Here is a 110111-nt window from a genome sequence, read left to right on the forward strand (position 1 = left end):
AGTCTCGCGTTCACCCGATCGATGAGTCCAACACATGTTTGTCAACGCATTGATCTCGTTCGACGATCGATACAGGATGGGCGCATGGAGCTCCAGCAGGTGCGCTACGTCGTCGCGGTCGCCGAGACGCTCAACTTCACCCGCGCCGCGGAGCGCTGCCTGGTGGTGCAGTCGGCGCTCAGCCATCAGATCTCCCGCCTCGAACAGGAGCTGGGCGCCCGGCTGTTCGAACGCACCAGCCGCCGAGTGCGACTGACCGCCGCCGGCGAGGCCTTCCTGCCGGCCGCCCGACAGTGCCTGGAGGCGGCGGAGCGGGCGGCCGCCGAGGTCGCGGCTGCGGTCGGCGAGGTGCGCGGGCGGCTCGCCGTGGGCCTGATCCCCACCGTCACGGCCGTGGACATCCCGACCGGACTGCACGCGTTCCGCGGCCGCCACCCGCAGGTGCGGATCGGTCTGCGGGTCGGCGCCAGCGACGACCTGGTCGACCAGGTCCGCCAGGGCACGCTGGACGTGGCCTTCCTCGGCCTGCCCCCGACCATGCGCCCGCAGGGGGTGACGGCCCGTGAACTGGCTCGCGGCCGCCTGGTCGCCGTCGTGGCTCCGGACCATCCGCTGGCCGCCCGCAGTCGGGTGACCTTGCACGAGCTGGCAGCCGAGCCGTTCGTCGACCTGCCGGCGGGCACGGCCGGCCGCGCTCAGACCGATCTGGCGTTCAGCGCGGCCGGCCTGGTCCGTGACGTGGCGTTCGAGGTCACCGACGCCGCGTACATGCCTCGGCTGGTGGGCCCCGGTCTGGCCGTGGCGATGCTGCCCGCCGCGTACGTCGACCGGTTGACGGGCGTCGCCGCCGTGGAGGTCACGGACGCGCCGACCCGGATCGAGACGGTGGTGTGGAGCCGCTCGGGCCTGACACCGGCCACTGCCGCCTTCCTCGACCTGCTGGGCATCCCCGCCACGGCACCGGCCGCCTGAAGTCAAAGGTCGGAAGTCATATGGCCCGACTGTCGGATGATGACCCGGCAGGTCTCCGCGATGTGTCGCCACATGTCCCCGCGTGTCCGCTCCGGCGATCCGCTGGCGCGCCGTTTCCGCGCTGTGCTTACCTGACGCCGTGACCGTCCCGGCGGCCTTCCTCCGCCGCCTCCGCTCATTTCCCACGGTCTGTCAATTCGCCTTCCGCGACGGCTTCGCCCTGCCCGCGCAGCCGGCCCGCCCTCCCCGCACGCGTACAGGAGCAGCATGTCCGAGCAGAGCCCCGTCGCCACCCCCGGCTGGTCGTTCGAGACCCGGCAGATCCATGCGGGCGCGCAGCCCGACCCCGCGACCGGGGCCCGGGCGGTGCCGATCTACCAGACCACCTCGTTCGCGTTCCGGGACACCGCACACGCCGCCGACCTGTTCGCCCTCGCCGAGCCGGGCAACATCTACACCCGGATCCACAACCCGACCACCGACGTGCTGGAACAGCGGCTGGCCTCCTTGGAAGGCGGTGTGGCCGCGGTCGCTCTGGCCTCCGGGCAGGCCGCCGAGACGCTGGCGCTGTTGACCGTGGCCGGGGCGGGCGACCACCTGGTCTCCTCGGCCTCGCTGTACGGCGGCACCTACAACCTGCTGCGGCACACCCTGCCCCGGTTCGGCATCGAGGTGAGCTTCGTCGAGGACCCCGACGACGTGGAGGCCTGGCGGGCGGCGATCCGTCCCAACACCAAGGCACTGTTCGCGGAGTCGCTGGGCAACCCACGCGGCAACGTGCTGGACGTGCGCGCCGTCGCCGATGTCGCGCACGCCGCCGGGGTGCCGCTGATCGTCGACAACACCGTGCCGACGCCGTTCCTGCTGCGGCCGATCGAGCACGGCGCCGACGTGGTCGTGCACTCGGCGACGAAGTTCCTCGGCGGACACGGCACCACCATCGGGGGCGTGGTGGTGGACGGCGGCACCTTCGACTTCGGTGCCCACCCCGATCGCTTCCCCGGGTTCAACGAGCCCGACCCGAGCTACCACGGCCTGCGCTTCTGGGACGCCCTCGGGCCGGGCGCGTTCGCGGCCAAGCTCCGGGTGCAGCTGCTGCGCGACCTCGGCCCGGCGCTCGCCCCGCACTCGGCGTTCCTGCTGCTGCAGGGCATCGAGACGCTGTCACTCCGGCTGGAGCGGCACACCGCCAACGCGCTGGAGCTGGCCCGCTGGCTCCAGGCGCGCGACGAGGTCGCGGCCGTCCACTACCCGGGACTGCCGTCCAGCCGCTGGCACACCGCCGCGCAGCACTACCTGCCGCGCGGCGCGGGCGCGGTGCTCTCCTTCGAACTGCGCGACGGCGTCGAGGCCGGGCGACGGTTCGTGGACGGGCTGGAGCTGTTCAGCCACCTCGCCAACATCGGGGACGTGCGCAGCCTGGTGATCCACCCTGCGTCCACCACGCACAGCCAGCTGAACGCCGAGCAGTTGGCGGCCACCGGCACCGCGCCCGGCCTGGTGCGCCTGTCGGTCGGACTGGAGAGCGTCGCCGATCTGAAGGCGGACCTGGAGGCGGGCTTCCGCTCGGCGAAGGGCGCGTCCTGAACAGCACCTTGGGCATCGCCGTCCCGCCCGCCACCGGGGCCTGGCGGGACGGCGACCCGGCCGGCCGACGACGCTGGTTCACGCTGCCCGGGCCGCTCGATCTGGAGGCGGGCGGCACCCTGCCCGGCGGCCGACTGGCGTACGAGACCTGGGGGTCGCTCGCGCCGGACGGCTCCAACGCCGTCCTGGTGCTGCACGCGTTGACCGGCGACAGCCACCTCGCCGGGCCTGCCGGGGCCGGGCATCCCACGGCGGGCTGGTGGGACGAACTGGTCGGCCCCGGGCGCGCCTTGGACACCGACCGCTGGTTCGTGGTGGCGCCGAACGTACTGGGCGGCTGCCAGGGCTCCACGGGCCCCGCCTCCGCCGCGCCCGACGGGCGGAGCTGGGGCGGGCGCTTCCCGTTCCTGACCCAGCGCGACCAGGTCGCCGCCGAGGCGCTCCTCGCCGACGCGCTCGGCATGACGCGCTGGGCGCTGGTGGCCGGCGGATCGATGGGCGGGATGCGGGCGCTGGAATGGGCGGTGACGCACCCTCACCGGGTGGGTGCGCTGCTGGTGCTGGCCACCACGGCGGCGGCCTCCGCCGAACAGATCGCGCACGCCTCCGCCCAGTTGCACGCGATCCGTACCGATCCCGGTTGGCACGGCGGCAACTACCACCACCTGCCACCCGGCGGCGGGCCGCACCACGGCCTCGGCCTGGCCCGCCGGCTCGCCCAGATCACCTACCGCAGCGAATCCGAGCTCGCCACCCGCTTCGGCCGCACCCCGCAGGCCGGCGAACACCCGTGGCGCGGCGGACGGTTCGCCGTCGAGTCCTACCTCGACCACCACGCGTCGAAGCTCGCGCACCGCTTCGACGCGGGCAGCTACGTGGTCCTCAACGAGGCGATGAACGCTCACGACCTCGGCCGCGGCCGGGGCGGGACGGCTGCCGCCCTGCGCCGGGTGTCCGCGCCCGCGCTGGTCGCGGCCGTCGACTCGGACCGGCTCTACCCGCCCGCCCAGCAGGCCGAACTCGCCGCGCACCTGCCGCACGCCGACGCCCTGCGGGTGATCTCCTCGCGGTACGGCCACGACGGCTTCCTGCTGGAGACCGAGCAGGTGGCCCCGCTGCTCGCCGAACTCCTGCCGGGCGGCCGCCGGTGACTGCGCGTCAACGCCTCGGGGGTGGGCCGCGGCCCGTCCGGCTCAGGCGGCCGACCGTCCTGCGCAGGTGGCCGAGGGGTGCGGCTCGGACGACCGGCCGTCAGGCGATCGAGGCCGCGACGATCGCCGCGGCGGCCAGGTTGCAGCTGGCCGACACCCACACCGCGGGGTGCGGCTCGTTCGAGACCAGGATCGCGCCCAGTCGCCCCGGGGTGAGCAGGTCCAGCAGCCAGAACGCGAGTGCCATCAGCAGCAGTCCGAGGACGCCGAACGCCGCCGTGGAGACCAGGCCCTTGCCGAAGTCGTCGTAGGTGGTGCGGATCGCGGTGTACACGATGCCGCCGACGCCGAGCAGCGCCGAACTGAGCAGCAGGGCGGCGTTGCGGTTGCCCTCGGCCCAGATCAGTCGGCCGAGTTTGCCCGGGGTCAGCACGTCGATCAGCAGGTAGCCGAGCAGCAGGAGGACCAGGCCGACCAAGCCGTACACAGTGGCCGCGCCCAGGCCGTGGACTATCTCGTTCATCAGCGGGGCTCCCCCGGGATCGGGCAGCCGCACCGGGCCGCACCATGGTCAAGGATCGGCAAAAGATAACCCATGGTTCTGGGCGGCCATCAGTTTCCGACCGCAATGGACCGACCATTACATCTTCCGCGTACGATGATCCGCCATGACACCGCCTCCGCCCGCCGCTGCCGCCTCGGACCGACCAATACCCGGCGCTCGCCGCCGGTCGGGCGTCGTCACGCTGGGGATGGTCGGCACGCTCGCCCTCACCCTCTCCGGCTGCTCCTCCTCCAGTACCCCGCCCAGCCGGTGCGTCGACCCGACCACGCTGAAGGTGCTGGACAGTCACTCCTGCTCGGCCGGCGGCTCCGGTGCGGGCCGCTGGTACTACTGCGGGTACGGCACCGACACCGTCAACGGCGGCACCTTCGACAAGGCCGCCACCAAGCGCGGCGGATTCGGCTGTCCCAAGGGCAGCAGCAGCGGCTCGGGCGGCGGCTGACCTCTGATGCGCCGTCACACCATCACCCCGCGCCCCGACTGGCTGGCCACCGTCGAATCCCAGGGCCTCGTGTACGCGATGTGCTCCGACCCCTGCAACCAGGGCGGCCCGCACCCCTACTGGGACGAGAGCGCCTACTACGAGTTCTCCCTGCCCGAGATCGAAGCCCTGGAGGAGGTCGTCGAGGAGCTCCACGAACTCTCCCTCGCCGCCGCCGACCACGTGGTGCGCACCGGCCGCTTCGCCGATTTCGGCATCGCCGACCCCCGGCTCGCCGCAGTCGTCGCCGAATCATGGCGCCGCCGCGACGAACAGCCCAGCGTGTACGGCCGGTTCGACCTCGCCTACGACGGCACCGGCCCCGCCAAGCTGTTCGAGTACAACGCCGACACCCCCACCTCGCTGATCGAGGCCGCCGGGCCGCAGTGGTTCTGGCTGGAGGACCGCTTCCCCGATGCCGACCAGTGGAACTCCCTCCACGAACGCCTGATCGCTTCGTGGCAGCGCCAGAAGCACCTGCTCCCGCCCGGGCCCGTGCACTTCGCGCACTCGCGCGGCGACACCGAGGGCGAGGACTGGCTGACCACCCTCTACCTCCAGGAGTGTGCCGAACAAGCCGGCCTGCAGACCGTCGGCATCGCCATGGAGGACATCGGCTGGGACGGCCTGACCGGCCGCTTCGTCGACCTCGAACACCGCTTCATCCGCTCCGCGTTCAAGCTCTACCCGTGGGAGTGGCTCGTCGAGGACGAGTTCGCCGACCAGCTCCTCGACGTCGTCGACCTCGGCGGCGGCACCGGCTCCACCCTGTGGATCGAACCCGCGTGGAAGATGCTGCTGTCCAACAAGGCGCTGCTGGCCGTTCTGTGGGAACTCAACCCCGGCCACCCCAACCTGCTGCCCGCCTACCTCGACGGCCCGCGCGAACTCGCGGACCCCGACGGCCCCGGCTACGCCGCCAAGCCACTGCTGGGCCGCGAAGGCGCCGGCATCCGCATCGTCGAACCGGACGGCACCCAGACCCGGCTCGCCGACTGGGCCGGCGATCCCGACCGCTACGGCGCGGAAGGCCACTGCTACCAGCAGTACCACCCCCTCCCCGACTTCGACGGCAACCGCCCCGTCCTCGGCGCCTGGGTGGTCGACGGCGAATCCGCCGGCCTCGGCATTCGCGAGACCGACGACAGCCCCATCACCCACCAGGGCGCGCGCTTCCTCCCGCACGTCATCCGCTGAACCCTCCTCCCTGCCAAGCCCACCCCACGACTACGTACCCTTCGTCGTCCGGGATGGGTATCCCCTACGCATTGATCAGCCCACGGCCGCACCGCAAAGCTGGTAACCGCTCTCCCCACCCCCAGTCAGGAGATCCGGATGACCCGCCGCGAACGCTTCCGCCTCTACGCCAGCGAGCACTTCACCGCCCTCACCGAGCCCCCCGCCCCGCGCTGCCCCCGGCGCGGCACCGTCGAACGCCAGACCCGCCGCGCCACCCTCTCCTACCTCGCCCGTCTGCCCCATCAGCCTCGAACCTGAGCGTCCCTCAGCCCTGCCGCGTCCCCGATCCGCCGCCCGGAGCCGCCGACTCGCCACCCACGATCGTCGGCTCACCAGCCGTCACCTCGCGGCCAAGGCCTCGGCGACGTCCTTCCGTCCCACCCCGAGCTTCCGCAGCACACTCGCCACGTGGTGCTCGACCGTACGCGGGGACAGGAACAGCGCCTGCGCGATGTCCTGGTTGCTGGCCCCTTGTCCGACCAGCTCCGCGACCTGCCGCTCGCGTGGCGACAGCGCCTCGCCGTAGCCCCGTCGGCCCGGCGACGCCATCCGCCCGAGGCCGAGGTCGCGCCGAACGTGCTGGCAGCGCGCCGCATCGGACGCGGCCCCGAGTGTCGTGAACGTCGCTTCCGCGGCGGCCAGCCGCTCGGCCGCGGCCTGCGCATCGTGTTCGGCCAGCACCCGGGCCAGCCGCTCCTCCGCGCGGGCGGCCTCGTACGGGCGGCCGATCGCCCGCCAGGCGTCCCGCGCCCGCCGGAAGGCCTCGGCCGCGCCGCCGTCCTCCGCGCCGCCGAGGCCGTCCAGCAGGTAGCCCCGGGCCAGTTCGAGCCCCGCGTGCGCGGCCGGTGCATCGATGCCCACCAGTGCCTCCGCCGCCTCCTCCGTGAGGTGTCGGGCGGCATCGATGTCGCCGACCGCTCGCGCGGTCTCGACCGCCAGCGGCAACAGCTCCGCGCTGCGCGCCCAGGCCCCCGCCTGACGCATGATCGCCACGGCGGGCGCCACCACCACGGCAGCCTCCGCCCCACCGCGCTCGGCCAGTTCGAGCGCACCGAGACCGGCGGCTGCACGAATGGCGGCGGTGACCTGCGACTCCCGCTCGCCGTACCTGGCCGCGCTGGTGAACTCGGCCCTGGCCACCGACAGCCGCCCGCGTGCAGCAGCCAGCCGGCCCAGCAGCATGGCTCGTTCGGCGCCTGCCATCGCGACGTCCGGGAACTCCGTCCCCAGGGCGGCGAACCGCTCTTCGAGCCCCTGCCAGCGCCCGGCCAACCCGTCCAGGCGCAGCAGGGCGATCCGGCTGTAGCACTCCACGTAGGCGATCGCCGCCTGCCGGGCCAATGCTCGGCTCTCGGCGAGCAACCGACCTGCCCGCTGGTCGTGCCCGGTGTCGAGGGCGATGTCGCCGACGTTGTACAGCGCGCGGGTGGTCTGCCGGACCACCTCGGGGTTGGTGGAGTCGCGGGGCAGCCGGTCCAGTTCGGGCCACAGTTCGGGGTCACCCTCGCGGGCCTGGAAGGTCAGCAGGGTGGCCCGGTAGGCGGCGGTGACCTCCTCGTCCGGCTCGACCTCCAGCGCGGCGGCGGCATGCGCCATGCGGTCCCGGGCGGCGGCTCCGGCGCCGTCGCGTTCGTTCATCGCCAGCGCCACCAATGCCCGCGCCGCCCTGGCGGGACGCTCGGCGAGTTCGTCGGCGGCCCGCTCGATCTGCGCGAACCCCGCTCGGTCGCCGCCCTGCACCGCCATCCGCAGGCCGAGCGTCAGCCGGATCTCGCCCCGGTCGGCGATCGGCAGGCGCGGGTCGGCGACGATTCCGGCCAGCGCCGCAGTGCTGGCGGTGTCGTCGGCGGCGTTCGCGGCGATCGCCGACAGCGCCCGGGCGGCCCGCACCCGCCGCTCAGGGGCCAGCTCGGCCTCCGCGAGCAGTTCACGCAGCAGCAGACCCGCAGCCCCCGGGTCACCTTGTTCGGCCGCCTGCTCCGCCGCCGCTTCGGCCACCCGCTGCCAGGCCTCACGATCGCCGAGGGCCCGGGTGTGCTCGGCGATCCGGGCGAGCGGCCGCGGCTCGCGACCGTCCAGCACCGCGATGGCGCGCCGGTGCAGCGCCGACCGCAACGGCCCCGGAATGCGCCGGTACGCCACCCGCCGGGCAGGTTCGCCGCGGAATCCGTACCGGGCCGCAGTCGACTCGGCCAGTACTCCCGCTCGCAGCGCCTCGACCAGGCCCGCCGCCACCCGTTCGGCCGACAGCTGCGCCACCTCGCCGATCGTCTCCTCACCGGCCGGCTCGTCCAGCACCGCAACCGTCTCCGCCACTACGAGCGCGTCCGGTCCGAGCCCGGCCAGCCGTTCGACGACCGTGTCCCGCAGGCCCCGCGGCAGTTCGGCGGTGGCCAGTGCCGAAACCGGCTCCGGGTGCGGGCCGCTGGCGCGCAGAGCCGCCAGATCCTCCACGACGGCCACCGGTAGGCCACCGGACCGTTCACTCAGCACTGCCGCCAGCTCGGGGGCCACGTCGGTGCCCCACTCCTTGGCGACCAGCTCCCGCACCGCTGTCTCTCCCAAGGGCCCGAGCCGGACCACCCCACCGGCCACCCCCGGTGGGCAGCGGTAGACCGCTCCCAGCACCGGCACACCCGCCTCCGTCTCCTCCGCCCGGTAGGTCACCACCAAGGACAGACCCGGCAGCGGATCCCGTGCCAGCAGCAACAACAGGTCCCGACTCGCCCGGTCCGCCCACTGTGCGTCCTCGATCAGCAGCACCACTCCGCCCAGCACACCGAGCAGCGCCCGCACGCCCTGCACCAGTCGGTACCGTTCGTCCCCGCCCGCTACCTCCTGCGGGAGCCACGCCCCGAGATCCGGCAGCCACGGCCGAAGCGCGCCCGTGCTCGGCGGCAGCGGCGACACCTCTGCCAGCAATGGGCCGCTGCGACGCAACGCATCGAGCACGGGCCCGTACGGCACCGGTTCGGCGAGCGGGTGGCAGTACCCGGTCAGCACTCGCTCCGGTGCCAGGCCGACCTCCGTCAGCGCCTGCCGCACCAACGCGGACTTCCCGGTACCGGCCTCGCCCTCCACCAGCACCACTGAAGGCGCCGCCCGCAATGCCCCGACCAGCCGCGCGAGCTCATGCCGCCGCCCGACAAACCCTGGCACTCCGCCGACCCTCACCACTGCACACCTCCTCCGTCCATCCGGTCCGACCCCGTTCACTTCGGCGACCTCACCGACCGGCCAGCGCGCGTTTCGTCCGCGCTGCTCATCATCCCTTGCTGCATCACCGGCCCGGCCGGCTCCGCCCGCCACCTTCCGCCGCCTCGACCCGGTCCACCGGCCACCTCGGCACATCCCTCGCAGACCAACCGCTCCGTCCACCGACGCTTCCGGCCTCCAGCATCCTCACAGCCGGGCCGGTCACCGCACGACACCGTGCGTCACCGACCGCACATGTCGGCAACACCCAGCTGTCAGGCAGTCTGCGGCTGCCCTCTCGGGACACCGCCACCGCGCCGTGTTGCGAGCCCGGTAACTCCCTGGCGAGCATGAAGAGGCTGGGTGGAAGCTCACCCCGAGTGACGAGGACAGGTGCTGCCATGACCGACTGGGACGCCCAGGACCCGGAACCCGCCGAGGACGACGGCGTTCTCGAACCGGCCGACTCCCTGCTCACGGACCGGCTCGACGACGACCCGTTGGACACGGGAGTCGTGCCTGCCGACTCGTACCACGGCTCGATCGCGTACGGCACGACGCCTGGAGAGGCCGCACGCGGGGAGTCCCTGGAGCAGTTGCTGTCCGAGGAGGAGCCCGACGAAGACCCCGAGGAGGTCGACGACCGCTGGTCCGCCGGTCCGTCCCCGCGCGCCGGGCGCCTGGTCGAGGACGGAATCGACACCGCAGGCTCCGACGTGGGCCCCGACGGCGGGGCGGCCAGCGCCGAGGAGGCCGCCGTGCACCTGGTCTACCCGGATGAGGACGCCGAGGCCGAGTTCGACGACGCAGCCCCCGACGAGCCGCTGCGCGAAGCAGTCCGCTTCACCGTCCTTGACGACCTGGCCGACCGGGTGCCCGACGACGACTACCGCTGACGCTCAGCGTCCTGTGCCGGCCCTCCGCCCGTCCTCACTTGCTCATCTCCACCTCCAGGTCGGCCACCAGCAGCTTCGGCCCGGTCTCGTCCGCCTCTGCCACCAACGTCCCGTCCGGCGCCCAGGCAGCACTGCCGCCGCAGCCCGTCCACGGTCCGGCGACGCCGACGTGGTTGGCCAACATCACGTGCATGCCGGTCGTCTTCGCGATCGATGGATGCACTGTCCGCCGCTCTTCCCGCCCGCCTCCGGTGCCGTACAGCGAACTGGCGAGATGCACCTGGCACCCCAGCGCCGCATTTCGCTCAACCACTTCGGGAAAGTGGTTGTCGAAGCACGTGGCGAGTGAGTATCCGACCCCGTCCAGCCAGAACCTGCCACCGCCGCTGCCTGCTGTGAACACCTCTTGCTCGTTCTCGTACAGATGCTCCTTCGCGTACGTCGTCACCAGAGCTCCGTCCGGCCCGTACACGGTGCTGACGATCTGCGGCTGATCCTCGGGCCCCGCGGCAACGCCGTTGACCACCACGGCTATGCCGAGGCCGCGCACCGGATCGAGTCGCGCATCGTCCGACTCCGTCCACAGCCGCCGATCCGCAGCGATCATCGCCAGCTCATATCCGGTGAGGCACAGCTCCGGCCCGAACACCACGGCCGCACCGGCCTCCCGCGCCTGCCGCGCCAGCGCCGTGATCCGTCCGACGTTCGCTTCCACATCTCCCGGCACACACTCGAACTGCGCCGCCGCCACCCGAACCTGCCCAGACCTGCTGTCTTTGTCCGCCACCCTGGCACTCCCCTTCTTGACCAACCACCACTACCGACCCTGGCTCAGCCTAAGGTCGCACTGCCCCTTCACCGCCTGTCCCGGATCGCGGGTGCTATCGTCCTGCGCCTGCCCGGAGACGCTCAAAGGCGGTCGAGCCCGACTGGTTCGGAAGAGACGCTTTGATCTGCTCCGCGCATTCACGCGGCGAGTACGCCCCGCTGTCGCATTCGAGGTCGTAGTCGCCGTGCCGGTGCACCAGGTCGTGCTGCTGGGCTGCCAGACCGGATGGCCGGTCACCCCGCGCGGTCTCACGTCGCGTCAGTTCCTGTATGTCGCAGCGGACCCCGACGAACAGGACCTGATAGGGACTGAGCACGTCCAAGCAGTCCGCAAGCCGCCATGGTTCACTCAGGACGTGGTCGACGATCACGCTGTTGCCGGCTTCCACCATCGCAGCGATCGATCGGTGAAATCCCATCCTGGTTCGCTTCAGCGCTTCGTCGAACTTGGCCTGCTCCATCGCACGCTTGGTACGCATGGCGTTGAACATGTCGACGCCGAGATGGAACCAGACGTCGTCGTCGAGAATGTCCAACAACTCATCCGCGATGCTCGACTTCCCCGAACTGGACGTGCCGTTGAGGAAGATGATGCGTCCCGCTGTCTCACCCATGTGACCACCCATGCCGCTCTCCGTCTCCGTACCGCCCCGGAACCCGATGCTCGGTGAGCCCGTCAACGTCCTCAGCCGCGACGTATCAGGAACCGCGCACTGAACCACAGACTGACGAACCCAAGCAGGTTCCCGGCCGCGGTCAACCTTGCCAGATCACCGCTTGTCACCTGCCCCGGTATCAGGAACGCTGCGGCTACCATCAGCGCGAAGTACACCGTGTTCAGCGTGAACGCCATGCCGGCCCGGCCGATCTGTTCCAGGTAGGTCAGCAGCGCCAGCGTTCCGCCGAACAATGCCAGGGTCGGCCCGGTCCAGGCGAAGTACTCGGCTGTCACTGCAGCCGTCGCCCGGTCGCTCGTCAGAGCCCCGGCTATCGCTCCCCGGAACAGGAAGACACCTGCACCGATCACCAGGTACGGCGGGAGGGACAGCCGCAGGGTTGCGGTCAGGCCGGCAAGGCTGATGCCCTGTCGGTTCTCACCCGGCGTCAACGTCACGGCGATTGCCGCGCCCGAACCGATCGCCAGAGCGACCACCATCACCAACGAACTTGCCATCTGCCCGAGGCTGAACCCGGCGACTTCGGTGGGCCCCGCGGACTGAAGTACCGTCAAATATCCGAGCGTGGCCGCCGAGAGCAGCAGGAACGTGGCAGCAACCGGCGCGCCGAGCTTCCAGACCTCCCCGGCTGCCTGCCGATCCCCTCGAAGCACCGGCCACCCAAGTCCCTTCCGCCTCAGCACAATCGCGGTGGCTGCCCCAACGAGCACTGTGGCCGGCAGGCCCCCGATCGGGACGGCCAGAACCCCGAGCCCGGTCGCCCAGTGGAGCACGGTCATTCCCGCGATGGAAAGGACGGTGAACGTGACGCCGAGCCAGGCAGCTGCTCCGGTGAACCCGAGACCCCGCAGCACTCCCGCGCCCAGGTAGGGGATCAGGCCGACAGCGCTGCTCACTGCTGTCGCCACGATGAACACCATCACCGGCCGCTGCTCGTCCGATGCCACCCCCAGGACCGCCAGTACGGCACCAGGTGCCACTGCCACGACTGCCGCCTGAAGCAGTAACAGGCTTCCGCCTGCGGCAAGGAAGGTCGGAACGGACTTGAGCGCCTCCCGGTGTCGACCGCTGCTTGCCGCACGACCTGCCGATACCTGTGCAGCGACCACCAGGGCCTCCGTCACGGCCAACGCGAGATACCCGATCGGCGTGTAGACCGAGCGGACGTAGAGAGCCTCGCCACCCAAGCGCCCCAGAAACGCCACCGTCCAAGCCTGGAGCACCAGACCTGCGGCAAGCCCGACCAGGATCGACCCGGCCAGACGCACCGTCGGTGCGCTCAGCCCATGCGCGGCTGACCTGCGGGATGCGGGCTCCGCGGCAAATTCCACGACCACTGCCACCTCCTAATTCTTCTGAAATTTCCCTGCCGACCACTGAGGCCACCGGCGCGGCCGACCGTAGCGAGGTTTTTCGAACAATTCAACATTTAAATTCTTCTCCTATCAGGATGAAACTCAGTCCGCCGCCACCTGCCCCGCAGGCTCGGTCTGCAGAACCCTCGACACCGACGCGCGGACGGATCCGATGACCACCGAGCCGAGACGCCCTTGCGCGGCGGGGAGATCCGATCCGCCGCACCCGGAGTCGGCTTCGCCCTCGGCGGCTGCACCCGCCCCCCGGTGCCACGGCGGGACACCTCGACCACTCTTAGCAGCCGCTACCTGCCAGCGCCGGCCTTCCAAACCGCCCACTCATCGACCGACACCTCCTCTTGGATTCAACACCGCCATGGGCATTTCTACCTTCGCCAGATCGACGCCAACCTCCCCAGTCGCCAATATCTCCAGAACCACTCTTTCGAGTAATTCACCGTAACCTTCCCGTTTGCCGGGTGCACCAGACCACAAATCCTGCCTTCGCGCCGCCGCCAGCCGCCCCGACCGGTGTTTTCCGGGATCGCTCAGGACTCCCGAAAGAAGTTCCGGAAAATAATTTGCGGACCACCGGCCGGTCTCTCTAGGATCCGGGGCACTGACGGTGGATCAGCTCCACCGACGGTCTGGCATTGACCCATTGGCGAACTGGCACTGCACGCACACTGTCAGGTTTCGAGAGGAGGCCCCGTGGTGGTGCCGATAGCTCATCTCCCTCCCACGGCGCACCCGGCTCGCGCGACCGCCTGATCCGTCTCCACTTCAACGGTCATCACGCGTCGCAACGATCGGGCTCGCCTCCTACCCTTCCCTGCCCCGGAGGCACTGTGATCTTCCGTCCGATCGTTTCCCAAGAGCTTGACGCTGTCCTCTCCTGCATCCAGCTCGACCCGTCCACCATGGTCTCCGCCGATGTCGTCCGCGCCCGGCTTGCCGAGGGCGAGTACCGTCCGGAGTGGATCTGGATTGCCGAGGCGAGGCCCGAGCGAATGCCGTTGGTGGTCGCCGTTTGGTGGGGCATGCCCGGCGATGCCCACCCCCGAAGCCTGGACGCCCTGTTCATCACCGGCGCTCCATCGGATCTCACCACTGTCGATGCGCAAGGTTTGCAGCCGTCCCCGCTGTCCGGTGACTCTCGCACCGCAGCTGCTGCCGCCCTCCTTGCGGCCGCCCACCAGGTCTTCGCTGCAGACGGCCTCGCTGTCCCGCCGGACTACCATCTGTTTCTGCCGCCGACCTGGCGTCGTCAGCCCGAGGCTGCCGCAGCAGTGGAGTGGCGCCGCGAGGCAGCGAAAGCGGCCGGCCTTCGCCGTTCCATCGAGCGTCTCCGCTTCGAGTGGACTGCGGAACGACCGGTGCCCACCCTGTCGGACCGACTGGTGTTCACACCGGAGCCCGACGACGAGGTGTTCGTCGATCTCTTCCGCCGCGTCCTGCCCGGCAGCCTGGACGCAGCCACCACACACGAGGCGCTGCTTCTCGGGCCGGACGAACAGGCCCGGAACGATGTCGCCTTCTACCACCACGACATGCTCGGTGAGCGCTCCTGGTGGCGAATAGCTCGAACGTCCAGCGGGCAGGTGGTCGGCTTCGGGATCCCCTCACGCAACTCCACTGCGCCTGTGGTGGGCTATCTCGGGGTCCTTCCCGAATTTCGCGGACGGGGCTTCGTGGCCGAGATCCTCGCCGAAGTCACCAGAGTCCTCGCCGACGAGGCCAGGGAATCCGTCGTCCGTGCCGACACGGACCTCACCAACCACCCCATGATTGCCGCCTTCGAGCTGCTCGGCTACCGCGAAACAGCGCGCCGACTCGTTCTCTCCGCGGACTGATCAGCTCACCCGCATCCGGTCCGCTTGGCCAGCCATGTCTGCCGTCGGCTGAACGGCACGCCCACACCGCCGCCGTCCGGCGTTCCGTTCAGCCGATGCCCGCCCCGGCCAATTCCTGACCCGCCGTCCCGACTTCCAGGGAATGGAGCGCGCCATCAAGTACGACTTCTTGCACAGCAACCCGCGAGGGCCGCTGTCCGGCTCAGCTCAACGAAAACGCCCCAGCGGGTGGGGGCGGCGAATCCTCCGCGGTCGCATCCGTGACCGGCTCGGACGCCTGCTGCGGCGATTCCGTCAGTCGGGCGGGGAAGGGATCGGAGGCGAGCAGCCGACTCAACTCCCCCGTGGGCAGCGGCTCGTCGGAGCCGATCAGCAGAACATTCCCGTACCGTCGGCCGCGCAGCACGCTGGGCTCGGCCACCAGGCCGACGTGGGCGAAGACGGCAGCAATGGTCGCCGCCTGGGCCTTGGCGAATGCGAGTGGGGGACCATCTGCGAGGTTCGCTGCGTAGTACCCACCGGGCCGGAGCGTGGCCGCGGCCAGCCGGACGAACTCCACGCTCGTGAGGTGCGCCGGCGTCCGCGAGCCGCGGAAGACGTCCGCCACCACGACGTCGAACGTCCCCGGCGCCACGGATTCGAGCGCCGACCGCGCATCGCCGACCACCACGTCGATACCGGACGGCCACGGGAGGTGCTCCGCGATGAACTCGGTCAACGGCCCATCGACCTCGACCACTTGCTGCCGCGAGCCGGGCCGAGTCCGAGCCACGTATCGAGGCAGGGTGAGCGCACCACCGCCGAGGTGCAGGACGTCGAGCGGCTCCCCCGAGTCTGCAACCACGTCCAGCAGGTGGGCGATCCGCTGCACGTACTCGAATTCGAGGTGTGTGGGGTCCTGGAGGTCGACATACGACTGCGGGGTGCCGTCGAGGGTGAGCAGCCAACCGCCCTCGTCGTCGATGTCGGGCATCAACTTGGCTGTCCCGAGCGCCACCTCGCGCTCCACGGGGCGCGGGTCGGGCCGGCCGGCGGTCGGCCCGGTCATCGGGCAGGCCTCCGGAATGCGACGGGGCGGAGAACGATCGACGAAGGGACAACCATGCGGGCAGCTTAGGCCCGACCAGGGCAGTCTTCCCAAACCGAGCGATCTACCGACCGGTATGGTCGCGGAGGTGGACCACCCCGGACGGCCCCGGGGCGGCGCAGCAGAGCAGGAAGTGGGTGTGGCTGACATGAAGTTCCGCGAAGACATCCTGGGTGCCCCGTACGAAGCGGCGGAGCTCCCTCTGATCCCGGACGAGGAAGGGGAAGTAAGTGCCACGTTGATCCGCAGGCTGGTTCCGGGATCCCGTCAGGCGGTGCTGTACCTGCACGGCTACACCGACTACTTCTTCCAGACTCACCTCGCCGACCATTTCACCGCCGCGGGCTATTCCTTCTACGCCCTGGATCTGCGCAAGTACGGCCGATCGCTTCGACCTCACCAGTCCCCCAACTTCGTCACTGACCTCACCGCGTACGACGAGGAACTGGACGAGGCGATCCGCGTGATCCGGGAAGTCGACGGCCACACCCGGGTGCTGATGAACGGGCACTCCACCGGCGGGTTGGTGGCGGCGCTGTGGGCGTCCCGCCGTGGTGGGCGTGGACTGGTCGACGGTCTGTTCCTCAACAGCCCGTTCCTGTCGATGCCGGCCTCGCCCGTGGTTCGCACCCTCGGGGCACCTGCACTCGATGCCCTCGGTCGGGCCACTCCCACCCGGAAGCTACCGACATCACTCAACCCGCACTACGTCCACAGCCTTCACCGGAAGCACCGCGGTAGCTGGGATTTCGACCTCACATTGAAGCCGGCCGAAGGCTTTCCGCTCTATGCCGGTTGGCTGGCGGCGATCCAGCGCGGACACCGCACGGTCCGACGCGGGCTCTCCGTCGGCTGTCCGATCCTGATGATGGCCTCCACGGCGTCCACCGTCACCAGCCGGTGGGATCCCGCACTGATGCACACCGACGGGGTCCTGCGCACCGACGACATCGCCGCGCTCGCACCGCGTCTCGGCCGACACGTCACCATCATTCGCATCGAAGGCGGTGTCCATGACCTCGTTCTCTCGTCCGAGGCTGTCCGGGCGCAGGTGTTCGCCGAACTGGACCGTTGGCTCGCCGCCTACTTCCCCGCCCCCTGACCGTCTCACCACCGCCGGGGGCAGCTGACCGGGACTGCCCCGGCGCTGCCACCAACGACCATCCGCTGGGTGCCCACCACCTGGCCCTCGGACGGGAAGCCCGCCACTGATCAACGATCGGATTCGAAGCTTCAGCTCTCAGGACTTTGACTCTCGGAGCGGTGTCGCCTGCGACGGTTCGTCGGCACCCCAGGCGTCTTCGCACTGCCGCGCAGTACCGACACCACGCCGAGGCCGGCCGCACTGACCGGAACGGCGAGGAGGGCTCCGATGATTCCGGCGATCCCGGAGCCCGCCACCACCGCAATCATGATCGTCGCGGGGTGGAGCTCGACGGTCCTGCTCTGAATGACGGGCTGGAGGATGTTGCCTTCGATCGCCTGCACCGCCAGCACCACACCAAGCGCCCAGAGGGCAGTACCGAGGCCGCCGTTCGCGAGAGCCACGAGCACCGCCACAGTTCCGGAGAGAAAGGCTCCGACGAACGGGATGTAGGACCCCATGAAAACCAGAGCGCCCAGTCCGGCCGCGCCCGGGACACCGAGGAGCAGCAGTCCGATGGAGATGAACGTCGCGTCGATCAGCGCGATCAACGTGGTGCCGCGCATGAACCCGGCCATGGCCGCGAAAGCCTGCTGACCGCAGGCGATCACCGTGTCGGAGTGCTTGCCGGGCATCACTTCGTGAATGGCGTCACCGAACCGGTGGCCGTCGCGCAGGAAGAAGAAGATCAGGGCGAGGGCCAGCACCCCTCCGGTCAGCAGTTGAGTGATCAGGCCGAGTCCGGACAGCACACCGTTGGCGAGGGAGTCCACCAAATTGCTTCCCGAACCGGCGCTCTGACGGAGCGCGTACTGGATTCTGTCGCCGAGCGGTCCGAGCCATGAGGCGATCCGGTCGCCCGCCTGCTGAAGTCCGGCGGCGATCTGCGGAGCGCTGTCCACCAGGGAGTTGACGAGCAGTGCGATGCCGCTGGTCACGACCAGCACCAGAGTCGCACAGGTCAGTCCGGCTGCCGCACCGCGGCTTACGCCGCGGTTCACCAGCCATGGCATGACCGGGTAGAGCAGGGCGGTGGCCAGTAGCGCGACCAGCATCGGGATGGTCGCCGCCCTGAGTTCCACGACCACGAACACCGCGAACCCTGCGACGGTGATGAGGAGAATCACCGCCGCCGACCAGGCAGCGGCCGCACGAACGGACGGCGGCAGCATCAGGGCCGGCCTCCGATCGTCCGACCCCGCCATGCGGGTTGCCACCACTGCACCCGTTCCCGACGGGCCATCAGTACCTATGGAGGTGTTCTCACTTGATGTCGATCGTTCGCCGGATGCCGACACCGTACTGGCGGGACCTCGGTCACCCTCGGCCCGCTCACCGGAGACAGGACCGTCGGCCCGTCCTCCGCCGGCCGCACCGGCTCCGACACCTTCGGCTGGACCGGCATGTCCGCCAGCTGATCCGCTTCGACCGGCCGACCCCGGCGCACCGGGGAGGTCATCCGGTTCTGCAGCCGACGAGCCACGATCCGAGTCGTTCACGTTGGGCTGCTCAGAGCCTCCCCGGTCGCCGGACGGTGGCTGCGGCTCGGCATGGTCGTTCGATTCGTGTGGTTCCGGAGAGTCGCCCGTTGCCACCGCCACCTCCGCCGCCGGAAAGCCGCCATGATCGTCTTATTTCAACACGAAACGGTCATCGCAGCTGGCAGTCACCTGCTCTGCGGCGCGCCGCCGGAGACGGTGGCGTCTCAGGAGGTTCGCCGGGCGTCGGGGTGCTGGTCGATCGTGCGACGCAGCAGGGCCACCCGGTTGGAGGTGAGCGAGTCGACGCCGAGGTCGAGCATGCGTCGCATCGTCCTGCGCAGGTCGACGGTCCAAGTGGCGAGGCCGAGGCCGGCGTCGTGCACAGCCGCGACAAAACGCTCGTCGACCAGTCCGAAGGGAGGGTTGAGGTAGCTGGGGCGCAGCTCCTCCAGCAGCCGCTGCTTGGGCAGTTGAAGTCGGCTCCAGGTCAGCGAGATCTCCGCCCGGGGCGCGAGCTCCCGCACGGCGAGCATCGCGGCGACCGACCCGCAGAAGGCGACGCGGTCGGTCAGGTCGAGGTCGCTGACGGTACGCCAGGTCGCAGCGGCAGGCCGAGCGTCGTCCAGATCGATCAGCAGCTGTCGGCCGTCGGTCTGCGCGACGACCGGCAGCACCTCGGCGAGAGTGGGGATCCGCAGGCCGGGCGTGGCCAGTTCCGCGAGCTGTTCGGAGGTCACGCGGTTGATCGGTCGCGGGTCGTTCCAGAGCCGTTCCAACGTCTGATCGTGGAGCAGCACCGGCACGCCGTCCTTGGTGAGCTGGACGTCGACCTCAACGGCGTCCGCTCCCGCCGCGAGAGCGGCACTGACCGCCGGCAGGGTGTTCTCGCGGTGCTGGTACGGGTCACCACGGTGGGCAACGGCGCGCACGCGGCTCTTCAACGGGGTCGTCCTCTCGCACAGTCGGGCAACTCACACCACGGTCCGCCTCGCCGGCGGTTGGCCGCAGAACTCCGCATCCTAGGCGGCATCCTTTCGCCACTGCGCAGGCACCTCCGATACCTGGTGGCGGCCGTCGCGTCCGGCTCGCCCGGGAGGCCGGCAAACCTGCAGCGGCGACGCACCTACCGGGCAGTGGGTCAGCCGCGCTCGACGACGACGTTGGTCGATTTGATGACGGCGGTGGCGGGGGCACCGGGAACCAGTCCGAGCTCCTCCGCCGAGTCCCGGCTGATCAGCGAGACCACCCGGAACGGTCCGGCCTGGATCTCCACCTTCGCGGCCACGTCGCCCAGCACCACCGCGGTCACAATGCCGGGGAACCGGTTCCTCGCCGAGGAACGCCCCTCCGTCTCGCTGTTCTCCGGACGCGCCAGCTCCCGGGCGAAGGAAGCGAGTTCGGCCCCGGCAATGATCCGATGGCCATGCTCGTCACGGGTCGCCGGCAGGCGCCCGGCGTCCACCCACCGCCGCATGGTGTCGGCGCTCACCCCCAGCATGGAGGCCGCCTCGCCGATGCGGTACGGATGGACAGGCCGGTCGGGGATGGCCATGGATGCAGCTCCTGGGCGGCTCACGGAAAGCGGGACAGACCCCGTCATCCTGCCGTACCGGCAACCGACCGCGTACACACCCCACCACCGGCGGTCCTCGACCGCGCGACCCGACAACCCGTCAGCTGGACGTAGCGCCGGTCCTCGGCCCGCTCACCTTCCGCGGCCGGAGCCTCACTCGCCTCCGAACAGTTCGCGGCGCGCCGCGTCACCGGCAGTCAGCACCGCGCCGGCGAGCACGGCACCTCCGCCCGCCGTGCCGGCACGGACTTCGGTGGCGAGCGGAGATAGCCGAGCGAGGTGGCGTTCGACCCGGGCAGCCAGCTCTGGGCCGCCGGCCTGGCCGATCTCGCCGCCCAGCACCACGCAGCCGGGATCGAGCACCACGCAGATGGCGGAGGCTCCGATCGCGATCCGTCCGGCCAACTCCTCCAGGAAGGCGTCGGCTCCACTCTGGACGGCAAGGCGCACGACAGCCTCGGCACCGGGCGCCGGCCCGTCGGGCTCGGCGTGCAGTCCGTGGCGGGCGCCGAGTTCACAGATCGCCGCGCTGGAGACCAGCGAGTGGAACCCGCCGTCGCACCGGGTGGCGTCCGGCAGGCCGACGGTTCCGGGGACGGGCAGGAACCCGATCTCGCCGGTACCGCCGGAGGCCCCGCGCCGCAGTCGGCCGTCCAGCACCACCGACGCGCCGACGCCGTGGCTCAGCCAGATCAGGGCGAAATCCTTCCGGCCCCGGGCTGCGCCCATCCGATGCTCGGCGATCCCCGCCAGGTTCACCTCGTTCTCGAGGATCACCTCCGTCCCGGGGCGGGCTCGCAGGGCGGCGAGCAGCTTGCTGTGCCACTCGGGCAGTTTCCCGGAGTTGTTGAGGGCGCCACTCACCGGGTCCACCAGGCCGGGTGCGCCGACCGCCACGGTGTGCAGTTCGCGGGCGCCGGCCTCGGCGGCGGTCGCGAGCAGGACGTCGACGGTCCGCTCCACGAGCAGATCGCCCTCCCCCGCCTCACCTCCTGCAGGGCCGGTCGCCCCCGCGCCGACCATCCCGACCGCCCCGAGCGCCCGAACCGGTCGGTCGGTCACAACAGTCGCGACACTCGAAGCAGCCTCGCCGGTCGGCAGCCGGCCCGGCCCACCGGACTCGCCTCCCGCCGGTGCCGCGATGGTCGCCGTGCCGAGGGTCCGCCCGGTCAGGTCGGCGACCACCAGGCTGACACCGGTGGCGCGGATGTCGATTCCGGCGAGGTGCGCGCGATCGGCAACCAGTCCGTACAGGCGGGCATTGGGGCCACGGCGGAGCGCGGCACTCTCCCCTGCCTGGGCGACCAGTCCACTGCGCTGGAGCCGTTCGAGCAGGTCGGCGACAGTGGGTCGGGAGAGTCCGGTCAGCGTGCGCAGGTCGGATGCGGTGAGCGGGCCCCGTTCGAGCAGCAGGTCGAGGGCCAGCCGGTCGTTGATGGCCCGGGCGGTGCTCGGCGTGGCGGTGCGAGCGGTCGTCATGAGCCTGCATCCTTCCAGAGGTTTCTATCAGGCAGGGTCCCTGATAGTTTATTGCGAATCCGATCGACCCAAGGGGGAGCCCAGCATGGGCGAAACTCTCAAGGATGTCCGGCGCGCAAGACTGAGCGTGGCGCTGGTGTTCGCCGTCCACGGTGCTGTCACCGGCACCTTCGTCAGCCGCATCCCGTGGATCAAGGACCAGCTGGATCTGAGTCCCGGCCAGCTCGGTCTCGCCCTGGTGTTCCCGGCGATCGGCGCCTCGATCGCCATGCCGCTGGCCGGTCGCATCGTGCACCGCTTCGGGGCCCGGGCCGCGCTGCAGGGCCTGCTCTCCCTGTGGTGCCTCTCGTTGGCGCTGCCGGCGCTCTCCCCGAACCTGGTGGTTCTCTGCCTCTCCCTGTTCTTCTACGGCGCGACGGCCGGCATGTCGGACGTCGCGATGAACGCCCAGGGCGTCGAGGTCGAGGAGCGGCTCGGCCGCTCGATCATGTCGGGTCTGCACGGGATGTGGAGCCTGGGCGGTCTGATCGGCTCCGGCTTCGGCGTCCTGGCGGCGCATCAGCAGATGGACGCCCGGATCCAGTACGCGGTGACGGCGCTGATCCTCGTGCTGATCGCCCAGGTCGCGGCGCGCGGCGTGCTCGACGTCCGGCCGACCGACGCCGAGGAGGCACCGCCCCGCTTTGCGCTGCCGCCGAAGGAAGCGCTGGTCATCGGGCTGGTCGGCTTCTGCGCCGTCTTCGCCGAGGGTGCCTCGATGGACTGGAGCGGCGTCTATCTCCGCGACATCACCGGTGCCTCCGCATCGACCGCCGCCGCCTGCTTCACGGCCTTCGCCGCCACCATGGCCACGGCCCGCCTGGCCGGCGACGCGGTGATCCGACGCCTCGGCCCGGTGCTCACGGTGCGGATCAGCGGCATGGTCGCCGCCGTCGGCGGCGTGCTGGTGGTTCTCTCCCACACTCCGTACCTGGCCATTCCGGGGTTCGCCCTGATCGGCATAGGCATCGCCGTCGTGGTTCCGCTCGCGTTCGCCGCCGCCGGGCGGGCCGGCACCAACCCGAGCCAGTCCATCGCCGGTGTCGCCACCATCACGTACACCTCCGGCCTGGTCGCCCCGGCCGTGGTGGGTGGCATCGCCCAGGCGAGTTCGCTGACGGTCTCCTTCGTCGTCGTCACCCTGCTGGCGGCCGCACTGATTCCGTCCGCCACGGCCATGCGCCACCGCAACTCCGCGGGCTCCGCGGCCCCGTCCGGCTCCTTGGAGCCCACCCGCTGAGACGGTCCGACCGGGCTGCCGCCCGCGCCACCGGCAAGGCCACCGGCGCCACCGATCGAGTCGCCGACCGACGCCGCCAGGGTGAGGAGCAGGAGAGTCGATCCTTCCCCTCACCGCGGGCGCGCCCAGGCCTGCAGCGCGCCCGCAGTCCCGCGCACCCGGGCCCAGGCCCGGATCAGCACTGGCGGAGGCTCAGCTCACGCCAGACGTTCAACGTCTCAGTCCGTCCGGCGCTGCGTCACCCGCCACAGTCGGCGCGGCAGGTCGCCCTCCTCGAACGGCTCGACCTCGGCCGGGGTCCAGCCGTCCGCCAGGCGGTCCACCAGCTCCCGCGAGAAGAAGTGCACAGCGAAGCCGCCCTGCTCCCAGATGTCGTCGCCGTGGCCGGTCCCGGTTCCGAAGTGCGCATCGCCGGTGTGCCGCACGGTGTACACGAGCACACCTCCGGGCCGCAGCACCCGGCGCACTTCCCCGACCAGCGCCTCCAACTCGGCCGTGGACAGCGCCATGCAGAACAGCATGTGCGCGTACACCGCGTCGACCGATCCGTCCGGCAGGCCCAGCGGTCGGCGGACGTCCTGCACCAGGGTGGTCACCGTCAGGCCGTCGGCGGCGGCCTGTGCGGCGAGCTGGTCGAGGCCGGCGGGGCTGAAGTCGGCCGCAGTCACCGTGAAGCCCTGGCGGGCGAAGAACAGCGCGTCGCGTCCGTGTCCGGCGCCGAGTTCCAGCACGTCGCCCCGGGGCGGGAACACTGCGGCGGCATGCTCTGCCGACTCCGACGGCTGGTCCCCGTACATGCCGGGGTGGGCGGAGTACGTCCGCTCCCAGTGCTCGCGCTGTGCCCGCGCCAGTGACTCGTCCATCTGCTTTCGCCTCTCCGTCCCGTCGTCTGCCCATGAACCACTCGGTCGAACTCGGCCACCCGCCAACCGCCGGCGGGCATCCTCGGGCCGACTGCGCAGAGCCGCCCGGGCCCGCTCGGCAGACCCGCCCGGCCCGCTCGGCAGGCCCGCCCGACAGGCGCGTGCGAGCTCCGTCGAATGGTCGACCGCCGGGAGAGAAAGTCCGTCGGCGACCCCGGTGACCTGCTGGTCCATCCGGCCGTGGGATGCTCGGGGCCATGAATTCCGCCCCACGAAACCCGATCGGCGCCCATGTTCCCGTGGCCGGGAAGGGTCTGGCGGGGACGGGGCTGGCCTACGCCGCCAAGGTCGGTGCGGAGGCGGTGCAGGTGTTCGTCGCCAACCCGCGCGGGTGGGCCACTCCGGCCGGGAATCCCGCGCACGACCTGGCGTTCCGCACGGCGTGCGCGGAGCAGGGCATCCCGGCGTACGTCCACGCGCCCTACCTGATCAACTTCGGCTCCGACTCGCCGGCGACCCGTGAGCGTTCGGTCGAGTCGCTGACGCACTCACTGCACCGTTCGGCGGCGATCGGCGCGCTCGGCGCGGTGGTTCACACCGGTTCGGCGCTGTGCGGTACCCGGGAGGAGGCGCTGGCCGAGGTTCGCGCGCAGGTCATGCCGATCCTGGACGGCCTCGATCGGTACGGGGACGACGCCCCGTGGCTGTTGCTGGAGCCGACGGCCGGCCAGGGCAGCTCGCTGTGCGCCCGGATGGAGGATCTCGCCGCCTACCTGGACGCGCTCGACCACCACCCACTGGTCGGTGTCTGCCTGGACACCTGCCATGCCTTCGCCGCCGGCCACGACCTGGCCGCCCCCGACGGGGTCGACGAGCTCTTCGAAGCCCTGCACCAGGCGGTCGGCCCGGGCCGGCTCCGGCTGATCCACGCCAATGACTCGCAGGACGTCGTGGGCGCCCGCAAGGACCGCCACGAGAACATCGGCGCCGGTCACATCGGCGCCTCTGCGTTCCGGGCTCTACTGGCGCACCCGGCCACCGCCGGCGTCCCGCTGATCATCGAGACCCCGGACGGACGCCACGACCCCGACCGCGTCGAAGGTGCCCGGCATGCCGCCGACATCGCCCTGCTGAAGCAGCTACGCCGCCCCACCGCCTGAGCCCGCACGCGCCGACGCCGCCCACGGGTTCCGCCCCCGCCCGGCCGGGCCCACCCGTCCGCCGCCGCGCGCCCGGAGCCGCGCACCGACTACCGCACACCCTCGCCGGACCACCACGACGGCCCCGGTTAAGCTCGCCGGGTGCCCGCCCCGCAGCCGACATCCGGCCCCACCGCGCCGCTCCTCGTCCATGCCGACGGCGACACCGACGTCCGCACAGCCGACACCAGCGCAACCACCGCCAACACAACCACCACCGACACAACCCCCGCTACGAGCACCGTCACTCCGACCGCGGACGCCACCCCGGCCGAGGCCGCCCCACACCCGCGCGCGCACCGCCACGCGCTGCTGCGCCTCGGCCTGCTCGCGGCTGTCCTCGCGGCTGCCGCGGCCTCGTTGCTGCTCTGGGATCCGACGGCGGCGCTCGCGGCGGCGACCGGTCCGTGGCGGATGCCGATCGCGCTGGCGGCCTACGCCTTCGGCACCGTGGCATTCCTGCCGCGCCCCGCGTTGAACGCGGGAATGGGCCTGCTGTTCGGTTCGCTGTGGGGCGTGCCGCTGGCGGTCGCCGGTTCGGCGCTGGGCGCGATCGTGGCGTTCACGCTGGGCCGGTCGCTCGGCCGGGACGCTCTGCGGCCGCTGGTCCGTGGCAAGGTGCTGATCGAGATCGACCGCCGGCTGTCCGAGCAGGGTTTCCGCAGCGTACTGCTGGTGCGGCTGTTCCCGGGGGCGCCGTTCCAGGCGGGCAATTTCGCCTGCGCGTTCTCGGGGGTCCGGTTCTGGCCGTACCTGGCGGCGACCGTGCTCGGCGTGGTCCCGACCACTGCGGCGTACGTGATCGCGGGGGCGAGTGCGAGCTCGCCCGGGTCCCCGGCGTTCCTGATCTCGGCGTCGGTGATCGCCGCGATGTGTGTGTTCAGCGCCGTCTCGCTCTGGCGCGCCCGCTCCCGCCGCACCACCTGACCGCCCGGCCACTGCCCGCCGCCGCCCGCCGCACATCGACGCGGGAGCTGGACCGGCGACCGGAGCCAGGGCCCACGCCACCTCACGTACGCCGGCGCCGGCCTACCGCTCGATCGCCGGCGACCATTCGCCGACCAGCCGCAGCCACACCGTGTTGACGATCATCAGCACGCCGAGCACGATCGCCCAGCTCGCGTGGCCGGTGACCGCCAGCAGGGCCACCGATCCGCCCCAGATCAGCAGTTGCACGCCGTACCAGGCCACCGCCGAGTCGCGCACCGGCCGTCGCGGTGCGGCGTAGCGTCCCCACAGCACGGCCGCGGCCACCGGCAGCACCAACGCGATCAGCACGCGTACCGCCACGGGTGCACCGCCCCACAGCCCGTAGCCGCTGACCGCCAGTGCGACCAGCGAGGCCAACTCCAGCAGCAGACGTAGTGTCAGCTGCACCCCCGTCATCACCTTGCGCACACCCACATCCCACCCGCATCAACCAGCAATGAAGATCCGATCATCGCACCACCCCTTGCGCCCACCCGGACCAACTCAGCCCGAACCGCCGCCCACCCGAGAACAGCTCGCACACCCCACCACCCGTCCCCCACCATGACGGCATGACGGACGCCAACGCCTCCCCCTCAAGTGCGAGGGGCTGACGCCGGACCAGCTCCGTGCGCGGCCCTGTCCCCCGTCCCCGATGTCACTGCTCGGGCTGATCCGACACATGGCAGAGGTGGAGCGGCACCGGTACCTGAACGGCGAGACTCTGAAGCCGGCCGACCGGTACTGGTCCGACGCGTTCCCGGACGGCGACTTCGACCTGGTCGACGACGCGGATCCGATGGCCGACACTGCCGCCTGGCAGGAGGACGTCGCCTGCACCCGTGCCACGATCGAGGGTGTCTCGTTGGACACCGCGGCCAAGAGTACGTGGCGCGGCAATGAAATGACGCTCCATTGGATCCTCTTCCATCTGGTCGAGGAGTGCACCCGGCACAACGGCCACGCCGACCTGCTGCGCGAACGGATCGACGGCGCCATCGGCGAGTGACCCCACCGGGCTCCCGACGCACAGACGTACGCGACACGCCCAACAGCACAGACGAGACGAACGCCACGCGCGACACGCGGCCCCGAGGACAGAACCGGGAGCCCGTGGCCCGAAACCAACCCCATCAGGTGAAGCCGTTACATGATTGTTGACACACAGTCAACTGTCCTCCGGTCGCCACCGATAGTGTCGTCGCGCGCAACCGTTCACCGGCCGCCGGCGTCGTTACGAATATCCGGGTAAGCACGGATTTTCGCCCACGCCACAACCCGTCGGGTGAGCGCGTGCGGGCACTTCTGCGGTGATCAGTGCGATACTCGGACAGTTCCAACAAGTGGATGACGTGTCAAAACGACCCGTTGTCCTCCGGGGGACGAGTACGGAACGAGACAGGGAGGCGCGGCTAATGGGAGCACTTCGCGACGAGCACCACAACGGGTGGCTTATGCCCTCCGGCAGCTACCCGGCCGCGATGTACGAGGAAGCGTGGGACGGCGAGGAGACTCTGCCGGGCGGGCAGATCGGGCCGTCCAAGATCGTCTCGCTCCGGCCCACCGGGTTCGAGGCCGCCCGCACCGTCGGCGAGCACATCCGTGCCGCCACGCCGGTGGTCATGGACCTCACCGAGATGAACGACGCCGAGGCCAAGCGGATGGTCGACTTCGCCTCCGGCTTGATCTTCGGCACCCGCGGCGGCATCGAGCGGATCGCCCGCCGGGTGTTCCTGCTCACGCCGGCGGACGTCGAGGTGATGGTCATCGACCGCCCGCTCGACGAGACCGGCTTCTACAACCAGAGCTGAGCCCAGCCGGCGGCCCACCGACCCGACCGGCCGCCACGGCACAGCCCCACAGCACATCACCCCCGAAGACCCCGCGCCCCGCGCGGGGTCTTCGGCGTGCAGGCACCCTGCACACGCCCCGAAAGCCCGCACCACCTCCAGAAACCCGCACCACCCCAAGAGCCCGCACCGCCCCCGGAAACCCGCGCCACCCCAAGAGCCCGCGCCACCCCCGAAGACTCCCGCCACCCCCGAGAACCTGCTCCACCCCCGCCCCCCTGAGACTCCCACCTCCAGAGTGAGACATCAATGTCTCATCTGCGTTATGCTGCTCTCATGGCTACCGACCGCGACTCCGTCCTCGAAGCAGCCGTCGGCGTCCTCTCCAGACGCCCGACGGCGCATCTCGACGAGATCGCCCGCGCCGCCGGCATCAGCCGCGCCACCCTGCACCGGATCTTCCCGGGCCGGGAGGCGCTGATCCGCGAGGTGGGCGCCCTCGGCCTGCGCCGGTTCTCCGCCGCGCTGGATGTCGCGCAGGTGGAGGAGGGCAGCGCCGAGGCGGCGTTGCGTCGACTGGTGGACGCGGTGGTGCCGGATGCCGCGCTGTGCGCGTTCCTGGCCGGTGAGAACCAGCTGTACGACGATCCCGAGATCAATGACCTGTGGGAGCTCCAGGACGCCCGGGTCCGAGCACTGTTCCTGCGCGGGCAGCAGGAAGGGACGTTCCGGGTCGAGCTCTCGGCCGGCTGGCTCAGCGAGGCGTTCTTCGATCTGGTGGCCGGCATCGGCTGGGCCGTCCAGGAAGGCCGGCTCGCCCTTCGCGAAAGTGCGTTCTCGCTCGCCGAGTTGTTCCTCGGCGGCGCTCTACGGAGACCTGATACCCCATGAGTTCCCCCCTCGCCGTCCGCCCCGACCACACCGGGGACGGCCGGTCCGACCACCGCCGGTCCGGCCACCGCTGGACCGGTCTCGGCGTCCTCGTCCTCGCCGTCACCCTGGTGGCGGTGGATGCGACGGTGCTGTCCCTCGCCATCCCGTCGATCACCGAGACCCTCCGCCCGTCCGGCACCCAGCTGCTCTGGATCGGCGACGCCTACTCCTTCGTGCTGGCCGGCCTGCTGGTGTCGATGGGTGCGCTCAGCGACCGGCTGGGGCGCAAGCGGGTGCTGCTGGCGGGGTCGGCGGCGTTCGGCGCGGCCTCGCTGCTGGCGGCGTACGCGCCGAGTCCGGGCTGGCTGATCCTGGCCCGGGCGCTGCTGGGTGTGGCGGGTGCGACGATCATGCCGTCCACGCTGTCGTTGATCCGCGCACTGTTCCCGGACGCCCGGGAGCGGGCGACCGCGATCGGCATCTGGGGTGCGGGCGCGACGGCGGGTGCGGCGCTCGGCCCGCTGGTGGGCGGGGTGCTGCTGGAGCACTTCTGGTGGGGGTCGGTGTTCCTGCTGAACCTGCCGGTGATGGTGCTGCTGCTGGTGTTCGGCGCCTGGTTGCTGCCGGAGTCCCGCGATCCTCGTCCGGGCCGCTGGGACATGTCGAGCGTGCTGCTGTCGATGGCGGGCGTGATCGGTGCGGTGTACGGGATCAAGGAGTTCGCCGCGCACGGCCTGGCCTCCTGGACCACTCCGGCGACGTTCGTCCTGGGCGCGGCCGCCCTGGCGCTGTTCGTACGGCGTCAGCTCCGTCTGCCGACTCCGCTGCTGGAGGTCCGGCTGTTCCGTGACCCGCGGTTCACGGCGGCGGTGGTGTCCTCGCTGATCAGCCTGATCGGGCTGTCCGGTGTGATCTTCTTCATGTCGCAGTACCTCCAGCTGGTGCGCGGCTACTCGCCGCTCTCGGCGGGTGTCGCCGAACTCCCGGCCTTCGTCGGCTCGGTGGTCGGCGGTCTGCTGACGGCCCGGCTGGCGCGGCGCGCGGGTGCGCGCCGGGTGCTGACGGTCAGTCTGCTGGTGATGGGGCTGGGCATCGCGGTGCTGGGCCTGATCCGGGTGGACAGCGCCTACCTGCTGATCGGCTCGTCCTTCCTGGCACTGGGTACCGCCGAAGGCGTGGTGTACACCCTCTCCTCGGACCTGGTGCTGGGTACCGCCCCGGCCGACAAGGCGGGCGCCGCCTCGGCGGTGTCGGAGACGGCGTACGAGCTGGGCGCGGCGCTGGGCATCGCACTGGTCGGCTCGGTCGTGACGGCCCTGTACGCGGGGTCGCTCACCGTCCCGCCCAACACGGACCCGGCGCTGGCCGACCAGGCCGGCCAGTCACTCGGCGGCGCGGTGCAGGCCGCCGCGACCCTGCCGGGCGACCTCGCCGGGCAGCTGCTGACCAGCGCGAACAACGCCTTCGTCCACGGCATCAACATCGCCGCCTGGGTCTCGGCCGCCCTGCTGCTGGCCTCCGCCGCCTTCGCCCGCCACCTCCTCCGTCCCCGTGACAACAGCGGCAGCAGCACCAGCGCCACTCCGACGGCCCCCGGCCTCCCGGAGACCCACTCCGAGCCGGCGCACCACTGACGCCCCGTCCGACCCTCCGTCCGACATCGCGTCCGACATCGCGTCGGCCACTGCGTCAGGGCTGCTCCCGCAGGTACGCCACCAGCCGTTCGGTGTCCTGCGGGGTCCAGCCGTCGGGCGGGACGATCCGGGACCAGGCCTCGACCGGCATCAGTCCGTAGCGGTGCCCGTGCCCTTCGGGCACCGCCTCGGACGCCGCCAGGTCGCAGGTGACCTGCCAGAACGTCACCACGGGGTACCACCGCATGGTCGGTGGGACGTCGTGGGCGCGCTGCCCGTTCAGCCAGGCGGGTCGGCTCCAGATCAGCGCGGGCTGCCACCACACGACGGGGTCGCTGCCGTTCTGCAGGTAGACCACCCGGGGCTGCAGCCAGGGCGCGTCGGGGATCGCGAAGTCGGAGGTCTGCTGGGCGAAGCGCACGGTGCGGCCGTCCTGGTGGACGGGCCGCCAGACGGGGCTGCCGGGCGCCCGCCCGTCGGTGATGGTCCTCCGCAGCGGATTGTCGGGGGTGGGGCCGACCAGCAGCGCCCCGCCGGTCTCCGCGGTGAGCTGGTCGACGCCGCCGGGGAAGGCCTGTTCGACGGCGTACGAGCCGAGGCTCTCGCCGGCCACCAGCAGCCGGGGGCGACTGTCGGCGGGCAGCTGCGACCAGTGCGCGTGGACGGCGTCGTACAGGGCGCGGCCGGCCTCGCTCGCCTTGCCTTCCGTCAGGAAGGAGATCCAGCTGGGCAGATAGGAGTACTGGAACGCGACTTCGGCGCTGTCGCCGTCGTACAGGTACTCGGGCGGTTGGGCGATGCGTTCGTTGACCCAGCCGCTTCCGGTGGTGCCCATCACCACCAGGACCTTCCGCTGGAAGCCGCCGGCCCGGTCGAGTTCGGCGACGGCGCGCCGGGCCCGTTCCTGCAGGACGCGTTCCGGGTCGGTGAGGCCGATCCCTTCGCCGGAGCGCAGGCCGACGTAGGCCCGGACGGGATCCTTGGCGGGACGTCCGGTGAAGCCGGAGATCCGGGCGGCGGTGGGGGCCTGGCCGACGAAGTCGCGGCCCTTCGCGCCGAGGCTGTCCCAGCTCTCGTACGAGTCGGGACTGCCGGAGAGGGTGGGGAGCTCCGGCCGGACAATGCCGGGGCCGGTCGAACGGTCCGTCAGGGCGGCGCCGCGTTCGGCGAGGCCCAGCAGGCCGCGCAGCAGGAAGCCCTGGACGAATCCGACCACCAGCACGGCGGCGAGCGCGGCGGCCCCGGCGGCGGCCGCCCAGCCCGGGACGGCGGGGGCGAGGATCCGCCGCAGCGTCCGGGTGCCGAGCCGGACGGCCCGCGCGGCAAGCACCAGCAGCGCACCGAGCAGCAGGGCGACCGGCAGCACCAGCGTCCACTGCCACCAGCCGATCCGCGGGTCGAGCCCGACGGCCCGACGCGCGTCGCCCTGCCAGCGCACGCTCCAGGCGGTGATCGCCACGACGGCACCGCCGCCGACTCCGGCCAGCAGCCACCACCCGGCGCGCCGCACGGTCGGCGAAGGCAGCAGCCCGCACCGGCGGGCGACCAGGCCGAAGAACGCGCCGAGCCCGTAGCCGAAGAACGCGGTGATCGCCCCGGCGGCGGCCTGCAGGAGCCAGGGTCGGGGCAGCAGCGACGGTGTGAAGGACAGGCAGTAGAACAGCACCGCCCCGACCAGCGCGCTCCAACTCGGCATGCGCCGCACGATCCGCTGCTCCCCCACTGCCCACCACCTCCCCTCATCGCACGTCGTCACCCGTCGAGCCCCGATCACCCATCACCCGTCGAGCCCTGGCCACCCATCACCCATCACCCGCCGAGCCCTGGCCACCCATCACCCGCCGATCACCGATCACCGATCGCCGGTCATACGTATCTCGCCGTCACAGCCGTAGATCTGACGGACCGTCGGGCTCCCCCCAATGGCGCAGCGCCGCTGGCCCGGGAGGTTGCGGGGCTCCGACGATGGGGACGGAGAGCGGAGCGCTGGTTCCGCACGTCCTGGTGCGGGCCGACGGCTCGCCGGATCGACCGCGGCGCGGAGTGGCCGGCGCGGTTCTGAGCGAAAGGGTGCAGCGCGATGCGAGACGCGGATCAGAACAGTTCCGCCCGGGACCCGAGGCCCGTCGATCCACCGGCCTTCACCGAGGCAGAAGCCCCTACCACCCGACAAGTCCGGCAGCACGCGCCTCGCCGACCGCTGCTGCGCCAGGGCCGGGTGGCCCCGCCCGTCCGGCAGGCCCGTCCCGGGCGGGGAGGCACTCGGCGGGGCGGCGCTCGGCGGGGCGGCGCTCGGCGGGGCGTGCGGCTGGTGCTGGCGCTCGGTGCGGCCGCGACCGGCATGGCGGTGATGGCGTCCTGCGGCGGCAGCTCGGGCGAGGATCCGGTGCAGGCGGCGATGTCGACGTTCACGGTGGGGGCGGAGAACTTCTCGGGCGAGCCGGCCTCCCCGCTCGCCTCGCTGCACTCCTCGGCGCTGGCGTCGGTCTCGGCGGCGCGGGAGTCGGCGTCGCGGCAGGCGGCGGAGTTCGAGGCGTCGGCGAACGCCCAGCTGGCAGCGCGCCGGGAGAAGGCGCGGCAGGTGCTGGCGACCGTCCCGGACGCGGGCAACGCGCTGGGCGATGTCACACTGACCGGGATCCCGACCCAGGTCACCGGCAATCTGACGGCCGCGAAGGTGACGGTCACCAACAGCACCACGGAGACCCGCTCGTACGCGATCCAGGTGGACTTCACCGACGGCTCGGGGCAGGCCGTGGACTCCACGGTGGTGGGCGTGGAGAACCTCGCGCCGGGCGCCACCGAGAACCCGGTGGCGTTCTCCACCAAGAGCTCGGACACCACGCTGGTCCCGGTGGTGGTCAAGGCCCAGCGTTACTGACGAACGCACCGTCGCCGAATACCCCTCAGCGCGCTGTGCCCGCCGTCCGACCGTGGTCGAGCGGCGGGCACAGCGCGCTGAGGGGTACTCAGTTGACCGACCGGAGAATGACGTCGTCGTAGTCCCAGGCGGGGTCGTCGGTGTCCGGCCAGTTCGCGGTCTCCACTTCGGTCTCGGGGCCGACGTCGACGACGGCGTGCCGGGCGGCGAGTTCCTCGTCGAGCCGGTACTCCTCGCTGCGCTGCCGCTCGGTGCGGTAGTGGTCGGCGGAGTGCGGCTCGGCGGGGAACAGCTCGGTCCGGCCGACGCCGGTGGGGCGCAGGTCGTCGGGGGCGGGGTCGGTCTTTTCGGCGATTCGTCCACGGTGCAGAGTCATGCGTCCATAGTGGTTCGGCCCGCCCGGGCGGGCCCGGTGCCCGGCCGCAGTTCCCCCCGATCGGGTGTACGGGTGGTCCCATCCTCCCGGCCGCCCTCCCGACCGCCGCCCGCCGCCCGCCGCCCGCCGCCCGCCCAGCCTCCCTCCCGGCCGCCGTCCGATCGACCGCCCTCCCGACCGCTGTCCCGGCCACGCTCCCGGCCGCCGTCCGATCGACCGCCCTTCCGACCGCTGTCCCGGCCACGCTCCCGGCCGCCGTCCGATCGACCGCCCTTCAGGCGCGCCGGTCGGCCATCCGTTCGGCGGGCGCGGGCAACCCTTGCGACCGAACCCGGCTGGCCGCGGGCGGGGCACGACCATAGCTTCGAGGCGGCGGGCGCGCGCCAACGCCGTCCGCGACCGCGACCCCTGGAAATCGGCTCCCCCAGATGACTCCTCTCTTCACCTCGACACGCCCGCGAACCCGTCTCGCCGCCGTTCTGCTCGCCTCTGCCGCCACCGTGCCGACCCTGCTGGCCGCTGCCCCGGTGCCGGCTTCGCCGTTCGCCGTGGCGTCCCCGACCTTCCCGACCGCCACCGCCCCGACCGTGGCCCGCCCGAACCTCACCCGGCCGGACGCCACCCGCCCCAACGCAGCCGGCCCGAACGTGCACCGCGTCCAGCCCGGCGCCTCCGTGCAGGCCGCCGTCGACGCGGCCCGCCCGGGTGACGTGGTGGAGCTGGCGGCGGGCAACTACCCGGGCAGCGTCACCATCGCCACCGACGGGGTGACGCTGCGCGGGCAGGGCAACCGCTCCGTGCTGGTGCCCGACCCGGCCGACCGCAGCGCCTGCGCCGCGGCCGGCAACGGGCTGTGCGTGACGGGTGTGGCGGACGACCGCGGGATGCCGGTGCGGCCGGTGTCGGGCGCGGTGGTGGAGTCGCTGGCGGTGACGGGTTTCGCGAAGAACGGGATCGCCGCCGCCGTCACCGACAAGTTGACGGTCCACCAGGTGGCGTCCCACGACAACGGCCTGCAGGGCATCAGCGTGGAGATGTCGACCCGCACCGTGCTCACCGAGAACGAGGCCCGGGACAACGGGCAGGCGGGGATCTTCGTCGCCAACTGGTTCGACCGCAAGGGCGGTGCGCTGGAGACCCGCGGCACCCAGGTGGCGGCGAACCGGCTGACCGGCAACCGGATCGGCCTGCAGCTGCGCCGGGTGCGGGACCTGACGGCGACCGGCAACCTGGCGTCCGGCAACTGCGGCGGCATCTTCGTCGTCGGTGACGACGGGGTGCCGCGGGCCGGTTCGCTGAGCGTCACCAACAACGTGGTGCGCGCCAACAACCGCTACTGCGAGCCCAATCCGCGCCTGGACTCGGTGCAGGGCACGGGCATCCTACTGACCGGCACCGAGGACGTGGTGGTCTCCGAGAACCTGGTCACCGACCACTCCGGAACGTCGCCGATGTCGGGCGGCATCGTGCTGTACCCGAGCGTGGTGGGCGCGCCGAACGCCCGCGCCGTCGTCACCGACAACATCCTGCTCGACAACCTGCCGGTCGACCTCGCCGACCTCGACCAGCGCAACGGGAGTTCGTTCATGACCAACTCCTGCCGCACCTCCCAGCCCGCCGGTCACTGCTGACCGGTCCGCCGACCAGCCCGCCGGCCACTGCTGACCGGCCCTCCGAGCCCTCCAGCCCCGACGAAAGGCCGACGCGCCCATGACCTCCGCCCCGACCCGACCCGTCCCGCCCTCCTCCCCCGCCGTCGCAGCCGCCGCGGCACCCGACGGCACGACCGCCGCACCCGCCGTACCGCCCGCGATGCTGTTGCGCGAGCTGGCCTTCGGCGCCGCCTGCGCGGGCGCGGTGCGCGCCGCCGCCAGCCTGAAACTGGCCGACGCGCTGGACGAACAACCCGCCACCGCAGAGGAGTTGGCGGTTCGCCTGGATGTCCCGGCCGTCCCGTTGGAGCGCCTGCTGCGGGCCCTGGTCTGCTACGAGGTGTTCGCCGCGACGGGTGACGGCCGCTTCCGTCACACCCCGCTGTCGCGCCTGCTGCGCACCGACGAGCCCGGCAGCCTGCGCGACATCGCGCTGTGGTGCACCGAGCCGTGGACGTGGCAGTCCTGGTCCCGGCTGGACGACGCGGTGCGCACCGGGCGCAGCGTGTTCGCCGACGCCTTCGGCAAGGAGTTCTTCCAGTACCTGCACGACGACGCGCCGGACTCGGCGGCCCTGTTCAACCGGGCGATGACGCAGTCCAGCCGGCAGTCCGCGCAGGACCTGGCCGACTTCCTGGACCTGGCGGGCATCGCCACGGCGGCCGACATCGGCGGCGGCCAGGGGCAGGCGCTGGCGGCCCTGATGGAGCGTCACCCGGGCCTGCACGGCACGCTGCTGGACCTGCCGAAGGTGGTCGAGCACGCCGATCCGCGGCTGCTGCCGGGCGGCCCGCTGGCCGACCGGGCGCGGCTGGTGCCGGGCGACTGCCGGGTGGCGATCCCGGTGCAGGCCGATCTGTACCTGGTGAAGAACATCCTGGAGTGGGACGACGAATCCACCCGCCGCACGCTGCGCAACCTGCGTCAGGTGGCCCGCCCGGGCGCCCGGGTGGTGATCGTGGAGAACCTGGTCGACGACTCCCCGTCGATGCGGTTCACCACCGCGATGGACCTGCTGCTGCTGCTCAACGTGGGCGGCGCCAAGCACACCCTGGGCAGCCTGACCGCGCTGATCGAGGAGTCCGGCCTGCTGCTGAAGGCCGTCGCCCCGGTCAACGCGTACCTGCACGCGTTCACCTGCGCCGTCCCCTGACCCGCGCCCACGGCGCAGCCGGCCAGAAGCCGTCCGGACCAGCTCGGTCCGGACGGCTTCTGGCGTTTCGGAACCGGCTATCCGGCCGCGGCCTCCGCCGCCATCTCGGCGACCAGCCCGGTGGTGTGCCGGCCGGTCCGGAAGCGCGGGTCGGCGAGGGTGCGGCGCAGGTAGTCGGTGGTGGTGCGGACGCCCGGGCCGTCGATGCGGAACTCGGCGAGGGCGCGGTCGAGGCGGGCGACGGCCTGCTCCCGGTCGGGCGCCCAGGCGATGGTCTTGGCGAGCAGCGAGTCGTAGTCGGGGCCGATCGGCCAGCCGGGGTAGGCGTGGGTGTCGACCCGGACGAACGGGCCGCCGGGCGGGACGAATTCGGTGAGCAGCCCGGGGGTGGGCAGGAAGCCGCGTTCGGGGTCCTCGGCGTTGACCCGGGCCTCGACGGCCGCGCCGCGCGGCCGGACGGCGTCCTGACGGAGCGTCAGGGGTTCGCCGGCGGCGATGGTGAGCTGTTCGCGGACCAGGTCGATGCCGGTGACCATCTCGGTGACGGGGTGTTCGACCTGGAGGCGGCAGTTGACCTCCATCAGGTGGAACGCCCCGTCGGGAGCGAGCACGAATTCGAAGGTGGCGGCGCCGACGTAGCCGACGGCGAGGGCGCCGCGGACGGCGGCGGCGCAGATCTCGTGGCGCAGCGGGTCGGGCAGATTGGGTGCGGGCGATTCCTCGATGAGTTTCTGGTGCCGGCGTTGCACGGAGCAGTCGCGTTCGCCGAGGTGGACGGCGTTGCCGTGGCGGTCGCAGAGCACCTGGACCTCGATGTGCCGGGCGCCGTCGACGTAGCGTTCCAGGTAGAGCCGCTCGTCGCCGAAGACGGCGCGGGCGTGGGCCCGGGTCTCCTGGAAGGCGGTGGGCAGGTCGGCGGGGTCGCGGACGACGGCCATGCCGCGTCCGCCGCCCCCGGCGACGGCTTTGAGGATGACGGGGTAGCCGGTGCGGGCGGCGATCTCGCGGGCTTCGGCGGGGCTGCGGACGGCGCCGGTGGAGCCGGGCAGCACGGGCAGGCCGGCTTCGGCCATCAGTCGGCGGGCCACCGATTTGTCGCCGAGCTGTTCGATGACCTGCGGGGGCGGGCCGATGAAGGTGAGGCCGTTGGCTTCGCAGATCTCGGCGAAGTCGGGGTCCTCGGAGAGGAAGCCGTAGCCGGGGTGGACGGCCTGGGCGCCGGTGAGCCGGGCGGCTTCGACGATGGACGGGATGTGCAGGTAGCTGGCTCGGGCGGCGGCCGGTCCGAGGTGGACGGCCCGGTCGGCGAAGCGGACCACCGCCGAGTCGCGGTCGGCGGTGGAGTACAGGGCGACGGTGCGGATGCCCATCTCCCGGCAGGTGCGGGCGATCCGCAGGGCGATCTCGCCGCGGTTGGCGATCAGCACGGTGGTGAACATGGGGGCCCCCTACGCGGGTTCGACGGCGATCAGCCGCTGCTGGAACTCCACTGCGGCGCCGTCGGCGGCGAGGATCTCCACCACCCGGCCGGCGATGTCGGCCTCGACGGGGCTCATCATCTTCATCACTTCGAGGATGCCGATCGGCTGGCCTGCGGTGACGGTGTCGCCGACGGCGACGAACGGCGGCGCGCCCGGTTCGGGCGCGTGGTAGTAGGTTCCGATCATCGGGGCGCACACGTGGTGCAGGCCGTCCCGGGGTTCCGGTTCGGCCGAGGAGGCCTGACCGTCCGTCACCGGCACGCCACCGCCGTCGGGGGCGCCGGGGTCGTCCCATTCGACCTCGATGGCGGTGCCGAGGTGTTCGAGCCGGATCCGGCGCGGTGGTCGGGTGCTGGTGCGGGCCAGTTCGGCGACGCTGCGGCACAGTTCGGCGAGGTCCGCGACCTGGTCGGGGCCGCCGGATCCGTCACCGGTGAGGGCGATCCGTCCGCGGGACGGCGGGTGTTTCACCTCGACGGTCATGGCTGGCTCCAATCTGCCGCGCCGATGCCGGTGTCGGCGCCGTAGCGGTGGAAGCGGGCCCGGCGGGCGGCGCGCAGCCGGTCCGGGTCCCAGGGGATCAGTTCGCGCAGGGCCTCGGTGACGGCGGCCTCCAGCAGGTCGGCCGCGGCGGCGTGGTCCTGGTGGGCTCCTTCGGGCGGCTCGGGGACGATGCCGTCGACGACGCCGAGGCTGAGCAGGTCGCCCGGGTGCATCCGCAGCGAGGCGGCGGCGGTGGGTGCGGCCTGCGGGTCCTTCCACAGGATGGCGGCGCAGCCTTCGGGGCTGATCACCGAGTAGATGCCGTTGGCGCTGACCAGGACGCGGTCGGCGACGGCGAGCGCGAGCGCCCCGCCGCTGCCGCCTTCGCCGATCAGCACGGCGACGATGGGAACGGGCAGCCGGGCCATCAGCCGCAGGTTCTCGGCGATCGCGGCGGCCTGCCCGCCGGTCTCGGCCTCGGGTCCGGGGTTGGCGCCGGGGGTGTCGATCAGGGTGACGACGGGCAGGCCGAGTTTCGCGGCGAGGCGCATCAGCCGGTTGGCCTTGCGGTAGCCGGCGGGCTGGGCCATGCCGAACCGGCGGCGTCGGCGTTCGCCCAGGTCGGGCCCGCCCTTGTGGTGGCCGATCAGGACGACGGGGGTGCCGGCCAGGCGTCCGGTGCCGGCGACGATGGCGGGGCAGTCCTCGGTGAGCCGGTCGCCGTGCAGTTCCTGGAAGTCGTCGACCAGGCGGCGGATGTAGTCGAGGGTGGTGGGCCGTTCGGGGTGCCGGGCGAGCCGGACGTTCTGCCAGGGGTCGCGGTCGGCGAGTTCGTCGGCGGCGCGCAGGATGGCGGCGGGGTCGCCGGGCGGCCGGGGGTCGGTGGGGGGGCGCAGGCCGAGCAGGCGGCCGAGGACGGAGCGCATGCCGACCCGGGGCACGACGTCGTCGACCATGCCGTGGGCGAGCAGGAACTCGGCGGTCTGGAAGCCTTCGGGGAGTTTCTCGCCGGTGGTCTGTTCGATGACGCGGGGTCCGGCGAAGCCCATGCGGGCGCCGGGTTCGGCGAGGATGACGTCGGCGAGGGTGGCGAAGGAGGCGGCGACGCCGCCGTAGGTCGGGTCGGTGATCACCGAGACGGTGAGGATGCCGGCTTCGTCGAGTTCGGCCATCGCCTGCGCGGTCTTGGCCATCTGCATCAGCGACAGCACGCCCTCCTGCATCCGGGCGCCGCCGCTGGCGGTGACCAGGACCAGCGGGACGCGGCGGTCCAGCGCGGTGGTGGCGGCGTGCGTGATGAGGGCGCCGACGGCGCAGCCGAGGCTGCCGCCGAGGAAGCGGAAGTCCATCACGGCGGCGATGCAGGGCTGGCCCTCGATCTGTCCGGCGGCGCACAGCACCGCGTCGTGCAGGCCGGTGCGGTCGCGGGCCTCGTCGAGGCGGTCCTGGTAGGGGCGGCTGTCGACGAAGTCGAGCGGGTCGTGCACGGCGGGCACCGGTCCGATGGGTTCGGCGGTGCCCGGGTCGAGGAGCTGGGCGAGCCGCTGCGGGGCGGTGAGCCGCCCGTGGTGCCCGCAGTCGGGGCACACCTGCAGGGCGCGTGCGTAGCGCCTGCCGTAGACCAGGCCGGCGCAGCCTTCGCAGCGCACCCAGTCCGCCGGTTCGCTCTGTTCGGCCACGGCGGCTCTCCCTTCCCGTCTGCAATTCCCGTGCAAGTCCCCGCTCGATGTCCTCGGGCAGGGGGTGGTTCAGCGTTCCCAGCGGTAGAACTCGTGCGCCATGGCGTCCTTGGGGCTGCGCCAGGTCGCCGGGTCGTAGGCGTCGACGTAGACGGCGAGCCGTTCGCTGACGTCGCGGAACTCGGGGTGCTCGGCGTACTTGGCGACCTCGGGTCCGGCGGGGCGGTCGGACTCGATCAGGTGCAGGTAGACGTCGCCGAACTGGAACAGGCTGCGGCCGCGGACGCCGATCAGGCCGGGCAGTGCGCCGCGGTCGGAGTCGGCGAAGACGCCGGCGATGTGGTCGGCGGTGCCGGGCTTCATCCGGGCGACGATCAGGGTGCGGTGCATGCCGGTCATCCGGCCGCGCCGGCGCGGTGTTCGACCTTGGCGCGGATCAGTTCCATCTGGACCTTGGAGTTCTGGTTGATCATGTCGGTCATCTGGAGGTCGTCGACGGGGGCGGTGGGCTTCATCGCGAAGTCCTGGACCCAGCGCATCCGGGTGGCCTGCGCGAGGTCCTCGTACTCCCAGCGGATCTCCATGAATTCGAACGGGCCGGGTTCGACGCGGCGGGCGCGGACGGAGAGCGCGTCGCGGTCGGTCTCCCGCTCGGAGACCCAGCTCCACACCTGGCCGTTCTCGTCGGGGTGCATGGTGAGCCGGAACTTCACCCGCTGGCCCTGCCGGTCGATGACGTCGACGGAGGCGTACTCGCTGAACAGCTGCGGCCACTGCTCCAGATCGTTGGTCATGTCCCAGACCAGGTCGACGGGGGCGTTGATGAGGATGGTGTTGTCGGTGTGTCCGGGCATCTCAGGCACCAGCTTTCACGGTGGAGTTGACGGTCTGCAGGAACTCGGCGACGGGACGGCCGAGCAGTTCGGAGGAGTCGATGGAGACGCCGTAGCGGTTCTCCAGGTCGGAGAGGACGCCGAGCACTCCCAGCGAGTCGACGCCGAGGTCGAGGAACATGCAGCCCGGGTCGGCGAGGGCGTCGACGGTGACCTGGACGCCGGCCCGGACCTTGATCAGGGTGGCGAGTTCCTCGTAGGTGATCTCGGATGCCATCTGTTGCTCCTTGCGGTGGGGTGGGGTCAGGCCCGGCGCAGCACGAGGGCGGTGTTGGAGCCCATCTGGCCGCGGCTGAGCACCAGGGCGGTGCGCAGTTCGGCGGGCCGCGGGTGGCCGATGACCAGGTCGAGGCCGTACGGGCAGTCCTCGGTGTGCGGGGTGGGCGGGATCAGGCCCTGTTCGAGGGCGAGCACGGCGGCGGCCACGTCCAGCGCGGGGGCGCCGCAGTGGGCGCGGCCGAAGCCGGCCTTGGGGGCGGTGACGGGTACCCGCTCGGCGTGGTCGCCGAGGGCGTCGGCCAGGGCGAGGGCTTCGGCGCGGTCGGCCTCGCGGACGCCGAGGGCGTCCGCGAAGACCACGTCGATCTCGTCGGGCGCGCAGTGCGCCTCGGCGAGGGCGCCGCGGACGGCGTGGGCGAGCCCTTCGCGGCTCTCGGCCCAGCGGGCGGCGCCGGTGAAGGTGGCGGTGTGTCCGGCTATCCGGGCCCGGGTGCGGGCGCCGCGCCGGCGGGCGGTCTCGGCGTCCTCGACCACGAACATGGCGCCGCCCTCGGCGGGGACGAAGCCGACCGCGTCGGAGCCGAACGGCCGGTAGGCGCGGTCGGGGTCGTCGGCGATGGACAGTCCCGGGTAGCCGAGTTGGCAGACCATCGAGTACGGGGCGATGGGTGCTTCGGCGGCGCCGGCCAGCACGGTGTCGGTGCCGCGGCCGACGGCACGGGCGGCGTGCGCGAGCGCGTCGAGGCCGCCGGCCTCGTCGGAGGCGACCACGCCGCACGGTCCCTTGAAGCCGCCGCGGATGGAGATCTGGCCGGTGGAGGCGGCGTAGAACCAGGCGATCGACTGGTACGGGCCGACGTGGTGGGGTCCTTCGGCCCACAGGTGCTGGAGTTCGCGCTGGCCGAACTCGCCGCCGCCGGAGCCGGCGGCGGTGACCACGGCCACCTGGAACGGGTCGTCCGGGTGGGACGTCAGGTGGGCGTCGGCCATGGCGAGTTCGGCGGCGGCCATCGCGAAGTGGGTGAACCGGTCGGTCTGCACCAGGTAGCGCGGCTCGACGTACTCCTCGGCGTCGAAGCCGCGGACCAGGCCGGCGATCTTCAGCGGGAGGTTCTCGCAGCCTTCGCGGTCGATCCGGGAGAGCGCCGAACGGCCCTCGCCGAGGGCCTTCCAGTAGTCGTCGGTGCCGATGCCGTGCGGGGAGACCACACCGACGCCGGTGATCACCGCACTGCGGGTGGGGCTCATGCCGCCTCCGCTCTGCTCAGCACCACCGCGGACTGGAAGCCGCCAAAGCCGCTGCCCACCGACAGCACGTGGCGCAGCGGCAGTTCGCGGGCGGTGCGGGGGACGTAATCGAGATCGCACTCGGGGTCGCGTTCGGTGTAGTTGGCGGTCGGCGGGACCACGCCGTGGTGCAGGGCGAGGGTGCAGGCGACCAGTTCGATGGCGCCGATCGCGCCGAGCGAGTGCCCGACCATCGACTTGATGGAGCTCATCGGGGTGCGCCTGGCGTGCGCGCCGAGGGAGCGTTTGACCGCGGCGGTCTCGTGCCGGTCGTTCTGCTTGGTGCCGGAGCCGTGCGCGTTGACGTAGTCGATGGCGTCGCCGGGCAGCCGGGCGTGGGCGAGGGCGCGGTCGATGGCTTCGGACATCTCCACGCCTTCCTGGGTGAGTCCGGTCATGTGGTAGGCGTTGCCGAAGGTGGCGAAGCCGCCGAGTTCGGCGTAGATCCGGGCGCCGCGCCGCTCGGCGTGCTCCCACTCCTCCAGCACGACGACGGCGCCGCCCTCGCCGAGCACGAAGCCGTCGCGGCTCTTGTCGAAGGGGCGGGAGGCGTGCTCGGGGTCGTCGTTGCGGGCGGAGGTGGCCTTGATGGCGTCGAAGCAGGCGACGGTGATCGGGGAGATCGGCGAGTCGCAGGCTCCGGCGACGATCACGTCGGCGCGGCCCTCCTCGATGGCGAGGGCGGCGTAGCCGACGGCGTCCAGGCCCGAGGTGCAGCCGGTGGAGACGGTCTGCACGGGGCCGTGCGCGCCGATCCGTTCGGCGACCGCGGAGGCCAGCGTGGCCGGGGTGAACGCCCGTTCCAGGTACGGCTCGGCGGGCCGGTGGTCGACGCCCCAGTGCTCGCCGCGGCTGCTGACCAGCACGTAGTCGTGTTCGAGTCGGGTGGTGCCGCCGACCGCGGTGCCGAGCGAGACGCCCATCCGCCACGGGTCCTCGCGCCCGGGGTCGAGTCCGGCGTCGGCGATCGCCTCGTCGGCGGCGACCAGCGCGAACTGCACGTAGCGGTCGTTGCGGGCGATCTGGTCGGCGGTCAGTCCATGGGCGGCGGGGTCGAAGTCGCACTCGGCGGCGATCCGGGAACGGAAGCCGTCGGGGTCGAACAGGGTGATGCCGCGGGTGGCGGTGCGCCCGTCGGTGAGCAGCGCCCAGAACTGCGGGACGCCGATGCCGCCGGGCGCGACCACGCCGATCCCGGTCACCGCGACACGGCGGTTCACGAGGCCGCCCCGGCGGGTTCCGGCGGCCCCGATTCGGTGTCGCAGTGCTCCTCGGTGTCGACGTGGCCGAGGTCGGGACGGGGTGCCAGCGGCCCCAGGTGGAACACCATCCGGGCCTGGCCGGCGCCGACGTTGCGGAACCGGTGCCGCATCCCGATCGGGATCATCAGGCCCTGGTCGGGCCGCAGCGGCTGGGTCTTGCCGTCCAGGTCGACCTCGAGTTCGCCGGACATCACGAACACGAACTCCTCGGAGTACGGGTGGTAGTGCTCGCCGATCCGCTCTCCCGGCTCGATGATCGCCACTCCCATGAATCCGCTGGTCGCACCGACCACCGGCGGAGTGAGCATGGCCCGCAGGTCGCCGCCGCGCTTGCGATTCGGGGGCGCGTCGTCGATGTGGACGACTCGTGGCATCTCGGTGGTCATGGTGGGCTTCCTCTCCGGCGTGACGGTTTGAACGGGCGGGGTGGTCAGACGTCGGCCGAGCGGCGGTCGGTGACGGGTGTCATCGCGCACTCGGCGAGCAGGTGGCGCAGGCCGTCGGCGCTGGGCACGGGGTGTTCGGCGGGGATGTCGGCGAGCTTGCCGAGCACTGCGGCGGCGCGCGGGCCGGCCACGCCGAGGGCGGTGGCGGGGTCGCTCGCGGGGTCGGTGAGCAGGTCGACCAGCCGGACCACCAGGTCGTCGCGGCGGTGGACGGTGGCGCGCACCAGCGGCGAGCCGGAGTCGGCGGCGGCGTGCGCGTCCTCGCCGGCCAGCAGTTCGGCGAGCGCCGCGCCGCAGCCGGGACGGACCGGGTACAGGTAGGCGTGCCGCTGCACCTGGCCGGCCTTGAGCGCGGCGTGGTGGTGGACGGCGGGCAGCGCGGCGTGCTGGAAGAACACCCGGGCGGACATCGGGTCGTCCAGGTCGCGGTCCTCCTCCAGGTACGGGTTGATGGCCTCCTCGACGGCCCGCACCTCGGGCTGCTGGGCGACGTGCCGCAGCGCGGCGACCAGGTCGCCGGCCACTTCGACGCAGCGCACGATCCGGTTGCCGCGCATGAACAGCGAGGTGCGCAGCAGCCGGGTGGTGTCGTCGACCCGGGCCTGTGGGGAGCGGTAGCCGGCCAGCAGTTCGGCGGCCTTGGCCTCGGTGCCGGGCTTGACGGTGAAGCTGAGCGCGTGCCGGACCACGCCGTCGGGGCCGGGCCGGGGCGCGGCGGGCACGCCGGGGTGGTGCTCGCCGGGGCGCAGCGGGGCGGCGGGGCTGTCGAAGGTGCGCTCGCCGTGGGTCTCGCGCAGCACGGTGTAGCGCAGCGAGCGGGTGTCGCGGACGCAGCCGTGCAGCGGCTTGACCATGTCGCGGTGGGCGGGGCTGTCGACCCAGGCGAGGAACGGCGCGGCGTCCTCCCATTCGCTGGTGATCAGCCAGCGGGCCGGGTCGTCGATGGACTGGCAGAGCTGGTCGCTGATGTGGCCGGGGACGGCGGACACCTGATGGCGCAGCAGCTCGTAGACGTCCAGGAAGTGGTCCTGAGCGCCGTCGTGGACGTCGAGCATCAGGACGACGCGAAGCCGGCCCGCGGCGGGCCGGACGGTGGTGGCGGTCTCCTCGGGTTCGGAGAGCAGGGTCATGGCGGCGGATCCTGTCGTTGGTTCGCACTGGAGGCCCCCGGCCGGTCGGCGGTGCGGGTCCGGTCGGCGAGCGGGGCCTGGTTCGCACTCGATCGTCAACGGGGGTCCGGGGCGGGCGCGAGACTTCACGGCCATCCGGGCGAAGCACCCTGCGTGACCGTCGGCGGCGGGGGATGGATGCAGGGTCTGGCGCATCCAGCGCCCCGCACGGATGGAACAGAGCTGATGAACACACAGATGGCGGACCGGGTTCCGGTCCTGATCTCGGGCGGTTCCCTGGTGGGGCTGTCGGCGTCCCTCTTCCTCGGTCGGCTCGGCGTGCCGCACCTGCTGGTGGAGCGGCACGCCGAGACCTCCCGGCACCCGCGCGGGCGCGGCAACAACCTGCGCACCATGGAGCTGTTCCGCGCCGCCGGGGTGGAGGACGACATCCGGGCGGCCGCGTCGGTGCTGGCCGACAACCACGGCATCCTGCAGGCCGAGACGCTGTCCGGCGGCGAACAGGAGTGGCTGTTCCGGGAGATCGACCCCGGCGGTGGCCTGGCCAGGTTCAGCCCCTCCGCGTGGTGCCTGTGCAGCCAGAACGACCTGGAGCCGGTGCTGCTGCGGCACGCCGCCGAGCGCGGCGACGTCCGGTTCAACACCGAGCTGCTCTCCTTCGAGCAGGACGCCGACGGGGTGACGGCGCGACTACTGGACCGGGCCACCGGCGAGGAACGCGAGGTGCGGGCCGACTATCTGATCGCCGCGGACGGGCCGCGCAGCCCCGTCCGGGAACGCCTGGGCATCGGCCAGTCCGGGCGCGGCGACCTGTTCCACAACGTCAGCGTCACCTTCCGGGCCAAGCGGCTGGCGGACGTGGTCGGCGACCGGCGCTTCATCGCCTGCTACCTGACCGACCCGGCGGGAGCCGGCGCACTGCTGCCCGTCGACAACCGCGAGCAGTGGGTGTTCCACCTGCCCTGGCACCCCGAACGCGGCGAGAGCGTCGAGGACTTCACCGACGTCCGCTGCGTCGCGCACATCCGCGCCGCCGCCGGAGTGCCCGACCTGGAGGTGGAGATCACCGGCCGGGCCCCGTGGCACGCCGCCGAACGCGTCGCGGACCGGTACGGCGCGGGCCGGGTCTTCCTGGTCGGCGACGCCGCCCACGAGATGCCGCCGACCGGCGCGTTCGGCTCCAACACCGGCATCCAGGACGCCCACAACCTGGCCTGGAAGCTGGCCGCCGTGCTGGCCGGCTGGGGCGGGCCGCGGCTGCTGGACTCCTACGAGAGCGAGCGCCGTCCGGTCGCCGTGCAGACCGCGGCCCGGGCGGCGGCCCGCTCCGTCGAGCACCAGCACCCCGGCTTCGACGCGGCGCCCGCCGGCGGGCCGCGCACCAACGTGCTGGCGGTGGCCCTCGGCTACCGCTACCCCGAGGGCGCGATGGTCGGCGCGGACGCCACGGCGGGCGTCGTCCCCGAGCGCTTCGCCGCCACCGGCGAGCCCGGCACCCGGGCCCCGCACGTGTGGCTGCGCGACGCCGCCGGAACGCGGCTGTCCACCCTCGACCTGTTCGACGCCGGCCCGCTGCTGCTGGCCCCCGCCGAGGGCGGGAGCGCCTGGCCGACGGCCGCCCGGCAGGTGGCCGCGCAGACCGGAGCACCACTGCGCTGCCTGCTCATCGGCGCGGGCGGCGACCTGCTGCCCGAACCCCCTGCCGACCTCCCCTCCGGCGCCCGCCCCACCGGCCCGGTCTCCCCCACCACCTGGCCCGAGGCCTACGGCCTGCACCCCGGCGGCGCCGTGCTGGTCCGCCCCGACGGCTTCGTCGGCTGGCGCGCGACCGGCGCCGTCGGCGACCCGGCCGCGGCCCTGCGGGTCGCCGTCCGCGGGGTCGCGGGGCTGGCCTGAGGGCGGCACGGGAGAGTGCGAGAACAGGGTCGCTGGGACCTGCGCGCAGCGGAAGGCACCGCACCGCAGGATCGCGGTGCAGGACAGTGACCTGCACGTGGTCGCGACCTTACGGATGTGACGTGCGCTTGTCGCGCAGTTCCACCCCCCTCGGCTTCGCCCGGGGGTACCCCCGGCGCCCCTGATTGGTTGCCCGCCGGCTCGCGCGGGTCTCTCTGCCCGGGGCAGCACCCCGGACGGCATGTGACGGGGATCACGCCTCGGCAAGAACCCGGGCGCAGGCCCTCGCGTCTGGCAGGTGTGAGAGCACGCAGGAGAGCACTGGACGAGCTGGACGAGGAACGTCTGCTCCGCCTGGTCGCCAACGGCGATCGCGGGGCGTTCGACGAGCTGTACCGGCGCACCGCCCCGTGGCTGGCGGTGCGTCTGCGCCGCCGCTGCGCGGACGAGCAGATCGTCGCCGAGGTGATGCAGGAGACGTTCCTGGCGGTGTGGCGCGCGGCCGGCGCGTTCGCGGGCAGCGTGGTGGGCGGCAGTGCCGTCGGCTGGCTGTGGACCATCGCGGCCCGCCGACTGGTCGACGCGTTCCGCCGCCGGGCGCACCACGCCGAGCCGCCGGCCGCCGCGGCCCACCCGGCCGATGCCCCGGCCGCCGAGGACGAGGCGTTGGCCGCCGCGATCGGCGGCGACGTGGGGGACGCGCTGCGGCGCCTGGCCCCCGAGCTGCGCGCGGTGCTGCAGGCCACCGTGCTGGACGGGCTGTCCGTCCGGGAGACCGCCGTCCTGCTCAGACTGCCCGAGGGCACGGTCAAGACCCGTGCCCGCCGGGCCCGGATCGCGATGCGGAAGGAACTGGCATGAGCGCGGAACACGCATCGGCCGGGCTGATCGGCGCGTACCTGCGCGGCGGCTCCGACCTGCCCGCGGACACCGTCTGGGCACTGGAGGCGCACCTGGAGGGCTGCGCGCCCTGCCGGGGCCTGCTCGCGGCGGCGGTGCCCGCCGCGGCGCCCGACGTCGCCGTGCTCGTCGACTCCGTCCGTGCCGCGCTCGGACCGCAGTTGGACGCGGCCCGCCCGGCGCCCGTACGTCGCCGACCGGCCCGGTGGCGGCCGGCCTGGGCCGCGCCGGCCGTGGTGCCCTGGCTGCTGACCGCCCTCGCGGTGGTGCTGCTGGCGCTGGCGCTGGACTCCTCGGGGCCGCCGGAGCCGCTCGGCCGGGTGTCGCCGCTGCTGCTGGTCGCGCCCGTGCTGCCGCTGTGCGCGGCCGCCGCGGCCTGGACGCCTGGCCTCGACCCGGCGCACGAGCTGACCGCCGCCACTCCGCGCTCCGGCCTCCCGCTGCTGCTGCGGCGCACCGCCGCCGCGCTGGCCGCGGTGGTGCCGGTGCTGCTGACGGCGGGCGCGCTGACCGGGGAGATGACGGCCGCGCAGTGGCTGCTGCCCTCGCTCGCCTTCACCACCACCGCGCTCGCCCTGGGCAGCGTCGTCGGCGTCGGCCGTGCCGCCGCCGCCCTGGTCGCCGTCTGGGCCGCCGCCGTCGCGGCCCCCGTCTGGGCCACCGGCCGCCTGCCGTTCGTGCTGCGGCCCGAGCAACTGCCCGGCTGGGCGCTGCTGTTCGCCCTCGGCGCCGCCACCGTGCTCCTCCGCCGCCGCGCCTACGCGGCGCCCCGTACCTGACCCGCCCCCTCCCGTCCGGCAGCCCGAGCAGCTGCCCGTCCTCCGTGGCCACCGTGCTCGCCCGCCGCCGCGCCCGCGCGGCGCCCCGTACCTGATCCACCCCCTTCCGGAAGGAACCACCTCCATGCCACGCGCCGTCAGCGCGGCCTCCGTCGCGCCCAAAACCCACGCCTGGGAGATCCGGGCCGAGGGCCTGCTCGTCCGGGCCGGACGCAAGAAAATGGCCGTCAACGGCCTCGACCTCGCCCTGGGCACCGGCGCCCACGGCCTGCTGGGCCCGAACGGGGCCGGCAAGACCACGCTGATCCGGGCGCTGGCCACCGTGCTGCGCCCGGCCGGCGGCGAGCTGGAACTGCTCGGCACTCCTGCCGGGCACGCCGAGCTGCGGGCGCTGCGCCGCCGGATCGGCTACCTGCCGCAGGACTTCGGCTACTACCGGCGGTTCACCGTCCGCGAGTTCGTCGAGTACATGGCCTGGCTGAAGGAGGTCCCGAAGGCCGAGATCCCGGGCGCCGTCCAGCGGGCGGTGGAGCGGGTCGGTCTCGCGGACCGCGCCGACCACCGGATGAGGACACTGTCCGGCGGCATGGTGCGGCGGGCCGGCATCGCCCAGGCCATCGTCAACGACCCCGACCTGCTGCTGCTCGACGAGCCGACCGCCGGGCTGGACCCGGCGCAGCGGCTGCGATTCCGCGAGCTGCTGCAGGAACTCGGCCGGGACACCTGCGTGGTGGTCTCCACCCATCTGGTCGAGGACGTCGCCGCCGCCTGCTCCGACGTGGTGCTGTTCGCGGACGGCCGCCTGGTCTTCCAGGGCACCCCGGACGACCTCGCCGCCGCCGGCGGGCCCGAGCATCCGGGCGACAGCCCGCTGGAGCGCGGCTACTCGGCGCTGCTCCGCCACACCGAGCAGCCCGGGGGCATCTGGTGAACGTACGTGTCCTGCGGACCGAGCTGCGTCGCTCGGCCGCCCCGTGGGCCGGGCTGCTGGTGCTCGGCGCCTCGTTGGCGGTCCTGTTCGGAATCGACGGCATCTGGTGGCGCGGCACGGCCGGCTGGACGGCGCAGTGGACGTCGATGGCGATGTGGACGCGCTGGCTGCTGGCCTTCTGGTGGCCGCTGGTGATCGGCGTCGGCGCGCTGTACGGCCTGCGCGACAGGCGTTCGGGGACGGCGGAGCTGTTCGGCACCGTGCCGAAGCCGGCCTGGCGGCGCGCCGCGCTGCCCGCCGGGGCGATGGCCGGGGTGCTGGTGGCGGGCTTCGGCCTGGTGGTGGCGGCCGGCGGGGTGCAGGTGGCGCTCGGCGACACCGGGTACCGGCCGCTCGGCTGGGTGCCGATCTCGCTGGTGGCGGCGCTCGCCCTGGCGGCGGCCGCGGTGTTCGGCATGGGCGTGGCGCGGGCCGTGCCGTCGGTGCTGACGCCGCCCGCGCTGGTGGTGCTCGCCCTGCTGACGGTGGCCGCGCTGCTGCGGTTCGGCGGCGACGACGCGACGCCCCGGCCCGTCGTCGGGCCGAACCGGCTCGCCCTGCTCTCCCCGGTGACGGTCGAGCCGCGCGAGGCGCTGCTCACGCTGTCCGGCTCCGTCCACCTCGGCCAGACGCTGTGGCTGCTGGGCCTGGCCGCGACCGGCTTCGCGCTGCTGGTCGCCGCGAACGGCCGCGCCCGGCTGCTGTCCCTCGTCCCGGTGCTGGTGGGCGCGGCGCTGGCGCTGGGGGTGCTGCCCGGCGACGCCCGCGGCACGTACGTGGTGGACGCGGCGGCGGCCCGGCCGGTCTGCGACGAGCCGGTGTGCGTGACCGCGGCGAACCGGCACCGGCTGCCCGAGCTGTCGGCGCGCGGCGCGGAGGCGCTGCGGATCCTGCACGACGTCCTGGGCGACGGGGCGCCGCGGGCGATCCGCGAGGACGCCGCGCTGCGTGGCCTCGGCGACCTGAGGCAGGTCGAGGCCGGGACGGTCCTGGTGGACTTCGACGAGCGGGAGTTCGTCCGCGCGAGCGGCCGGGACCTCACCCGCGCCCTGGTCGCGCAGGGCCTCGTCCCGACCTGCTACGCCCGCACCGACCGGGAGGGCGGGCTGGTCGAGGACGCCGCCGCGCAGAGCGTCGCCGCGAGCTGGGCACTCGGCGAGAGCGCCCTGGTTCCGGTGGAGACCCCGAGCACCAACTCGTACGACCGGCAGGCCTGGGAGGATGCCCGGGCGGCCTGGACCGCGTTCGCCGCCGCTCCCCCGGCCGAACAGCGCGCGCGGATCGCCGCGCTGCACGACGCCGCGCTGTCCTGCTCGACGAAGCACCCGCTGCCCGTCCTGGCCGGATCGGAGGCCCGATGAACTGGCTGGTGCTGTACGCCCGTTCGCGTCAGGTGCCGCTGTCGGCGGCCGTGGTCGCGGCCGTCGCGCTGACGGTGTGGGCGCTGGTGGACGGCGCTCCGAAGGGCTCGGAGGACCTGGGGACCACCGCGTTCGTGCTGACCGCGAACGTGCTGGCCGCCGTCGTCGGCCTCGGCGGGTCGGACGTGGTGCTCGACCGCACCGCCGCGATCCGGTGGGCGCCGCGACGGGCCGCGCACGTCCTGCTGATCGGCGCCGTCGGCGGCGCGGCCCTGCTGGCCGTCCAGGCCGCCGGGCCCCACCTGGCCGCCGCCTCGGTGGTGCTCCGCGACAGCGCCGGCCTGGCGGGCCTGGCCGCGCTCGGCGCCGCCTGCTGGGGCACCACGTACGCGTGGGCGCTGCCGACCGGCTGGCTCGCCTTCACCATGCTGGTCCCGCCGCTGGGCGGCCCGGCGGGCCGGGTCGGCATGTGGCTGATCCAGCCCGCCGGCACCACGGAGTCCACCGTGACGGCGTCGGCCCTGCTGCTGGTCGGCACCGCGCTGTACGGCTTCGCCGGGCCACGGCGGTAGGGGACGCACGTCCAGGGGCGCTGGGAACTGCGCGACAAGCGCACGCCCGTCCGCAAGGTCGCGATCAAGTGCAGGTCGTTCTCCTGCGTCGCGATCTTGCGAATGGGTGCCTTCCGCTGCGCGCAGTTCCGCCCCCTCGGCTTCGCCCGGGGGTACCCCCAGCGACCCTGGTCTGCCACCTGCCCGTGTCTCAGGGCCGCACCGCCGCGACCAGTGCCAGCAGCACGAAGGCGATCACCACGGCGAGGCTGAGCTGGAACGCCCCCGGGTAGTCGGCGGGGGTGTGCAGGTGGCCGAAGAAGGTCGCGCCGACGGTGGCGATGCCGGCGGCGGAGCCGATCCGTTGGGCGGTCTGCAGGACTCCGCCCGCACTGCCGGCCCGGGCGACGGGCACCTCGTTCAGGGTGAGGGCCTGGTTCGGGGAGACCACCAGGCCGCTGCCGAGGCCGGCCACCAGCAGCGGCAGGGCGGTGGCCCAGCCGACGAACGGGCCGTTGAACAGGTGGACGGCGAGCGCGGCGAACGCCAGGCCGACGGCGACGGTGGCCAGGCCGAACGCGATCAGCCGCCGCCCGTAGCGGACCACGATCCGCCCGCCGACGGTGGAGGCCACCGCGGAGGCCAGCGCGAACGGGGTGATCGCCAGGCCCGCGTACAGCGCGCTGTAGCCGCGGCCGGCCTGCAGGTACAGCGTGAAGACGAAGAACACGGCGGTGAACCCGGCGAAGTACAGCAGCGACACCAGCGAGCCGGAGGTGAACGAGCGGGTGCGGAACAGCGCGGGGTGGACCAGCGGTTCGCGGTCGCGGGCGTACCGGTGCTCCCACCCGGCGAACGCGGCGAGCAGCAGCATCGATCCGGCCAGCAGCAGCCACTTGCGGGAGTCGTGCCACTGGGCCTGGACCAGCGGGAGCAGCAGCAGGACGGTGCCGGTGCCGAGCAGCAGCACCCCGACCGGGTCGAAGTCGCGGCGGGCGCAGGTGTCGGGGGTGGGGGCGGGGAGCAGGCGGCCGGCGAACGGCAGGAGGGTCAGGCCGATCGGCAGGTTGACGTAGAACACCCAGCGCCAGCCCTCCTCGGCGCCGAACGCGGCGATCAGCAGGCCGCCGAGCAGCGGGCCGACGGCGGTGGAGAAGCCGATGGTGGTGCCGAGCAGGCCGAACGCGCGGGCGCGTTCGCCGCCGCGGAACAGCTGCTGGATGAAGCCGGAGACCTGCGGCACCAGCAGTCCGCCGGACATGCCCTGCAGCAGCCGGGCGATCACCAGCCAGGCCTCGTTCTGGGCGGCGCCGGCCAGCGCGCTGGTGGCGGTGAACAGGGCGAGGCCGGTGAGGAACACCGGTCGCCGGCCGATCGCGTCGCCGAGCCGCCCGGCGGGCACCAGGACCAGGCCGAACGCCAGCGAGTAGCCGGACAGCACCCACTGGAGTCCGGCCTCCGACATGTGCAGGCCGGTGCGCACCGACGGCAGGGCGACGTTGACGATCGACACGTCCAGCAGCGTCATGAAGCCGGCGACCAGGCACACCGCGAGGGCCCGCCAGCGGCGCACCTCGGTGCTCCGGTCACCGGCGGTGATGGGGTGCGCCATGCGTGGTGTCCTTCCGTCCGGCGTCCAGTCTGGGCGGCCCGGGCGGTGGCGGGCGGGCGGCGCGCCGGGGTTGACGGCCGGTCGGCTGACGGACCGGCAGAAGTCCTCAGTCGTCCGACGGCAGGTCGAGGACGAGTTGCTGGGCGTCGGCGGAGGCGGGCGGGGCCGCGCCGAGGTCGGTGAGGGTGGTGATCACCACGGCGTCCACGCCGGTCAGCCAGTCGCTGGTCTTGGACTGCACCACGACGGTCCGGCTGTGCTCGGCGCCGTCGCACTCGATCTGCGCGGGGAAGGTGCGGGTGGAGCCGAAGGCGACGGTGGCGGGGTCCTCTGGGTCGGTCTGCTCGACGGAGGTGTTGAGCGAGCGCGGGCCGTCGGCGGGGGCGCAGGTGTAGCTGAGGTCGACCCGGACCAGGTCGGGGCTCTCCGGGTCGATGGTGGCCTCGGTGATCTCGACGACCGTGTCGGCGTCCGGGGCGTCGGGGTCCTCGTCGGCGACGGCGGCGGACGCGAGCGCCAGGCCGAGGGCGAGGGCGGCGAGAGCGGCGGGGAGGCGAAGGTGCACGGCGGGGCCTTCCGGGCGGTGGAGGGGTTTCTCCGACTGTCCGTCAGCCCCGCCGGGCGGGCGAGCGCTGTCCGCCGGGCGGGTGCCTTCCCGGCGTGCCTGCGGGCCCGGTTCAGCCGGGCCGGTAGGGCAGTTCGATCTCCGCCCAGACCACCTTGCCGTGCTTGGTGGGGCGGGTGCCCCAGCGGTGGGCGAGTTCGCTGACCAGGTGGATGCCGCGGCCGCCCTCGTCCTCCTCGGCGGAGCTGCGCAGCCGGGGCGGCTGGCCGCCGGCGTCGGAGACCTCCAGGGTGAGGGTGCGGTCGCGGAACAGGCGCAACCGGCGGGGGGCGTCGGCGTGCAGCAGGGCGTTGGTGACGAGTTCGCTGACCACGAGTTCGGCGTAGTCGGTGAGGGTGGACAGGCCCCAGCCGTCCAGGGTGGCGCGGGTGAATCGGCGGGCGCGGGCGGGCAGCGGGCCCTCGGTGGGGAGGATCAGGGTGGCGATCCGGTCGGCGGGCACGGGCAGCGCCCGGGCCATGATCATCGCGATGTCGTCCTCGGTGCCGTCGGTGACCAGCGCGGACAGGGCCGCGTCGCAGCTCTCCTCCAGGGTGCGGCCGGGGGTGGCGAGGGTGCGGGCGAGCAGGTCGATGCCCTCGTCGATGTCGCGGCCGCGGCGCTCGACCAGGCCGTCGGTGTAGAGCGCGAAGGTCGATCCGGCGGGCAGCGTGAACTCGGTGGATTCGAACGCGCCGCCGCCGATGCCGAGCGGGACGCCGGGCGGCAGGTGCATCACGTGGGAGGTGCCGTCGAGGTCGACCCGCACCGGCGGGAGGTGGCCGGCGGAGGCGATCACCACGCTGCGGTCGACGGGGTCGTAGACGGCGCACACGCAGGTGGCGAACTGGCCGTCGCCGATCGCCGAGGCGGTCTCGTCGAGCCGGCCGAGGACGTGTTCGGGCGACAGGTCGAGGGTGGCCAGGGTGCGGGCGACGGTGCGCAGTTGGCCCATGGTGGCGGCGGCCCGGATGCCGTGGCCCATCACGTCGCCGACCACCAGGGCGACCCGTCCGCAGGACAGTGGGACCACGTCGAACCAGTCGCCGCCGACCTCGCTGACCACGCTGGAGGGCAGGTAGCGGTGGGCGATCTCCAGGCCGAGGGTGCGGTGGATCTCCTGCGGCAGCAGGCTGCGCTGCAGGGTGAGGGCGGTTTCGCGTTCGCGCCGGTAGAGGCGGGCGTTGTCGATGGCGAGGGCGGTGCGGGCGACGAGTTCCTCGGCGAGCGAGACGTCGGCGGCGCTGAACGGCTCGGGGTTGCGGGTGCGGATGAACTCGGCGCCGCCGAGCACCATGCCGCGGGCGATCAGCGGCACCAGCAGGTAGGAGTGGATGCCGGCGGCGATGCCGGGGGCGACCCGGTCCTCGCTGGGCACGATGCCGCGCAGCACATCCTCGTCCACCTGCGGTTTGAACAGCGGGCGGCCGCTGCGCATGCACTGGGTGTAGGTGCGCTCGGCGCCGTACTCGGTGGTGCCGCCGACCTGGTCGGCGGCGCCCGTCAGGCTGGTGCCGTAGGCCTCGCCGACGGCCAGCGCGCGGACCTGGACGGCCTTGCCGGGCTGGATGGGGGCGGGTTCCTCGCCGCGCACCACCGGTTCGAGCAGGTCGACGGTGGCGAAGTCGGCGAACCGCGGGACGACCGCCTCGACCAGTTCCTCGGCGGTGCGCTTCAGGTCGAGGGTGGTGCCGATGCGGGCGCTGGCGGAGGCGATCAGCGCGAGGCGCTCCTGGGCGCGGGCGGCGCGGGCCTCGGCCTGGAAGCGTTCGGTGACGTCGATGATCGAGGAGGACACGCCGAGCACCCGGCCGGTGGAGTCCTCCAGCCGGAAGTAGGACGCCGACCAGGCCCGGTCGTGGTGCGGGTCGGCGGGGACGCGGCCGTGCGAGCGGGCGTCTATGACGGGTTTCCCGGTGGCCAGCACCTGCCGCATGACGGCTTCGACCTCGGCGGCGTTGATGCCGGGCAGCACGGCGGTGATCCGCCGGCCGAGGTGCTGCTCGACGGTGAGGCCGTTGATCCGGGCGAGCGCCCCGTTGAGCCGGACGAAGCGCAGGTCGGTGTCGTAGACGGCGAGGCCGATCGGCGACTGGTTGAAGAAGCCGTCGAAGACCGCCAGGTCGGACTCCACCTCGTGCAGGGCGTGCACGTCGGAGGCGGTGGCCAGCAGCAGGGTGCGGCCGTCGGGCTCCACGATCGGATAGGTGTGGAACTCCAGTTCGACGGTGGAGCCGTCCCGGCGGCGGACCGGGTGGGTGCCGGACCAGCCGCGGGCGAGCAGTTTGCCGAACAGCCTCTCGCCCGCCTCCGCCCCCTCGTCGGCGAGCAGCAGCCGGACGGGGTGCTCGCCGAGGGCGTCGCGGGCCGACCAGCCGGTGAGCGCCTCGGCCTCCTCGCTCCAGTGCAGGATGCGGCCGTCGTCCTGGACCAGCGCGGTGGCCAGCGGGACCAGGCGGTGCCCGGCCAGGCGCGCGGAAGCGGCACCCGCCGCGTCGCCGCCGGGCGTCTGTTCGAATCCGTGCGTGCTCAGTTGGCCACCTGCCCGGTACCTTCCCCGGTCTGCCGGTCGTTCCGGCTCCCACCAGACTGCATGGCCTGTCGCACGCCTGCGACTGGTGATCGTGCGGGCGACGTGACCGAAGGTGAGAGTCTCCTCGATCCGGGCCTTTCCGGGCAAGGGGATGACGGTGATCTGCCGGTGGTCACGGCCGGTCAGGGCCGTTTCGGGGCGCTCAACCGGCCAGCGCGGCGTCCAGCAGGCGGGACCACTGGCGGACGATGCCGGCCCTGCGCGGCCCGTCGTCGGTGAGCAGGTTCGCCAGGCCGAGGCCGCGGGCGAGGTCCAGGGTCGCCTGGACGGTCTCCCGGACACCGGTGGCGCTCTCGTCGGCGCCCAGGCATTCGACGGCGGCCCGGTGCGCCTCGCGGCCGACGTGGTTCTCCAGACTGACGATCCGTTCGCGCAGCGGCTGCTCGGTGGCGGCGGCCACCCACAGGTGCAGTGCAGCCCGGAACAGCGGGCCGGTGTAGAGCCGGACGATCATCTCCACCACCGCCTCGGTCCGCTCCGGTCCGGGCGGCGGCAGTTCCCGGACGTGCGCCAGGACGGCGGCCAGCCGCTCGGCGGCGACGTGTTCGACGGCGGCGGTGAACAGGTCCTCGCGGGTGCGGAAGTGGTGCTGGGCCGCGCCGCGGGTGACGCCGGCCCGTTCGGCGACCACGGCGACGGTGGAGCCGTTCCAGCCGACCTCGGCCAGGCACTCCACCGCCGCCTCCAGCAGTCGGCGGCGGGTGGCCCGGCTGCGGTCCTGCTGGGGCGCGCGGGCGGCGGGGGTGCTGGTCGTCATCGGCGGCTCCTGCTCGGCTGGGCGGTTGGCGCGTCCCGATCCTCGCAGACCGTCATCGGCGGGCGGTGCGGTCCCGCAGTTCGCGGCGGAGGATCTTGCCGCTGGCGGACCGGGGGACGGCGTCCAGGAACTCCACCTCGCGCACCTTCTTGTACGGGGCGACCCGGCGGGCCACGTACTCGACGACCTCCTGCTCTGCGAGCTCGCAGCCGAACGCGGGCACCACGTACGCCTTGGGTCGTTCGGTGCCGTCGGCGTCGGTGACGCCGATCACCGCGGCGTCGGCGATCGACGGGTGGGTGAGCAGCAGGGCCTCCAGTTCGGCGGGGGCGACCTGGTAGCCCTTGTACTTGATGAGCTCCTTGACCCGGTCGACGACGTACAGGTAGCCGTCGTGGTCGACGTGGCCGACGTCACCGGTGTGCAGCCAGCCGTCGGCGTCGACGGTGGCGGCGGTGTCGGACTCCCGGCCGAAGTAGCCCTTCATCACCTGCGGGCCGCGGAACAGCAGTTCGCCGTCCTCGCCGGGGCCGAGGTCGCGGCGCGGCTCGTCGAGGGACAGCACCCGCAGTTCGGTGCCGGGGACCAGGCGGCCGACGGTGCCGACCGGCGGGTGCGGGTCGTGCGGCGGGACGATGTGGGTGGCCGGGGAGAGTTCGGTCATGCCGTAGGCCTGGAGCAGGTGCGGCAGGCCGAGGCGCCGGGCGCAGGCGGCGGCGAGTTCGGCGTCCAGCGGGGCGGCGGCGCTGAGCACGTAGCGGACCGAGGACAGGTCGAAGCGGTCCACCAGCGGGTGCTTGGCCAGCGCGAGGGCGATCGGCGGGGCCACGTACACCGCTTCGATGCGGTGGTCCTGAATGGCCGTCAGGAACTGCTCCAGGTCGAAGCGGGGCAGCACGACGACGGTGGAGCGGGCCCGCAGCGGGCGGTTGAGCAGGGCGGTCAGGCCGTAGATGTGGAAGAACGGGAGGACCGCGAGGATCCGTTCGCCCGGGGCGGTCCGCAGCAGCGCGTCGACCTGGGCGAGGTTGGTGGAGACCGAGCGGTGGGTGAGCATCACGCCCTTGGGCAGGCCGGTGGTGCCGCTGGAGTACGGCAGCACGGCGAGGTCGGTGGCCGGGTCGAACTCGGGCGTCGGCTCGGGGGCGTCGGTGGCGGCCAGGTCGGCGAGCGAGCGGTGGCCCTCGGCCCGGTCGCAGACGAAGATCTCGGCGACCGGGTGGGCGGTGGCGGCCTCCAGCGCGACGGGCAGGAACGCGGCGACGGTGATGATCCAGCGCGCCCCGGAGTCGCGCAGCTGGGCGGCGAGTTCGGCGGCGGTGGCGAGCGAGCTGACCGGGGTGACGGTGGCGCCGGTGCGGGTGATGCCGTAGAACGCCGGCGGGTAGGCCACCGAGTTCGGACTGAACAGCGCCACCACCTCGCCCTTGCCGACGCCCGCCGCGGCCAGGCCGGCGGCGATCCGGCGGCTGCTTCCGTCCAGTTCGCGGTAACTGACGGTCCGTCCGGTCAGTGCGTCGATCAGGGCTGGCAGCTCGGCGTGCTCGCCCACGGCGCAGTCGCCGAGGACGGCGTCGTGGATGGCGCGGTCGAGCGGGGCGATGGTCGGACAGTCGCTGTGGAACACCATGCGGGCCTCCGGGGCGGGCTCGGCGGTCGGTAGTGGCGGCGCTGGTCATCGGCGCTGGTGGTACGGGGGCGGTGCGCGCCGCTGGCAAGGTTGCCCGGGCCGGGAGGGGCGCGGGCAGGGCGCGTGGCGGGTTCGGGGGGTCGCGCGGCGGTGGTCACCGGCGGTACTGGCGGTCGACCAGGTCGAGCAGTCGGGCGTGGGTGTCGGGGTCGGCGGCGGCCAGCAGGCCGCCCTCGCCGCTGTGCAGGGGCTTGCCGCGCAGGTCGGTGACGGTGCAGCCGGCCGCTTCGCACAGGGCGAGGCCCGCCGCGAAGTGCACGCTGTCGGCGAGGTGCCCGTCGGTGATGTAGGCGGCGCGCCGGCCGGCGGCGACCCAGGCGACGGCGAGCGTGCTGGAGACCACCCTCGGGCGGAACTCGGCCTCGAAATCGGGGTCGGTGAGCAGGTGCGCGGCACGGAAGGCCGCGGCGTTCGGGTAGGGCGGGTCGAGGTTGAGGTCGACCAGGGCGGACTGCGCGGACGGGACCAACGGGGTGTCCCGGCCGTCGTGGCGGAGGTGCGCCCGTTCGCCGTCGGTCCAGTAGGTCTCCCCCGTGTACGGGTCGGCGGTGGCGGCGGCGACCGTCCGCCCGCCTTCGCGCAGGGCCACGTTGACGGCCACCAGGTGGGTGCCGACGGCGTAGTTGAGGGTGCCGCAGAGCGGGTCGATCAGCCACCGCCGGTCGGCGTCGGCCGCTCCGGTGCGGCCGCTCTCCTCGGCGGTGAACGCGTCGTCCGGGCGGGCGGCGCGCAGCAGGTCGAGGATGGCGGCCTCGGCGGCCAGGTCGGCGGCGGTGGCGAAGTCGCCGCCGCCCTTGTGGTGCCGCTCCGCGGTGGCCCAGGCGTGGGCGCGGACGGCCTCGGCCCCGGCCTCCGCGGCGCGGCGGGCGAGTTCGGCGTCCTGGCGGCGACTGTCCGCGGTGTTCATGATCGTCATGACGGGAGCGTAGCCCGCGGCGCCGGCGCGGGCCGACCATATGTCGAATCGGGTCACACGCCGGTGCACGGAGGCTTCCTGTCGATGCGTCAGCAGTCGGAATGTCAGTAGGAGCGGGGCAGGCCCAGGGTGTGCTGGGCGACGTAGTTCAGGATCATCTCGCGGCTGACCGGGGCGACCCGGCCGACCCGGGTGGCGGTGATCAGGGCGGCGAGGCCGTACTCCTGGGTGAGGCCGTTGCCGCCGAGGGTCTGGACGGCCTGGTCGACGGCGCGGCAGGAGGCTTCGCCGGCCGCGTACTTGGCCATGTTGGCGGCCTCGCCCGCGCCCAGGTCGTCGCCCGCGTCGTACAGGTGGGCCGCCTTCTGGGTCATCAGCCGGGCGAGTTCGACCTCGATGGCGCACTGCGCGAGCGGGTGGGCGATGCCCTGGTGGGTGCCGATCGGGCGGTCCCAGACGGTGCGGGTGCGGGCGTAGCCGACGGCGGTGTCGAGGGCGTACCGGGCGATGCCGAGGGTGAAGGCGGCGGTCATGATCCGCTCGGGGTTGAGTCCGGCGAACAGTTGCAGCAGTCCGGCGTCCTCGTCGCCGACCAGGGCGTCGGCGGGCAGCCGGACGTCGTCCAGGAAGACCTGGAACTGCCGTTCGGGGGCGGTGAGTTCCATCGGTATGGCGCGGTACTCGAAGCCGGGGGTGTCGCGCGGGACGACGAACAGGGCGGGCTTGAGCTTGCCGGTGCGGGCGTCTTCGGTGCGGCCGACGAACAGGACGGCGTCGGCGTGGTCGACGCCGGAGATGAACACCTTGCGGCCGCTGAGCAGCCAGTCCTCGCCGTCGCGGCGGGCGACGGTGCCGATCCGGTGCGAGTTGGAGCCGGCGTCGGGTTCGGTGATGCCGAACGCCATCACCTTGCTGCCGTCGGCGAGTCCGGGCAGCCAGCGCCGCTTCTGCTCCTCGGTGCCGAACCGGGCGATCACGGTGCCGCAGATCGCGGGCGACACGATCATCATCAGCAGCGGGCAGCCGGCCGCGCCCAACTCTTCCAGCACGATGGCGAGTTCGCTGATCCCCGCGCCCCCGCCGCCGTGTTCGGCGGGCAGGTTGACGCCGAGGTAGCCCAACTTGGCAGCGTCCGCCCAGAGTTCCTCGACGGGCTCGTTGGCGCGGGCCTTGCGCTGGAAGTACTCGCGCCCGTAGCGGCGGCCGAGCGCGGCGACGGCTTCGCGCAGGGCGCGGCGGTCCTCGGACTCGATCAGCGGGGAGGCGGGCGGTGCGGTGGTGGTGCGCGGTGCGGACATCGGGGGTCCTTCCGGGCGGAGGGTGGGCCGGTGTGCGGGGTCGCTCGACCGGCGTGGTGCGCGGTTGTCGGCGTCAGGAGGAGGTGACCACGGCGAGCACGGCGCCGGTCTCGACCTGCTGGCCGACGGCGACCGGGAGTTCGGCGAGCAGGCCGTCCGCCGGGGCGGTGACCTGGTGTTCCATCTTCATCGCCTCCAGCCAGAGCAGCGGCTGGCCGGCCGTGACGGGCCGGCCGGGTTCGGCGGCGATCCGGACCACCGTGCCGGGCATCGGCGCGAGCAGCGTCCCGGGGGCCAACTGGGCGGCCGGGTCCGGGAATCGGTCCAGCACGGTGAGGGTGTGGTGCTCGGTCGGACCGTCCACGAAGACCTGGTCGCCGTGCCGGGCGATCCGGTAGCGGCGGCGCAGCGGGCCGACCGCGAGGTCGACGGACTCCGGTGCGCTGCCGAGGAGTTGGACGTCGGGGTGATCCTCGGCGAGCAGGCCGTCGCGGGTCAGCCGGTAGCGGACGTCGAGTTCGGCGCCGTCGGCGGTGCGGTAGCGCTTGTGCTGCGGCTGGGAGGGCAGGTTGCGCCAGCCGGACGGGACGGCGCCGGGGTGCGCGGCGGCGTCGGCGAGGGCGGCGGCGAGGGCCGCGAGAGGTGCCGACTTGCCGTCCTGGCCGAGGAGTTGGTCGGCGTGCTCGGTGAGGAAGGCGGTGTGCACGGCGCCGTCCAGGAAGGCCGGGTGGCGCAGGGCGCGGACCAGCAGGTCCCGGTTGGTGGCCGGGCCGTGCAGACGGGTGCGGGCCAGGGCGTCGGCGAGGCGGCGGGCGGCGGCGCGGCGGGTGGGGGCCCAGGCGATCACCTTGGCGAGCATCGCGTCGTAGTGGACGGTGACCCGGTCGGCGCCGCCCTCGCCGCCCGCGCCCTCCCCGACTCCGGCGTCCAGGCGCAGGCCCGCCGGGGCCGGGAGGGTGTCGAACTCGACGTCCACACCCGGGACTTCGAGCAGGTGCACGGCGCCGGCGGTGGGCTGCCAGTCGCGCGCGGGGTCCTCGGCGTACAGGCGGGCCTCGATCGCGCAGCCCCGCGCGGGCGGCGGGGTGGCCGGGAGCTTCTCGCCTTCGGCGACGGCGAGTTGGAGGGCGACCAGGTCGAGGCCGGTGACGGCCTCGGTGACCGGGTGTTCCACCTGGAGGCGGGTGTTCATCTCCAGGAAGGCGAGCCGGCCGTCGGGGGCGAGCAGGAACTCGGCGGTGCCGGCGCCGCGGTAGCCGATGGCGCGGGCGGCCGCGGTGGCGGCACCGTGCAGCCGGGTGCGCAGCTCGGGGTCGAGGCCGGGCGCGGGGGCCTCCTCGATCACCTTCTGGTGCCGGCGCTGCAGCGAGCAGTCGCGGTCGCCGACGGCCCACACGGTGCCGTGCGCGTCGGCCAGCAGCTGGACCTCCAGGTGCCGTCCGGTCGGCAGGTAGGGCTCGCAGAACACCTCGTCGTCGCCGAACGCCGCCGCGGCCTCGGCCCGGGCGGCGGCCAGCGCGTCCGGCAGTTCGGCGAGGGTGCGCACCACCCGCATGCCGCGTCCGCCGCCGCCCGCCGCGGCCTTGACCAGCAGCGGCAGGTCGGCCTCGTCGGGCCGGGGCCCGACGCTCAGCACGGGGACGCCGGCGGCGGCCATCAGCCGTTTGGCGGCGGTCTTGGAGCCCATGGCGGCGATCGCGGCGGGCGGCGGGCCGACCCAGGTCAGTCCCGCGTCCTGCACGGCCCGCGCGAACTCGGCGTTCTCGGACAGGAATCCGTAGCCGGGGTGGACGGCGTCGGCGCCCGCGTCCAGCGCGGCCCGGATCAGCAGGTCGGCGCGCAGGTAGGTGTCGGCGGGCGCGGCGCCGGGCAGCCGGACGGCGGTGTCGGCCTCCTGGACGTGCCGGGCGTCGGCGTCCGGGTCGGCGTACACGGCGACGGTGGCGATGCCGAGGGTGCGGCAGGTGCGGAAGATCCGGCGGACGATCTCGCCGCGGTTGGCCACCAACAGGGAGGTGATCATGCGTCAGTTCGCTTTCCTTGGTCGGCCGTTGGGAGAGCTGGTCTACATCCGGAACACGCCGTAGCCGCGCGCGCCCTCGACCGGTCCGCTGTGGATCGCGGACAGGCAGATGCCGAGCACGGTCCGGGTGTCGCGCGGGTCGATCACCCCGTCGTCGTAGAGCCGGCCGGAGAGGAACGCGGGCAGCGACTCGGCCTCGATCTGCTGCTCGACCATGGCGCGGATGGCGGCGTCGGCGTCCTCGTCGTACGGCTGCCCCTTGGCGGCGGCGGACTGGCGGGCCACGATCGAGAGCACGCCGGCCAGTTGCTGCGGCCCCATCACGGCGGACTTGGCGCTGGGCCAGGCGAACAGGAACCGCGGGTCGTAGGCGCGTCCGCACATGCCGTAGTGCCCGGCGCCGTAGGAGGCGCCCATGAGCACGGAGATGTGCGGGACGGTGCTGTTCGACACCGCGTTGATCATCATCGCGCCGTGCTTGATGATGCCGCCCTGCTCGTAGTCCCGGCCGACCATGTAGCCGGTGGTGTTGTGCAGGAACAGCAGCGGCCGGTCGCGCTGGTTGGCGAGTTGGATGAACTGGGCGGCCTTCTGCGACTCCTGGCTGAACAGCACGCCCTGCGCGTTCGCCAGGATGCCGACCGGGTACCCGTGGACGGTGGCCCAGCCGGTGGCCAGGCTGCTGCCGTACAGCGGCTTGAACTCGTCGAAGTCGGAGCCGTCGGCGATCCGGGCGATCACCTCGCGCGGGTCGAACGGCGCCTTCAGCTCACCGGGGACGATGCCCAGCAGCTCGTCCTCGTGGTACTTCGGCGGCTCGTACCAAGGCATCGGCTCCGGGCCGGACTTGCGCCAGTGCAGCCGGTGCACGACCCGGCGGGCCAGCCGCAGCGCGTCCGGTTCGTCGACGGCGAGGTGCTCGGCCAGGCCGGAGGTGCGGGCGTGCATCTCGGCGCCGCCGAGGGACTCGTCGTCGGCCTCCTCACCGGTGGCCATCTTGACCAGCGGCGGTCCGCCGAGGAACACCTTGGCCCGCTCCCTCACCATGATCACGTGGTCGGACATGCCCGGCACGTACGCCCCGCCCGCCGTGGAATTGCCGAACACCACGGCCACGGTGGGGATTCCGGCCGCCGACAGCCGGGTGAGGTCGCGGAACAGCGCGCCGCCCGGGATGAAGATCTCCTTCTGGCTGGGCAGGTCCGCGCCGCCCGACTCCACCAGGTTGACCAGCGGCAGCCGGTTGCGCAGCGCGATCTCGTTGGCCCGCAGCGCCTTGCGCAGCGTCCACGGATTCGACGAACCGCCGCGCACGGTGGGGTCGTTGGCGGTGATCACGCACTCGGTGCCCTCGATCGTGCCGATCCCGGTGACCAGCGACGCGCCGACCGGGTAGTCGCTCCCCCAAGCGGCCAGCGGCGACAGTTCCAGGAACGCCGAGTCCGGGTCGATCAACAGCTCGATCCGTTCCCGGGCCAGCAGCTTGCCCCGACTGCGGTGCCGTTCCACGTACTTGGGCCCGCCGCCGGCCAGCGCCTTGGCGTGCTCGACGTCCAGCGCGGCCAGCTTCTCCAGCATGGCGGCGCGGTTGGCGGTGTACGCGGACCCGCCGGTGTCCAGCCGGGTGGACAGTACGGTCACAGCAGTGCCTCCGGAATGTCGAGGTGCCGGGAGCGCAGCCACTCCCCCAGCGCTTTTGCCTGCGGGTCGAACCTGGCCTGGGCGGCGACGCCTTCGCCGAGCAGTCCGCGGACGGTGAAGTTGACGGCGCGGAGGTTCGGCAGCACGTGCCGCTCGACCGCCAACTGCGCGACCTCCGGGAGGAGTTCACGGAGCTTGTCGACGGTGAGGGTGTGCGCGAGCCAGCGCCAACCGGCCTCGCTGCGGGCCCACACGCCGAGATTGGCGTCGCCGCCCTTGTCGCCACTTCGGGCCCCGGCGACCAGACCGAGCGGGGCACGACGGGTCGGGCCGTCTTCCTCCACCGGTGGTGGCAACTGCGGCCCCTCCATTGCCACTTCGCCACTGGCCGATGGCCGCTCGGGCTGGACCGCGACGGTCCCGCCGCCGGGCAGGTGGGCCAGGTGCTCGACCTCCTTCGCGTCCAACTCCCGCGCCTCGAACACCCCGTAGGGCGCGGCCGCGGCGGGCGGCGCGGTCAGGTGGAAGCCCGGGTAGCCGGCCAGGCCGAGTTCCACGGCGGCGGCGGTCAGTGCGCGACCGACCTTGGCCTCCTGCGGGTCGCGGGCGGTGAGGCGGAGCAGGGCGCTGGCCCGCTCCTCGGTGTCGGCGTCCGGGTGGTCGGTGCGGGCCTGCGTCCAGCGCAGCTCGGCCGGCGGGTCGGTCAGGGCACGCGTCAACTGCCGTTGCACGAAAGCCGCTTTGGCCTCGATGTCGAGCCCGGTGAGGACGAACACCAGCTCGTTGCGGTAGCCGCCGAGCCGGTTCAGACCGACCTTGAGGGTGGCTGGCGGGGCCTCGCCGCGCACCCCGTCGATCCGCACCCGGTCCGGCCCGTCCTCGGTGAGCGTCACGGTGTCCAGGCGGGCGGTGACGTCCGGGCCGAGGTAGCGCGGTCCGCCGGTCTCGTACAGGAGTTGGGCGGTGACGGTCTCGATTGTCACCACGCCGCCCGTGCCCGGGTGCTTGGTGATCACGCTGCTGCCGTCGGCGTGCAGCTCGGCGAGCGGAAACCCCGGGTGGTCGAGGCGGTCCCCGTGCTCGGCGAAGAACGCGTAGTTCCCGCCGGTGGCCTGCGCCCCGCACTCCAGCACGTGCCCCGCCACCACCGCCCCCGCCAAGGCGTCCAGATCGTCGGGCGTCCACCCGTAGTGCGCGATCCCCGGCCCCACCACCAGCGCGGCATCGGTGACCCGGCCCGTCACCACCACGTCCGCGCCGCCGCGCAGGCACTCGGCGATGCCGAACGCACCCAGGTACGCGTTGACGGCGAGCAACGGGCGCCGCGGATCCTCCCCCGCCCAACCGAACTCCGCTGCGCGGGGCAGCAGTTCGTCACCCGTGACGTACCCGATCCGGGCCCGGACGCCCTGCCTTGCCGTCACCTCCCCGAGCGCTTCCGCGAGCCGCGCCGGGTTGAGACCGCCCGCGTTGACGACAATCCGCACTCCGCGCTCGACCGCCTCCGCGAGGCACTCCTCCGCCTGCCGCAGAAACGTCCGCGCATACCCCAGCTTCGCATCACGCAGCCGGTCGCGGGCCAGGATCAGCATCGTCAACTCGGCCAGGTAGTCACCCGTCAGCACATCCAACGGCCCGCCGGTCAGCATCTCCCGGAACGCGGCGAACCGGTCGCCGTAGAACCCCGAAGCATTGCCGATCCGCAACACGGCACACCTCCCCAACTCGCCGCCACCCGGCATCCGTTCACCGCACTCGGCGAACCCTGCCCACCCGGTCGCGACCGAGCGTGGCACCGCACCGCCAACAAATCAAGCACGCGTGCTTGTTTTCCCGCCACACCGGGACACCGGCCGTGCGCGAGTGGTGGGCGACGGGCGAGTCCAGGGCCCCCGGCCCGGCCTCGGCCCGCTCCGTCCCGCCCCGCCCTGGACGAGAGAGGTCGAAGCCCTACTCCCGACGCGCCGACTCGCGGGACCGCCAGAATTCCGCGTCGCGCGGATCGGCCAGCCAGTCCGCCATGCGCGCGGCACCTGCCTCGAAGGCCGCGGGCAGCGACATCTCGTCACCGACGGCGAACTTCAGGACCTCGACGTCGTGGGTGCCGTGGTCGGTCTCGCACCAGCACTCCGCGTTGACCACGGCCGCCACCTCGTGCCGGCCCTCTACCGTCCAGCCCACCTGAAGCTGGAACCCCAGCCAGTCGCTGTCGCTTGTCGGATGCACCACGCACCGGAGGAGGATCACGAGCACCCGCGACTGCGGGCCCGCAAAGACCGCATGCGCCGTTCTCCACTCCCACGTCGTCTCGGCCACCTCGGGCCGAGCCGCGCCGACGCTGCGGGCGGCGCGCCGCATTGATTCCGCGCCTGCGGTGGTGAGTTCGGGGAAGAGGGTGATCAGGGGAACGTCGCCGAAGGTGCCTTCATGGACATGAGCCGACCATCCGATCTCCCCGGCGTGGAGGACAGGGCCGATCGTCGCAGCGCCCCCCGATGTCCGGCACGACGAAGCCGGCCTCGCCCGAACTCCGGTGCAAATCGGACGGCGTCCCTCTCATGACGATCCGTCAGGCTGCGGCCCAGGCGTGGGACGGTGGCGGCATTGTGGGCCGCCTGGGGTTCGTCTGCTGTGTGAGGCATCACTCCCCCGTCGTCGTGGCGCCCACGGCCCGGGAGGGTTGACCATGGAGGCATGACTTCCTCGCCACGCCAGCCGCACGCCGATGGCCGACCGGATTCGACGGACAGCACCACCGCGCCCGGCGGAGAATCCGCCCGCGGGTACCTGCTGGACAATGCCCGCGTCGAGGCGGGTGAGCGGTTCGTCCAGCTGGCCGAGCTGTTCGACGGGGTGACGCGCGGGCACTTCGATCGGCTGGGGGTCAAGGAGGGCTCACGCTGCTGGGAGGTGGGCGCCGGTGGCACCAGCGTGCCGGAGGCGCTGGCGGCGGCCGTCGGCCCGACCGGGCACGTACTGGCGACGGACATCAACCCGTCGTGGCTGACGGCAGGCAACGGGTACGAGGTGCGGCAGCACGACGTCGCCGCCGATCCCGCGCCGGAGCCGGGGACGTTCGACCTGGTGCACGCCCGGCTCGTGCTGGTCCATGTCCCGGACCGGGCCCGGGCGTTGGCCACGATGGTCGCGGCGCTGCGGCCCGGCGGCTGGCTGCTCATCGAGGACGCCGACACCGCGCTGCAGCCCCTGGCCTGCCTCGACGAGAGCGGCCCCGCCCAACGCCGCGCCAACCGGCTGCGGGACGCCGTCCGAGAGCTGCTGGCCCGCCGCGGCGCCGACCTGCGCTACGGCCGGACCCTACCGCGAGCGCTGCGCGAGGCCGGCCTGGTGGACGTCGCCGCAGCAGGCACCTTCCCGGTCGGCGGCCCGGCCTGCAACCACCTGGAGGCAGCGACCATCCGCCACGTCCGCGACGAGCTGCTCGCGGCCAACCTGTCCGACGACGCCGAGATCGACGCCCACCTGGCCTCCATCCACGCGGGAGAACTCGACCTGACACTCGCCCCGTTGATCTCGGCCTGGGGACGGCGTCCGGTCTAGGGTCGGTCCGGCGGATCCGGCGTGGGCGTGATCCGCCGGATGCCGGGTGACTCAGGCGATCGAGAACTGAGCGACGTACTCGGCGAACGGCGGGATTCCCACTTCTGCTCGGCGCTCGTCCATGCGCTCGGGTTCCTCGCAGGGCCACGGGATCGGCGAGCCGTCCTTCACGCCGGCGATCTGCGTGCCGTAGACCTGCTCCCGCCCTTCGTTCACAAGGGTGCGATCTCGCAGGAAGGCCAGATCACGGGGGCTGGCGGTGCCGTCGGCCACTGCCTGCTCCATCAGCCCCAACGCGCGCCGCTGCACGTCGAGCTGCCGGTCGGCGTGTTGCGCGATCAGCCAGGCGGCCCGGGCCGCCTCCTCGCCGACCAGGTCCGCGGTCGGCCATCCGTGCGCGTCCATGATCTCGCCGAGACGGTCCGCGTGCTGCGCGGTCAAGCGCCGCCAGACCAGCTGCTCCGCCGGGTCTTCGCTGTTCGCATTGCGCGCGGCCCGGTGATCGGCCGCAGCCATCATGGTGAGCTCCGCAGCCACTGCGGCAATGTCAGATGCCATCCCGACTCCCGGTCGGATCGAGGTTCTCGCTGGTCATCCGCAACCTTAGGTGCGCAGATCGCGACAGAATCTCCTCCCGGAGGACGGTGACAGACACGTCCGGATCTTGGAATACTTGATCCATCGACGGAGCCGGATCGACGCAACGCCGGTTGGCCCGCCGGTCCTCGGGCTCCGGCATGGTGTGCTCGATCTGGTGCCTGCACAGGTAGCGACGACTGCGGTGGGGGCTGTGCGCCTTGTCGCCGCCCAGGCGGTCAGGACGGGTACGCGGACGGGCCGCCACCGAGGCGCTCGACCCGAACACGCTCCAGAACGGGGATCAGCCGGGGGCTGTCACTGCACTGGCCCGGCGCGATCAGCAGAGCCGGCGGCCGCCTTCCCCGGCCGGATGGATTCTGCTCGTCAGACCGCCCCGGGAGCGTCCGAGCCCCTCGTCGGGGCGGTGCTGCCGAGGCATCGAGCTTTTTTCGGGATCCGCGGTGCTCTGTGCGGAGCCCCGGCTGCGAGCTGGTGAGCTCGGCATGGGGTCGAGTCGACGCTGACCATGCTCCAGTCCACCCGCCCCTGAGCGTCGGCGTCGGCCAGCAGGGCCTGAAGGATCCTGTCCCAGGTCCCGTCCGCCGACCAACGCCGATGCCGCTCACGGACGGTCGTCCGACTCCCGGAGCGCGCGGGCAAGTCCCGCCGGGGCACCCCGGCGCGGATCCGGAACAGGATCCGGCGTCGCCGTAGGTCTGCTGCGCCCCCGGATCGGTGCCGTCCGGCGCCCTTCGGAGCTCCCCGTCAAGGGGAACTGACATTTCGTCGGTGATCGGCAGGAAATCCGACGCTTCCCCGGCGCAGTCCGGCATGCTGAGGCAGCTGGTCAACCCATCCCAAGGAGGACAAACCATGTCGAACATCCCTGCGGATCTGCGGTTCGCCGAGTCGCACGAGTGGGCGCGCCTGGAGTCCGACGGCACAGTGACGGTCGGGATCAGCGATCACGCTCAGAATGCGCTCGGTGATGTGGTGTTCGTGGAGTTGGCTGAGGTCGGCAAGGTCTTCGAGGTCGGCAGCTCGGCCGGTGTGGTCGAGTCGGTGAAGGCCGCGTCGGAGATCTACGCACCGGTCGGCGGCACGGTGGTCGCCGTCAACGAGGAGCTGAACGAGAGCCCGGAGCTGCTCAACGACGAGCCGTACGACGCCTGGATCTTCAAGCTGAAGCCGTCCGACAAGTCCGAGCTCAAGAAGTTGCTGGACGCCGCCGGGTACCGGGCGCTCCTCGGCGAGTGACCTTCGGCGGGCCGAACGCCACAGCCGCTGCCGGAGGTGGACGAAAGGCCCCGAGGAAGGCCCGAGGGCGGACGGGGGCGCCGTGAGGCGGGCCGTCCTCGGATAGATTTGTTCGGGTGATCACCGACGCCGCGTCAGCGCCCATCGTGCTTGCCTACGACCCCACTTGGCCGGAGCGGGCGCTCGCTCTCACGGACGAGCTCCGTTCGGACCTCGGGCCGCTGGTGCTGCAGGTGGAGCACATCGGCAGCACCGCGATTCCCGGCATGGCCGCGAAGCCGGTGTTCGATGTGCAGATCACCGTCGCGGACCTGCACGAGGCCGAGGGCGCGTTCGACCGGCTCCTGGTCGAGAAGGGCTTCCGGCGGTCGCCGTACCGGTACGACCATGTGCCCGCGGGCGTCGAGGACGATCGGGAGCGGTGGACGAAGCGGCTCTGGATGCGACGCGGGCAGGCGGGGGCGGACTGCAATCTGCACGTCCGGCTGCTCGGCTCGCCGAACGAGCGGCTCGCCCTGCTGTTCCGCGACTGGTTCCGGGCGCACCCCGAGGCGGTGCCCGCCTACGGCCGGTTCAAGTCCGTGCTCGCGGGCGTCGTCCGCGACATCGACGTCTACGCGGATGTCAAGGATCCGGTGGTCGACCTGGTCGTCACGGTCGCCGAGTCCTGGGCGGCCTCGACCGGTTGGACCCCCCACTCCGGGAAGGGCTGACGGAGCGGGGGGCCGGGCAGGCGTCAGTCGAGGCAGAACTCGTTGCCCTCGACGTCCTGCATGTTCTGGCAGGACTCGTTCTCCTCGTCGGCGAGCAGGAGCCGGCCGCGGGTCGCGCCGAGCGCGACGAGGCGGGTGGTTTCGGCTTCGAGGGCGGCGAGGCGTTCATCGCCGACCAGGCCGGTGCCGACGCGAATGTCGAGGTGGAGGCGGTTCTTGACGACCTTGCCCTCGGGGACGCGCTGGAAGTACATCCGCGGGCCGACGCCCTCGGGGTCGCTGGCGGCGAACCAGGAGCCGCGCTGCTCGGGGGGCAGCGACTCGGTGAAGGCGTCCCAGGTGTCGAAGCCCTCGGGCGGCTGCGGGGGGACGTAACCGAGCGCCGCGCACCAGAAGCGGCCGACGCGCTCCGGTTCGGCGCAGTCGAAGGTGATCTGGATCTTCTTGACCGATGACATCGCGCCACCATAGCAACGGCCGAGTGGATCTTGCGTGCGATTTTCTGCCGGTCCGCGAGCAGTTGACGCCCCGTCGGCGACGGGCGGCCCGCCGCCGGGGACGGGTGCGTCGGCGGCGTGTGCGAGGCTCCGCCGCATGGAAGTGCTGTTCGGCTATTTCGCCGCCGCTGATGACGACGACGCCCTGGGGGCGATCGTCCGGGACGACGACGAGCCTTTCGGGGCCGGGTACGACGGGACGGTGGTGAAGGGCATTGATCCGATGGTGGCGCTCGAACCCGCCGCGGAGTTGGTGACGGGGCGGTCCGGTGCGGAGCTCCGGGCGGATCCGCGGTGCGGGGCGCTGGTCGGCATGATCGAGGACGGTGAGGTGGTGGTACTGGCGCTGTCGAACGTTCTCCGGGACGCGTTGGCGCGGCAGGGGGATGCCGCGCTCGGCGAAGTCGCGGAGCGGTGGGCGGCGGTGGACGAGGTGTTCCACGGACCGGCCGATGCAGACCAACTCACGGAATTCCTCCGGGAGTTGTCCGGGATCGCACGCCGGGCCGCGGCCCGTGGCGCGGGCCTGTACTGCTGGGTGTGCCCCTGATGGGCGGCGAGCAGCCGACCGTCGAGGCGGTGCTGCGCGGTGCGGTCGCCCTGCCGGGCGGACGGGAGCTGGTGAACGGCGTCGGGGTCGAGGGTCGGGCCGGATCGCGTCGGGCGGTGCTGCTGGACGGGGTGCGGCTGGCGGTGTTCGACCTGGACGCGGTGTTCGACGGGCGGATGGAGCCGTCCGTCGTCTTTCCGCTGCCGTGGCCGGGGTGGACGGGCGGGGTGCACACGGTGAGTCCGGACGGCTCGTTCGCGGTGTTCTCCGGGCAGCGCACGGTGCGGGCCGTGAACAGCGACGGCACGACCCGGTGGGAGTACCCGCACCCCTGCTGGGGTCCGGAGCTGGGGCATCCGCACAGCGGGGACGAGCAGGAGGTGTGCGCGGGGTCCGAGCAGGGTTCCTGCTGGGTCTCGGACGACGGGCGGGTGGTGTGGGCGCACACGCCGGGCTCGTCGGGGGACGACTACCTGGAGGAGTGGGTGGTCCTGGACGCCGTGGACGGCCGCCCGCTGGCCCGCCAACCGCTGGAGAGCGTCGCGTCCGCCTCGCACCACCGGTCGCACCCGGACTCCGGCCGGGTCGGGCTGTGCGTGGGCATGGGCCAGGACGGCGTCGGCCTGTACTGGGCGCACTGGGACGGCGAGCGGCTGCGGGACGTCCAGCTGGACGAGGCGGGCGAGCGCATCCTGATGGACGTCCACCCGGACCGGCCCGCGTACCTGACCGTCGACCAGGGCGGCTGGGACGTCCGGCTGCACGGCCTGGACGGCACGACGCTCGCCGAGGGCGCCGCGCCGCCGGCCGCCGACCCGGACGACCCGCCCTGCTGGGACTGGTCCTGCGGCTTCGTCGACCCGCACACCGTCCTCGCCTCCACCCTGGACTGCGACGACGACCGCGGCGCCCACTGGCTTCTCGACACCGCCACCCTCACCCCGCGCCACCGCATCACCTACCCGGACGCCCGCACCCCGGGCTACGCCCGCCCCCTCGGCGACGGCACCTGGCTGACCTTCGACGACCGCTCCGGCCTGCTCCACCGCTGGTCGGCGAAGCCGCCGACGGCGGGTGACGAGCCGGCCGCCGAGGTGCGCCGGGAGCCGGTCGGGCTGCTGATGACGACCGAGCGCGGACTGTCGGAGCGCGATCCGGGCCCGACGGCGATCAGCCGGCAGGTGACCGCGCTCCGGTGCGGCGACCCGTTCCTGATCGTCGAGCGGACCGGTGGGGACGAGCCGGGCGACTGGTACGTGCAGGCGCGGTACCTGCGGGACGGCGAGCGCTACGAGCTGGAGTACCGCGACGGCGTCCCGTCCGAGCACCACCGGACGGTGACGGACTCCGCCGCCGCCGTGGTCGGCGCCCTGGTCGGCTGGTCGGCAGGTCTGACCTCGTGGCGGCGGAACTTCGACTGGACGCCGATCGGGCACTGCTTCACCGGCTGAGCCCGGGGCGTCGACCTCGCGGTCAGAGCAGCCAGAGGCCGAAGCCGGTGACCAGGATGCCGGTGGCGATCAGCAGGGGGCCCAGGAGGTGGTCGCGGGGGCGGTCGGTGCCCGGGCGGATGCGGATGGTGGAGGCCAGGCCGACGCCGAAGAGCAGGACACCGAGCGGGGTGAGGATCATCCACAGCGTGGGCGCGACACTGTGACCGTAGATCATCGGGTCGTCGGCAGGGCGGCGGGTCGGGGGCGCTCGCCGGGCGCGGACGGGGTGTGGGGTGCGGCCATGGTGGGTCCTCCTGCGGTGTTCCGCACGACGCTACCCGCGTCCACAACAAGACTCCGCCACGGATTGGCAAAGCCTTCGCCCCGACCGGCGGGCGGGCGGTTCGACACCGGTTTTTGACGGGTCGTCAGCGACCGGGCGCCCTCCAAAGGGGCTGTGACGACCGGCGTTCGATTCCCAGCGAACGTCCAGGAAACTCCCGGGGCACTCGGAGGGGGGTTCCGAGGCGGTTGCGCAGACGGTGAGGAGAACGCGACCGGAACACGGCGGCTTTGCGGAGGTCCTGCACACGAGGCCCCCGGCTCCGGCCCGGCACCACCTTGCCGGGTCGGGGCCGGGGGCCTCGTGCGGTGGAGGGTCGGCCGGGGTCAGCCGACCGGGACGGAGGGCGGTGTCACGGCGACGGCGACGGCCTCCTGCTTCGCGGCGCGGGCCGCGGCGCGGCGGGCGACGAAACGGTTGACCAGGGTGACCATCACCCAGGCGTAGGCCCAGCCGACCAGCACGTCGATGATGAAGTGCTCGCCGCCGTAGACCAGGGTGAAGCCCATGGCCAGGGGGTACGCGGCGAGGACCACCCGCAGGGTGCGGCCGGCCCGGGGCCAGAACACCAGGGCGATCATCATCGGGTAGGCGGAGTGCAGCGAGGGCATCGCGGCGACGTCGTTGGCGAACCGGCTGCCGTTCTCGAAGATGGTGCCGGCCCGGTGCAGGCCGCTGTTCTCCAGCACGGCGTTCACTATCCGGTCGACGGCCGGCAGGTGGTTCTCGATCGCGGCCAGCCACGGCGGGTCGGCCGGGTACAGCACGTAGGTGAGGAAGCCGGCGAAGGTGATGGCGAGGTAACAGGCGAGGAAGTGCCGGAACCGGGCGTGGTTGCGCTTCCAGAGCACCGCGAGGATCCCGAAGACCGCGAAGAAGTGCGACATGTAGACGACGACGATCGCGTAGTCGTACCACTGCGGCTGCCCGGGGTGGTACAGCAGGTCCTGGAGGCGCACCGTCCAGGTCTCGCCGAAGCCGAGCACCTCGTCGAAGGCGATCTGCGGGGCGTAGTGCGGCTGCCAGGGCGTGTGCGCCCCGTAGCCCCTGAGCAGTGAGTAGGCCCAGACCACGGCCATCACGGGCACCCAGTCGCGCAGCACGTACAGCCAGCCCTTGCGGCCGCCGCTGTGCACGGACGCGGCAACCAGGGCGGCGATCAGCCAGAGGAAGACCACGTCGTTGGCGTACGGCAGTCCGTAGACCGCGAGGTAGCGCCAGAACGCGAGGGCGAACAGCGGCCAGGCGAGATGCCTGGGGCGTAGTCGGGACAGCAGATGGACCGCCAGCGAGCGTGACCGCGCTGCCAGGTGGGACGAGTCGATCATGCGTCACGAAGCTAGCAAGAGCGTCTTTGAGAAACCTTCAGCCGCGCGCCCGGGCTCCCAGCGAATTCCCAGACGGCACACGGACGGGGGACGGGCTCCGGCCGCCGGATCGGCGCCAGGCCAATGCTCGACATTAATAATGGCGAGTATTAATCTGTGGGGCATGGCAAGGGACATGGCAACGACGTCGGGCTCCGACCCCACCGGCACGGGCACCACCCGGGACCGGCTGATCCGCTCCGCCGAGCAGCAGTTCGCGGCGCAGGGCGTGCACGGCGCGCAGCTGCGCGAGGTGGTCCGGGGGGCGGGGCAGGCGAACCCGTCCGCGGTGCAGTACCACTTCGGCTCCCGCGAGGGGCTGCTCGACGCGGTGATGGCGGAGCGCCAGCACCGCACCGAGCGTGCGCTGGCCGAGCGGCTGCCCGAGCCCGAGGGGCGGCCGCTGGCCGAGCTGCTCGGCGCGCTGATCGACGCCGAGGCCACCGAGCTGCGCACCGAGCGCGGCCGGGACTGCCTGCGGATCTCCACCCAGGTCAGCCACGACAGCGGCATCCGCGAGCGGCGGCCGCACCCGGGTCTCGCGGGCAGCCGGTACTGGCGGCTGATCTCCGAGCTGGAGGCGCCGCTGGTGGAGCTGCTCCCGGAGCCGGTGCGGCTGGAGCGGATCGACCTGGTGCTCACCCTGATCGGTGCGGCGCTGGCCGAGCGCGCCCGGCAGCTGGCCGCGGGCGAGCCCACCCTGACGGCGGACGGCGGCTACCTGGCCGACCTGGTCTCCGTCTGCCGTGCCGTGCTGACCGCACCGCCGGCCGGGGCGCACCCCGCCCCGGCGCGGCCGAACCACTCTGCGCCGGGCGCGGGCGACGCGTCCGGCGTGCACCACGAGAACGCGAGGAGCAAGTCATGAGCGAGCTGTCCGGCAAGACCGTCGTCATCACCGGTGGGGCCCGCGGCCTGGGCGCCGAGACCGCGAAGCAGGCGGTGGAGGCGGGCGCGAACGTGCTGATCACCGACGTGCTGGACGCGGAGGGCGAGGCCACGGCTGCCGCGCTCGGCGAGCGGGCCCGCTACCGCCACCACGACGTCGCCTCGGAGCAGGACTGGGCGGAGGTGGTCGCGTTCGCGCAGGCCGAGTTCGGCGCGGTGCACGGCCTGGTGAACAACGCGGGCATCTCCACCGGGAGCTTCCTCGCCGACGAGTCGGTGGAGCACTTCCGCAAGGTCCTGGACATCAACCTGACCGGTGTGTTCATCGGCATGAAGACCGTCACTCCGGCGCTGCGCGAGGCCGGCGGCGGCTCGGTGGTCAACATCTCCTCGGCGGCCGGCCTGATGGGCCTCGCGCTGACGGCCGGCTACGGCGCGTCCAAGTGGGGTGTCCGCGGCCTGACCAAGATCGGTGCGGTGGAGCTGGGCGTGGACCGGATCCGCGTCAACTCCGTGCACCCGGGCATGACGTACACCCCGATGACGGCGGCCGTCGGCATCGAGCGGGGTGAGGGCAACTACCCCAACACCCCGATGGGCCGGGTCGGCGAGGCCCCGGAGATCGCCGCGGCCACCGTGTTCCTGCTGTCCGACGCGGCCTCGTACATCACCGGCGCGGAGCTGGCCGTGGACGGCGGCTGGACCACCGGCCCGACCGTCCGCTACGTGATGGGCCAGTAGCGGACGGGGGCCTTCGGGCTCCGGTCAGGCGTCGAGCGGGGCGGACTCGCCGAGGGCGAGGCGGGTGTAGCGGGTGCCCGCCTCGCCGTCGAGCCAGCCGTCGAAGTTCGCCGCGCCGCGCTCGCTGAGGAAGGCGTCGTGGATCGGGACGGTGCGCGCCGGGCGCAGGGCCCGCACCAGTTCGAGCGCCCCGCGCATGGTCAGCCACGGCCCCGCGGAGGGCAGCAGCAGGGTGCGCACCGGCTCGTCCGGCTCGTCCAGGGAGTCCCCGGGGTGGTAGAGGCCGTCGACCAGGTAGCCGAGGTTCGAGCAGTCCGGGTGGTTGTCGATCACCTGGGCGTGCCGCCCGCCGACGGCGTGCACCGCGAAGCCGCCCGCCTCGAACCGCTCCCCCGCCGTCAACGGGTGTGCGCCGCCGGCGAGTTCGGCCGCGACGTCCGCCGGCGCGAAGACCTCCAGCGCCGGGTCGGCCTTCCGGGCGGCCGCCAGCAGCTCGTGGTCGACGTGGTCGTGGTGCCCGTGGGTGATCAGCACGGCGCGGACGCCCGCGAAGGCTTCGGGCTCGGTCCAGCACCCCGGGTCGATCAGCAGGGACTTCTCGCCGTCCTCGATCCGGACGCACGCGTGGGAGTACTTCGTCAGCAGCATCCGGCCAACCTAGCGGCCCCGCCGGAGCACCGCCCCCGGATTTCGCCTGCCCCTGACGCTTCGTCAACGTCAGGGGGCAGGCGGGAGGTTCAGCGCGTGGCGGCTTCGCGCAGGCGCTTCTTGTCCGGCTTGCCGACGGGCGTCAGCGGGATCTCGTCGACGACGTGCAGCACCTCGGGCGCGAAGATCCGCCCCTTGCGTTCGGTGACGAAGGCGCGGAGTCCGTCCAGCTCCGGCCGCTGCCCCGGGGCGGGGACGACGGCGACGTGGACGTGCTCGGCCTGCTGGTCGTCGCGGACGCCGAAGACCGCGCAGCGGGCGACCGTCGGGTGGGTGAGCAGCAGCTCCTCCACCTCGGAGGGGTAGACGTGCCCGCCGACCACGATGATCAGGTCCTTGGCCCGGTCGGAGAGGTAGAGGTAGCCGTCCTCGTCGAAGTAGCCGACGTCGCCGGTGTTCAGCCAGCCGTCGCGCAGCACCGAGGCGGTGAGGTCGGGCCGCTTCCAGTACCCGGCCATGATGGTGTCGGACCGCAGGTGGATCTCGCCCTGCTCGCCGGTCGGCAGGTCGGCGCCGTCGACTCCGCGGATCGCCACCTCGATGCCCGGCAGGGGGCGGCCGACCGGGACCTGTCCGCCCGGGCCGATCCGCTCGTGCTCGTGGGGGGCGAGCGCGGAGATCATCTGCGCCTCGGACATGCCGTAGACGCCGACCAGGACCGGCCCGAAGACCTTGAACGCCTCGCGGATCCGGGTCGGCGAGGCGGCGGCGCCGCCGTACATGATCTGCCGCAGGCTGGACAGGTCGGTGCGGCCGATCGCCGGGTGGTCGAGCAGCTGGTACAGCAGCGGCGGGAGCACCCAGAGGTCGGTGATGCGTTCGCGCTCGACGGCGGCGAGGACCGCGCCGGGGTCGAAGGAGCGCTGGAGGACCACCGTCCCTCCGTGGTGGAGCACCAGGTCGGAGAGGACGCCGGCCAGGTGGGCCAGCGGGGTGGCGGCGAGCAGCCGGGGCGCCCGGTCGTCGCCGACCGGGGTGTCGAAGATGGCGCGGTAGGGCCCGTGCAGGGTGAGGATGCCCTTCGGGATGCCGGTGGTGCCGCCGGTGTGGCGGATGCTCAGGTCGTCCTCCGGCCGGATCCGGACGTCCGGCGGTTCGGCGGGCCGGTGGACGGCGGCCGCGATCACGTCCTCCCCGACGGCGCCGTCGCCGTCGGGCCCGGGGCCCAGGGTGAGGACGGTCGGCACGTCGATCAGCGGGAGCAACTCGGGTGCGTCGGCGTACCGTTCGGCGTCGACCAGCAGCACGACAGTGTCCACGCTGGTCGCGATCTCGGCCAGGACCGGGGCGCTCATGCCGTTGTACAGGTTCACCACCCGGGCGCCGGCGAGGCCTGCCGCGAACCGGGCGATCAGCGCCTCGGGGGTGTTGCCGGTCAGCAGGGTCACGGTGGTTCCGCGGGTGGCGCCCCGGGCGATCAGCTCGTGCGCGAGGCGGTAGGTGGCGGCGGCGAAGTCGCCCGCCGTGATCGCGGCGCCGTCGGCGTCGACGACGGCCCGTCGGTCCGGATCGGCCGCGAGGGACCGGAGGACCATCGCGGGACCGCTCACGAACTCCGCGTCGGGCATGGCTACTTCTTCGTTGTGGTTGGCAACCATGGCCACAGGCTAACCCGACCGCGCCGCCGCACCGGGCAGGGGCGGCCGCTATTTGGCGCGAACCCTCCGTCACCGGCGCGTTTCTGGCGGTTCGTCAACTCCGGCTGCTCCTCACGCCTCCCCTTCGGCGTCTTGGCGCTCCGGGGAGGAGCCCTGGAGTCGAAGGCATCGGGACAGGCCGTACGACCGAAGGAACACCCCCATGCGGATCACCGTGCTGACCGTGGCCGACTGCCCGAACGCCCGGCCGACCCTGGACCTGGTGACCGCCGCCCTCGACGGCCGACCGGTCGACGTGGCCCTGGTCGAGGTCGCCGACGAGTCCGAGGCCGCCCGGCTGGGCATGTACGGCTCCCCGACCGTCCTGATCGACGGCACCGACCCCTTCGCCCCGCCCGGCGCGGAACCCGGCCTGTCCTGCCGCCTCTACCGGCACCCCGACGGCACCATGTCCGGCCTCCCGGACGCCACCGCCCTGCGCCGAGCCCTCACCGGCCGGGCCGAACCGAAGCAACCCGGCGGGACGGCGGACTGCCGCTCGACCCGTTGAGCTCTTCCGGCTCCGCAACGAACGACTTCTGCGACGCGGACCACTTGAGATATCTTTAAGGTTTCCGAGCGAATCTAATCAAGGGTTTATCGACCATTAAGGTCCGATTCATGCGGCGACTGTGGCCTTTCATTGTCGGACCGGTATTCACCGGACGCCCGCATCTTCCGGGAAGTCGGACCGAAGGCCTCGATGAAGGCACTGACCAGACATCTCCTTGCCTCGACGTCGATTCCGACATCCGGTCCGATCGGGACCGGAGAGCTTTGCTGCTCGAATGAGAAATCGCCGCGGCGCCTGGTGCGAGACGCACTGGCTGCCGGAGGCCGACCTGGTCTCCGTCGGCCCCGGCGCCCGCGTCAACCGAGGCACCGTGCTGCAGACCCACCTGTTCCACGACCGGGTGATGCGGCTGGACTCCGTGCAGCTGGACGAGGGCGCCACCCTCGGGCCCAACTCGATCGTGCTGCCCGGCGCCACCATCGGGGCCGGCGCGTCGATCGGCGGGGCGTCGCTGGCGATGCGCGGGGAGTCGATCCCGGCGAGCACCCGGTGGATCGGCAACCCGGTGGCCGCCTGGCCGACCGCGCACCCGGCCGACACACCGCACCAGAGCCGTGGGCGGCGGCAACCGGGCCGCCGGCGGAAGCCGAGGCGCCGGGCCGGAACCGGACCGGGCGCAGGTCCGGGCCGAGCCGGTGACTCCTGATCGCGCCGCCCCGTCGGCTCACCAATGCGGTTACTGCGCACGGAAGTTATGTTGACGAACCGGTGCGGCTGGGCAACACTGGCTGGCGCGGTCACGTCATGCACAGTCATGTCATGCGCGGCCACGGCAGGTTCAGTCAACCGCACGGCGCCCCGTCACCGGATGTCGCGGTGGCCTGCCGTGCACTCGTGTCAGGAGGACCCTCATGGAAGCTCCTACCCTGCAGCCGCCGACGGGCGACACCCTCGTCACCGACGAGGAGTTCGACCTCGTGATCGGCGAACTCGAGCTGGACGTCCCGGAGAACGCGCCGAGTGCCGGCACCTGTGGCCTGCACCTCTACTGCATTCTGAAGTAGGCGTTCTCCGGCCCGCTTTCGCTCGGAACAGCTCCCCCGAACCACGTCGCGGCGCCGCCGGATCGGACGGTGCCCGACTCCTGCTGTGCCACTCCTACTGTGCCACTCCTACTGACAGGGGAAATCGATGGAGACCTCGACCGTGCTGACGCCGCAGGGCTACGCCCTCACCGCGGACGCGGAGTTCGACCTGGTGATCGGTGACCTGGAGCAGGGCCTTCCGGAGGGCGGCTCCGCGCACGCGGTCTCGACGTGTGTGCGCATCTACTGCGTTCCGAACCTGTAGTTCCCGGGTACGACGCAGCACCGCGACGCCGCGCGACGCCGGTCCGGCCGGCCGCGTGGCGTCGCGGACGGACCACCTGACCAGGGGCAGAATGGAACTGCGCGACCACGGCGGCGCCGCCCGTGCGCCCGAACTCCCCTCTGCGACACGCCGGTTGATGACGGCACTGGCCGAGGGCCGGGCAGGCCGGGCGTTCCCGCCGGTGGCCGTCCCCGGGCCGGACGGCACGCTCGCCGTCGAACGCCCCTTGGGCGGTCCGGCCGAGGCGCGGGCCCTGGGGCATGCGCTGGCCGACGCCCGCTTCGCGCCGCTGCACGAGGTGCTGCGGCGGATCGACGCCTGGTCCGAGCGCGCCGTCGCCGATGACCGGTTGATCGATCCGCAGCTGCTGCGGCCGGCGAATGCGGACCTGTTCGGGCCGCTGCTCACCGAGACCCTGGAGACCTGCGTCGACCGGCCGCCCGACCGTGCTGCCGCCTTCGCCGACCGCCGGGCCGGGCAGTTCCTGGACTTCCTGACGCTGTTCCTGGAACGGCTGGCCCGCGACCGGCCCGCGGAGCGCCGGGTCACCGGCCTGTGGGCGAACGGCGAGGAGACGCACAACGGCGGCCAGCGGGTGCTGCGCGTCGAGTTCGCCGACGGCGTCCGGCTCGCCTACAAGCCGCGGCCGGCGACCGGCGAGCTCCTCTTCCTGGCCGCCGAGGGCTCGGTGTTCGCCCTGCTCAACGCGCTGCCTCCGGCGGCCGGCCCGGTCCGGCTGCCGACCGTGCGGACCTGGGCGGGCAGCGGCCCGGACCGGGCGTGCTACTCCTGGCAGGAGTGGATCGAGCCGCCGGACGCGTGGGGCGTCCTGCGTACCGACGGCAGGTGGAGCCTGCGCGGCGCCGTCCTCGATCCGGGGGCGGCGGCCCGCTACTGGCACCGCGCCGGGTCCCTGGCCGCCGCCGCGTTCGCGTTCGGGATCACCGACCTGATCGGCGGCAACGTGCTGATCGGGCAGCGCCCGGGCGACGGCGAGCCGCTGCTGTTCCCGGTCGATCTGGAGGCGTACTTCGCGGATCCGAAGCGGCTGTTCGAGACCGGGCTGCTGTTCGATCCCGCGGTCTCCGCGCACCACCACGTCGGCCTGGAGAACGTCGCGCGCTGGTGCGACCTGGACGGCCCCGCGACCTGCTGGCGTCCGCAGCCGGACGGCTCGCTGCGGCTGGAGCGGCGGACCCTGCCGCTGGCCCGGACCGGGACCCGCACGGTGGTCGGCGACACCGAGGGCCGCACCGGCTACGGCCCCCACCTGGCGGCGATGCTGCGCGGCATGTTCGACGCCTGGACGCTGATGTGCCGCCACCGCGCCCGGATCGCCGAGTTCCTCGCGGAGCGGGCCGCCGGGCACGTGGTGCGGGTGATCGCCCGCCCGACGGCCGAGTACCCGGGCGGCGGCGAAGTCCCGTTCACCGAAGGCGAGTCGGAGCAGCTCGCCCGCGGCGACGTCCCGTACTTCTTCCGCGCGGCCGACGGCGGCCCGCTGCTCGCGCTGCGGATGCCGCCCGGCCGCGAACCGTGCACGGTCCCGACCGACGCCCCGCACGACGAGGGCCGCCCGTGGCCGCCGGTCGCCACCGTCCGCGAGGGCGGGAAGCTGGACCTCGCCGGGCTCGGCATCGCCCTGCGCGACGCGGTCGAGCACGTGTACGGCGATCCGGAGCCGCAACGGGGCGGCCTGCGCGACCACGGGCGCGGGGTGCGGATCGGCCTGCGCGGCCCGCGTGAGGGCGAGGTGTCCTTCGACTGGCCGACGGCGGGCCGCCGCATCACCTACCGATGGGACGAGACGAAGCTGCGGCTGTGCATCGACCCCCTGAACGACCCGGCCGCCCGGGATGCCGCCGGGATCCGTGAACGGCTGCTGCGCCTGGGCCGGATCGACGCGTCGCTGCGCGACCCGTGGGCCGCCGGCGGCTTCACCGACACCGGGCTGGAGGCGAAGCTCGACCGGCTGACCGGCACCGGCATCGTCTGGCTGCGCGGCGTGGTCGCCGAGCACGGCTGGCCCGGCCGGGGCCTGGTCGGCGAGGAGGCCGCCACGGTGGCGAGCGCGCTGCTCCAGCACTGCACCGGCGACCTGGAGTTCCGGCGCGAGTGCCTGGCGCTGATCGAGGCCGCGGCCGAGCGCGGCGACATGCCCCGGCGCGACGCCGCCTACCTCACCGACTCGCTGCGCCGGGCCGAGGGCCGCCCGCAGCTGTACGGCACGAAGTTCGAGCGGGCCGCGGGCGGCGACCTGCGGCCCTGCCCGATCGAGGACGAGGAGCGGGTGGACGAACGCCGCGCGGCCGTCGGCCTCGGCCCGCTCGCCGACTACGCGGCGCTGCTGGCGGAGAAGTACCCGGCGCCCGAGAACGAAGGGGTACAGGCGTGACCACCACCGACTGGACCGAACTCCTCGCCCGCGTCTGGGGCAAGGAGCCCGCCCTGCTCCCGGCAGCCGCCCCCGCCGGCCCGGCCCACCTGCACCGCACGATCGTCGCCGCCTGCGAACCCTTCCGCGCCGGAACGGTGTTCCGGACCCTGCCGCAGGTCCGCCTGCACACCCCGCTCGGCTGGCTCGGCGCACCGGGCGGGCTGCTGCCCGACGCCGACGACCCGAGCCCTGCCGCCTACCGGGCCCGGCTGCGCCGCGAGCCGGCCGGCAGCGGGCCGGACGCCGGCTTCCTGCTGAGTGTCCGCCAGCCCCTGCACACCGACTGGGCGTTGTGGTCGGCAGTCCGGGACTCCCTCGCCGAGCTGTGGCACCGGGTCGGCCTGCCGTGCCTGCCGGTCGAGGCCGAGCTGACCGAGGGCGACGACTTCACCCGCACGCCGGGCCTGGCCGTCCCCTCCGCGCACGCGGTGCTGACCTGGGTGCTGGCCGGCGCCCTGGAGGCCGAACTGCACGAGCCGGACGGCGAGTTCCGCGTCCTGCGGGCCACCGCCGGCGAGCTGCTGTACTGGCCGGAGGGCTCCCGCTGGCGCGAGCACCACCGCGACGGCTGCGTGACGCTGCGGATCTCCGTCCCCCGCGCCCAGCACCTGGCGACCGGGGCGGTCAAGGACCTGCTGGCCGAGGACGTCCGGGGCCGGCTGGAGTACGACGGCACGGTGCCCTGCCTGCCCTATCCGCCACCCGCAGGCGGGCCGCCCGACCTCGTGGTCGCCGTCGGCGAGGCGGCCCGCGCCGCTGCCGGGGGCGCCGAGCTGGCCGCCGCGCTGCGCGCCCGGTGGGCGGCGTGGTGGTCCTCGGCCGGGCTGGAACCGGTGCCCGGGCCGCGCGCCGACGTCCCCCTGGGGCCCGGGCAGCGGCTGCGGGTGGTGCGCGGGATCGTCCGGCTGCCGGACGGGCCCGGCCGCTGGATCTGGGCCGTCAACGGGCACGCCTTCCCGATCGGGGGGGCCGCCGGCGAACGGATCGCCCAGCAGCTGCGGCCCGGCCGCGAACTGACGGTCGGTGAGCTGTGCCGCGCGGTGGGCGCGGACGAGCACAACCGCGCCGTGACCGCGCTGCTGCGCAAGCTCCACGCGCTGCGCGGAATCGACCTGACCGACGGAGAGAGGACGGACGGATGACGACCGCACCCGCGAGCGACCTGGCCGTCGTCCGAGGCCCCCTCGACTGGGACGAGTTCACCGCGCACTACTGGGACCGGCGCCCGGTGCTGATCAAGGCCGTCCGCCCGGCGCCCTTCGAGCTGCGCGAGGTCTTCGCCGCCACCGCGCTCGCCACCCGGCCGCCCGGCCCGTACCGGATGCCGCCGACCGCCCAGTTCGCCGTCGGACGCTTCCAGCAGACCGAGCCCGCGCACTGGTTCCCGCGCCCCGGGGACGGCGCCTTCGACGGCTACCGGCGGCGGCTGGACGCCGAGTTGGCGGCCTTCTCGAAGGAGACCCGGTACGCGCTGGTCGTGCACGCCTTCCACGCCTTCCACGCCGGGCAGTGGGAGCGCCAGCGGGCGTTCTTCGACCCGCTGTGGGAGCGCACCGGGCTGCCGCTGTCGGGGGCGATCACCACGCTCTTCCACGGCAACTACGAGCACACCCCGGTCGGCGTCCACAAGGACCGGTTCGCCACCTTCCTGTTCGCCCTCGAAGGCCACAAGCGGATGCGGTTCTGGCGGGAGCGCCCGTGGACCGAGCCGGTGACCACCAAGCTGGACTACCGGCCCCACCTGGCCGCCTCGTTCACCGCCGAACCCGAGCCCGGCGACCTGCTGTACTGGCCCGCGAGCTACTACCACGTCGGCGAGAGCGTCGACGGCGGCGCCGCGACCAGCGTCAACGTCGGCGTCCCGCGCGAGGCGCACCGCGCGGTCTACGACGTCGACGACCTGCTGCTCGGCCGGAGCCGGGACGCGATGGTCGATCCGGACGTCGCCCTGGTCCGGCTGCCCGCGGCCACCGCCCTGCTCTCGGTGCCCGAACCGCCGACGGACGGCGCGCTGCCCGAGGCGCTGGAGCAGACCCTGCGCATCTTCCGGGACTACCACGACCCCGCCCGGATGCAGGACCTGGTCGCCGCCCTCTCCCTCGGCACCCTGACCGCGTCCGGCCTCTGCCCCGTCCCCCCGCCCGAGCCGGTACGGCCGCTGGACGACGCCACGACGGTTCGGTCCCGTACCCGGGTGCTGCACCAGCCGGTCGAGGGGGCGCTGCTCTGCGCCGCCAACGGGCACGTCCTGCGCAGCCCGCTGACGCCGCAGCAGATCGAACCGCTGCTGCACCGGCTCGCCGAACCGCAGCCGCTGACGGTCGGCGAGCTGCTGGCCACCGTACCGCCCGCCGCCCGGACGGACGCCCGCCACCTGCTGGAGACCCTGGAGAGCTTCCGCGCCCTGACCCGTGACCGGTAGCGCGCCGGTCACCAGCTGGTGACGTCGACCTTGACCAGGCCGATGTCGTACGGCATGTCGGTGATGGTGACGGCGATCGCCGCGCCCTTGCTGCTGGTGAGGCAGAGGGTGGCGCCGACGCGGATGCCCTTGGCGTCGTTGGTGGGGCGTTCGGCGGCGGTGTGGTAGCGGAAGCTCTTGATGGTGCCGGCGCGGGCGGCTTCGCGGCAGGTGGCTTCGGTGAGGTCGACGCCGGCCGGGAGCACGGCGGCGAGGTTGCCGAGGACGACCGTCGGGGCGGGGTGGTCGTGGACGACGATCTCGTAGGCCTTCTGGTCGGCCTCGGACATGGCGTTCCAGGCGTCGTCGCCGACCAGGGCGGAGAGCGGCTTGTCGTTCGGCGCGTCCAGGTCGATCAGCTCGTAGCCGCTGCTGACCACGTCGATCTGGAACGACACGGTGCGCGGCGCGCGGACTCCGGGGCTCGGCTCGGCGGACGGCGAAGGGACGGGCGAGGGGGCCGGAGAGGGAGTCGGTGACGGCGCGGGGGCCGGGGACGGCCGGGCCGGTGGGGACTGGGTGCTGACGGCGTCGCCGGACTTGCTGCCGATGGGGAGCGCCGTGATGATGCCGGCCGCGTTCATGGCGAGGACGGTGATGGTGGCGACCGTCCCGACGATGGAGAGCGAGAGCAGCAGGGCGCGCCGGTTGGCCGGGGTGTCCGGGGCCTCCCAGGAGACGCCTTCGCGGCCGGCGTGGAACGTCACCCGGTCCGGATGGTCCTCCCCGTGGTGCCGGCCGTCCGGGTGCTCCCCTTCGTGGGGCGGGTGCCCGGAGTCGGGTGCGGTCACGTGGCTCTCCTGCGGTCAGGTCTCGTTCGCCACCGTACAGTTGCGCCGCGCGCCGCCGATCCGGGCGGCCGCCGCGGCCGGCGGTGCATGCGCGGCTTCTCTGCTGGGCGCATGCCCCGTCACGGCACCGGCGGAACTGATCCTTCCGGGGTGATCACCGATCGGGTGAATCGCTCGTTCGAGCGACCCACCCCGCAGGGTCCTGACGGTCCGTCAGGCGGCGGACTCGATCCGCTCCACGATCAGTTCGCACAGCTCGTGGGTGCGCAGCGCGTCGCCCGCGTCCAGGGTCTTACCGGCCCGCAGTGCGTCCAGGAAGTGCAGCACCACCTGTTCGATGCCGCGCTGGCGGGCGACCGGCACCCAGTCGCCGCGGCGGCGGACGGTGGGCTGGCCCTTGTGGTCGATCACCTCGGCGAGGTTGTGGACCTCGCGCTTGGAGTCGGCGCCGGACACTTCGAGGATCTCCTCGGTGGAGCCGGACACCCGGTTCATCAGGCCGAGCGCGGTGAAGCCCTGGCCGGCCAGCGTGAGCACGACGTGCTCGACCAGTCCGTCGCGGGTGCGGGAGCGGACGTCGACGTGCTCGATCTCGCCGGGGGCGAGGAAGCGCAGGGTGTCCACCACGTGGATGAAGTCGTCGTAGACCAGGGTGCGGGCCTGCTCGGGCAGCCCTTCGCGGTGCTTCTGGAGGACGATCAGGTCGCGCGGGCGTTCGGCGGCCAGCAGGTAGCCGGGGGCGTGGCGCCGGTTGAAGCCGACCATCAGCGAGCGGCCGGTGGTCCGGGCCAGGTCGACCAGATGGCGGGCGCCGTCCAGGTCGTAGGCGAGGGGCTTGTCCACGTACACGTCGACGCCGCGGGTGAGCAGCTTCTCGACGATCGGGACGTGCTGGTCGGTGGCGGCGTGCACGAACGCGGCCCGGATGCCGGAGTCGATCAGTTCGTCCAGGTCGGTGGTCCGGAACGGGATCCGGTGGGCGTCGCCGATCCGGTCCAGCTTGGCCGCGTCCCGGGTCATCAGCCGCAGGTCCAGGCCTGGTTGGGCGGTGAGGACCGGCAGGTACGCCTTCTGCGCGATGTCGCCGAGCCCGACGACGCCGATCGGAAGGGCGGTGCGGTCGGTCTCGTGATCGCTCATCTGGGCACTCCTGCGGGTCGGTGACGGTCGGCGGACCAACCGGCAGCATATGCCAGACCCGTGTTGAGCAGTCGGAACAGGAGTGGCCGTACCCGGCGGTGCGGAGCGCCGGGCCCGATCGGGCGGTCAGTTGGACAGCATGCGGCGGAAGTCGGCGACCGCGTCCGCCGGTCGGCCCGCGTAACCGCCCTGGGCCAGGCGCAGCACGAAGTCGACGGCGACGTCGGGGTGCGGGTCGGTGTAGGGCTGGTGGTTGTAGTCGAGGAACAGCAGCATCGACTCGAAGGCGGTGCGCTTGTTCCGGTCCGTCATGGGGTGGTTGCGGGAGAGGGATTCGCCGAGGGCGACCGCCTTGGCCCACACGTCGGGGTAGGCGTCGGCGCCGAACACCGAGGCCCGGGGGCGGCCCAGCGCGGACTGCAGCAGGGACTGCTCGCGGACGGTGGCGACCTCGCCCAGCAGGTGGCCGATGTCGTCCTCGTCGAGGTAGTCGGTCGGCTGCCCGGGGCTCACAGGTCGGCCAGCCTCTCCAGCGTCTCCGCGTTGGCCGCGCGTATCCGCGCCACCAGGGCGGCCCGCCGTTCGACGCGCTGCTCGGGCGACCAGGCGAGGGCGCGCGGATCCCGCTGCTGGTCCTGCTCCTGCCGCTCCATCGTGGCGCCCCCTCCCGGTGTCGTTCGTTCGGGCACCGACGGTAGTGGGCGCAGCGGCGGCCGTCGAACGATTTTCCGGTGGCGGTCCGTCAGGCCCGTTGGACGGCGGGCCGGTCGAGGTGGGCGGCGGCGTCGGCGAGGGCGTGCAGCACGGGCCGGATCAGCGGGTGGAGTTCGGCGCCGGCCCGGGTCGCCGCGAACACCTTGCGGGTGGCGAGGGCGCTGTCGACGGGGCGGACGGCGACCCGGCCGAGGTCGGTGCCGCGCAGCGCGGAGCGCGGGACGAGGGCGACGCCCGCGCCGGCCGAGGCGAGCGCGGTGACGGCGCTGAAGTCGTCGGAGGAGTGCACCAGCCGGGGCTGGAAGCCGGCGTTCTCGCAGGCCAGCAGGACCACGTCATGGCAGGGGTTGCCGGGGTAGGGGCCGATCCACGGTTCGGCGGCGAGTTCGGCGACCGCGACGGGGCCGGTGCCGGCGGCCAGCGGGTGGGCGAGCGGGAGGACGGCGTCGAAGGGCTCGGCGTACAGCGCGAGCCGGGTGAGTCGCCGGTCGTCGGGCCGGGGCGCGCCGCGGTACTCGACGGCGACGGCGATGTCGGCGCGGCCGTCGAGCAGCATCGGCAGGCTGGCGTCGCCCTCGGCGTCGAGCGCCTTGACCCGCAGGCCGGGGTCGGTGCCGGCGAGGGCGGCGATGGCGGGGGCGAGGACCATGGCGATGCCGGTGGCGAACGCGGCGACGGTGATTTCGCCGGCGGCGCCGGAGCTGTAGGCGGCCAGGTCGGCCTCGGCGCGTTCCAGTTGGGCGAGGACGGCGTCGGCGTGGCCGAGCAGGATCTCGCCGGCGGCGGTGAGGCGGACGCCCCGGCCGTCCCGGATCAGCAGGGTGTGGCCGGTCTCCTGTTCGAGGGCGGCGAGCTGCTGGGAGACGGCGGAGGGGGTGAGGTAGAGCGCGGCCGCCGCGGCGGTCACGGTCCGGTGGTCGGCCACGGCCCGCAGGGTCCGCAGCCGTCGTGCGTCGATCACGGGTCAATTCTGCCAGCGCCGCGGGGGTGCTCCGAACGGGTGCGCGGAGGTGGCGCGGGGAGCCGGGGGGTGGCTCCCCGCGCCTCGGCGGGCCGCCGGGGGATGGGAGGGTGGCGGCCCGTCCGGGGGACGGCGCGGACTGAGGGTTGCTCCGCGCCTGGCCTGGGGTCCTACTCGCCGAGCGCGGCCCGGGCGTCGATGAACGCGGCGACGGCGCGCTCGACGTCCTCGGTGCTGTGCGCGGCGGACAGCTGGACCCGGATCCGGGCGGCGCCGTGCGGCACCACCGGGTAGGAGAAGCCGATCACGTAGACGCCGCGCTCCAGCAGCAGCTCGGCGAGGCGTCCGGCCTTGGCGGCGTCGCCGATCATGACCGGGGCGATCGCGTGCTCGCCGGGCAGGATCTCGAATCCGGCCTCGGTCATCTTCGTGCGGAACAGCGCGGTGTTGGCGGCCAGCTTGGCCCGCAGGTCGCCGCTGGTCTCCAGCAGGTCGAGCACGGTGAGCGAGGCGGCGGCGATCACCGGGGCGAGCGAGTTGGAGAACAGGTACGGGCGGGAGCGCTGGCGCAGCAGGGCGACGATCTCGCGGCGGGCGGCGACGTAGCCGCCGGAGGCGCCGCCGAGGGCCTTGCCGAGGGTGCCGGTGATGATGTCGACGCGGTCCATCACGCCGTGCAGCTCGGGGGTGCCGCGGCCGGTGGGGCCGACGAAGCCGACGGCGTGCGAGTCGTCGACCATGACCATGGCGTTGTAGCGGTCGGCAAGGTCGCAGATCTCGGCGAGCGGGGCGATGTAGCCGTCCATGGAGAACACGCCGTCGGTGACGATCAGCCGGCGGCGGGCGTCCTGGGTGGCCTTGAGCTGCTGCTCCAAGTCGGCCAGGTCGCGGTTGGCGTAGCGGTGGCGGCGGGCCTTGGAGAGGCGGATGCCGTCGATGATGGAGGCGTGGTTGAGGGCGTCGGAGATGACCGCGTCGCGCTCGTCCAGCAGGGTCTCGAAGACGCCGCCGTTGGCGTCGAAGCAGGAGGAGTAGAGGATCGTGTCCTCCTGGCGGAGGAAGTGGGACAGTCGCTGTTCCAGTTCCTTGTGCACGTCCTGGGTGCCGCAGATGAAGCGGACGGACGCCATGCCGTAGCCCCAGCGGTCCAGCGCCTGCTTGGCGGCGTCGACCACCTTGGGGTGGTCGGCGAGGCCCAGGTAGTTGTTGGCGCAGAAGTTGAGCACCTGGCCGCCGGTGCCGGAGGTGACGGTGATCTCGGCGGACTGCGGGGTGCCGATGACGCGCTCGGGCTTGAACAGGCCGGCTTCGCGGATCTCGGCGAGGGTGGCGGCGAGGTCGTCGCGGACGGTGTCGAACACGGGGGTGTCGCTCCTAACGAAGGGTCAGCAGGCTGGCTTGCCGAGGGGCGGTCTAGAGCGTGGTCCAGTCGAGGATGACCTTGCCGCAGTTGCCGCCGGCGGCCTCGTCGAAGGCGGCCTCGAACTCCTGGACGGGGTGCCGGCCGGTGATCACCGGGCTGAGGTCGAGTCCGCCTTCGAGCAGCACGGACATCGCGTACCAGGTCTCGAACATCTCGCGGCCGTAGATGCCCTTGATGGTGAGCATCGAGGTGACCACGGCGGACCAGTCGATCGGGAACTCGTCGGCGGGCAGGCCGAGCATGGCGATCTTTCCGCCGTGCGTCATGTTGGCGATCATCGACTGCATGGCCTCGGGGCGGCCGGACATCTCCAGGCCGACGTCGAAGCCCTCGCGCAGGCCGAGCTGGTGCTGGCCGTCCTCGATGGTGTGCTTGGAGACGTCCAGGGCGAGCGTCACGCCGAGCTTGCGGGCCAGCTCCAGGCGGTACTCGGAGACGTCGGTGATCATCACGTTGCGGGCGCCGGCGTGCTTGGCGACGGCGGCGGCCATGATGCCGATCGGGCCTGCGCCGGTGACCAGGACGTCCTCGCCGACCATCGGGAAGGACAGCGCGGTGTGCACGGCGTTGCCGAACGGGTCGAAGATGGCGGCCACGTCGAGGTCGACGGGGACGCGGTGCACCCAGACGTTGGAGGCGGGCAGTGCGACGTACTCGGCGAACGCGCCGTCCCGGTTGACGCCCAGGCCGATGGTGTTGCGGCACAGGTGGCGGCGGCCGGCCAGGCAGTTGCGGCACTTGCCGCAGACCAGGTGGCCCTCGCCGCTGACCAGGTCGCCGACGTTGATGTCGGCGACGGCGGCGCCGATCCGGGCGACCTCGCCGACGAACTCGTGGCCGATGGTCATCGGGGTCTTGATGGTCTGCTGGGCCCAGCCGTCCCACTTGCGGATGTGCAGGTCGGTGCCGCAGATGCCGGTGCGCAGGACCTTGATCAGGACGTCGCCGGGGCCGATCTCCGGCTCCGGGACGTCGGTCATCCACAGGCCGGGGGCGGCGTCCAGCTTGACGAGTGCCTTCACTGCGAGGGCTCCTGACGCGAAGTGCGGGCGGTCCTGCGGTCGGCAGGCCCGGGTTCGGGGCTGCGCAGGGTCGGCAGTCCCGTGGGTGGCCCGGCGTGCGGCGGTCGACCGGCCGGGCAGGGTGAAATCTGCCTGGTCACGGTGGGTGCGGTCCATCGAGGAATTCTTAACGGGTGCCACAGCAGGGCTGAACGATCGTGCCCGAGCAGGGTGGCGGGGCGGTCCGCGGCGTGCCGGAAGGCACCCGGACGGAGCAGCGCGACGGGCCCCGACGGCGGGTCTCCGGGCCGTCCGCACCTTGACCTGGTCTTGACAGTCGGGATTGGTCCAGTCCATTTTATTGTCGCGCTCCCCGCACCTCCAACCCCCATCCCCCACTGGAGGTCCCCCATGCATGCCCCCAATCGCCGGGCCACGGCGGTCGGCGCCGCCGCGCTGCTGCTGGCGGGCGCCGCGATCGCGGCCGTCCCGAGCTCCGCGAGCGCCGCGAACATCCTGACCAACCCCGGCTTCGAGACCGGCGCCCTGAGCGGCTGGTCCTGCTCGGGCGGCACCGGCTCGGTCGTCTCCACCCCCGTGCACGGCGGCTCGAAGGCGCTGGCCGGCGCGGTCACCGCGTCGGACAACGCGAAGTGCGCGCAGACCGTCGCGGTGCAGCCCAACACCACGTACACGCTGTCCAGTTGGGTGCGCGGCAACTACGTGTACCTCGGCGTGACGGGCGCCGGTTCGACCTGGACGCCGTCGGCGTCCGACTGGAAGCAGCTGTCGGTGACCTTCACCACCGGCGCCGCCCAGACCAGCGCCGAGGTGTACCTGAACGGCTGGTTCGGCCAGGGCACCTACTACGCGGACGACGTCAGCCTGGACGGCCCCGGCGGCAACCCCGCGGACACCCAGGCCCCCACCGCCCCGACCAGCCTGGTCGCCACCGCGACCGCCGCCACCCAGGTCTCGCTCTCCTGGGGCGCGTCGAGCGACAACGTCGGCGTCACCGGCTACGACGTCTACCGCAACGGCACCCTGGCGACCACCGTCACCGGCACCACCGCGACCGTCACCGGCCTCACCGCCTCCACCGCCTACACCTTCACCGTCAAGGCCCACGACGCCGCAGGCAACGCCTCCGCCGCCTCCAACTCCCTCGCCGTGACCACCCCTTCGGGCGGTGGCGGCACGCCGGGCGGCTTCAAGCAGGCCGCGCCGTACCTGTACAACGGATGGGGGAACCCGCCGTCGCCGACCACGGTGATGAACGCCAGCGGGATCAAGTGGTTCACCCTGGCGTTCGTGCTGGCGCAGAACGGCTGCAACCCGACCTGGGACAGCCAGCGGCCGCTGCTCAACGGCGTCGACCAGCAGACCATCAACGCGGTGCGGGCGGCCGGCGGTGACGTCGTCCCGTCGTTCGGCGGCTGGTCGGGCAACAAGCTCGGCCCGAACTGCGCGGACGCCACCGCGCTGGCCGGGGCCTACCAGAAGGTGATCGACGCCTACCAGTTGAAGGCGATCGACATCGACATCGAGAACACCGACGAGTTCGAGAACTACACCGTCCAGGACCGCATCCTGGGCGCGCTGAAGATCGTCAAGCAGAAGAACCCGGGCATCCGGACCATCGTCACCTTCGGCACCGCCATCAGCGGGCCGACGGCGGACGGCAACCGGCTGATCGAGCAGTCGAAGGCGCTCGGCGCGGACATCGACGTCTTCACCATCATGCCGTTCGACTTCGGCAACGCCTCGACCGACATGTACGCCGCCACCGTCAGTGCCGCCAACGGCCTGAAGAACAAGCTGAAGTCGGTGTACGGCTGGGACGACGCCACCGCCTACTCGCACCTGGGCATCTCCGGCATGAACGGTCTCAGCGACAACAACGAGACCACCTCCATCGCCAACTGGACCGCGATCCGCGACTGGGCCAACACCAACCACATCGCCCGCCTCGCCTTCTGGTCCGTCAACCGCGACCGTGGCTGCGCGGGCGGCGGCCTGCAGGAGACCTGCTCCGGCATCGCTCAGAGCGACTGGCAGTTCAGCACCATCACGGCCGGTTTCACCGGCTGACGCCATGAGTCGGGCGCGGCTCCGGTCCTCCCCCACGAGGACCGGAGCCGCCTCTTCAGAACGGCGGGGCTCCCCGACCGGCAGCGCCCTCCCCCGGGTCGACCCCGGCACCCCGCCGGGCCCGTCCGCCGTCGCTCACGCCCGGCAGGTAGTGCGCCAGGTACGCGAGGTGCTCGGGGTCCACCTCGTCCGGCCGCCTGCGCTCCTCGATCGCGTCGATGAGGCTGCCCTCGACGAAGAAGCGGTAGGCGAAGATCTCGGTGCTCGGCGCGTTCCAGAACAGCTCCGGGGGCTTCGGCACGACCACCTCGCCGTCCGGTCCGTAGCGGAGGCCGGGCTCCGAGGTCAGGTCCCGGTCCGAACTGACCACCGCCGACTGCCCGTTGTGGTGCAGGTACAGGTACCAGACGATGCAGCTCTGCTGGTCGCGGAAGAACGCCACCAGCCGGTCGGCCGGGTCGAGCGGGCTGGGCACCGGGCCGGCCACGTCCGTCCACGCGCCGCCGCCGACCCGGTCGAGGCAGCGGTGCAGCCCGGCCCTGGTGATCAACGCCAGGAAATCCGCCGGGAGTTCGAGCCCGTCCCGGGCCAGCTCGGCTGCGATCCGGTCCGTCACGGCGGTGCGGTGGTCCAGCGGCTCGCCGATCTCGCCGAACCACGCGTAGTCGCCGACGAAGGACGCCTCGTCCAACGGCGGCACGCTGTCCGGCGCGTAGGCCTGGAACCAGGCGAAGGTCCGGTCCTGCTCGTCGTACGGGCGGTAGGGGCCGATCCCGTACCCGGCCCAGCAGGCGGGCAGGCGCACCGCCGACGGGCCGTCACCGATCACGCCGCAGGTGCGCTGCGGTCCCACGGGCACCCGCGTGTGCGGGCTCCGTCGCGCCTCCGGCAACCGGACGTCCGGGTGGCCGAGTTCGTCCGGCAGCGGGTCCCGCTCGGACGGGTGGACCGGCGCGGGCCCGGACGCGGGCACCAGGATCCGTCCGAGGTCGTCGCGCCGGTCCTCGGGCCACCGGGCGTCGATGGCCCGGGCGGCGGCGGTGCAGTCGGGGCACTCGTCCCGGCCGCCGCCCCACATGCCGAACGGCGAGCCGGTCAGGTCCGGCCGCTCGATCCCGCACAGCGTGCGCCGGAAGTACCCGTACGCGTGCCGCCGGGCGTCCGGCAGCATGTCCGTCCAGGCCGCCTCCCACCGCAAGTCCCACTCGCTGTACGCCTGCCGGACGGTCGCACCGTCGCCACCGACCCGCACGACCGCGAAGCACCAGGTGCAGATCCAGATCTCACGGGTCCACCGGCTCGGCGGCAGATCCCACTTGGCCGACTCGTGGTCACAGATGTCACAGCGCATGACGCATGATCATGCCGCCCACCGCCGACACCCGCTGTCCGGACACTGCGCCGCGCCGCGCGACCGAGCCGTCGAACACACGTCTCGCCGACTTCTCGACAGCCGCACCGACCAGCACGAGCCCGCGCCGGAGGCGATGCTCACCGCGCTGTTCGAGGGCGGGGCGCTCGCTCCTGTCACCGCCGATGGGAAGGTGATGTTCCTCCCCGACGACGAGATGCCGCCCACGCTGCTCGGGTTCACCGGGGCGGACGTCGGCACGGCGCTGCTGCTGTCGGCCCCCGCGATGGCGCACTGCGACGCGGCGCAGCTGCGGGACATCCTGGAGAAGACCGGCGTCGACCGGCTCGGGATCCACTCCCGGAACGGGCAGGCGCTCTTCACCGAACAGACGCCCGACGAGCGGGCGGCCTACGGGCCCGGCGCGGAGCTGGAGCTCGACCGGTCCGCCGACCCGGTCGCCATGGTCCTGCGCGACGCGCTGGTTCGGCCGCTCCCGACGGTGCGCTCAACTCCGCTGCGAAGAAGGCGCGTTGGCGTAGTCCGGCAGCGCCACGTCACTCGCCTTCGCCGCCTGGGCCGCCATCAGGGTGCGCAGGGGCCGGCGGGTCATCCAGCGCATGGACGCGGCGCGGAGGGCAATCATGGCGCGGCCGTTGGGGGCGTAGCCCGCCATGCCGCCCGGGGGGAGTTCCTGGGCCTTGGCCGCGTAGGGCTTCATCCGGTCCTGGAAGCGGGCGAAGGCGGTGGTGAAGTCGCCTTCGGCGGTGGCGAGTTCGCCGGCCAGCAGGTAGGCGCCGACCAGGGCGAGGCTGGTGCCGAGGCCGGTGAGGGGGGTGGGGCAGCAGGCGGCGTCGCCGATCAGGGCCGTGCGGCCGCGGGTGTAGCGGTCGAGACGGACCCGGCCGAGGTGTTCGAAGTAGAAGTCGTCGGCCTCCGCCATCGCGGCGAGCAGTCGGTCGACCTCCCAACCGGCCCCGGCGAAGCGGTCGGTGAGCAGGCGCTGCTGGGCGGCGCGGTCGCGGCGGTCGTGGGCGAGGGGGGCGGAGCGGAAGCTGAGTCCGGCCTTGACTTCGCCGGGCGCCCGGCCGGGGCGGGCCATCGCCACCCGCCCGCCGGGGGCGTTGTACATCAGGAACCAGTCGTCGAGGTCGAGGTCGAGGCGGGCGGTGAACCAGGCGGTGTAGCCACCGATGGGGACGACGTGCTCGCTCTCGGGGCCGAAGGCGAGGCGGCGGACGGTGGAGTGCAGGCCGTCGGCGCCGACCACCAGGTCGAAGCGGCGCGGCGGGGCTTTCTCGAAGGCGACGTCCACTCCGTCGGCGTCCTCCCAGAGGAAGGTGACGGTGTCGTCGAAGAGATATTCGACGTCGTCGGCGGTGGCCCGGTGGAGCACGGCGGCGAGGTCGTCGCGGAGGATCTCCAGGTCGGAGACGATGCCTTCGCCGCCGAAGGCCTCGGTGGGCAGTTCGGCGAGGCGCCTGCCGTTCCGGTCGACCAGGGCGAGGCCGCGCTGGTCGACGGCGAGCTGCCGAGCCTGGTCGAGCAGGCCCATCCGGTCGATGACGGTGCGTCCGGCGCCGCGCAGGTCGACGGCCTGCCCGCCGGGGCGGGGCCCGGGCGCGCGCTCCACCACGACGGGACGGAAGCCGGCCTTGCGTAGCCAGTACGCCAGCGTGGGTCCGGCGATGCCGCCGCCGGAGACGAGGATGTCCGCATTCTTCATGACACCGAACGTACGCCGTACGCGCCGCCCCGAGCAACCGATACAGCAAGGATTTACGAATTGCTGCACTAGTGCACTAGTGCGCTCCGAGAAGGTCGGAACCCTGATCCGGTGCCGCGGCGGGCAGCTAGCATGGGCCGACTGGTGCACTAGTGCGGAGGTGGAGCGGGTGGACCGCTACGAACAGATCGCGGGCGAACTCCGGCAGCGGATCGAGCGCGGCGAGCTGCGGCCCGGCGACCGGGTGCCGTCCACTCGGGAGATCACCCGCCGCTGGAACGTGGCGATGGCCACCGCCACCAAGGTGCTCGCGGAGCTGCGCGGCCAGGGCCTGGTCCGGGTGGTCCCCGGCGTCGGCACGGTGGTCGCCGAGGCCGCCGCACCCGCTCGGACGCAAGCGTCGGCCCGCCCGGCCGCCGGCGAGCGGCAGATCCCCCGTCGGCTCACCGTGGAGGGCGGCCTGACGACGGACCGGATCGTCGCGACGGCGGTGGAGATCGCCGACAGCGAGGGCCTGGAGGCGCTGTCGATGCGCCGGGTCGCCGCCGAGCTGGACGCCGCCACCATGTCGCTGTACCGGCACGTCCCCGACAAGGACGGCCTGGTCAACCTGATGATGGAGCAGGTCTTCACCGCCGTCGGGTTCTCCGCCGCCGACGCCGAACTGCCCTGGCGGGCCCGGCTGGAGCTGGCCGCCCGGCTGCTCTGGGACGTGTTCCGGGCGCACCCCTGGCTGGCGTCCGCACTGTCGATGACCCGCCCCCAACCACTCTCCAACGCCCTGCCGTTCGGCGAGTGGGTGCTGTCCACCCTGGCCGCCGAGGGCCTGGATCTGCAGACCGTGCTCACCGCCTACCTGACGCTGTTCAACTACGTCCGCGGCACCGCGCTCAACCTGGAGATGGAGGCCGCCGCCGAGGCCGCCACCGGGCAGGACGCCGAGGCCTGGATGGACCAGCAGGAGCCCCAGTTCATGGAGCTGGTCGCCGAACACCCCACCTTCCTCCGACTCACCACGGAGGGCTACGACTTCGACCTCGACCAGCTCTTCGACTTCGGGCTGCAGCGCCTGCTGGACGGCTTCGCCGCGCTGATCGACTCGGCCGCTCAGCGCAGCAGTTCGCCCAGGTCGTAGGAGACCGGCTCCTCCAGCTGCGCGTACGTGCAGCTCTCCGGTGTGCGGTCCGGCCGCCAGCGCTTGAACTGGGTGGTGTGCCGGAACCGGGTGCCCTCCATGTGGTCGTAGCCGACCTCGGCCACCCGCTCGGGGCGCAGCGGTACCCAGGACAGGTCCTTCTTGCCGGTCCAGCGGCTGACCGCGCCGGGCAGCCGGTCCGCGGCCTGGGCCTGTTCGTCCGCCCAGGCCGCCCACGGATGGCCCGTCAGGTCGTCGCCGTCCAGTCGCAACGGGGCGAGTTCCTCGACGAGTTCGCGGCGGCGCGCCATCGGGAAGGAGGCGCTGACGCCGACGTGCTGGAGGCGCCCGCCGGGGTCGTACAGGCCGAGCAGCAGGGAACCGACCACGGGGCCGCTCTTGTGCTCGCGGTAGCCGGCCACCACGCAGTCGGCGGTGCGGGTGTGCTTGACCTTGAACATGGTCCGTTCGCCGGGCCGGTAGGGGGCGTCGAGCGGTTTGGCGACCACGCCGTCCAGGCCGGCGCCCTCGAAGCGGGAGAACCAGGTGCGGGCGGTCTCCAGGTCGGTGGTGGCGGGGGCCAGATGGACGGGCGGGGCGGCGTCCGCCAGCAGCTGGACGAGTTCGGCGCGGCGTTCGACCAGCGGGCGGGCGGTGAGGTCGTCGTCGTCCAGGGCGAGCAGGTCGAAGGCGACCAGCGAGGCCGGGGTGCGTTCGGCGAGCGTGCGGACCCGGGACGCGGCGGGGTGGATGCGCTCCAGCAGTTCCTCGAAGTGCAGCCGCCCGTCGTGCGCGACGACGATCTCGCCGTCCACCACGCACCGCTGGGGCAGCTGCTCCCGGACGGCCGCCACGACTTCGGGGAAGTACCTGGTCAGCGGCTTGCCGGTGCGCGACCCGAGCTCGATCTCGTCGCCGTCGCGGAACACGATCGCCCGGAAGCCGTCCCACTTCGCCTCGTACTGCATGTCGGGCGGGATCGCGGCCACGGCCTTGGCGAGCATCGGCGAGACCGGCGGCATCACGGGTAGCTGCATGCCTCCGATGGTCGCTGTCCCGCCCGCCGCCCCACGGCGTGTCGGACCCGCCCGGCGTGTCGGCGGCCCGACGCCGCCTCGGCGGGCCTGACGCCGCACCGTCGATCCGACGGCCGCCTCGGCTCCCCGCCACGCCCGAGGTGGCGCAACGCGCGGTCGACGGGCGGCCCGCGCCTAGCGTGGGGGCATGGCTTCTGCTGTGGAACTGGAGGTCGGCGGCCGGACGGTGCGGCTGACCAATCCGGACAAGGTGTACTACCCGGAGCCCGGGTACACGAAGCGGGACGTCGCCGAGTACTACCTGGCCGTCGCTCCGGGGGTGCTGCGCGGTCTGCGGGACCGGCCGACCACGTTGCAGCGTTTCCCGGACGGGGTGGAGGGCGAGTTCTTCTACCAGAAGCGCGCGCCGAAGGGGCTGCCGGAGTGGCTGCCGACCGCGCGGATCGCCTTTCCGTCCGGGCGGAGCGCCGACGAGATCTGTCCGACCGAGGAGGCGGCCGTGCTGTGGGCGGCCAACCTCGGCTGTCTCACCTTCCACCCGTGGCCGGTGCGCCGCGCGGACACCGAGCACCCCGACGAGCTGCGCATCGACCTCGATCCGCAGCCCGGCACCGACTTCACCGACGCCGTCCGCGCCGCGCTCCAACTACGGCCGCTGCTGGAGGAGTTCGGCTTGACCGGCTGGCCGAAGACGTCGGGCGGCCGGGGCCTGCACGTGTACGTGCCGATCGAGCCGCGGTGGACGTTCACCGACTGTCGGCACGCCGTCATCGCGCTCGGCCGCGAGCTGGAGCACCGCACCGGCGGCGAGGTCACCACCAAGTGGTGGAAGGAGGAACGCGGCGAGCGGATCTTCGTCGACTACAACCAGATGGCCCGCGACCGCACCATCGCCTCCCCGTACTCGCTGCGCCCCCGCCCGCAGGCCACCGCCTCCACCCCGCTGCGCTGGGAGGAGATCGAACAGGTCTCCCCCGCCGACTTCACCCTGCGCACCCTCCCCGAGCGGTTCGCCGAGCTCGGCGACCTGCACGCCGGGATGGCGGAGCGGCCCGCCTCCCTGGAGCGCGTGCTGGAGCTGTACGCGCACCAGGACGCGGGCGACCTGCCGTACCCGCCGGACCACCCGAAGATGCCGGGCGAGCCGCCGCGGGTGCAGCCGAGCCGGGCGAAGAAGTGACGGCGGGTCAGTCGAACAGGTCGGGCTGTTCGCGGGTGATCTGGTCGTGGAGCGGCTGGTAGTTGACCCAACCGGCCAGGTCGTTGCCGATCTGCCGGTACGTGAGGGCGGCGTTCTCCGGGGAGATCGGGACGGTGGGCCCGGCCGCCTGGGCGAGGAGCTGGACCTGGCAGGAGCGTTCCATGGTGATGAACCACCAGGCGGCGGCGTCCACGGTGGAGCCGACGGTCAGCAGGCCGTGGTTGCGCAGGATGACTGCCTTGTGCGGGCCGAGCGCGGCGGCGATCCGCTCGCCCTCCTCCAGGTCGGTGAGCAGGCCGGTGTAGTCGTCGAACAGGGTGTGGTCCTGGTAGAAGGCGCACACGTCCTGGGTGATCGGCTCCAGCCGGCGGCCGAGGGCGGACAGCGCCCGACCGTGGGTGGAGTGGCTGTGCGCGGCGGCCACCACGTCCGGGCGGGCCCGGTGGACGGTCGAGTGGATGACGAACGCGGCCCGGTTGACCGGGTACCGGCCCTCGACCACGGTGCCGTGGTGGTCGACCAGCACCAGGTCGCTGACCTTGACGTGCTTGAAGGACATGCCGAACGGGTTGACCCAGAAGTGGTCGGTGCGTTCCGGGTCGCGGGCGGTGATGTGTCCGGCGACGCCCTCCTCGAACCCGAGCTTGCCGAAGATTCGCAGCGCGGCGGCCAGGCGTTCCTTGCGGTGGCGGCGTTCCTCCTCGACGGTGTCGAAGGACGGCGGCAGCCGGAAGATCAGGTCGGCGGGCAGGCCGTCGAGCAGGGACTCGGTGTCGGACATGGCAGGTCACCTCTCCGTGGGGAGCGCACAGCTCACCAGGGCCGGCGGGCTCGGGCATAGGCTTGCGGCGCCCAACGCGGACCGCGCCGGTTGTCCGCCGGGGTCAAGCACGGGAGGTGGGCGGCCGGTGGAGGCGTTCGTGCGGTTGGTGGCCGGACGCACCGCGGACCCGGAGGTGCTCGCGGCGGCGGTCCGGGCCGCCCGGGCCGCGTCCGACCTGGTCGCCGCGCTGCCGGAGCGCGAGGTGCGGCGGCACACCCGGGCGCTGCTGGACGGGGTGCGTTCGGCGCTGCAGGGCGACGGCGATCCGGGGCCGAGCGCGCTCGCGGCGGCGGCGCTGCTGGGTTCGGACCGGGCGCAGCAGGGGGTGCCGGTGGCGGCGCTGCTGGACGGTTTCCAGGCGGGGCGCTCGCACCTGGTGGAGGCGGTGATCGCGGAGGGCCGCCGGTGCGGCGTCCCGGCGGACGAGCTGCTGGACGGGGTGACCCGAATCGACCACATCACCATCACGCTGGCCCGCCGGATGGTGCAGGAGCACCGGGTGGCGGAGCTGGCGGCGGCCCGCACGGCCCGCGAGGGAAGTCTGCTGATACTTCGTCACCTCCTGCACGGGGAGCCGGTGGAGCCGCTCGCCGCACCGCTCTCGCCGACCGGCCGGTACCGGTGCGTGGTGACGGCGGTGAGCGATCCGGCGCTGGCCGGCCCGCCGGAGCAGGCGCTCACGGCGGCCGGCCCCGGCCTGTGCGGTTTCGTGGACGGCCGGCTGGCGGCGTTGACCGGGACAGTTCCTGTCCTGCCCCTCGACGGCCCGACCGCCGTCGTCACGCCGCCCGCCGAGCCGTCCGGTCTGGCCCCCCTGTACGCGCTGGCCCGGCAGGCGCTGCGGGCCGCCGAGTCGGCCGGACTGACCGGGCTTCACCGGCTGGCCGACCTGGCGCTGCTCACCGCCACGCCCGCCGACGCCGAGCTCGGGGCCCTGCTGGGCGGGCTCCCTGCTGGGCGCGCTGGACCCGGCCGATCCCTTCCACCGGGAACTCGCCGGCACCGCGCTGGCCCAGCTGGCCCACGGCGGCCGCGCCGAACGGACGGCCGCCGAGCTGCACGTGCACCCCAACACGGTGAAGTACCGGCTGCGCCGGCTGCGCGAGCTGACCGGCGACGACCCGTTGACCGGCGGCGTCGAGCACACCGCGCACTGGTGGTGGGCGCTGCGCAGCTGGCTGGCCTGACGGCACGCCGGCGGACCTGCGGGGCCGGCGGCCGTCCGGGCCCGCCCGCGGGATGCGGCGGGCCCGAGCAGCACGCGGCTTCCAGCGCCGTCGGTCACTTGTTGATGCAGACGTTCCCGAACGCGGCGTTGCCCAGGCCGATCACGTTGATCGAGTTTCCGCAGATGTTGAGATCCAGGTCGATGGGAACCTGGATCTGGTTGCCGGAGAGGACGCCCGGCGAGTTGGCGGCCACGCCCTCCGCGATGGCGTCGGCGGCGGCGGAGCCGGCGCCGACCAGCAGACAGGTCACGGCCAGGCCGGAGGCAGCGAGGGACTTGCGGATACGCATGACTTCTCCAGATGTGTTGATCCGATAATCGGAGCTCGATCACACCTGCCCGAGCGGGCCGAACCGCCGCATTGCACGGATCGTGGGCGTGTCCGACGACACCGCGACCACCGGCCCGCTCCTCCGACCAGGCGGAACGAACCGGAACGAACCGGCAGAGCATCAACCGGCGTCCGAAAAGCCGGAGTTGGAGAACGTACCGACGGTAACGTGGGGACATGACCGAGAACCTGCTGATCGACGCCGCCGGGATCCGACTGACCGGGCTGGCCGCGGGGCCGGTGGACGGTCCCGTCCTGGTGCTGCTGCACGGGCTGGGGCTGGGGGCCGCGGACTTCGCCGGAGTCCTGCCCGGACTGGCCGCCGACCGCCGGGTGTTGGCGCTCGATCTGCGCGGCCACGGCGGCAGCGACCGGCCGGGCGCCTACACCCTGGAGCTGCTGTGCGACGACGTGCTCGCCGCACTGGACGCGCTCGGGCCGGCCAGGGTGGACCTGCTCGGCCACTCCATGGGCGGCGTGGTCGCCTACCTGCTGGCGGGCCGACACCCCGAGCGGGTACGGCGGTTGGTGCTGGAGGACGTGCCCGCCCCGCACCCGCGCGAGGAGGAGCCCGCCCTCCGGCCGGACGGCCCGCTCGCGTTCGACTGGGAACTGGTCCCGGCGCTGCGCCGCGAGCTGTACGCCCCGCCCGCCGAATGGGCCGCCGCGCTCGCCGCCGTCACCGCCCCGACCCTGGTGATCGCGGGCGGCCCGACCAGCCACCTGCCGCAGGACCGGGTCGCCGAACTGGCCGACACCGTCCCCGACGGCCGCCTGCACACCGTCCCGGTGGGCCACCTGGTGCACGAGGCGGCCCCGGCGGAGTTCACCCGCCTGGTGCTCGACTTCCTGGCACAGGACATGAATTGACGATCCGTCAGCACGCTCCCGTCACCGGCTGATCCACCTGCGCGGCGGCACAGGCGTGCCGGGGCGCCACCCGACCACCCGCGTGACGGCACCGCTCGGCGTGCAGCAGGTCGGAACCGCGCCGACCAGTCGGATGCCCGGTGCCACTTCACCTCACCTGACGCTCCGTCAGGCCACTTCGGCGACACGGGCGGTGAGGTCGGCGAGGGCGTCGCGGGCGGTGCTGAGTTCACCGATCCGGGTGTTCAGCTCGGCGAGCTGGGCGGTGAGGCGGTCACGGACACAGGGGTGCAGCCGGCCGCCCTCCCAGCACGGCATCAGCTCGCGGATGGTGCGGCTGGTCAGCCCGGCGGCGAGCAGTGCGCGGATCCGGCCGACCTGGACGGGCGCGTCCGCTTCGTACTCGCGGTGGCCACCCGGGGTGCGGTGCGCGGTGAGCAGTTCCTGCTGCTCGTAGTAGCGCAGCAGGCGCACCGGCACGCCGGTGGCCCTGGACAGCTCCCCGATCCGCATGTGACCCACCCCACAGCCGCGCGACTTGAACCTCACACCGGTGTCACATCCTACGGTCGTCGACATGACGACGAACCAGAGCAACCACCCCGCCGAACCGGTCGCACTGTACGGCTTCCTCACCCCGAAGGACGGCCACCGCGAGCAACTGCTCGACCTGCTGGCCGAGTTGGTGGAGCCCTCGCGCTCCCGCCCGGGCAGCCTGGTGTACCGGCTGCACGAGCAGGAGGACGGCCGGATCTTCCTGTACGAGCTGTGGGCGAGCCGGGAGGACCTGGCGGCGCACCACGCGACGCAGGTGCTTAAGGACGTGCTGGAACGACTTCCGGAGCACCTGGCGGGTGCTCCGGAGGTCTACGAGGGGCAGCTGTACGGGGAGCCGGCCGGCTCGCACGGCTGAGCCCCGCCCCCGGGCCCGCTCGACCGGGCAGGCCCTCGCGGCCGGGCCCGCCGGGGCCCGCTCAGCTCCGCAGGAACTCGCGGTTGAGCCGGGCGATGCCGGTCAGCGGGATGCCCTTGGGGCAGGCGGTGGCGCACTCGCCGGTGTTGGTGCAGCCGCCGAAACCCTCGGCGTCCATCGCGCCCACCATGTTCCGCACCCGCGAGGCGCGTTCGGGCGCGCCCTGCGGGAGGACGTTGAGGTGGACCACCTTGGCGGCGGTGAACAGCATCGCCGAGCCGTTCGGGCAGGCGGCGACGCAGGCCCCGCAGCCGATGCACTCGGCGTGCTCGAAGGCCAGGTCGGCGGCCTCCTTGGGGACGGCGGTGGCGTGCGCCTCGGGGGCCGAGCCGGTGGGTGCGGTGATGTAGCCGCCGGAGCCGATGATCCGGTCCAGCGCGGAGCGGTCCACCACCAGGTCGCGCACCACGGGGAAGGCGCCGGCCCGCCAGGGTTCGACGTCGATGGTGTCGCCGTCCTTGAAGTGCCGCATGTGCAGCTGGCAGGTGGTGGTCCGCTCGGGGCCGTGGGCCTGGCCGTTGATGACCATGCCGCAGGCGCCGCAGATGCCTTCGCGGCAGTCGTGGTCGAAGGCGACGGGGCGCTCGCCGCGCAGGATGAGTTCCTCGTTGAGGGTGTCCAGCATCTCCAGGAAGGACATGTCCTCGCTGATGCCGGAGACCTGGTAGATCGTCATCTCGCCCGGGGTGTCCGGGCCCTGCTGGCGCCAGATGCGCAGGGTGAGGTTCACGCGTAGCTCCGCTGGGTGGGGTGGACGTGCTCGAAGACGAGCTCTTCCTTGTGCAGGACGGGGGCGTCGCCGGTGCCGGAGAACTCCCAGGCGGCGGCGTACGTGAACTCCTCGTCGCGGCGGGCGGCTTCGCCCTCGGCGGTGGCGGACTCGGTGCGGAAGTGGCCGCCGCAGGACTCGGCGCGGTGCAGCGCGTCCAGGCACATCAGTTCGGCGAGTTCGAAGTAGTCGACCAGCCGATTGGCCTTCTCCAGCGCCTGGTTGAGCTCGGCGCCGGTGCCGGGGACCTTGATCCGCCGCCAGAACTCCTCGCGCAGCTCGGGGATCCGGGCCAGCGCGTGCCGCAGGCCGGCCTCGTCGCGGGCCATGCCGCAGTTGTCCCAGAGCAGTTCGCCGAGTTCGCGGTGGAAGGAGTCGGGGGTGCGGTCGCCGTCCACCGCGAGGATCAGGTTGAGGCGGTCGGTCACCTCCGCCTCCACTTCGGCGAGTTGCGGGTGGTCGCCGGGGACGGGCTCCAGCGGCGTGCGACCCAGGTAGTCGTTGAGGGTGGGCGGCAGGACGAAGTAACCGTCGGCGAGGCCCTGCATCAGCGCGCTGGCGCCGAGCCGGTTCGCGCCGTGGTCGGAGAAGTTGGCCTCGCCGATCGCGAACAGACCGGGGACAGTGGTCTGCAGGTCGTAGTCGACCCACAGCCCGCCCATCGTGTAGTGGATCGCCGGGTAGATCCGCATCGGCACGGTGTACGGGTCCTCGGCGGTGATCCGCTCGTACATCTCGAACAGGTTGCCGTACTTGGCCTCGACGGCGGCCCGGCCGAGCCGGGCGATGGCGTCGGCGAAGTCCAGGTACACCCCTTGCCCGCCGGGGCCGACGCCGCGGCCCTCGTCGCAGACCACCTTGGCGGCCCGGGAGGCGATGTCGCGGGGCACCAGGTTGCCGAACGCCGGGTAGATCCGCTCCAGGTAGTAGTCCCGCTCGTCCTCGGGGATCTGCGCCGGCGGCCGGGTGTCGCCCTTCGCCTTCGGCACCCAGATCCGGCCGTCGTTGCGCAGCGACTCGCTCATCAGCGTCAGCTTGGACTGGTGGTCGCCGGAGCGCGGGATGCAGGTCGGGTGGATCTGCGTGAAGCACGGGTTGGCGAAGTACGCGCCGCGCCGGTGCGCGCGCCAGATGGCCGTCGCGTTGGAGTTCTTGGCGTTCGTCGACAGGTAGAACACGTTGCCGTAGCCGCCGGTGGCGAGCACCACGGCGTCCGCCAGGTGGGTGCGGATCTCGCCGGTGACCAGGTCGCGGGCGACGATGCCGCGGGCGCGGCCGTCGATCACGACCAGGTCGAGCATCTCGGTGCGCGCGTGCAGCTCGACGTTCCCGGCGGCGATCTGCCGGGACAGCGCCTGGTAGGCGCCGAGCAGCAGCTGCTGGCCGGTCTGGCCGCGGGCGTAGAAGGTCCGGGAGACCTGGACGCCGCCGAACGAGCGGGTGTCGAGCAGGCCGCCGTACTCGCGGGCGAACGGCACGCCCTGAGCGACGCACTGGTCGATGATCTCCACCGAGACCTGGGCCAGGCGGTGCACGTTGGACTCGCGGGCGCGGAAGTCGCCGCCCTTGACGGTGTCGTAGAACAGCCGGCGGATCGAGTCGCCGTCGTTGCGGTAGTTCTTCGCGGCGTTGATGCCGCCCTGCGCGGCGATCGAGTGGGCGCGCCGCGGGGAGTCCTGGAAGCAGAACTGGACCACGTGGTAGCCCTGTTCGGCGAGCGTGGCACCGGCCGCGCCGCCGGCCAGGCCGGTGCCCACCACGATCACGGTGTGCTTGCGGCGATTCGCCGGGTTGACCAGTTTGGCCTCGAACCGCCGCTGGTCCCAGCGCTGTTCGATCGGCCCGGCCGGGGCCCGGGTGTCGGCGACCGGCGTGCCGACGGTGTAGTCGAGGTAGCTCATCGGGGCCTTCCCGGAAGTCGTGTCGTGGGCGCTCATCGGACCAGCCCCGTCATCACCGCGACCGGCACCGAAACGAAGCCGACCGTCAGCAGCAGCGCCAGCGCGTTCGCGACGAACTTCAACGCCCGGTCGCGGCGCGGGTTGTTGACGCCGAGGGTCTGCGCGGCGCTCCAGAACCCGTGCCGGACGTGCAGCCCGAGTGCGAGCACCGCCAGGCAGTAGATCCCGCCGCCGTACCAGGTCGAGAACGAGGCCACGATGTTCTGGTACGGGTGCCCCTCCTCGGCGGCCGGGTTCACCGTCAGCGTGGTCAGGTCGAGGATGTGCCAGACGATGAACAGGCCGAGGATCACCCCGCCCCAGCGCATCGTCCGGGTCGCGTACGTGCTCTGCCGCCGGCGGTGCACGTACTGCTGCGGGCGGGCCTTCAGGTCACGGCGGGACAGCTGGTAGGCGGCGACGCCGTGCGCGACCACGGCGGCCACCAGCACCGGCCGGGCCAGCCAGAGGAACCAGCCGTAGTGCAGCACCGGCTGCCCGATGGTGCGCAGCCAGTGCGCGTAGCCGTTGAGGTCGTCCGGGCCGAGGAACACCTTGAGGTTGCCGAGCATGTGGGCCACCAGGTAGGCGAGCATCACCAGCCCGCTGACCGCCATCACCGCCTTCTTGCCGACGGAGCTGCGCCACAGCGCCACTGCGGCCGACGGGCGCCGGCCCGGTGTGGGGGTCCGACCGGGAGCGGGGGTCCGGTTCACCCGGTTTGTCCGGGTAGCAGAAGCCATGGGCATGACCGTAGGCCCGGCGCGCAGCCGCTGTCCAAGACATGAAAGCGTTGCCGACGATAGGAGATGCCTATGATGGCTGGTGTGCAGTTGCAGCAGCTCGCCTACTTCGTCGCGGTCGCCGACGCCCGGCACTTCACCCGGGCCGCCGAGTCGACGCATGTCTCGCAGCCGTCACTCTCGCAACAAATCCGGTCACTGGAGCGGGAGTTGGGAGCCGAGCTGTTCCACCGCTCGCGCTCCGGCACCTCGCTGACCGATGCCGGGCAGGCGCTGCTGCCGCTGGCCCGCCGCATCCTGGCCGACGCGGAGAGCGCCCGGCGGGCCGTCGCCGAGACCGTGCAGCTGCGACGCGGCCGGGTCCGGTTCGGGGCGCCGCCCTCGCTCTGCGCCAGCCTGGTGCCCGAGGTGCTGCGGGCGTACCGGGCCCTGCACCCCGGCGTCGACCTGCGGCTGACCGAGGGCGGCTCGCGCGACCTGGTCCGCGACCTGGAGGCCGGCGAACTCGACCTCGCCCTGATCATCGCCGCACCGGCCGCCGCGCCCGCCGGCCTGTCCGTCACGCCGCTGCTGCACGAGGACCTGGTGCTGGTCTCCGCCGAACCGCTCCCCCGCCGCCGGGCCCGGATCACCGACCTGCGCGGCCAGGGCCTGGTGATGTTCCGGGAGGGCTACGACGTCCGCGAGACCACCCTCGCCGCCTGCCGCGCCGCCGGCTTCGACCCCGGCTACGCCGTCGAGGGCGGCGAGATGGACGCCGTCCTCGCCGCCGTCCGGGCCGGCCTCGGCCCCGCCGTCGTCCCCGGCATGGTCGCCGCCCGTTCCGGCCTTCGCTCCGCCCCCTTCGCGCCACCCGGCCTGGGCCGCACCATCGCCCTCGCCCACGGCCGCGACCTCCCCCTCACCCGCGCCGCCACCGCCTTCCGCGGCGTCCTGCTCGCCTACCTCCTGGACGCCGACCGCGCCGGCTCCCTCCCCCCGGGCACCCGCCTCCTCCCACCGGACTGAGCCGGGAGCGCCCTTCCCCGGGCCGTCCTCTCCGCATAGGGTGGGTGCACGGAACATCGGTACGGCGAGAGGTGGTCCGGATGTCGGGCACTGTCATGGCGGTCAGCAGCAACGGGGCGTATTCGTTCACCAAGCCCAATCGGACCGACATTCGACTGTTGGAGGGCCTCGGTGTCGAGGGTGATGTGCATGCGGGTGTCACCGTGAAGCACCGCTCGCGGGTCGCCCAGGATCCGACGGTGCCGAATCTCCGTCAGGTGCATCTGATCCACGCCGAGTTGTTCGACGACCTGGCCGAGGCCGGATTCGCCGTCGCTCCGGGCGAGTTGGGCGAGAACGTCACCACCCGCGGGCTGGATCTGCTCGGTCTGCCGGTCGGTGCGCTGCTGCGTCTCGGTGCGGAGGCGGTGGTGGAGGTCACCGGGCTGCGCAACCCGTGCGCGCAGATCGACAACTTCCAGCACGGGCTGCTCAAGCAGGTGGTGAAGCGGGACGAGAGCGGGGCGGTCGTCCGGCTGGCGGGCATCATGGGTGTCGTCCGGGCGGGCGGCCAGGTCCGGCCGGGCGACACCGTCACCGTCACGCTACCGGACGGCCCGCACCGGCCGCTCGACCGGGTCTGACGACGCGGTCCTGACTGTCCGTCAGTCCGCCAGGGCCGCGCGAGGAATTCGAGGATCTTCGTCCGGGCGGTCCCGGTCTGCGGTTCGAGGCCGGGCAGGGTGAGGAACGCGTTCCCCGCGCCCGGGTATTCGGAGAGCCTCGCCGACGCTCCCCGCCGCCCGCAGCCGCTCGGCGTAGCGGCGGCCGTGGTCGGCGACCGGGTCGTGAGTGGGCACCACGACGAGCGCCGGGGCGAGCCCGCCCAGGTCGGCCGCGTGCAGCGGCGAGACCGCGGCAGTGTCCGCCCCGGCGGGGCGGCGAGCCGCTGGACGAGCCGCGGTTGGGGCAGGGTCGGGGTCGGGATGGCGGCGAACGCAGCCATGGACGGGTGGTCGAAGGCCGCCCCGGTCACGTCGACCACCGGGTTGACCAGGACCTGGGCCCGCAGCTCCGACCCGGCCCGCCGGGCCCGGATCGCCGTCAGGGCGCTGA

General features: G+C 72.9%; 104 protein-coding genes and 4 pseudogenes (1 of these 108 only partly in view). 47 read left to right on the forward strand and 61 right to left on the reverse strand.

All coding sequences use genetic code 11. The features are described 5' to 3' along the window. Nucleotides 1-84 precede the first annotated feature (84 nt). From ACI1MP_RS01380 to ACI1MP_RS01390, 3 genes are all read left to right on the forward strand, one after another. Entirely contained in the window at nt 85-972 is an 888-nt protein-coding gene (locus ACI1MP_RS01380; RefSeq protein ID WP_404867443.1) for a LysR family transcriptional regulator, read from the forward strand. A gap of 267 nt (nt 973-1239) precedes the next feature. Then, nucleotides 1240-2559 (forward strand): bifunctional o-acetylhomoserine/o-acetylserine sulfhydrylase, encoded by a 1320-nt coding sequence (locus ACI1MP_RS01385; RefSeq protein WP_404867444.1) that lies wholly within the window; start codon nt 1240-1242, stop codon nt 2557-2559. Nucleotides 2560-2567: 8 nt separating this feature from the next. Then, the gene (locus ACI1MP_RS01390) at nt 2568-3710 is read left to right on the forward strand and encodes a homoserine O-acetyltransferase (RefSeq protein WP_404867445.1); all 1143 of its coding nucleotides are present in this window, start codon (nt 2568-2570) and stop codon (nt 3708-3710) included. Between the two features lie 100 nt (nt 3711-3810). Here the strand turns inward: ACI1MP_RS01390 and ACI1MP_RS01395 are convergent, their stop codons facing one another. Then, nucleotides 3811-4233, reverse strand: a complete 423-nt coding sequence (locus ACI1MP_RS01395) for a DUF350 domain-containing protein (protein ID WP_100584238.1) — start codon at nt 4231-4233, stop codon at nt 3811-3813. 145 nt (nt 4234-4378) lie between these two features. On the opposite strand from ACI1MP_RS01395, the gene ACI1MP_RS01400 reads away from it, so the two are divergent. From ACI1MP_RS01400 to ACI1MP_RS01410, 3 genes are all read left to right on the forward strand, one after another. Beyond that, the gene (locus ACI1MP_RS01400) at nt 4379-4717 is read left to right on the forward strand and encodes a hypothetical protein (protein ID WP_380330918.1); all 339 of its coding nucleotides are present in this window, start codon (nt 4379-4381) and stop codon (nt 4715-4717) included. Between the two features lie 6 nt (nt 4718-4723). Then, on the forward strand, nt 4724-5953 hold the full coding sequence (locus tag ACI1MP_RS01405) for a glutathionylspermidine synthase family protein (RefSeq protein ID WP_380330921.1): 1230 nt from the start codon (nt 4724-4726) through the stop codon (nt 5951-5953). Between the two features lie 138 nt (nt 5954-6091). Further along, nucleotides 6092-6253, forward strand: a complete 162-nt coding sequence (locus ACI1MP_RS01410) for a hypothetical protein (RefSeq protein ID WP_157815345.1) — start codon at nt 6092-6094, stop codon at nt 6251-6253. A gap of 81 nt (nt 6254-6334) precedes the next feature. On the opposite strand, the gene ACI1MP_RS01415 is transcribed toward ACI1MP_RS01410, so the two are convergent. Further along, on the reverse strand, nt 6335-9211 hold the full coding sequence (locus ACI1MP_RS01415) for an AAA family ATPase (protein ID WP_404867446.1): 2877 nt from the start codon (nt 9209-9211) through the stop codon (nt 6335-6337). Nucleotides 9212-9591: 380 nt separating this feature from the next. On the opposite strand from ACI1MP_RS01415, the gene ACI1MP_RS01420 reads away from it, so the two are divergent. Continuing rightward, a complete protein-coding gene (locus ACI1MP_RS01420) occupies nt 9592-10086 on the forward strand; it encodes a DUF5709 domain-containing protein (protein WP_404867447.1) in 495 nt (164 codons plus the stop codon). 34 nt (nt 10087-10120) lie between these two features. On the opposite strand, the gene ACI1MP_RS01425 is transcribed toward ACI1MP_RS01420, so the two are convergent. The 3 genes from ACI1MP_RS01425 to ACI1MP_RS01435 form a co-directional block, all read right to left on the reverse strand. Continuing rightward, the gene (locus ACI1MP_RS01425; RefSeq protein WP_404867448.1) at nt 10121-10873 is read right to left on the reverse strand and encodes a carbon-nitrogen hydrolase family protein; all 753 of its coding nucleotides are present in this window, start codon (nt 10871-10873) and stop codon (nt 10121-10123) included. A 94-nt stretch (nt 10874-10967) separates the two neighbouring features. Next, entirely contained in the window at nt 10968-11540 is a 573-nt protein-coding gene (locus tag ACI1MP_RS01430) for a chloramphenicol phosphotransferase CPT family protein (protein ID WP_404867449.1), read from the reverse strand. A 59-nt stretch (nt 11541-11599) separates the two neighbouring features. Next, nucleotides 11600-12934, reverse strand: a complete 1335-nt coding sequence (locus ACI1MP_RS01435) for an MATE family efflux transporter (RefSeq protein ID WP_404867450.1) — start codon at nt 12932-12934, stop codon at nt 11600-11602. An 860-nt stretch (nt 12935-13794) separates the two neighbouring features. Between ACI1MP_RS01435 and ACI1MP_RS01440 the strand changes: the two genes are divergently transcribed. Then, entirely contained in the window at nt 13795-14799 is a 1005-nt protein-coding gene (locus ACI1MP_RS01440) for a GNAT family N-acetyltransferase (protein ID WP_404867451.1), read from the forward strand. Nucleotides 14800-15001: 202 nt separating this feature from the next. Here the strand turns inward: ACI1MP_RS01440 and ACI1MP_RS01445 are convergent, their stop codons facing one another. After that, entirely contained in the window at nt 15002-15847 is an 846-nt protein-coding gene (locus ACI1MP_RS01445; RefSeq protein ID WP_404867452.1) for a spermidine synthase, read from the reverse strand. Between the two features lie 187 nt (nt 15848-16034). On the opposite strand from ACI1MP_RS01445, the gene ACI1MP_RS01450 reads away from it, so the two are divergent. Next, nucleotides 16035-16988: an alpha/beta hydrolase gene (locus tag ACI1MP_RS01450; RefSeq protein WP_404870750.1), complete on the forward strand. Its 954-nt coding sequence runs from the start codon at nt 16035-16037 to the stop codon at nt 16986-16988. A 131-nt stretch (nt 16989-17119) separates the two neighbouring features. Here the strand turns inward: ACI1MP_RS01450 and ACI1MP_RS01455 are convergent, their stop codons facing one another. The 4 genes from ACI1MP_RS01455 to ACI1MP_RS01470 all read right to left on the reverse strand — a co-directional run bounded on the left by ACI1MP_RS01455 (nt 17120) and on the right by ACI1MP_RS01470 (nt 21563). Further along, the gene (locus tag ACI1MP_RS01455) at nt 17120-18247 is read right to left on the reverse strand and encodes an AI-2E family transporter (RefSeq protein ID WP_404867453.1); all 1128 of its coding nucleotides are present in this window, start codon (nt 18245-18247) and stop codon (nt 17120-17122) included. A gap of 488 nt (nt 18248-18735) precedes the next feature. Continuing rightward, nucleotides 18736-19452 carry a glycerophosphodiester phosphodiesterase gene (locus ACI1MP_RS01460; protein ID WP_380330949.1) on the reverse strand — a complete coding sequence of 239 codons (717 nt, stop codon included), beginning with the start codon at nt 19450-19452 and terminating at the stop codon, nt 18736-18738. A 197-nt stretch (nt 19453-19649) separates the two neighbouring features. Beyond that, nucleotides 19650-20063, reverse strand: coding sequence for a molybdopterin-binding protein (locus tag ACI1MP_RS01465; RefSeq protein ID WP_404867454.1), 414 nt, complete (start codon nt 20061-20063; stop codon nt 19650-19652). Between the two features lie 174 nt (nt 20064-20237). Beyond that, on the reverse strand, nt 20238-21563 hold the full coding sequence (locus tag ACI1MP_RS01470) for an ROK family transcriptional regulator (protein ID WP_404867455.1): 1326 nt from the start codon (nt 21561-21563) through the stop codon (nt 20238-20240). Nucleotides 21564-21648: 85 nt separating this feature from the next. Between ACI1MP_RS01470 and ACI1MP_RS01475 the strand changes: the two genes are divergently transcribed. Continuing rightward, nucleotides 21649-22842 (forward strand): MFS transporter, encoded by a 1194-nt coding sequence (locus ACI1MP_RS01475; protein ID WP_404867456.1) that lies wholly within the window; start codon nt 21649-21651, stop codon nt 22840-22842. Nucleotides 22843-23060: 218 nt separating this feature from the next. Here ACI1MP_RS01475 and ACI1MP_RS01480 read toward each other — a convergent pair whose 3' ends face one another. Further along, nucleotides 23061-23705 carry a methyltransferase domain-containing protein gene (locus tag ACI1MP_RS01480; RefSeq protein WP_404867457.1) on the reverse strand — a complete coding sequence of 215 codons (645 nt, stop codon included), beginning with the start codon at nt 23703-23705 and terminating at the stop codon, nt 23061-23063. 257 nt (nt 23706-23962) lie between these two features. Between ACI1MP_RS01480 and ACI1MP_RS01485 the strand changes: the two genes are divergently transcribed. Together ACI1MP_RS01485 and ACI1MP_RS01490 are read left to right on the forward strand one after the other, a co-directional pair. Further along, nucleotides 23963-24865 (forward strand): deoxyribonuclease IV, encoded by a 903-nt coding sequence (locus tag ACI1MP_RS01485; RefSeq protein WP_404867458.1) that lies wholly within the window; start codon nt 23963-23965, stop codon nt 24863-24865. Nucleotides 24866-25006: 141 nt separating this feature from the next. Next, entirely contained in the window at nt 25007-25831 is an 825-nt protein-coding gene (locus ACI1MP_RS01490; protein WP_404867459.1) for a TVP38/TMEM64 family protein, read from the forward strand. A 102-nt stretch (nt 25832-25933) separates the two neighbouring features. Here the strand turns inward: ACI1MP_RS01490 and ACI1MP_RS01495 are convergent, their stop codons facing one another. Continuing rightward, a complete protein-coding gene (locus tag ACI1MP_RS01495; RefSeq protein ID WP_404867460.1) occupies nt 25934-26302 on the reverse strand; it encodes a YrdB family protein in 369 nt (122 codons plus the stop codon). Nucleotides 26303-26465: 163 nt separating this feature from the next. On the opposite strand from ACI1MP_RS01495, the pseudogene ACI1MP_RS01500 reads away from it, so the two are divergent. The 4 genes and pseudogenes from ACI1MP_RS01500 to ACI1MP_RS01515 form a co-directional block, all read left to right on the forward strand. Beyond that, nucleotides 26466-26882, forward strand: a pseudogene (locus tag ACI1MP_RS01500) (DinB family protein); the annotation flags it as partial. A gap of 406 nt (nt 26883-27288) precedes the next feature. After that, entirely contained in the window at nt 27289-27684 is a 396-nt protein-coding gene (locus tag ACI1MP_RS01505) for a cell division protein SepF (protein WP_157815346.1), read from the forward strand. Between the two features lie 315 nt (nt 27685-27999). Continuing rightward, on the forward strand, nt 28000-28554 hold the full coding sequence (locus tag ACI1MP_RS01510) for a TetR/AcrR family transcriptional regulator (protein WP_404867461.1): 555 nt from the start codon (nt 28000-28002) through the stop codon (nt 28552-28554). Next, on the forward strand, nt 28551-30170 hold the full coding sequence (locus tag ACI1MP_RS01515) for an MFS transporter (RefSeq protein ID WP_404867462.1): 1620 nt from the start codon (nt 28551-28553) through the stop codon (nt 30168-30170). The genes ACI1MP_RS01510 and ACI1MP_RS01515 overlap by 4 nt, the downstream gene beginning before the upstream one ends. 55 nt (nt 30171-30225) lie before the next feature. Here the strand turns inward: ACI1MP_RS01515 and ACI1MP_RS01520 are convergent, their stop codons facing one another. Next, nucleotides 30226-31893, reverse strand: a complete 1668-nt coding sequence (locus ACI1MP_RS01520) for an alpha/beta hydrolase (RefSeq protein ID WP_404867463.1) — start codon at nt 31891-31893, stop codon at nt 30226-30228. Nucleotides 31894-32472: 579 nt separating this feature from the next. Here ACI1MP_RS01520 and ACI1MP_RS01525 point away from each other — a divergent pair. Beyond that, complete coding sequence (locus ACI1MP_RS01525; protein ID WP_380330979.1) at nt 32473-33051, forward strand: hypothetical protein; 579 nt, start codon at nt 32473-32475, stop codon at nt 33049-33051. A gap of 88 nt (nt 33052-33139) precedes the next feature. Here the strand turns inward: ACI1MP_RS01525 and ACI1MP_RS01530 are convergent, their stop codons facing one another. After that, nucleotides 33140-33427, reverse strand: coding sequence for a hypothetical protein (locus ACI1MP_RS01530; protein WP_380330982.1), 288 nt, complete (start codon nt 33425-33427; stop codon nt 33140-33142). Nucleotides 33428-33855: 428 nt separating this feature from the next. On the opposite strand from ACI1MP_RS01530, the gene ACI1MP_RS01535 reads away from it, so the two are divergent. After that, entirely contained in the window at nt 33856-35058 is a 1203-nt protein-coding gene (locus ACI1MP_RS01535) for a nitrous oxide reductase family maturation protein NosD (protein ID WP_380330985.1), read from the forward strand. A 79-nt stretch (nt 35059-35137) separates the two neighbouring features. Beyond that, complete coding sequence (locus ACI1MP_RS01540; RefSeq protein WP_404867464.1) at nt 35138-36232, forward strand: methyltransferase; 1095 nt, start codon at nt 35138-35140, stop codon at nt 36230-36232. A 77-nt stretch (nt 36233-36309) separates the two neighbouring features. On the opposite strand, the gene ACI1MP_RS01545 is transcribed toward ACI1MP_RS01540, so the two are convergent. The 10 genes from ACI1MP_RS01545 to ACI1MP_RS01590 all read right to left on the reverse strand — a co-directional run bounded on the left by ACI1MP_RS01545 (nt 36310) and on the right by ACI1MP_RS01590 (nt 45112). Continuing rightward, complete coding sequence (locus ACI1MP_RS01545; protein ID WP_380330991.1) at nt 36310-37671, reverse strand: acetyl/propionyl/methylcrotonyl-CoA carboxylase subunit alpha; 1362 nt, start codon at nt 37669-37671, stop codon at nt 36310-36312. A 9-nt stretch (nt 37672-37680) separates the two neighbouring features. Next, nucleotides 37681-38196 carry an acetyl-CoA carboxylase biotin carboxyl carrier protein gene (locus ACI1MP_RS01550; protein ID WP_380330994.1) on the reverse strand — a complete coding sequence of 172 codons (516 nt, stop codon included), beginning with the start codon at nt 38194-38196 and terminating at the stop codon, nt 37681-37683. Beyond that, entirely contained in the window at nt 38193-39875 is a 1683-nt protein-coding gene (gene accD / locus ACI1MP_RS01555; RefSeq protein ID WP_404867465.1) for an acetyl-CoA carboxylase, carboxyltransferase subunit beta, read from the reverse strand. Before accD ends, ACI1MP_RS01550 begins: the two co-directional genes overlap by 4 nt. Before the next feature lie 69 nt (nt 39876-39944). Further along, complete coding sequence (locus tag ACI1MP_RS01560) at nt 39945-40265, reverse strand: TcmI family type II polyketide cyclase (RefSeq protein WP_043912861.1); 321 nt, start codon at nt 40263-40265, stop codon at nt 39945-39947. Nucleotides 40266-40270: 5 nt separating this feature from the next. Beyond that, the gene (locus ACI1MP_RS01565; RefSeq protein ID WP_043912013.1) at nt 40271-40729 is read right to left on the reverse strand and encodes an SRPBCC family protein; all 459 of its coding nucleotides are present in this window, start codon (nt 40727-40729) and stop codon (nt 40271-40273) included. Nucleotide 40730: 1 nt separating this feature from the next. Continuing rightward, nucleotides 40731-40985: an acyl carrier protein gene (locus tag ACI1MP_RS01570; RefSeq protein WP_100584259.1), complete on the reverse strand. Its 255-nt coding sequence runs from the start codon at nt 40983-40985 to the stop codon at nt 40731-40733. A gap of 26 nt (nt 40986-41011) precedes the next feature. Continuing rightward, nucleotides 41012-42235, reverse strand: coding sequence for a beta-ketoacyl synthase N-terminal-like domain-containing protein (locus ACI1MP_RS01575; RefSeq protein WP_380331002.1), 1224 nt, complete (start codon nt 42233-42235; stop codon nt 41012-41014). After that, complete coding sequence (locus tag ACI1MP_RS01580) at nt 42232-43494, reverse strand: beta-ketoacyl-[acyl-carrier-protein] synthase family protein (protein ID WP_404867466.1); 1263 nt, start codon at nt 43492-43494, stop codon at nt 42232-42234. Before ACI1MP_RS01580 ends, ACI1MP_RS01575 begins: the two co-directional genes overlap by 4 nt. Then, nucleotides 43491-43922 carry a cupin domain-containing protein gene (locus ACI1MP_RS01585; protein ID WP_043912008.1) on the reverse strand — a complete coding sequence of 144 codons (432 nt, stop codon included), beginning with the start codon at nt 43920-43922 and terminating at the stop codon, nt 43491-43493. The genes ACI1MP_RS01580 and ACI1MP_RS01585 overlap by 4 nt, the downstream gene beginning before the upstream one ends. A gap of 44 nt (nt 43923-43966) precedes the next feature. Next, on the reverse strand, nt 43967-45112 hold the full coding sequence (locus ACI1MP_RS01590) for a SchA/CurD-like domain-containing protein (RefSeq protein ID WP_404867467.1): 1146 nt from the start codon (nt 45110-45112) through the stop codon (nt 43967-43969). A 225-nt stretch (nt 45113-45337) separates the two neighbouring features. Between ACI1MP_RS01590 and ACI1MP_RS01595 the strand changes: the two genes are divergently transcribed. The 6 genes from ACI1MP_RS01595 to ACI1MP_RS01620 all read left to right on the forward strand — a co-directional run bounded on the left by ACI1MP_RS01595 (nt 45338) and on the right by ACI1MP_RS01620 (nt 51590). Continuing rightward, a complete protein-coding gene (locus ACI1MP_RS01595) occupies nt 45338-47008 on the forward strand; it encodes an FAD-dependent oxidoreductase (protein ID WP_404867468.1) in 1671 nt (556 codons plus the stop codon). A 300-nt stretch (nt 47009-47308) separates the two neighbouring features. Then, on the forward strand, nt 47309-47869 hold the full coding sequence (locus ACI1MP_RS01600) for an RNA polymerase sigma factor (RefSeq protein ID WP_404867469.1): 561 nt from the start codon (nt 47309-47311) through the stop codon (nt 47867-47869). Continuing rightward, on the forward strand, nt 47866-48687 hold the full coding sequence (locus tag ACI1MP_RS01605) for a zf-HC2 domain-containing protein (RefSeq protein WP_404867470.1): 822 nt from the start codon (nt 47866-47868) through the stop codon (nt 48685-48687). The genes ACI1MP_RS01600 and ACI1MP_RS01605 overlap by 4 nt, the downstream gene beginning before the upstream one ends. 124 nt (nt 48688-48811) lie before the next feature. Then, a complete protein-coding gene (locus ACI1MP_RS01610; protein ID WP_380331018.1) occupies nt 48812-49618 on the forward strand; it encodes an ABC transporter ATP-binding protein in 807 nt (268 codons plus the stop codon). After that, nucleotides 49615-51018, forward strand: a complete 1404-nt coding sequence (locus ACI1MP_RS01615) for a hypothetical protein (RefSeq protein WP_404867471.1) — start codon at nt 49615-49617, stop codon at nt 51016-51018. The genes ACI1MP_RS01610 and ACI1MP_RS01615 overlap by 4 nt, the downstream gene beginning before the upstream one ends. Continuing rightward, the gene (locus ACI1MP_RS01620; RefSeq protein ID WP_380331024.1) at nt 51015-51590 is read left to right on the forward strand and encodes a hypothetical protein; all 576 of its coding nucleotides are present in this window, start codon (nt 51015-51017) and stop codon (nt 51588-51590) included. The genes ACI1MP_RS01615 and ACI1MP_RS01620 overlap by 4 nt, the downstream gene beginning before the upstream one ends. 190 nt (nt 51591-51780) lie before the next feature. On the opposite strand, the gene ACI1MP_RS01625 is transcribed toward ACI1MP_RS01620, so the two are convergent. From ACI1MP_RS01625 to ACI1MP_RS01675, 11 genes are all read right to left on the reverse strand, one after another. After that, the gene (locus ACI1MP_RS01625; RefSeq protein ID WP_380331027.1) at nt 51781-53181 is read right to left on the reverse strand and encodes an MFS transporter; all 1401 of its coding nucleotides are present in this window, start codon (nt 53179-53181) and stop codon (nt 51781-51783) included. 106 nt (nt 53182-53287) lie between these two features. Next, nucleotides 53288-53746, reverse strand: a complete 459-nt coding sequence (locus ACI1MP_RS01630; protein WP_404867472.1) for a hypothetical protein — start codon at nt 53744-53746, stop codon at nt 53288-53290. Between the two features lie 112 nt (nt 53747-53858). After that, complete coding sequence (locus ACI1MP_RS01635; protein WP_380331033.1) at nt 53859-56465, reverse strand: SpoIIE family protein phosphatase; 2607 nt, start codon at nt 56463-56465, stop codon at nt 53859-53861. Nucleotides 56466-56520: 55 nt separating this feature from the next. Beyond that, nucleotides 56521-57135, reverse strand: coding sequence for a TetR/AcrR family transcriptional regulator (locus tag ACI1MP_RS01640; protein WP_100584271.1), 615 nt, complete (start codon nt 57133-57135; stop codon nt 56521-56523). A 52-nt stretch (nt 57136-57187) separates the two neighbouring features. After that, the gene (locus tag ACI1MP_RS01645) at nt 57188-58765 is read right to left on the reverse strand and encodes an AMP-binding protein (RefSeq protein WP_404867473.1); all 1578 of its coding nucleotides are present in this window, start codon (nt 58763-58765) and stop codon (nt 57188-57190) included. Between the two features lie 154 nt (nt 58766-58919). Then, nucleotides 58920-59732, reverse strand: a complete 813-nt coding sequence (locus ACI1MP_RS01650) for an inositol monophosphatase family protein (RefSeq protein WP_404870751.1) — start codon at nt 59730-59732, stop codon at nt 58920-58922. Between the two features lie 113 nt (nt 59733-59845). Beyond that, nucleotides 59846-61039, reverse strand: coding sequence for an acyl-CoA dehydrogenase family protein (locus ACI1MP_RS01655; protein WP_100584273.1), 1194 nt, complete (start codon nt 61037-61039; stop codon nt 59846-59848). Nucleotides 61040-61112: 73 nt separating this feature from the next. Next, on the reverse strand, nt 61113-63062 hold the full coding sequence (locus ACI1MP_RS01660; RefSeq protein ID WP_404867474.1) for an acetyl/propionyl/methylcrotonyl-CoA carboxylase subunit alpha: 1950 nt from the start codon (nt 63060-63062) through the stop codon (nt 61113-61115). A 42-nt stretch (nt 63063-63104) separates the two neighbouring features. Continuing rightward, complete coding sequence (locus ACI1MP_RS01665; protein WP_404867475.1) at nt 63105-64703, reverse strand: acyl-CoA carboxylase subunit beta; 1599 nt, start codon at nt 64701-64703, stop codon at nt 63105-63107. Next, nucleotides 64700-66445 carry an acyclic terpene utilization AtuA family protein gene (locus tag ACI1MP_RS01670; protein WP_404867476.1) on the reverse strand — a complete coding sequence of 582 codons (1746 nt, stop codon included), beginning with the start codon at nt 66443-66445 and terminating at the stop codon, nt 64700-64702. Before ACI1MP_RS01670 ends, ACI1MP_RS01665 begins: the two co-directional genes overlap by 4 nt. 208 nt (nt 66446-66653) lie before the next feature. Further along, nucleotides 66654-67061, reverse strand: coding sequence for a hypothetical protein (locus tag ACI1MP_RS01675; protein WP_404867477.1), 408 nt, complete (start codon nt 67059-67061; stop codon nt 66654-66656). A gap of 336 nt (nt 67062-67397) precedes the next feature. Between ACI1MP_RS01675 and ACI1MP_RS01680 the strand changes: the two genes are divergently transcribed. After that, a complete protein-coding gene (locus ACI1MP_RS01680) occupies nt 67398-68264 on the forward strand; it encodes a methyltransferase domain-containing protein (RefSeq protein ID WP_404867478.1) in 867 nt (288 codons plus the stop codon). A 51-nt stretch (nt 68265-68315) separates the two neighbouring features. On the opposite strand, the gene ACI1MP_RS01685 is transcribed toward ACI1MP_RS01680, so the two are convergent. Both ACI1MP_RS01685 and ACI1MP_RS01690 read right to left on the reverse strand, forming a co-directional pair. After that, on the reverse strand, nt 68316-68822 hold the full coding sequence (locus ACI1MP_RS01685; protein ID WP_404867479.1) for a DUF6624 domain-containing protein: 507 nt from the start codon (nt 68820-68822) through the stop codon (nt 68316-68318). 145 nt (nt 68823-68967) lie between these two features. Then, nucleotides 68968-69599, reverse strand: a pseudogene (locus ACI1MP_RS01690) (IS5 family transposase); the annotation flags it as partial. Nucleotides 69600-69716: 117 nt separating this feature from the next. Between ACI1MP_RS01690 and gcvH the strand changes: the two are divergent. Then, the gene (gcvH, locus tag ACI1MP_RS01695) at nt 69717-70100 is read left to right on the forward strand and encodes a glycine cleavage system protein GcvH (RefSeq protein ID WP_404867480.1); all 384 of its coding nucleotides are present in this window, start codon (nt 69717-69719) and stop codon (nt 70098-70100) included. A gap of 116 nt (nt 70101-70216) precedes the next feature. Further along, a complete protein-coding gene (locus ACI1MP_RS01700; protein ID WP_380331064.1) occupies nt 70217-70813 on the forward strand; it encodes a GrpB family protein in 597 nt (198 codons plus the stop codon). Between the two features lie 23 nt (nt 70814-70836). On the opposite strand, the gene ACI1MP_RS01705 is transcribed toward ACI1MP_RS01700, so the two are convergent. Continuing rightward, complete coding sequence (locus tag ACI1MP_RS01705; RefSeq protein ID WP_404867481.1) at nt 70837-71271, reverse strand: VOC family protein; 435 nt, start codon at nt 71269-71271, stop codon at nt 70837-70839. A gap of 136 nt (nt 71272-71407) precedes the next feature. Between ACI1MP_RS01705 and ACI1MP_RS01710 the strand changes: the two genes are divergently transcribed. Then, entirely contained in the window at nt 71408-71860 is a 453-nt protein-coding gene (locus ACI1MP_RS01710) for a hypothetical protein (protein WP_404867482.1), read from the forward strand. Continuing rightward, nucleotides 71851-73311 (forward strand): hypothetical protein, encoded by a 1461-nt coding sequence (locus tag ACI1MP_RS01715; protein ID WP_404867483.1) that lies wholly within the window; start codon nt 71851-71853, stop codon nt 73309-73311. Before ACI1MP_RS01710 ends, ACI1MP_RS01715 begins: the two co-directional genes overlap by 10 nt. A 22-nt stretch (nt 73312-73333) precedes the next feature. Here ACI1MP_RS01715 and ACI1MP_RS01720 read toward each other — a convergent pair whose 3' ends face one another. Next, on the reverse strand, nt 73334-73528 hold the full coding sequence (locus tag ACI1MP_RS01720) for a hypothetical protein (RefSeq protein WP_380331074.1): 195 nt from the start codon (nt 73526-73528) through the stop codon (nt 73334-73336). A 434-nt stretch (nt 73529-73962) separates the two neighbouring features. Continuing rightward, nucleotides 73963-74964: a phosphatase PAP2 family protein gene (locus tag ACI1MP_RS01725; RefSeq protein ID WP_363474573.1), complete on the reverse strand. Its 1002-nt coding sequence runs from the start codon at nt 74962-74964 to the stop codon at nt 73963-73965. A 163-nt stretch (nt 74965-75127) separates the two neighbouring features. Between ACI1MP_RS01725 and ACI1MP_RS01730 the strand changes: the two genes are divergently transcribed. Both ACI1MP_RS01730 and ACI1MP_RS01735 read left to right on the forward strand, forming a co-directional pair. After that, nucleotides 75128-75871 carry a TetR/AcrR family transcriptional regulator gene (locus ACI1MP_RS01730; RefSeq protein WP_404867484.1) on the forward strand — a complete coding sequence of 248 codons (744 nt, stop codon included), beginning with the start codon at nt 75128-75130 and terminating at the stop codon, nt 75869-75871. After that, complete coding sequence (locus ACI1MP_RS01735; RefSeq protein WP_404867485.1) at nt 75868-76632, forward strand: glucose 1-dehydrogenase; 765 nt, start codon at nt 75868-75870, stop codon at nt 76630-76632. The genes ACI1MP_RS01730 and ACI1MP_RS01735 overlap by 4 nt, the downstream gene beginning before the upstream one ends. A 24-nt stretch (nt 76633-76656) precedes the next feature. Here ACI1MP_RS01735 and ACI1MP_RS01740 read toward each other — a convergent pair whose 3' ends face one another. Together ACI1MP_RS01740 and ACI1MP_RS01745 are read right to left on the reverse strand one after the other, a co-directional pair. Next, a complete protein-coding gene (locus ACI1MP_RS01740) occupies nt 76657-77280 on the reverse strand; it encodes an MBL fold metallo-hydrolase (RefSeq protein WP_404867486.1) in 624 nt (207 codons plus the stop codon). Nucleotides 77281-77369: 89 nt separating this feature from the next. Continuing rightward, nucleotides 77370-78938: an AMP-binding protein gene (locus ACI1MP_RS01745; RefSeq protein WP_404867487.1), complete on the reverse strand. Its 1569-nt coding sequence runs from the start codon at nt 78936-78938 to the stop codon at nt 77370-77372. A 202-nt stretch (nt 78939-79140) separates the two neighbouring features. Here ACI1MP_RS01745 and ACI1MP_RS01750 point away from each other — a divergent pair, with 202 nt between their 5' ends. From ACI1MP_RS01750 to ACI1MP_RS01780, 7 genes and pseudogenes are all read left to right on the forward strand, one after another. Then, the gene (locus ACI1MP_RS01750; RefSeq protein WP_404867488.1) at nt 79141-79488 is read left to right on the forward strand and encodes a hypothetical protein; all 348 of its coding nucleotides are present in this window, start codon (nt 79141-79143) and stop codon (nt 79486-79488) included. Between the two features lie 289 nt (nt 79489-79777). Further along, a pseudogene (locus tag ACI1MP_RS01755) lies at nt 79778-80068 on the forward strand (hypothetical protein); the annotation flags it as partial. Nucleotides 80069-80402: 334 nt separating this feature from the next. Then, nucleotides 80403-80555, forward strand: a complete 153-nt coding sequence (locus ACI1MP_RS01760) for a hypothetical protein (protein ID WP_167349387.1) — start codon at nt 80403-80405, stop codon at nt 80553-80555. A gap of 127 nt (nt 80556-80682) precedes the next feature. Beyond that, nucleotides 80683-80841 (forward strand): hypothetical protein, encoded by a 159-nt coding sequence (locus tag ACI1MP_RS01765; RefSeq protein WP_189273047.1) that lies wholly within the window; start codon nt 80683-80685, stop codon nt 80839-80841. A 91-nt stretch (nt 80842-80932) separates the two neighbouring features. Next, on the forward strand, nt 80933-83257 hold the full coding sequence (locus tag ACI1MP_RS01770) for a DUF4135 domain-containing protein (protein ID WP_404867489.1): 2325 nt from the start codon (nt 80933-80935) through the stop codon (nt 83255-83257). Then, entirely contained in the window at nt 83254-84441 is a 1188-nt protein-coding gene (locus ACI1MP_RS01775) for a hypothetical protein (RefSeq protein ID WP_404867490.1), read from the forward strand. The genes ACI1MP_RS01770 and ACI1MP_RS01775 overlap by 4 nt, the downstream gene beginning before the upstream one ends. Then, entirely contained in the window at nt 84438-85721 is a 1284-nt protein-coding gene (locus tag ACI1MP_RS01780; protein ID WP_404867491.1) for a JmjC domain-containing protein, read from the forward strand. Before ACI1MP_RS01775 ends, ACI1MP_RS01780 begins: the two co-directional genes overlap by 4 nt. Before the next feature lie 8 nt (nt 85722-85729). On the opposite strand, the gene ACI1MP_RS01785 is transcribed toward ACI1MP_RS01780, so the two are convergent. From ACI1MP_RS01785 to tdh, 7 genes are all read right to left on the reverse strand, one after another. Continuing rightward, a complete protein-coding gene (locus tag ACI1MP_RS01785) occupies nt 85730-86551 on the reverse strand; it encodes a hypothetical protein (RefSeq protein ID WP_380331100.1) in 822 nt (273 codons plus the stop codon). A gap of 213 nt (nt 86552-86764) precedes the next feature. Next, nucleotides 86765-87691, reverse strand: coding sequence for a Gfo/Idh/MocA family protein (locus tag ACI1MP_RS01790; RefSeq protein ID WP_380331103.1), 927 nt, complete (start codon nt 87689-87691; stop codon nt 86765-86767). A gap of 126 nt (nt 87692-87817) precedes the next feature. Beyond that, nucleotides 87818-88204 carry a type II toxin-antitoxin system death-on-curing family toxin gene (locus tag ACI1MP_RS01795; protein WP_380331106.1) on the reverse strand — a complete coding sequence of 129 codons (387 nt, stop codon included), beginning with the start codon at nt 88202-88204 and terminating at the stop codon, nt 87818-87820. Continuing rightward, nucleotides 88201-88344 carry a hypothetical protein gene (locus ACI1MP_RS01800; protein WP_363474597.1) on the reverse strand — a complete coding sequence of 48 codons (144 nt, stop codon included), beginning with the start codon at nt 88342-88344 and terminating at the stop codon, nt 88201-88203. The genes ACI1MP_RS01795 and ACI1MP_RS01800 overlap by 4 nt, the downstream gene beginning before the upstream one ends. 89 nt (nt 88345-88433) lie before the next feature. After that, a complete protein-coding gene (locus tag ACI1MP_RS01805) occupies nt 88434-89366 on the reverse strand; it encodes a LysR family transcriptional regulator (protein WP_380331111.1) in 933 nt (310 codons plus the stop codon). Nucleotides 89367-89536: 170 nt separating this feature from the next. Continuing rightward, nucleotides 89537-90727: a glycine C-acetyltransferase gene (locus ACI1MP_RS01810; protein ID WP_404867492.1), complete on the reverse strand. Its 1191-nt coding sequence runs from the start codon at nt 90725-90727 to the stop codon at nt 89537-89539. 52 nt (nt 90728-90779) lie between these two features. Then, complete coding sequence (gene tdh, locus ACI1MP_RS01815; protein WP_043911954.1) at nt 90780-91811, reverse strand: L-threonine 3-dehydrogenase; 1032 nt, start codon at nt 91809-91811, stop codon at nt 90780-90782. 390 nt (nt 91812-92201) lie between these two features. On the opposite strand from tdh, the gene ACI1MP_RS01820 reads away from it, so the two are divergent. Then, nucleotides 92202-93881: a carbohydrate binding domain-containing protein gene (locus ACI1MP_RS01820; RefSeq protein WP_404867493.1), complete on the forward strand. Its 1680-nt coding sequence runs from the start codon at nt 92202-92204 to the stop codon at nt 93879-93881. Nucleotides 93882-93936: 55 nt separating this feature from the next. On the opposite strand, the gene ACI1MP_RS01825 is transcribed toward ACI1MP_RS01820, so the two are convergent. The 3 genes from ACI1MP_RS01825 to ACI1MP_RS01835 all read right to left on the reverse strand — a co-directional run bounded on the left by ACI1MP_RS01825 (nt 93937) and on the right by ACI1MP_RS01835 (nt 96958). Next, a complete protein-coding gene (locus ACI1MP_RS01825; protein WP_404867494.1) occupies nt 93937-95232 on the reverse strand; it encodes a hypothetical protein in 1296 nt (431 codons plus the stop codon). Further along, nucleotides 95222-95590 carry a hypothetical protein gene (locus ACI1MP_RS01830; RefSeq protein ID WP_404867495.1) on the reverse strand — a complete coding sequence of 123 codons (369 nt, stop codon included), beginning with the start codon at nt 95588-95590 and terminating at the stop codon, nt 95222-95224. The genes ACI1MP_RS01825 and ACI1MP_RS01830 overlap by 11 nt, the downstream gene beginning before the upstream one ends. 150 nt (nt 95591-95740) lie before the next feature. Further along, nucleotides 95741-96958: an FAD-dependent monooxygenase gene (locus tag ACI1MP_RS01835; RefSeq protein ID WP_404867496.1), complete on the reverse strand. Its 1218-nt coding sequence runs from the start codon at nt 96956-96958 to the stop codon at nt 95741-95743. Between the two features lie 169 nt (nt 96959-97127). Between ACI1MP_RS01835 and ACI1MP_RS01840 the strand changes: the two genes are divergently transcribed. Further along, complete coding sequence (locus tag ACI1MP_RS01840; protein WP_404867497.1) at nt 97128-98093, forward strand: TetR/AcrR family transcriptional regulator C-terminal domain-containing protein; 966 nt, start codon at nt 97128-97130, stop codon at nt 98091-98093. On the opposite strand, the gene ACI1MP_RS01845 is transcribed toward ACI1MP_RS01840, so the two are convergent. Continuing rightward, on the reverse strand, nt 98066-99130 hold the full coding sequence (locus ACI1MP_RS01845; protein WP_404867498.1) for an ATP-dependent DNA ligase: 1065 nt from the start codon (nt 99128-99130) through the stop codon (nt 98066-98068). The two genes, ACI1MP_RS01840 and ACI1MP_RS01845, sit on opposite strands and share 28 nt — an antisense overlap. Nucleotides 99131-99317: 187 nt before the next feature. Here ACI1MP_RS01845 and ligD point away from each other — a divergent pair, with 187 nt between their 5' ends. Continuing rightward, nucleotides 99318-100310: a non-homologous end-joining DNA ligase gene (gene ligD, locus ACI1MP_RS01850; protein WP_189273059.1), complete on the forward strand. Its 993-nt coding sequence runs from the start codon at nt 99318-99320 to the stop codon at nt 100308-100310. A 7-nt stretch (nt 100311-100317) separates the two neighbouring features. Here ligD and ACI1MP_RS01855 read toward each other — a convergent pair whose 3' ends face one another. Both ACI1MP_RS01855 and ACI1MP_RS01860 read right to left on the reverse strand, forming a co-directional pair. Then, nucleotides 100318-101112, reverse strand: coding sequence for a class II aldolase/adducin family protein (locus ACI1MP_RS01855; RefSeq protein WP_404867499.1), 795 nt, complete (start codon nt 101110-101112; stop codon nt 100318-100320). 103 nt (nt 101113-101215) lie between these two features. Then, nucleotides 101216-101713 carry a hypothetical protein gene (locus ACI1MP_RS01860; RefSeq protein ID WP_404867500.1) on the reverse strand — a complete coding sequence of 166 codons (498 nt, stop codon included), beginning with the start codon at nt 101711-101713 and terminating at the stop codon, nt 101216-101218. Between the two features lie 448 nt (nt 101714-102161). On the opposite strand from ACI1MP_RS01860, the gene ACI1MP_RS01865 reads away from it, so the two are divergent. Continuing rightward, nucleotides 102162-102341: a helix-turn-helix domain-containing protein gene (locus ACI1MP_RS01865; RefSeq protein WP_404870752.1), complete on the forward strand. Its 180-nt coding sequence runs from the start codon at nt 102162-102164 to the stop codon at nt 102339-102341. A 94-nt stretch (nt 102342-102435) separates the two neighbouring features. Here ACI1MP_RS01865 and ACI1MP_RS01870 read toward each other — a convergent pair whose 3' ends face one another. Next, on the reverse strand, nt 102436-102672 hold the full coding sequence (locus ACI1MP_RS01870) for a chaplin (protein WP_404867501.1): 237 nt from the start codon (nt 102670-102672) through the stop codon (nt 102436-102438). Between the two features lie 218 nt (nt 102673-102890). On the opposite strand from ACI1MP_RS01870, the gene ACI1MP_RS01875 reads away from it, so the two are divergent. After that, on the forward strand, nt 102891-103583 hold the full coding sequence (locus ACI1MP_RS01875) for an alpha/beta fold hydrolase (protein WP_404867502.1): 693 nt from the start codon (nt 102891-102893) through the stop codon (nt 103581-103583). Nucleotides 103584-103751: 168 nt separating this feature from the next. On the opposite strand, the gene ACI1MP_RS01880 is transcribed toward ACI1MP_RS01875, so the two are convergent. After that, nucleotides 103752-104096 (reverse strand): MerR family transcriptional regulator, encoded by a 345-nt coding sequence (locus ACI1MP_RS01880; protein ID WP_404867503.1) that lies wholly within the window; start codon nt 104094-104096, stop codon nt 103752-103754. A gap of 64 nt (nt 104097-104160) precedes the next feature. Between ACI1MP_RS01880 and ACI1MP_RS01885 the strand changes: the two genes are divergently transcribed. Further along, nucleotides 104161-104496 (forward strand): putative quinol monooxygenase, encoded by a 336-nt coding sequence (locus ACI1MP_RS01885; protein ID WP_380331145.1) that lies wholly within the window; start codon nt 104161-104163, stop codon nt 104494-104496. Between the two features lie 61 nt (nt 104497-104557). Here the strand turns inward: ACI1MP_RS01885 and ACI1MP_RS01890 are convergent, their stop codons facing one another. Genes ACI1MP_RS01890 through ACI1MP_RS01900 form a run of 3 tightly spaced genes read right to left on the reverse strand, consistent with a single transcriptional unit; the run spans nt 104558 to nt 108008 of the window. Continuing rightward, complete coding sequence (locus ACI1MP_RS01890; RefSeq protein ID WP_043911941.1) at nt 104558-105286, reverse strand: succinate dehydrogenase/fumarate reductase iron-sulfur subunit; 729 nt, start codon at nt 105284-105286, stop codon at nt 104558-104560. Further along, entirely contained in the window at nt 105283-107226 is a 1944-nt protein-coding gene (locus ACI1MP_RS01895) for a fumarate reductase/succinate dehydrogenase flavoprotein subunit (RefSeq protein ID WP_404870753.1), read from the reverse strand. Before ACI1MP_RS01895 ends, ACI1MP_RS01890 begins: the two co-directional genes overlap by 4 nt. Before the next feature lie 32 nt (nt 107227-107258). Next, nucleotides 107259-108008, reverse strand: a complete 750-nt coding sequence (locus ACI1MP_RS01900) for a succinate dehydrogenase cytochrome b subunit (RefSeq protein ID WP_404867504.1) — start codon at nt 108006-108008, stop codon at nt 107259-107261. 84 nt (nt 108009-108092) lie between these two features. Between ACI1MP_RS01900 and ACI1MP_RS01905 the strand changes: the two genes are divergently transcribed. Together ACI1MP_RS01905 and ACI1MP_RS01910 are read left to right on the forward strand one after the other, a co-directional pair. Beyond that, nucleotides 108093-109016 (forward strand): LysR family transcriptional regulator, encoded by a 924-nt coding sequence (locus ACI1MP_RS01905; protein ID WP_100584989.1) that lies wholly within the window; start codon nt 108093-108095, stop codon nt 109014-109016. Between the two features lie 80 nt (nt 109017-109096). Then, nucleotides 109097-109639, forward strand: coding sequence for an MOSC domain-containing protein (locus tag ACI1MP_RS01910; RefSeq protein ID WP_380331153.1), 543 nt, complete (start codon nt 109097-109099; stop codon nt 109637-109639). A 41-nt stretch (nt 109640-109680) separates the two neighbouring features. On the opposite strand, the pseudogene ACI1MP_RS01915 reads toward ACI1MP_RS01910, so the two are convergent. Continuing rightward, nucleotides 109681-110111, reverse strand: a pseudogene (locus ACI1MP_RS01915) (alpha/beta hydrolase) (its annotated part continues 494 nt past the right edge of the window); the annotation flags it as partial.

This window comes from Kitasatospora griseola, from assembly GCF_044999035.1.
GTDB lineage: Bacteria > Actinomycetota > Actinomycetes > Streptomycetales > Streptomycetaceae > Kitasatospora > Kitasatospora griseola.

What these genes read in the sequence shown, in the direction of transcription:
- ACI1MP_RS01550 (WP_380330994.1), bottom strand. Translation starts at nt 38,196, where the DNA reads ATGACCGTCGAGGTGAAACACCCGCCGTCCCGCGGACGGATCGCCCTC.
- ACI1MP_RS01645 (WP_404867473.1), bottom strand. Translation starts at nt 58,765, where the DNA reads ATGGTGTTCCACAGCGACTGTCCGACCATCGCCCCGCTCGACCGCGCC.
- ACI1MP_RS01800 (WP_363474597.1), bottom strand. Translation starts at nt 88,344, where the DNA reads ATGGAGCGGCAGGAGCAGGACCAGCAGCGGGATCCGCGCGCCCTCGCC.
- ACI1MP_RS01705 (WP_404867481.1), bottom strand. Translation starts at nt 71,271, where the DNA reads ATGTCATCGGTCAAGAAGATCCAGATCACCTTCGACTGCGCCGAACCG.
- ligD (WP_189273059.1), top strand. Translation starts at nt 99,318, where the DNA reads ATGGCTTCTGCTGTGGAACTGGAGGTCGGCGGCCGGACGGTGCGGCTG.
- ACI1MP_RS01405 (WP_380330921.1), top strand. Translation starts at nt 4,724, where the DNA reads ATGCGCCGTCACACCATCACCCCGCGCCCCGACTGGCTGGCCACCGTC.
- ACI1MP_RS01510 (WP_404867461.1), top strand. Translation starts at nt 28,000, where the DNA reads ATGGCTACCGACCGCGACTCCGTCCTCGAAGCAGCCGTCGGCGTCCTC.
- ACI1MP_RS01545 (WP_380330991.1), bottom strand. Translation starts at nt 37,671, where the DNA reads ATGTTCACCACCGTGCTGATCGCCAACCGCGGCGAGATCGCCCTGCGG.
- ACI1MP_RS01790 (WP_380331103.1), bottom strand. Translation starts at nt 87,691, where the DNA reads ATGAGCGATCACGAGACCGACCGCACCGCCCTTCCGATCGGCGTCGTC.
- ACI1MP_RS01625 (WP_380331027.1), bottom strand. Translation starts at nt 53,181, where the DNA reads ATGGCGCACCCCATCACCGCCGGTGACCGGAGCACCGAGGTGCGCCGC.
- ACI1MP_RS01730 (WP_404867484.1), top strand. Translation starts at nt 75,128, where the DNA reads ATGGCAAGGGACATGGCAACGACGTCGGGCTCCGACCCCACCGGCACG.
- ACI1MP_RS01595 (WP_404867468.1), top strand. Translation starts at nt 45,338, where the DNA reads ATGAACACACAGATGGCGGACCGGGTTCCGGTCCTGATCTCGGGCGGT.
- ACI1MP_RS01575 (WP_380331002.1), bottom strand. Translation starts at nt 42,235, where the DNA reads ATGAGCCCCACCCGCAGTGCGGTGATCACCGGCGTCGGTGTGGTCTCC.
- ACI1MP_RS01650 (WP_404870751.1), bottom strand. Translation starts at nt 59,732, where the DNA reads ATGAACACCGCGGACAGTCGCCGCCAGGACGCCGAACTCGCCCGCCGC.
- ACI1MP_RS01610 (WP_380331018.1), top strand. Translation starts at nt 48,812, where the DNA reads ATGCCACGCGCCGTCAGCGCGGCCTCCGTCGCGCCCAAAACCCACGCC.
- ACI1MP_RS01585 (WP_043912008.1), bottom strand. Translation starts at nt 43,922, where the DNA reads ATGACCACCGAGATGCCACGAGTCGTCCACATCGACGACGCGCCCCCG.
- ACI1MP_RS01410 (WP_157815345.1), top strand. Translation starts at nt 6,092, where the DNA reads ATGACCCGCCGCGAACGCTTCCGCCTCTACGCCAGCGAGCACTTCACC.
- ACI1MP_RS01430 (WP_404867449.1), bottom strand. Translation starts at nt 11,540, where the DNA reads ATGGGTGGTCACATGGGTGAGACAGCGGGACGCATCATCTTCCTCAAC.
- ACI1MP_RS01570 (WP_100584259.1), bottom strand. Translation starts at nt 40,985, where the DNA reads ATGGCATCCGAGATCACCTACGAGGAACTCGCCACCCTGATCAAGGTC.
- ACI1MP_RS01780 (WP_404867491.1), top strand. Translation starts at nt 84,438, where the DNA reads ATGACGACCGCACCCGCGAGCGACCTGGCCGTCGTCCGAGGCCCCCTC.
- ACI1MP_RS01880 (WP_404867503.1), bottom strand. Translation starts at nt 104,096, where the DNA reads ATGCGGATCGGGGAGCTGTCCAGGGCCACCGGCGTGCCGGTGCGCCTG.
- ACI1MP_RS01385 (WP_404867444.1), top strand. Translation starts at nt 1,240, where the DNA reads ATGTCCGAGCAGAGCCCCGTCGCCACCCCCGGCTGGTCGTTCGAGACC.
- ACI1MP_RS01820 (WP_404867493.1), top strand. Translation starts at nt 92,202, where the DNA reads ATGCATGCCCCCAATCGCCGGGCCACGGCGGTCGGCGCCGCCGCGCTG.
- ACI1MP_RS01910 (WP_380331153.1), top strand. Translation starts at nt 109,097, where the DNA reads ATGTCGGGCACTGTCATGGCGGTCAGCAGCAACGGGGCGTATTCGTTC.
- ACI1MP_RS01560 (WP_043912861.1), bottom strand. Translation starts at nt 40,265, where the DNA reads ATGCACCGCACCCTGATCGTCGCCCGGATGAAGCCCGGCACCGCCGAC.
- ACI1MP_RS01380 (WP_404867443.1), top strand. Translation starts at nt 85, where the DNA reads ATGGAGCTCCAGCAGGTGCGCTACGTCGTCGCGGTCGCCGAGACGCTC.
- ACI1MP_RS01465 (WP_404867454.1), bottom strand. Translation starts at nt 20,063, where the DNA reads ATGGCCATCCCCGACCGGCCTGTCCATCCGTACCGCATCGGCGAGGCG.
- ACI1MP_RS01765 (WP_189273047.1), top strand. Translation starts at nt 80,683, where the DNA reads ATGGAGACCTCGACCGTGCTGACGCCGCAGGGCTACGCCCTCACCGCG.
- ACI1MP_RS01640 (WP_100584271.1), bottom strand. Translation starts at nt 57,135, where the DNA reads ATGACGACCAGCACCCCCGCCGCCCGCGCGCCCCAGCAGGACCGCAGC.
- ACI1MP_RS01885 (WP_380331145.1), top strand. Translation starts at nt 104,161, where the DNA reads ATGACGACGAACCAGAGCAACCACCCCGCCGAACCGGTCGCACTGTAC.
- ACI1MP_RS01505 (WP_157815346.1), top strand. Translation starts at nt 27,289, where the DNA reads ATGGGAGCACTTCGCGACGAGCACCACAACGGGTGGCTTATGCCCTCC.
- ACI1MP_RS01760 (WP_167349387.1), top strand. Translation starts at nt 80,403, where the DNA reads ATGGAAGCTCCTACCCTGCAGCCGCCGACGGGCGACACCCTCGTCACC.
- ACI1MP_RS01475 (WP_404867456.1), top strand. Translation starts at nt 21,649, where the DNA reads ATGGGCGAAACTCTCAAGGATGTCCGGCGCGCAAGACTGAGCGTGGCG.
- ACI1MP_RS01660 (WP_404867474.1), bottom strand. Translation starts at nt 63,062, where the DNA reads ATGATCACCTCCCTGTTGGTGGCCAACCGCGGCGAGATCGTCCGCCGG.
- ACI1MP_RS01825 (WP_404867494.1), bottom strand. Translation starts at nt 95,232, where the DNA reads ATGCGCTGTGACATCTGTGACCACGAGTCGGCCAAGTGGGATCTGCCG.
- ACI1MP_RS01685 (WP_404867479.1), bottom strand. Translation starts at nt 68,822, where the DNA reads ATGGCATCTGACATTGCCGCAGTGGCTGCGGAGCTCACCATGATGGCT.
- ACI1MP_RS01395 (WP_100584238.1), bottom strand. Translation starts at nt 4,233, where the DNA reads ATGAACGAGATAGTCCACGGCCTGGGCGCGGCCACTGTGTACGGCTTG.
- ACI1MP_RS01875 (WP_404867502.1), top strand. Translation starts at nt 102,891, where the DNA reads ATGACCGAGAACCTGCTGATCGACGCCGCCGGGATCCGACTGACCGGG.
- ACI1MP_RS01400 (WP_380330918.1), top strand. Translation starts at nt 4,379, where the DNA reads ATGACACCGCCTCCGCCCGCCGCTGCCGCCTCGGACCGACCAATACCC.
- ACI1MP_RS01845 (WP_404867498.1), bottom strand. Translation starts at nt 99,130, where the DNA reads ATGCAGCTACCCGTGATGCCGCCGGTCTCGCCGATGCTCGCCAAGGCC.
- ACI1MP_RS01735 (WP_404867485.1), top strand. Translation starts at nt 75,868, where the DNA reads ATGAGCGAGCTGTCCGGCAAGACCGTCGTCATCACCGGTGGGGCCCGC.
- ACI1MP_RS01670 (WP_404867476.1), bottom strand. Translation starts at nt 66,445, where the DNA reads ATGCCGGGTGGCGGCGAGTTGGGGAGGTGTGCCGTGTTGCGGATCGGC.
- ACI1MP_RS01770 (WP_404867489.1), top strand. Translation starts at nt 80,933, where the DNA reads ATGGAACTGCGCGACCACGGCGGCGCCGCCCGTGCGCCCGAACTCCCC.
- ACI1MP_RS01870 (WP_404867501.1), bottom strand. Translation starts at nt 102,672, where the DNA reads ATGCGTATCCGCAAGTCCCTCGCTGCCTCCGGCCTGGCCGTGACCTGT.
- ACI1MP_RS01565 (WP_043912013.1), bottom strand. Translation starts at nt 40,729, where the DNA reads ATGCCCGGACACACCGACAACACCATCCTCATCAACGCCCCCGTCGAC.
- ACI1MP_RS01720 (WP_380331074.1), bottom strand. Translation starts at nt 73,528, where the DNA reads ATGATCTACGGTCACAGTGTCGCGCCCACGCTGTGGATGATCCTCACC.
- ACI1MP_RS01855 (WP_404867499.1), bottom strand. Translation starts at nt 101,112, where the DNA reads ATGTCCGACACCGAGTCCCTGCTCGACGGCCTGCCCGCCGACCTGATC.
- ACI1MP_RS01535 (WP_380330985.1), top strand. Translation starts at nt 33,856, where the DNA reads ATGACTCCTCTCTTCACCTCGACACGCCCGCGAACCCGTCTCGCCGCC.
- ACI1MP_RS01420 (WP_404867447.1), top strand. Translation starts at nt 9,592, where the DNA reads ATGACCGACTGGGACGCCCAGGACCCGGAACCCGCCGAGGACGACGGC.
- ACI1MP_RS01675 (WP_404867477.1), bottom strand. Translation starts at nt 67,061, where the DNA reads ATGCGGCGCGCCGCCCGCAGCGTCGGCGCGGCTCGGCCCGAGGTGGCC.
- ACI1MP_RS01470 (WP_404867455.1), bottom strand. Translation starts at nt 21,563, where the DNA reads ATGACGACCGCTCGCACCGCCACGCCGAGCACCGCCCGGGCCATCAAC.
- ACI1MP_RS01445 (WP_404867452.1), bottom strand. Translation starts at nt 15,847, where the DNA reads ATGACCGGGCCGACCGCCGGCCGGCCCGACCCGCGCCCCGTGGAGCGC.
- ACI1MP_RS01710 (WP_404867482.1), top strand. Translation starts at nt 71,408, where the DNA reads ATGGAAGTGCTGTTCGGCTATTTCGCCGCCGCTGATGACGACGACGCC.
- ACI1MP_RS01590 (WP_404867467.1), bottom strand. Translation starts at nt 45,112, where the DNA reads ATGACCCTGCTCTCCGAACCCGAGGAGACCGCCACCACCGTCCGGCCC.
- ACI1MP_RS01750 (WP_404867488.1), top strand. Translation starts at nt 79,141, where the DNA reads ATGCGGATCACCGTGCTGACCGTGGCCGACTGCCCGAACGCCCGGCCG.
- ACI1MP_RS01725 (WP_363474573.1), bottom strand. Translation starts at nt 74,964, where the DNA reads ATGATCGACTCGTCCCACCTGGCAGCGCGGTCACGCTCGCTGGCGGTC.
- ACI1MP_RS01530 (WP_380330982.1), bottom strand. Translation starts at nt 33,427, where the DNA reads ATGACTCTGCACCGTGGACGAATCGCCGAAAAGACCGACCCCGCCCCC.
- ACI1MP_RS01540 (WP_404867464.1), top strand. Translation starts at nt 35,138, where the DNA reads ATGACCTCCGCCCCGACCCGACCCGTCCCGCCCTCCTCCCCCGCCGTC.
- ACI1MP_RS01895 (WP_404870753.1), bottom strand. Translation starts at nt 107,226, where the DNA reads ATGAGCTACCTCGACTACACCGTCGGCACGCCGGTCGCCGACACCCGG.
- ACI1MP_RS01485 (WP_404867458.1), top strand. Translation starts at nt 23,963, where the DNA reads ATGAATTCCGCCCCACGAAACCCGATCGGCGCCCATGTTCCCGTGGCC.
- ACI1MP_RS01900 (WP_404867504.1), bottom strand. Translation starts at nt 108,008, where the DNA reads ATGGCTTCTGCTACCCGGACAAACCGGGTGAACCGGACCCCCGCTCCC.
- ACI1MP_RS01605 (WP_404867470.1), top strand. Translation starts at nt 47,866, where the DNA reads ATGAGCGCGGAACACGCATCGGCCGGGCTGATCGGCGCGTACCTGCGC.
- ACI1MP_RS01620 (WP_380331024.1), top strand. Translation starts at nt 51,015, where the DNA reads ATGAACTGGCTGGTGCTGTACGCCCGTTCGCGTCAGGTGCCGCTGTCG.
- ACI1MP_RS01480 (WP_404867457.1), bottom strand. Translation starts at nt 23,705, where the DNA reads ATGGACGAGTCACTGGCGCGGGCACAGCGCGAGCACTGGGAGCGGACG.
- ACI1MP_RS01740 (WP_404867486.1), bottom strand. Translation starts at nt 77,280, where the DNA reads ATGCTGCTGACGAAGTACTCCCACGCGTGCGTCCGGATCGAGGACGGC.
- ACI1MP_RS01515 (WP_404867462.1), top strand. Translation starts at nt 28,551, where the DNA reads ATGAGTTCCCCCCTCGCCGTCCGCCCCGACCACACCGGGGACGGCCGG.
- gcvH (WP_404867480.1), top strand. Translation starts at nt 69,717, where the DNA reads ATGTCGAACATCCCTGCGGATCTGCGGTTCGCCGAGTCGCACGAGTGG.
- ACI1MP_RS01835 (WP_404867496.1), bottom strand. Translation starts at nt 96,958, where the DNA reads ATGAAGAATGCGGACATCCTCGTCTCCGGCGGCGGCATCGCCGGACCC.
- ACI1MP_RS01680 (WP_404867478.1), top strand. Translation starts at nt 67,398, where the DNA reads ATGACTTCCTCGCCACGCCAGCCGCACGCCGATGGCCGACCGGATTCG.
- ACI1MP_RS01655 (WP_100584273.1), bottom strand. Translation starts at nt 61,039, where the DNA reads ATGTCCGCACCGCGCACCACCACCGCACCGCCCGCCTCCCCGCTGATC.
- ACI1MP_RS01450 (WP_404870750.1), top strand. Translation starts at nt 16,035, where the DNA reads ATGAAGTTCCGCGAAGACATCCTGGGTGCCCCGTACGAAGCGGCGGAG.
- ACI1MP_RS01745 (WP_404867487.1), bottom strand. Translation starts at nt 78,938, where the DNA reads ATGGTTGCCAACCACAACGAAGAAGTAGCCATGCCCGACGCGGAGTTC.